At 71.5% G+C, this 111,704-nt stretch carries 100 protein-coding genes and 5 pseudogenes (1 of these 105 cut by a window edge); 50 read left to right on the top strand and 55 right to left on the bottom strand.

Annotated features, from left to right (window positions below):
• The 3 genes from ACFVXA_RS22810 to ACFVXA_RS22800 form a co-directional block, all read right to left on the bottom strand.
• A protein-coding gene (locus ACFVXA_RS22810) for a lactonase family protein (RefSeq protein ID WP_389753648.1) crosses the window boundary here: on the bottom strand, window positions 1–1,042 show its 5' portion. Its footprint begins 197 nt before the window's first position; only the first 1,042 of its 1,239 coding nucleotides appear in the window; its start codon is at window positions 1,040–1,042; its stop codon lies off the left edge, out of view.
• A 230-nt stretch (window positions 1,043–1,272) separates the two neighbouring features.
• Entirely contained in the window at window positions 1,273–2,346 is a 1,074-nt protein-coding gene (locus ACFVXA_RS22805; RefSeq protein ID WP_390026229.1) for a hypothetical protein, read from the bottom strand.
• 103 nt (window positions 2,347–2,449) lie between these two features.
• Window positions 2,450–3,742, bottom strand: a complete 1,293-nt coding sequence (locus ACFVXA_RS22800) for an aromatic acid exporter family protein (protein ID WP_383740905.1) — start codon at window positions 3,740–3,742, stop codon at window positions 2,450–2,452.
• A 4-nt stretch (window positions 3,743–3,746) separates the two neighbouring features.
• Here ACFVXA_RS22800 and ACFVXA_RS22795 point away from each other — a divergent pair.
• Window positions 3,747–4,594, top strand: a pseudogene (locus ACFVXA_RS22795) (erythromycin esterase family protein).
• Here the strand turns inward: ACFVXA_RS22795 and ACFVXA_RS22790 are convergent.
• Window positions 4,558–5,172 carry a CGNR zinc finger domain-containing protein gene (locus ACFVXA_RS22790; RefSeq protein WP_390026226.1) on the bottom strand — a complete coding sequence of 205 codons (615 nt, stop codon included), beginning with the start codon at window positions 5,170–5,172 and terminating at the stop codon, window positions 4,558–4,560. The pseudogene ACFVXA_RS22795 and the gene ACFVXA_RS22790 sit on opposite strands and share 37 nt — an antisense overlap.
• Before the next feature lie 124 nt (window positions 5,173–5,296).
• On the opposite strand from ACFVXA_RS22790, the gene ACFVXA_RS22785 reads away from it, so the two are divergent.
• Window positions 5,297–6,295 carry a zinc-binding alcohol dehydrogenase family protein gene (locus ACFVXA_RS22785; RefSeq protein WP_390026224.1) on the top strand — a complete coding sequence of 333 codons (999 nt, stop codon included), beginning with the start codon at window positions 5,297–5,299 and terminating at the stop codon, window positions 6,293–6,295.
• Window positions 6,296–6,383: 88 nt separating this feature from the next.
• On the opposite strand, the gene ACFVXA_RS22780 is transcribed toward ACFVXA_RS22785, so the two are convergent.
• A complete protein-coding gene (locus ACFVXA_RS22780) occupies window positions 6,384–7,142 on the bottom strand; it encodes an ANTAR domain-containing protein (protein ID WP_362023731.1) in 759 nt (252 codons plus the stop codon).
• Window positions 7,143–7,274: 132 nt separating this feature from the next.
• On the opposite strand from ACFVXA_RS22780, the gene ACFVXA_RS22775 reads away from it, so the two are divergent.
• Together ACFVXA_RS22775 and ACFVXA_RS22770 are read left to right on the top strand one after the other, a co-directional pair.
• Entirely contained in the window at window positions 7,275–7,646 is a 372-nt protein-coding gene (locus ACFVXA_RS22775; protein WP_362023733.1) for a helix-turn-helix domain-containing protein, read from the top strand.
• A 312-nt stretch (window positions 7,647–7,958) separates the two neighbouring features.
• The gene (locus tag ACFVXA_RS22770; RefSeq protein ID WP_389753635.1) at window positions 7,959–8,852 is read left to right on the top strand and encodes a DUF3626 domain-containing protein; all 894 of its coding nucleotides are present in this window, start codon (window positions 7,959–7,961) and stop codon (window positions 8,850–8,852) included.
• On the opposite strand, the gene ACFVXA_RS22765 is transcribed toward ACFVXA_RS22770, so the two are convergent.
• Entirely contained in the window at window positions 8,792–9,430 is a 639-nt protein-coding gene (locus tag ACFVXA_RS22765) for a PAS domain-containing protein (RefSeq protein ID WP_383740887.1), read from the bottom strand. The two genes, ACFVXA_RS22770 and ACFVXA_RS22765, sit on opposite strands and share 61 nt — an antisense overlap.
• Before the next feature lie 184 nt (window positions 9,431–9,614).
• Here ACFVXA_RS22765 and ACFVXA_RS22760 point away from each other — a divergent pair, with 184 nt between their 5' ends.
• A complete protein-coding gene (locus tag ACFVXA_RS22760; RefSeq protein WP_390026220.1) occupies window positions 9,615–12,776 on the top strand; it encodes a cytochrome P450 in 3,162 nt (1,053 codons plus the stop codon).
• 150 nt (window positions 12,777–12,926) lie between these two features.
• Here ACFVXA_RS22760 and ACFVXA_RS22755 read toward each other — a convergent pair whose 3' ends face one another.
• From ACFVXA_RS22755 to ACFVXA_RS22740, 4 genes are read right to left on the bottom strand one after another with little or no spacing between them, the layout of a single operon-like run.
• Window positions 12,927–14,285 carry a GH1 family beta-glucosidase gene (locus ACFVXA_RS22755; RefSeq protein WP_389747574.1) on the bottom strand — a complete coding sequence of 453 codons (1,359 nt, stop codon included), beginning with the start codon at window positions 14,283–14,285 and terminating at the stop codon, window positions 12,927–12,929.
• Window positions 14,286–14,314: 29 nt separating this feature from the next.
• Window positions 14,315–15,154: a carbohydrate ABC transporter permease gene (locus ACFVXA_RS22750; RefSeq protein ID WP_362024086.1), complete on the bottom strand. Its 840-nt coding sequence runs from the start codon at window positions 15,152–15,154 to the stop codon at window positions 14,315–14,317.
• 52 nt (window positions 15,155–15,206) lie between these two features.
• The gene (locus tag ACFVXA_RS22745; protein ID WP_362023747.1) at window positions 15,207–16,205 is read right to left on the bottom strand and encodes a sugar ABC transporter permease; all 999 of its coding nucleotides are present in this window, start codon (window positions 16,203–16,205) and stop codon (window positions 15,207–15,209) included.
• A gap of 14 nt (window positions 16,206–16,219) precedes the next feature.
• On the bottom strand, window positions 16,220–17,536 hold the full coding sequence (locus tag ACFVXA_RS22740) for a sugar ABC transporter substrate-binding protein (RefSeq protein WP_362023749.1): 1,317 nt from the start codon (window positions 17,534–17,536) through the stop codon (window positions 16,220–16,222).
• Window positions 17,537–17,699: 163 nt separating this feature from the next.
• Between ACFVXA_RS22740 and ACFVXA_RS22735 the strand changes: the two genes are divergently transcribed.
• Window positions 17,700–19,031: an ROK family protein gene (locus tag ACFVXA_RS22735; protein WP_383905591.1), complete on the top strand. Its 1,332-nt coding sequence runs from the start codon at window positions 17,700–17,702 to the stop codon at window positions 19,029–19,031.
• Between the two features lie 149 nt (window positions 19,032–19,180).
• Complete coding sequence (locus tag ACFVXA_RS22730; RefSeq protein ID WP_383905588.1) at window positions 19,181–20,014, top strand: alpha/beta fold hydrolase; 834 nt, start codon at window positions 19,181–19,183, stop codon at window positions 20,012–20,014.
• A gap of 13 nt (window positions 20,015–20,027) precedes the next feature.
• Here ACFVXA_RS22730 and ACFVXA_RS22725 read toward each other — a convergent pair whose 3' ends face one another.
• The 4 genes from ACFVXA_RS22725 to ACFVXA_RS22710 form a co-directional block, all read right to left on the bottom strand.
• Window positions 20,028–20,987, bottom strand: a complete 960-nt coding sequence (locus tag ACFVXA_RS22725; protein ID WP_362023758.1) for an SDR family NAD(P)-dependent oxidoreductase — start codon at window positions 20,985–20,987, stop codon at window positions 20,028–20,030.
• A gap of 443 nt (window positions 20,988–21,430) precedes the next feature.
• On the bottom strand, window positions 21,431–22,243 hold the full coding sequence (locus ACFVXA_RS22720) for an SAM-dependent methyltransferase (RefSeq protein ID WP_383740870.1): 813 nt from the start codon (window positions 22,241–22,243) through the stop codon (window positions 21,431–21,433).
• Between the two features lie 169 nt (window positions 22,244–22,412).
• Window positions 22,413–23,078, bottom strand: a complete 666-nt coding sequence (locus tag ACFVXA_RS22715; RefSeq protein ID WP_384398533.1) for an HAD family hydrolase — start codon at window positions 23,076–23,078, stop codon at window positions 22,413–22,415.
• A 278-nt stretch (window positions 23,079–23,356) separates the two neighbouring features.
• Window positions 23,357–24,394, bottom strand: coding sequence for a PHP domain-containing protein (locus ACFVXA_RS22710; RefSeq protein WP_390026218.1), 1,038 nt, complete (start codon window positions 24,392–24,394; stop codon window positions 23,357–23,359).
• A 212-nt stretch (window positions 24,395–24,606) separates the two neighbouring features.
• Here ACFVXA_RS22710 and ACFVXA_RS22705 point away from each other — a divergent pair, with 212 nt between their 5' ends.
• The 4 genes from ACFVXA_RS22705 (at window position 24,607) to ACFVXA_RS22690 (ending at window position 26,977) form a co-directional block, all read left to right on the top strand.
• Window positions 24,607–24,843, top strand: coding sequence for a hypothetical protein (locus ACFVXA_RS22705; RefSeq protein WP_362023768.1), 237 nt, complete (start codon window positions 24,607–24,609; stop codon window positions 24,841–24,843).
• 503 nt (window positions 24,844–25,346) lie between these two features.
• A complete protein-coding gene (locus tag ACFVXA_RS22700) occupies window positions 25,347–25,769 on the top strand; it encodes a hypothetical protein (protein WP_383740862.1) in 423 nt (140 codons plus the stop codon).
• Between the two features lie 3 nt (window positions 25,770–25,772).
• Window positions 25,773–26,603: a hypothetical protein gene (locus tag ACFVXA_RS22695; protein WP_389469025.1), complete on the top strand. Its 831-nt coding sequence runs from the start codon at window positions 25,773–25,775 to the stop codon at window positions 26,601–26,603.
• Window positions 26,600–26,977, top strand: a complete 378-nt coding sequence (locus tag ACFVXA_RS22690) for a peptidase inhibitor family I36 protein (RefSeq protein WP_362023776.1) — start codon at window positions 26,600–26,602, stop codon at window positions 26,975–26,977. The genes ACFVXA_RS22695 and ACFVXA_RS22690 overlap by 4 nt, the downstream gene beginning before the upstream one ends.
• A gap of 263 nt (window positions 26,978–27,240) precedes the next feature.
• Here the strand turns inward: ACFVXA_RS22690 and ACFVXA_RS22685 are convergent, their stop codons facing one another.
• Both ACFVXA_RS22685 and ACFVXA_RS22680 read right to left on the bottom strand, forming a co-directional pair.
• Window positions 27,241–28,482: a ricin-type beta-trefoil lectin domain protein gene (locus ACFVXA_RS22685; RefSeq protein WP_362023779.1), complete on the bottom strand. Its 1,242-nt coding sequence runs from the start codon at window positions 28,480–28,482 to the stop codon at window positions 27,241–27,243.
• Window positions 28,483–28,651: 169 nt separating this feature from the next.
• Complete coding sequence (locus ACFVXA_RS22680) at window positions 28,652–29,188, bottom strand: VanZ family protein (protein WP_362023782.1); 537 nt, start codon at window positions 29,186–29,188, stop codon at window positions 28,652–28,654.
• 222 nt (window positions 29,189–29,410) lie between these two features.
• Here ACFVXA_RS22680 and ACFVXA_RS22675 point away from each other — a divergent pair, with 222 nt between their 5' ends.
• Window positions 29,411–29,794, top strand: coding sequence for a hypothetical protein (locus ACFVXA_RS22675; RefSeq protein WP_390026216.1), 384 nt, complete (start codon window positions 29,411–29,413; stop codon window positions 29,792–29,794).
• A gap of 78 nt (window positions 29,795–29,872) precedes the next feature.
• On the opposite strand, the gene ACFVXA_RS22670 is transcribed toward ACFVXA_RS22675, so the two are convergent.
• Together ACFVXA_RS22670 and ACFVXA_RS22665 are read right to left on the bottom strand one after the other, a co-directional pair.
• Entirely contained in the window at window positions 29,873–31,000 is a 1,128-nt protein-coding gene (locus ACFVXA_RS22670) for a PP2C family protein-serine/threonine phosphatase (protein WP_389753618.1), read from the bottom strand.
• A 128-nt stretch (window positions 31,001–31,128) separates the two neighbouring features.
• Window positions 31,129–32,154 carry an alcohol dehydrogenase gene (locus ACFVXA_RS22665; RefSeq protein ID WP_389935869.1) on the bottom strand — a complete coding sequence of 342 codons (1,026 nt, stop codon included), beginning with the start codon at window positions 32,152–32,154 and terminating at the stop codon, window positions 31,129–31,131.
• Between the two features lie 348 nt (window positions 32,155–32,502).
• On the opposite strand from ACFVXA_RS22665, the gene ACFVXA_RS22660 reads away from it, so the two are divergent.
• Genes ACFVXA_RS22660 through ACFVXA_RS22635 form a run of 6 tightly spaced genes read left to right on the top strand, consistent with a single transcriptional unit; the run spans window position 32,503 to window position 36,255 of the window.
• Entirely contained in the window at window positions 32,503–32,709 is a 207-nt protein-coding gene (locus tag ACFVXA_RS22660) for a hypothetical protein (RefSeq protein WP_383905574.1), read from the top strand.
• Complete coding sequence (locus ACFVXA_RS22655) at window positions 32,706–33,158, top strand: monovalent cation/H+ antiporter complex subunit F (RefSeq protein WP_383741006.1); 453 nt, start codon at window positions 32,706–32,708, stop codon at window positions 33,156–33,158. The genes ACFVXA_RS22660 and ACFVXA_RS22655 overlap by 4 nt, the downstream gene beginning before the upstream one ends.
• Complete coding sequence (locus ACFVXA_RS22650) at window positions 33,151–33,411, top strand: hydrogenase subunit MbhD domain-containing protein (RefSeq protein WP_362023799.1); 261 nt, start codon at window positions 33,151–33,153, stop codon at window positions 33,409–33,411. The genes ACFVXA_RS22655 and ACFVXA_RS22650 overlap by 8 nt, the downstream gene beginning before the upstream one ends.
• Before the next feature lie 14 nt (window positions 33,412–33,425).
• The gene (locus tag ACFVXA_RS22645; RefSeq protein WP_390026273.1) at window positions 33,426–34,148 is read left to right on the top strand and encodes an MnhB domain-containing protein; all 723 of its coding nucleotides are present in this window, start codon (window positions 33,426–33,428) and stop codon (window positions 34,146–34,148) included.
• Window positions 34,148–34,495: a sodium:proton antiporter gene (locus ACFVXA_RS22640; protein ID WP_362023805.1), complete on the top strand. Its 348-nt coding sequence runs from the start codon at window positions 34,148–34,150 to the stop codon at window positions 34,493–34,495. The genes ACFVXA_RS22645 and ACFVXA_RS22640 overlap by 1 nt, the downstream gene beginning before the upstream one ends.
• A complete protein-coding gene (locus ACFVXA_RS22635) occupies window positions 34,495–36,255 on the top strand; it encodes a complex I subunit 5 family protein (RefSeq protein WP_390026214.1) in 1,761 nt (586 codons plus the stop codon). The genes ACFVXA_RS22640 and ACFVXA_RS22635 overlap by 1 nt, the downstream gene beginning before the upstream one ends.
• Before the next feature lie 545 nt (window positions 36,256–36,800).
• Here the strand turns inward: ACFVXA_RS22635 and ACFVXA_RS22630 are convergent.
• Complete coding sequence (locus tag ACFVXA_RS22630; protein WP_362023811.1) at window positions 36,801–37,169, bottom strand: cupin domain-containing protein; 369 nt, start codon at window positions 37,167–37,169, stop codon at window positions 36,801–36,803.
• A gap of 84 nt (window positions 37,170–37,253) precedes the next feature.
• Window positions 37,254–37,904: a DUF4230 domain-containing protein gene (locus ACFVXA_RS22625; protein ID WP_362023814.1), complete on the bottom strand. Its 651-nt coding sequence runs from the start codon at window positions 37,902–37,904 to the stop codon at window positions 37,254–37,256.
• Between the two features lie 585 nt (window positions 37,905–38,489).
• Here ACFVXA_RS22625 and ACFVXA_RS22620 point away from each other — a divergent pair.
• Window positions 38,490–39,443, top strand: coding sequence for a ribose-phosphate pyrophosphokinase (locus ACFVXA_RS22620; protein WP_362023817.1), 954 nt, complete (start codon window positions 38,490–38,492; stop codon window positions 39,441–39,443).
• A 136-nt stretch (window positions 39,444–39,579) separates the two neighbouring features.
• Window positions 39,580–40,773, top strand: coding sequence for an elongation factor Tu (gene tuf, locus ACFVXA_RS22615; protein ID WP_362023820.1), 1,194 nt, complete (start codon window positions 39,580–39,582; stop codon window positions 40,771–40,773).
• 129 nt (window positions 40,774–40,902) lie between these two features.
• On the opposite strand, the gene ACFVXA_RS22610 is transcribed toward tuf, so the two are convergent.
• Together ACFVXA_RS22610 and ACFVXA_RS22605 are read right to left on the bottom strand one after the other, a co-directional pair.
• A complete protein-coding gene (locus ACFVXA_RS22610) occupies window positions 40,903–41,286 on the bottom strand; it encodes an anti-sigma factor antagonist (protein ID WP_362023823.1) in 384 nt (127 codons plus the stop codon).
• Between the two features lie 509 nt (window positions 41,287–41,795).
• Complete coding sequence (locus ACFVXA_RS22605; protein WP_362023826.1) at window positions 41,796–42,746, bottom strand: NADP-dependent oxidoreductase; 951 nt, start codon at window positions 42,744–42,746, stop codon at window positions 41,796–41,798.
• 71 nt (window positions 42,747–42,817) lie between these two features.
• Here ACFVXA_RS22605 and ACFVXA_RS22600 point away from each other — a divergent pair, with 71 nt between their 5' ends.
• Together ACFVXA_RS22600 and ACFVXA_RS22595 are read left to right on the top strand one after the other, a co-directional pair.
• Window positions 42,818–43,765, top strand: coding sequence for a GlxA family transcriptional regulator (locus ACFVXA_RS22600; protein ID WP_383905568.1), 948 nt, complete (start codon window positions 42,818–42,820; stop codon window positions 43,763–43,765).
• A gap of 66 nt (window positions 43,766–43,831) precedes the next feature.
• Window positions 43,832–44,686 (top strand): hypothetical protein, encoded by an 855-nt coding sequence (locus tag ACFVXA_RS22595; RefSeq protein ID WP_389469048.1) that lies wholly within the window; start codon window positions 43,832–43,834, stop codon window positions 44,684–44,686.
• A gap of 4 nt (window positions 44,687–44,690) precedes the next feature.
• Here ACFVXA_RS22595 and ACFVXA_RS22590 read toward each other — a convergent pair whose 3' ends face one another.
• Together ACFVXA_RS22590 and ACFVXA_RS22585 are read right to left on the bottom strand one after the other, a co-directional pair.
• On the bottom strand, window positions 44,691–45,245 hold the full coding sequence (locus ACFVXA_RS22590) for a TetR/AcrR family transcriptional regulator (protein ID WP_384398546.1): 555 nt from the start codon (window positions 45,243–45,245) through the stop codon (window positions 44,691–44,693).
• Window positions 45,242–45,604 carry a DUF1304 domain-containing protein gene (locus ACFVXA_RS22585; protein WP_383740822.1) on the bottom strand — a complete coding sequence of 121 codons (363 nt, stop codon included), beginning with the start codon at window positions 45,602–45,604 and terminating at the stop codon, window positions 45,242–45,244. Before ACFVXA_RS22585 ends, ACFVXA_RS22590 begins: the two co-directional genes overlap by 4 nt.
• 1,126 nt (window positions 45,605–46,730) lie before the next feature.
• On the opposite strand from ACFVXA_RS22585, the gene ACFVXA_RS22580 reads away from it, so the two are divergent.
• Genes ACFVXA_RS22580 through ACFVXA_RS22560 form a run of 5 tightly spaced genes read left to right on the top strand, consistent with a single transcriptional unit; the run spans window position 46,731 to window position 51,219 of the window.
• Window positions 46,731–48,584 (top strand): ATP-binding protein, encoded by a 1,854-nt coding sequence (locus ACFVXA_RS22580; protein WP_390026211.1) that lies wholly within the window; start codon window positions 46,731–46,733, stop codon window positions 48,582–48,584.
• Between the two features lie 5 nt (window positions 48,585–48,589).
• Window positions 48,590–49,000, top strand: a complete 411-nt coding sequence (locus tag ACFVXA_RS22575; protein WP_028798637.1) for a roadblock/LC7 domain-containing protein — start codon at window positions 48,590–48,592, stop codon at window positions 48,998–49,000.
• Window positions 48,997–49,368, top strand: coding sequence for a DUF742 domain-containing protein (locus ACFVXA_RS22570; RefSeq protein WP_362023845.1), 372 nt, complete (start codon window positions 48,997–48,999; stop codon window positions 49,366–49,368). The genes ACFVXA_RS22575 and ACFVXA_RS22570 overlap by 4 nt, the downstream gene beginning before the upstream one ends.
• Complete coding sequence (locus ACFVXA_RS22565; RefSeq protein WP_362023848.1) at window positions 49,349–49,954, top strand: ATP/GTP-binding protein; 606 nt, start codon at window positions 49,349–49,351, stop codon at window positions 49,952–49,954. The genes ACFVXA_RS22570 and ACFVXA_RS22565 overlap by 20 nt, the downstream gene beginning before the upstream one ends.
• Window positions 49,951–51,219, top strand: coding sequence for a cytochrome P450 (locus ACFVXA_RS22560; protein WP_362023852.1), 1,269 nt, complete (start codon window positions 49,951–49,953; stop codon window positions 51,217–51,219). The genes ACFVXA_RS22565 and ACFVXA_RS22560 overlap by 4 nt, the downstream gene beginning before the upstream one ends.
• Before the next feature lie 201 nt (window positions 51,220–51,420).
• On the opposite strand, the gene ACFVXA_RS22555 is transcribed toward ACFVXA_RS22560, so the two are convergent.
• From ACFVXA_RS22555 to ACFVXA_RS22545, 3 genes are all read right to left on the bottom strand, one after another.
• Window positions 51,421–52,452 (bottom strand): 7-epi-alpha-eudesmol synthase, encoded by a 1,032-nt coding sequence (locus tag ACFVXA_RS22555; protein ID WP_362023855.1) that lies wholly within the window; start codon window positions 52,450–52,452, stop codon window positions 51,421–51,423.
• Window positions 52,453–52,704: 252 nt separating this feature from the next.
• A complete protein-coding gene (locus tag ACFVXA_RS22550; RefSeq protein WP_362023858.1) occupies window positions 52,705–54,336 on the bottom strand; it encodes an amidohydrolase in 1,632 nt (543 codons plus the stop codon).
• A 12-nt stretch (window positions 54,337–54,348) separates the two neighbouring features.
• Complete coding sequence (locus ACFVXA_RS22545) at window positions 54,349–55,842, bottom strand: APC family permease (RefSeq protein ID WP_390026208.1); 1,494 nt, start codon at window positions 55,840–55,842, stop codon at window positions 54,349–54,351.
• Between the two features lie 118 nt (window positions 55,843–55,960).
• Between ACFVXA_RS22545 and ACFVXA_RS22540 the strand changes: the two genes are divergently transcribed.
• The 3 genes from ACFVXA_RS22540 (at window position 55,961) to ACFVXA_RS22530 (ending at window position 57,729) form a co-directional block, all read left to right on the top strand.
• Window positions 55,961–56,683 (top strand): TetR/AcrR family transcriptional regulator, encoded by a 723-nt coding sequence (locus ACFVXA_RS22540; protein ID WP_362023864.1) that lies wholly within the window; start codon window positions 55,961–55,963, stop codon window positions 56,681–56,683.
• Window positions 56,684–56,796: 113 nt separating this feature from the next.
• A complete protein-coding gene (locus tag ACFVXA_RS22535) occupies window positions 56,797–57,258 on the top strand; it encodes a pyridoxamine 5'-phosphate oxidase family protein (protein ID WP_383740803.1) in 462 nt (153 codons plus the stop codon).
• A 78-nt stretch (window positions 57,259–57,336) separates the two neighbouring features.
• Window positions 57,337–57,729 (top strand): VOC family protein, encoded by a 393-nt coding sequence (locus ACFVXA_RS22530; protein ID WP_362023870.1) that lies wholly within the window; start codon window positions 57,337–57,339, stop codon window positions 57,727–57,729.
• Window positions 57,730–57,738: 9 nt separating this feature from the next.
• Here the strand turns inward: ACFVXA_RS22530 and ACFVXA_RS22525 are convergent, their stop codons facing one another.
• Both ACFVXA_RS22525 and ACFVXA_RS22520 read right to left on the bottom strand, forming a co-directional pair.
• On the bottom strand, window positions 57,739–58,074 hold the full coding sequence (locus ACFVXA_RS22525) for a DUF4235 domain-containing protein (protein ID WP_383741004.1): 336 nt from the start codon (window positions 58,072–58,074) through the stop codon (window positions 57,739–57,741).
• A gap of 48 nt (window positions 58,075–58,122) precedes the next feature.
• Window positions 58,123–59,139 (bottom strand): glutathione S-transferase family protein, encoded by a 1,017-nt coding sequence (locus tag ACFVXA_RS22520; protein ID WP_384021911.1) that lies wholly within the window; start codon window positions 59,137–59,139, stop codon window positions 58,123–58,125.
• A 106-nt stretch (window positions 59,140–59,245) separates the two neighbouring features.
• On the opposite strand from ACFVXA_RS22520, the gene ACFVXA_RS22515 reads away from it, so the two are divergent.
• Entirely contained in the window at window positions 59,246–60,265 is a 1,020-nt protein-coding gene (locus ACFVXA_RS22515) for a cation diffusion facilitator family transporter (RefSeq protein WP_390026206.1), read from the top strand.
• A gap of 116 nt (window positions 60,266–60,381) precedes the next feature.
• Here the strand turns inward: ACFVXA_RS22515 and ACFVXA_RS22510 are convergent, their stop codons facing one another.
• Entirely contained in the window at window positions 60,382–60,825 is a 444-nt protein-coding gene (locus ACFVXA_RS22510; RefSeq protein WP_362023880.1) for a nitroreductase family deazaflavin-dependent oxidoreductase, read from the bottom strand.
• Between the two features lie 191 nt (window positions 60,826–61,016).
• Here ACFVXA_RS22510 and ACFVXA_RS22505 point away from each other — a divergent pair.
• Window positions 61,017–61,196: pseudogene (locus ACFVXA_RS22505) on the top strand (hypothetical protein); the annotation flags it as partial.
• On the opposite strand, the gene ACFVXA_RS22500 reads toward ACFVXA_RS22505, so the two are convergent.
• The gene (locus ACFVXA_RS22500; RefSeq protein ID WP_362023884.1) at window positions 61,165–61,626 is read right to left on the bottom strand and encodes a carboxymuconolactone decarboxylase family protein; all 462 of its coding nucleotides are present in this window, start codon (window positions 61,624–61,626) and stop codon (window positions 61,165–61,167) included. The pseudogene ACFVXA_RS22505 and the gene ACFVXA_RS22500 overlap by 32 nt on opposite strands.
• Window positions 61,627–61,717: 91 nt before the next feature.
• Window positions 61,718–62,350, bottom strand: a complete 633-nt coding sequence (locus tag ACFVXA_RS22495) for a LysE family transporter (RefSeq protein WP_383905547.1) — start codon at window positions 62,348–62,350, stop codon at window positions 61,718–61,720.
• A 358-nt stretch (window positions 62,351–62,708) separates the two neighbouring features.
• On the opposite strand from ACFVXA_RS22495, the gene ACFVXA_RS22490 reads away from it, so the two are divergent.
• Both ACFVXA_RS22490 and ACFVXA_RS22485 read left to right on the top strand, forming a co-directional pair.
• Window positions 62,709–63,926, top strand: a complete 1,218-nt coding sequence (locus tag ACFVXA_RS22490) for a cytochrome P450 (RefSeq protein WP_383740791.1) — start codon at window positions 62,709–62,711, stop codon at window positions 63,924–63,926.
• A gap of 18 nt (window positions 63,927–63,944) precedes the next feature.
• The gene (locus ACFVXA_RS22485; RefSeq protein WP_362024089.1) at window positions 63,945–64,139 is read left to right on the top strand and encodes a ferredoxin; all 195 of its coding nucleotides are present in this window, start codon (window positions 63,945–63,947) and stop codon (window positions 64,137–64,139) included.
• Window positions 64,140–64,160: 21 nt separating this feature from the next.
• Here the strand turns inward: ACFVXA_RS22485 and ACFVXA_RS22480 are convergent, their stop codons facing one another.
• Both ACFVXA_RS22480 and ACFVXA_RS22475 read right to left on the bottom strand, forming a co-directional pair.
• Window positions 64,161–64,319: a hypothetical protein gene (locus tag ACFVXA_RS22480; protein ID WP_383905542.1), complete on the bottom strand. Its 159-nt coding sequence runs from the start codon at window positions 64,317–64,319 to the stop codon at window positions 64,161–64,163.
• A gap of 307 nt (window positions 64,320–64,626) precedes the next feature.
• Entirely contained in the window at window positions 64,627–65,229 is a 603-nt protein-coding gene (locus ACFVXA_RS22475) for a TetR/AcrR family transcriptional regulator (RefSeq protein ID WP_390026204.1), read from the bottom strand.
• Between the two features lie 114 nt (window positions 65,230–65,343).
• Between ACFVXA_RS22475 and ACFVXA_RS22470 the strand changes: the two genes are divergently transcribed.
• The gene (locus ACFVXA_RS22470; protein WP_362023898.1) at window positions 65,344–65,802 is read left to right on the top strand and encodes a nuclear transport factor 2 family protein; all 459 of its coding nucleotides are present in this window, start codon (window positions 65,344–65,346) and stop codon (window positions 65,800–65,802) included.
• Window positions 65,803–65,971: 169 nt separating this feature from the next.
• Window positions 65,972–66,535 carry a flavoprotein gene (locus ACFVXA_RS22465; protein ID WP_390026202.1) on the top strand — a complete coding sequence of 188 codons (564 nt, stop codon included), beginning with the start codon at window positions 65,972–65,974 and terminating at the stop codon, window positions 66,533–66,535.
• Here ACFVXA_RS22465 and ACFVXA_RS22460 read toward each other — a convergent pair.
• Together ACFVXA_RS22460 and ACFVXA_RS22455 are read right to left on the bottom strand one after the other, a co-directional pair.
• On the bottom strand, window positions 66,520–68,364 hold the full coding sequence (locus tag ACFVXA_RS22460; RefSeq protein ID WP_390026200.1) for a phospholipid carrier-dependent glycosyltransferase: 1,845 nt from the start codon (window positions 68,362–68,364) through the stop codon (window positions 66,520–66,522). The two genes, ACFVXA_RS22465 and ACFVXA_RS22460, sit on opposite strands and share 16 nt — an antisense overlap.
• Before the next feature lie 338 nt (window positions 68,365–68,702).
• Window positions 68,703–69,635, bottom strand: a complete 933-nt coding sequence (locus ACFVXA_RS22455) for an endo alpha-1,4 polygalactosaminidase (protein ID WP_390026197.1) — start codon at window positions 69,633–69,635, stop codon at window positions 68,703–68,705.
• Window positions 69,636–69,874: 239 nt separating this feature from the next.
• On the opposite strand from ACFVXA_RS22455, the gene ACFVXA_RS22450 reads away from it, so the two are divergent.
• The gene (locus ACFVXA_RS22450; RefSeq protein ID WP_383740776.1) at window positions 69,875–70,786 is read left to right on the top strand and encodes an alpha/beta fold hydrolase; all 912 of its coding nucleotides are present in this window, start codon (window positions 69,875–69,877) and stop codon (window positions 70,784–70,786) included.
• 115 nt (window positions 70,787–70,901) lie between these two features.
• Here ACFVXA_RS22450 and ACFVXA_RS22445 read toward each other — a convergent pair whose 3' ends face one another.
• Window positions 70,902–71,705, bottom strand: coding sequence for a phytanoyl-CoA dioxygenase family protein (locus ACFVXA_RS22445; protein WP_389469088.1), 804 nt, complete (start codon window positions 71,703–71,705; stop codon window positions 70,902–70,904).
• A 64-nt stretch (window positions 71,706–71,769) separates the two neighbouring features.
• On the opposite strand from ACFVXA_RS22445, the gene ACFVXA_RS22440 reads away from it, so the two are divergent.
• The gene (locus ACFVXA_RS22440) at window positions 71,770–72,705 is read left to right on the top strand and encodes a helix-turn-helix domain-containing protein (protein WP_390026194.1); all 936 of its coding nucleotides are present in this window, start codon (window positions 71,770–71,772) and stop codon (window positions 72,703–72,705) included.
• Here ACFVXA_RS22440 and ACFVXA_RS22435 read toward each other — a convergent pair.
• The 3 genes from ACFVXA_RS22435 to ACFVXA_RS22425 all read right to left on the bottom strand — a co-directional run bounded on the left by ACFVXA_RS22435 (window position 72,671) and on the right by ACFVXA_RS22425 (window position 76,873).
• Window positions 72,671–73,159 carry a universal stress protein gene (locus tag ACFVXA_RS22435; RefSeq protein WP_390026192.1) on the bottom strand — a complete coding sequence of 163 codons (489 nt, stop codon included), beginning with the start codon at window positions 73,157–73,159 and terminating at the stop codon, window positions 72,671–72,673. The two genes, ACFVXA_RS22440 and ACFVXA_RS22435, sit on opposite strands and share 35 nt — an antisense overlap.
• 5 nt (window positions 73,160–73,164) lie before the next feature.
• The gene (locus ACFVXA_RS22430) at window positions 73,165–74,421 is read right to left on the bottom strand and encodes an arsenic transporter (RefSeq protein WP_383905677.1); all 1,257 of its coding nucleotides are present in this window, start codon (window positions 74,419–74,421) and stop codon (window positions 73,165–73,167) included.
• Window positions 74,422–74,497: 76 nt separating this feature from the next.
• Window positions 74,498–76,873, bottom strand: a complete 2,376-nt coding sequence (locus ACFVXA_RS22425) for a SpoIIE family protein phosphatase (RefSeq protein ID WP_390026269.1) — start codon at window positions 76,871–76,873, stop codon at window positions 74,498–74,500.
• A 189-nt stretch (window positions 76,874–77,062) separates the two neighbouring features.
• Here ACFVXA_RS22425 and ACFVXA_RS22420 point away from each other — a divergent pair.
• Window positions 77,063–77,718 (top strand): annotated as a pseudogene (locus ACFVXA_RS22420) (hypothetical protein); the annotation flags it as partial.
• Here the strand turns inward: ACFVXA_RS22420 and ACFVXA_RS22415 are convergent.
• Window positions 77,629–79,224, bottom strand: coding sequence for a cytochrome bc complex cytochrome b subunit (locus ACFVXA_RS22415; protein WP_390026190.1), 1,596 nt, complete (start codon window positions 79,222–79,224; stop codon window positions 77,629–77,631). The pseudogene ACFVXA_RS22420 and the gene ACFVXA_RS22415 sit on opposite strands and share 90 nt — an antisense overlap.
• Window positions 79,221–80,285, bottom strand: a complete 1,065-nt coding sequence (sigJ, locus tag ACFVXA_RS22410) for an RNA polymerase sigma factor SigJ (protein ID WP_390026188.1) — start codon at window positions 80,283–80,285, stop codon at window positions 79,221–79,223. The genes ACFVXA_RS22415 and sigJ overlap by 4 nt, the downstream gene beginning before the upstream one ends.
• Window positions 80,286–80,457: 172 nt before the next feature.
• On the opposite strand from sigJ, the gene ACFVXA_RS22405 reads away from it, so the two are divergent.
• The 5 genes from ACFVXA_RS22405 to ACFVXA_RS22385 all read left to right on the top strand — a co-directional run bounded on the left by ACFVXA_RS22405 (window position 80,458) and on the right by ACFVXA_RS22385 (window position 85,960).
• On the top strand, window positions 80,458–82,071 hold the full coding sequence (locus ACFVXA_RS22405) for an MFS transporter (protein WP_390026186.1): 1,614 nt from the start codon (window positions 80,458–80,460) through the stop codon (window positions 82,069–82,071).
• On the top strand, window positions 82,068–82,676 hold the full coding sequence (locus tag ACFVXA_RS22400; RefSeq protein WP_383905508.1) for a hemerythrin domain-containing protein: 609 nt from the start codon (window positions 82,068–82,070) through the stop codon (window positions 82,674–82,676). Before ACFVXA_RS22405 ends, ACFVXA_RS22400 begins: the two co-directional genes overlap by 4 nt.
• A gap of 179 nt (window positions 82,677–82,855) precedes the next feature.
• Window positions 82,856–83,101: a hypothetical protein gene (locus tag ACFVXA_RS22395; protein ID WP_362023929.1), complete on the top strand. Its 246-nt coding sequence runs from the start codon at window positions 82,856–82,858 to the stop codon at window positions 83,099–83,101.
• A 3-nt stretch (window positions 83,102–83,104) separates the two neighbouring features.
• On the top strand, window positions 83,105–83,482 hold the full coding sequence (locus ACFVXA_RS22390; protein WP_362023931.1) for a toxin Doc: 378 nt from the start codon (window positions 83,105–83,107) through the stop codon (window positions 83,480–83,482).
• A 594-nt stretch (window positions 83,483–84,076) separates the two neighbouring features.
• Window positions 84,077–85,960 carry an RICIN domain-containing protein gene (locus tag ACFVXA_RS22385; protein WP_390026183.1) on the top strand — a complete coding sequence of 628 codons (1,884 nt, stop codon included), beginning with the start codon at window positions 84,077–84,079 and terminating at the stop codon, window positions 85,958–85,960.
• Between the two features lie 57 nt (window positions 85,961–86,017).
• On the opposite strand, the gene ACFVXA_RS22380 is transcribed toward ACFVXA_RS22385, so the two are convergent.
• The gene (locus tag ACFVXA_RS22380; protein WP_390026181.1) at window positions 86,018–86,995 is read right to left on the bottom strand and encodes a 2-hydroxyacid dehydrogenase; all 978 of its coding nucleotides are present in this window, start codon (window positions 86,993–86,995) and stop codon (window positions 86,018–86,020) included.
• On the bottom strand, window positions 86,992–88,161 hold the full coding sequence (locus ACFVXA_RS22375) for a lactate 2-monooxygenase (RefSeq protein WP_383740739.1): 1,170 nt from the start codon (window positions 88,159–88,161) through the stop codon (window positions 86,992–86,994). The genes ACFVXA_RS22380 and ACFVXA_RS22375 overlap by 4 nt, the downstream gene beginning before the upstream one ends.
• 112 nt (window positions 88,162–88,273) lie before the next feature.
• On the opposite strand from ACFVXA_RS22375, the gene ACFVXA_RS22370 reads away from it, so the two are divergent.
• Window positions 88,274–89,452 (top strand): PucR family transcriptional regulator, encoded by a 1,179-nt coding sequence (locus ACFVXA_RS22370; protein WP_390026179.1) that lies wholly within the window; start codon window positions 88,274–88,276, stop codon window positions 89,450–89,452.
• 113 nt (window positions 89,453–89,565) lie between these two features.
• On the opposite strand, the pseudogene ACFVXA_RS22365 reads toward ACFVXA_RS22370, so the two are convergent.
• From ACFVXA_RS22365 to ACFVXA_RS22350, 4 genes and pseudogenes are all read right to left on the bottom strand, one after another.
• Window positions 89,566–90,000 (bottom strand): annotated as a pseudogene (locus tag ACFVXA_RS22365) (cytosine permease); the annotation flags it as partial.
• Window positions 90,001–90,020: 20 nt separating this feature from the next.
• The gene (locus ACFVXA_RS22360; RefSeq protein ID WP_383740733.1) at window positions 90,021–90,470 is read right to left on the bottom strand and encodes a TIGR03668 family PPOX class F420-dependent oxidoreductase; all 450 of its coding nucleotides are present in this window, start codon (window positions 90,468–90,470) and stop codon (window positions 90,021–90,023) included.
• A gap of 33 nt (window positions 90,471–90,503) precedes the next feature.
• Window positions 90,504–91,331 carry an LLM class F420-dependent oxidoreductase gene (locus ACFVXA_RS22355; protein ID WP_362023950.1) on the bottom strand — a complete coding sequence of 276 codons (828 nt, stop codon included), beginning with the start codon at window positions 91,329–91,331 and terminating at the stop codon, window positions 90,504–90,506.
• A gap of 57 nt (window positions 91,332–91,388) precedes the next feature.
• On the bottom strand, window positions 91,389–91,958 hold the full coding sequence (locus ACFVXA_RS22350; protein ID WP_384025738.1) for a hypothetical protein: 570 nt from the start codon (window positions 91,956–91,958) through the stop codon (window positions 91,389–91,391).
• A gap of 353 nt (window positions 91,959–92,311) precedes the next feature.
• Here ACFVXA_RS22350 and ACFVXA_RS22345 point away from each other — a divergent pair, with 353 nt between their 5' ends.
• Entirely contained in the window at window positions 92,312–92,746 is a 435-nt protein-coding gene (locus ACFVXA_RS22345; protein ID WP_362023956.1) for a protease inhibitor, read from the top strand.
• A 332-nt stretch (window positions 92,747–93,078) separates the two neighbouring features.
• On the opposite strand, the gene ACFVXA_RS22340 is transcribed toward ACFVXA_RS22345, so the two are convergent.
• Both ACFVXA_RS22340 and ACFVXA_RS22335 read right to left on the bottom strand, forming a co-directional pair.
• The gene (locus ACFVXA_RS22340) at window positions 93,079–94,089 is read right to left on the bottom strand and encodes a Ppx/GppA family phosphatase (RefSeq protein WP_389470558.1); all 1,011 of its coding nucleotides are present in this window, start codon (window positions 94,087–94,089) and stop codon (window positions 93,079–93,081) included.
• Window positions 94,090–94,156: 67 nt separating this feature from the next.
• The gene (locus ACFVXA_RS22335; RefSeq protein WP_390026176.1) at window positions 94,157–98,218 is read right to left on the bottom strand and encodes a discoidin domain-containing protein; all 4,062 of its coding nucleotides are present in this window, start codon (window positions 98,216–98,218) and stop codon (window positions 94,157–94,159) included.
• Window positions 98,219–98,727: 509 nt separating this feature from the next.
• On the opposite strand from ACFVXA_RS22335, the gene ACFVXA_RS22330 reads away from it, so the two are divergent.
• On the top strand, window positions 98,728–100,317 hold the full coding sequence (locus tag ACFVXA_RS22330; protein WP_362023964.1) for a phosphatase PAP2 family protein: 1,590 nt from the start codon (window positions 98,728–98,730) through the stop codon (window positions 100,315–100,317).
• A 63-nt stretch (window positions 100,318–100,380) separates the two neighbouring features.
• On the opposite strand, the gene ACFVXA_RS22325 is transcribed toward ACFVXA_RS22330, so the two are convergent.
• A complete protein-coding gene (locus ACFVXA_RS22325) occupies window positions 100,381–101,892 on the bottom strand; it encodes an MFS transporter (RefSeq protein ID WP_362023968.1) in 1,512 nt (503 codons plus the stop codon).
• Between the two features lie 267 nt (window positions 101,893–102,159).
• Here ACFVXA_RS22325 and ACFVXA_RS22320 point away from each other — a divergent pair.
• Together ACFVXA_RS22320 and ACFVXA_RS22315 are read left to right on the top strand one after the other, a co-directional pair.
• Window positions 102,160–102,504: pseudogene (locus tag ACFVXA_RS22320) on the top strand (ArsR/SmtB family transcription factor); the annotation flags it as partial.
• Between the two features lie 261 nt (window positions 102,505–102,765).
• Window positions 102,766–103,305: an SRPBCC family protein gene (locus ACFVXA_RS22315; RefSeq protein ID WP_362023970.1), complete on the top strand. Its 540-nt coding sequence runs from the start codon at window positions 102,766–102,768 to the stop codon at window positions 103,303–103,305.
• Window positions 103,306–103,324: 19 nt separating this feature from the next.
• Here ACFVXA_RS22315 and ACFVXA_RS22310 read toward each other — a convergent pair whose 3' ends face one another.
• The 4 genes from ACFVXA_RS22310 to ACFVXA_RS22295 all read right to left on the bottom strand — a co-directional run bounded on the left by ACFVXA_RS22310 (window position 103,325) and on the right by ACFVXA_RS22295 (window position 109,489).
• Complete coding sequence (locus tag ACFVXA_RS22310) at window positions 103,325–106,153, bottom strand: NHLP bacteriocin export ABC transporter permease/ATPase subunit (RefSeq protein ID WP_384025729.1); 2,829 nt, start codon at window positions 106,151–106,153, stop codon at window positions 103,325–103,327.
• A gap of 1 nt (window position 106,154) precedes the next feature.
• Window positions 106,155–108,377, bottom strand: a complete 2,223-nt coding sequence (locus ACFVXA_RS22305; RefSeq protein WP_383740715.1) for an NHLP family bacteriocin export ABC transporter peptidase/permease/ATPase subunit — start codon at window positions 108,375–108,377, stop codon at window positions 106,155–106,157.
• Window positions 108,374–109,183, bottom strand: a complete 810-nt coding sequence (locus ACFVXA_RS22300; protein ID WP_362023979.1) for an HlyD family efflux transporter periplasmic adaptor subunit — start codon at window positions 109,181–109,183, stop codon at window positions 108,374–108,376. The genes ACFVXA_RS22305 and ACFVXA_RS22300 overlap by 4 nt, the downstream gene beginning before the upstream one ends.
• Before the next feature lie 90 nt (window positions 109,184–109,273).
• Complete coding sequence (locus tag ACFVXA_RS22295) at window positions 109,274–109,489, bottom strand: type A2 lantipeptide (protein WP_362023982.1); 216 nt, start codon at window positions 109,487–109,489, stop codon at window positions 109,274–109,276.
• A gap of 716 nt (window positions 109,490–110,205) precedes the next feature.
• Here ACFVXA_RS22295 and ACFVXA_RS22290 point away from each other — a divergent pair.
• On the top strand, window positions 110,206–111,588 hold the full coding sequence (locus ACFVXA_RS22290) for a S1 family peptidase (protein WP_390026174.1): 1,383 nt from the start codon (window positions 110,206–110,208) through the stop codon (window positions 111,586–111,588).
• Window positions 111,589–111,704 lie beyond the last annotated feature (116 nt).

Raw genomic sequence — 111,704 nt, 5'->3', positions numbered from 1 at the left:
TCAGCCTGGCGCCGTCCGCCTCGATCGCGTAGCGCGTCAGGCTGTTGTGGCCGCGGTTGGCGAGATAGGCGTACGACCCGTTCGACGTCACCAGGATCTGCGCCGGGTAACTGGTGCCCGCACCCGTGCCGGTGGACTGCGCCTCGCCCGGCGTGAGCCGCCCCGTGGCCGGGTCGTAGGCGCAGACCGCGACGGTGTTGTCGACCTCGTTGGCGAGATAGGCGTAGCGGCCACCGGGGTGGAACGTGAGATGGCGCGGGCCCGCGCCCGGCCGGGTGTGCGCCTGGGACACCTCCGTCAGCGTGCCCTTGGACTGGTCCAGGCGATAGGTGTAGACGGTGTCGGTGCCCAGGTCGACGGCGAGCACATGGCCGCCGTCGGGACTGGTGATGAACTGATGGGCGTGCGGGCCCTGTTGACCGGGGCCGGGTGCCGGACTGGAGTGCGTGACCAGATCAGTGCGCTCGCCGAGCGCGCCCGAGGCGTCGATGGGGTGCACGGCCACGCTGCCCGAGCCGTAGTTGGCGCTCAGCAGCCAGCGCCCGCTCGGATGCACGGACAGATGGCACGGTGCCGCGCCACCGGTGCCGCGCGTGCCGAGCACGCTGTTCTTCGGGATGCGTACGGCTGTCACCCCGCCGTCGTCCCGCTCATTGACGGCGTACAGCGTGCGGCCGTTCGGATGCAGCGCGAGATACGACGGATCGCCGACCCCCGTGAGGGTGCCGGTGCCGGTGATGCGGCCCGTGGCGGGGTCGTAGCCGGCGAGGCCGATTCCGGTGCCGCCGCCGTCGACCGAGGTGTACGTGCCGACGTACAGCGGGCGGGGCCCGGGGGCGGAGGTGGGGGAGGGGGACGGGGAGGCTCCGGGCGTGGGCGCCTCGGCCGCTCGGGGTGCCGCCGGGCTCGGCGCGGGGCCCGCCGTGGGAGCGGCCGGTGCCGGGACCGTCGTCACGGCGGCGGCTCCTGCCAGCGCGCCCACGAAGCGTCGCCTGGTCCAGCCGCCGCCCGAGCCCCGTGCCGGTTCTGCACCACTGCTCATGCCTGCACCTCGGGTGTCGGTTGCCTCAGCTGTGACAGCCACCTTGGCGTGCGACACCCGTGGAGTGCAAGAACGGCAACAGGCATTGCGCACAGTGCAACGGGCTGTCGTCGCTTACCGGTCACCTTCCTGCACCGGCTTACCCGCTTACCGGCTTACCGGTCACCGTCCTGCACGGGCTGCCGGTCACCGTCCTGCATCGGCTTGGCAGGTCACCGTTCTCCACCGGCTTACCAGTCACCGTCCTCCACCGGCTTGCCCGGTGCGTCCCCGAGCGGTTTCACCTGGTGGGGTGAGGGCTGCTGCCAGGGCTCGAGGTCGTCACCGAGCCAGTCGCCGACCGGCTGCACCGAGCCGAGCGTGTCCGTGGGGGCCAGGTCGGAGGCGTCCTGGTCGTAGTAGTCGAACCAGGGGAGCCCGGCCCGGGTGTAGGCCGCGCGGTCGACGGGGGACGGCGGGGGAGTCTCGCCGGTGATACGACGCCACTCCGGAGGCGTCACGAGATGGACGAACACGCGTCCGGCCGGCTCGTCGGCCCAGGCACGCAGCGGCCGGTCGTCCCGGTAGACCTCCTGGCGCATGGAGCCCCCGACGCCGAGACCCATCGCCGGGCCGCTGCGCGCACGTCCCCCGGCAGCGCCCCCTCCCGGAGCGCTCGCGGGGGCCGGGGCGGCCCCGGGCGCGGCCGGCGCGGCCATCGGGAACGCCGCGCCGTACCCGCCGCCCGGCGGAGGCATCGCCCTGCTCGCCTCCACCCTGCGGCGCTCGGCCTCGCGCCACGCGGTCAGTTCCGTGTCGTTGAGTGAGAAGGACTGCAGCTGGACGCCGCCCCACACCTCCTCGCCGGTGACCTGGCCCTCGACGGTGGCGCCCAGGCCAAGGGGCACCGCCACGAACTGGCGGACCGTCCCCTTGCCGGAGTTGATGCCGTCGAGCCACGGCTGGCGCGGCAGCACCACATAGTTCTGCGGGTCGCGGGTGAGCCGGGAACTCCACGGCTTGCCCGAGACCGCGCACACCTTGCCCACGCCGACCTGGAGGGCGGCCGGCTCCGACGTCCCGGCGAAGCTGAGCCACATGGCCTCGCGCAGATACACCGGCAGCATCACACCACCACGTGCCCGCCATGCGGCGGGCACCGTGTCCGCGTAGTCCTCGACGCGCCGCACGGGGAAGTCGCCGAGTCCCGGGGGCAGCTCGTGCGTGCCTGTCTCGGGCAGCCGGAGGGTCCGCTTGAACCGCACCCGCACCCCGCCCGGCAGCCGCAGTGTGTCCCCGTCGATCCGCACGGTGCCCTCGGTCATCCGCCCGCCCCCTCGTCGTATCGCTTCGGCGACGTCGTCATGCGTCGTGCTTCCTCGACGCCGTCGCACTTCCTCGTCGTAGCGCCTTCTCGTCAGCGCTTCCTCACATAGAACGACGGGAAGCGGCCGGGCGGTTCCGCTTCGGGCGCAGCCGCGGCGGGATGCGCAGGTGCTGACGCAGCCGGGTCGGGACGCGCAGCTGCTGACGCAGGCGGGTGAGGCGCGGTCGGCGCTCGCGCTGTTCGCGGGTGGCGCGGTCCAGCTCCTCCAGGAGCCGGCGGCTACGGTGCTCCGTGTCGAGCTCGTCGATGATGCGGGTGACCTCGGTCAGGACGGCTCCGTGCAGGTGCCACTGGCGGGCGTCCCGCTGGATCTCCTCCAGGAAGAGCTGGGCCAGCTTGTCGCGGGTGGCGGCCGCCGTGACGAGTTCCGTGCTGAGCCGTTCCTCGGCCGACTCGGCATTCTGGCTCACATGGGTGGTCGCCAGGACGGCGAAGCTGACGATGGCATCGGCGACCTGGGACAGCAGCTGCTCCACGGTGGCCCCGGTCTGCGGTTCGAACAGCGGCTGGGGTTCGCGTTCCTTGGCGAGATCGGTGAGGCTCCGTGCGAGGACCCGCAGGACCACGGTGCAGATCTCCAGCGTGTCGAGGCCGGTACGCAGCACGACCCGGTAGAGCAGTCCCTCGCGTACACGAGGGTTGAGTTTGAGGCTGTCCTCGGCCTGCCGCAACGCCGCGTCCACCCCGACGATGTCGTGGTCGAGGCGGCGGGCCTCGTGCAGCCGCTCGGCCGCCAGGTGGAAGGGGGTGCGGCCCGCGGCCTCCTCGCCGATCCGCAGCATCAACTGCCGCATCCGGCGGGCGAGATCCTCGATGGACTCACCGGCCTCCTCCACCCATACCGGCGGCGCGAACAGGAGGTTGCAGCCCAGTCCGACGACCGCCCCGATCAGTGTTTCCACCACCCGGGCCCACGCGGTGTCGCCCACCCTGGTGACGCCGAGGACCAGCATGGCGCTGATCGCCACCTCGGGCACGAACTCGTCGACCCGTACGAGATGCCCGACCGCCAACGAGGCCAGGATGATCAGGGCCAGGCTCCACCAGGTCAGACCCACGAGGCTGCTGAAGCCGATGGCGATGACCACCCCGGCCACCACCGAGTTCACGCGCCGGATGCTGGTGGTGATCGTGGCGTACAGCGTGACCTGCACGACCAGCAGCGCGGTGAGGGGTGCGGTGAGCGGCGCGGGCTCGGGGCTGAGATGCACGGCCACGACGTACGCGATCGTCGCGGCAGCCGCCGACCGGAAACTCTGGACGACCACCGGCTCCCTGTGCCGCTTGACGATTCGGGCAACAGACGTCGCCCACTCACCACGTACCTCTCGCATCTAAGTGCTGTTCCCGTTCCACTGGTGTACCGAACGTTTTCGATACGGACCGTATCTGTCCGCAAGGCGCCCAAGGTTGTTCTCATCAGCCGAAAGGCAATCGAGGGGGTATTCGCCGCCGCGCGCGAGGTGTCGGCCTCCAGCGGGGGCGGGGAGGTACATCGAGCAGTACCTCGACAAGCCGTTCACCGAGCGCAAGGAGATGGGGGTCAGGACGGCCGAGGCCCTGAACCTGTTGCGGCAGCAGCCTCCGGGCCCCGACCGGGAGGCGTACGACTGGGCCGTCCAGAACGCGACGGCCATCGACCAGACGGCCCGCGGATACGGCTTCGACTTCGAGGACCAGACGCAGATCGCCGCCAGTATGCGCTACCGAGACTCGGTGATGGCGAGTGACGTCGCCTGGTGGGAGCGGCACAGGGCACCAAGGTGCTGCTCTCGGCGCACGACGCGCATGTCGGATACGAGCCGGTCGACCCGGCCGACTACCCCAAGAGGCAGGGCGCCTTCCTGCGCGACAGCCTCGGCCCGGCGTATGTGAGCGTCGGCCTCACCTTCGGCCGGGGTTCGTTCAACGCGACGGGCCCGGACGACAAGGTGCGGCGCTTCACGGTGGGGCCGGCGGGCACCGGGACCAACGAGCGGACCCTGGACCGCGTGCGGTACCGCGACTACGTGCTCGACCTGCGCACGGCCGCCTCACCGGCCCGCGACTGGCTGAACGGGGCCCGGCCGACCCGCAGTATCGGCACCGACTACCCGGACGGCCCGTACGACATCGCGCTCGCCCCGAGCCATGACATCCTCATCCACCTTCACCGGGTGGCGGCGGCGCGGCTGCGGGACCGGTAACCGGCCACCTTCGCGAGGTTGCCGCAGCGGTCCATGGAGCACCAGCGGCGGCGGCGGGCCTGGGAGTCGTCCAGGAAGAGCAGGGAGCAGCCGGGGTTCTCGCACTCCTTGACCCTGGCCGACAGGGGGCTGGTGACCAGCAGGACGGCATCCCGGGCCACGGTCGCCAGGGCCGCGGGGCCGGGATCGGTGGCCGTCCAGCGCAGGGCCGTCCCGGGCCCGCCGTCCGGCTCGCCCAGCTGGGGAGCCAGATCGGGACGGGCGGCCGCTTCGTTGACCTGAGTGACATCCGCCGGGTCCGGCTCGTCGCCGTCCATCGCGGCGCGTACGAGGCGGTAGAGGGCCTCGCGCAGTGTGCGGGCGTACGTCAGCCCGGCCTCGGTGACCCGCACCGGCTCGTCGTCCCCCGTCGCGCTCAGACCCGCCTCGTCGATCCAGCGGGCGAGGGCGGCGGGTTCGGGGAGGCGCTCGAACGGGGTGCCGCCGTGGCGCCTGCCGAGCGTGGCGACGAAGTTCAGGCAGGGGCGGCCGCCGATGAAGGGGAACGCGGCCATCGGGTCGGGGGCGGGGCTGGTCATGACTCGAGCTTAGCGCTTGACACTGGTTCATGAGGTGTCGCATGGTGACACCAGTTCAACCGGTGTCATACCCCGGTGGGTGGGAGCGGTGCCTCGGCGTCGCCAGGAGAGAGCGGGTACAGGAATGCGCGCGGTGCGGATCGACGAGTTCGGCGGGCCCGAGGTGCTGGTGCCGGTGGAGGTGCCCGACCCCGTCGCGGCGCCCGGCCAGGTGCTGGTGAAGGTAGCGGCGGCCGGTGTCAACAGGGCGGACGCGTTGATCCGTGCCGGGGTGTACCACCGGGCGGGGCGGCCGCCGCTGATTCCGGGTGTCGAGGCGGCCGGAGTCGTCGCCGCGGTGGGGGAGGGGGTGAGCGACTTGAGTGTCGGACAGCGGGTCATGGCCCTGGACGGTGTGAATGCCCCCGGTTTCTACGCCGAGTTGGCCGCCGTACCGGCCGGTCAGGTGGCGCCCCTGCCGGACGGCGTGGATCTGACGGAGGCCGCCGCCCTGCCCGTCGCGTGGCTCTCCGCCTGGTACTGCCTGCGTCATCTGGCCAGGGTGACCACGGACGACACCGTGGTGGTGAAGGCCGCCGCGAGCGGGGTCGGCAGCGCGGCGGTGCAGATCGCCGCCGAGGCCGGTGCACGCGTCATCGCGGTCGCGGGTTCCCCGGAGAAGACCGCCTGGGCCGCCGAACTGGGCGCCCACGCCGTCGTCGACACCTCCGCACACCCCGACAGCGCGGAGGTCGACGAGGTGCTGCGGCTGACCGAGGGGCGCGGTGCGGACGTCGTGCTCGACACGGTCGGCGGACGCGCCTTCGGACGGAGCCTGCGCCAGATCGGGCACGGTGGGCGCGTGGTCGCCCTCGCCAATGTCGCGCTGGAGCCGAGCACCGTCGACACCCGCGACTTCTACCCCAAGAACGCCGCCGTCCTCGGCTTCCAGCTCACCAACCTGCAGATCCATGGCTACGACCCCCGGGCGGACCTGCGGGAGCTGGCGCGGCGGGTCGCGGCCGGCACCTACCGCGTGCCGGTCGAGACGGTGCTGCCGCTGGACCAGGCCCGCGCGGCACACGAGCGCCTGGAGCGACGCGACAACCGCGGCAAGATCGTGCTCGCGGTGGAGGCGCGCTGACGCTGCCGGGGAAGGCCGGGACAGCGGGAACGCCGAGGCCGCCGGGGAAAACCGGGTCCCTGCTCACCCCTGGGCGTCGGAGCCCTGTTCACCCGTGGACGGGTGTCCTCGGAGGTGTGCTGTGGTCGGCGACCGCCGCGGCGAGCCGCTGTTGCTGCGGCTCGGGCAGCGGGTCTCCGTTGACGCTGTTCAGCAAGTCCTGGGCCACGTGGTGCAGTTTGGTGTTGCTGCGCTGGGAGACCGTGACCAGTACGCTCCAGGCGTCTTCGGCGCTCAGCGCGAAGGTGGCCATCAGCACGCCGCGGGCCAGGTCGATGACGGGACGGGTCTGCATGGCCCGGCGCAGTTGGAGGAGTTCGACCCGCAGGTCCTGGTCGGCGTTGTCGTACTCGTCGTGCTCGGCATCGTCGTGCAGGCCCTGCTCGGCATCGTCGTGCAGGGCGGTCCCGTTCGCCCAGGCGAACAGGGAGCGTGTGTGGGTGAGGTCGAGCAGCCTCATGACCGGCGCGCCGGCGGCCCGGAGGGCGACCGACTTGCCGTCCTCCAGGGCACGCCGCCGTATGCACAGCAGGACGTTGAGACCGGAGCAGTCGCAGAATTCGACGCCGGTCAGATCGAGATCCACACCGCTGACCGAGTGGGCGACCGCCTCGCGCAGCGTGCGCTGCAGCATCTGCTCGGTGTCGATGTCCAAGTCGCCGGAGATCACGACCAGGACGCGGTCGTCAGCCGGGTACGTCTCGATCCGCAGTGTGGGCTCCGAATCCTCACTCTCGGGGGCGTCCCGGAGCACGGGGACGACTCCGTCCCCGCTCCTGAGCTGCGGGGAAAGCGCACGTTCTGACATGGCAGCCGCTCCCAGGGCATCCATCGTCTCCACCTCTCCCAGACTCACCCCAGACCCATTCACCCGTCAAGATATACATGAAATTTGTTTCACCCTTTTGATTGCGTGAATGGCACGTCATATCCTGGGGCCATGGGCGGAGTACCTGAGACACACACCGGCTGGACGTTCCTGACCAACCACGCCCGCGTGTTGGCCGCGATCGCCGAGGACCCCAGCACCCGCATTCGTGACATGGCGCTGCGCTGCAGGCTCACCGAGCGGGCGGTCCAGAAGATCATCGCGGACCTGGAGCAGGGGGGCTATCTCTCCCACACGCGGCGGGGGCGGTCCAACATCTACCGCATCGAACCGGGGACCATCCTGCGGCACCCGGCCGAGGCCGGCCTGAGCGTCACGGACTTGCTCGGCGTCCTCGCCCGGCACGACGCGGAACGAGACGACCCGGCAAGCCAGTTGCAGGCGGCACCTTTCCGCGCACGCCGGGCCTCGGCCGACCGCTGAGGCTCGCGAGGGCTCTCCCGAACCCACGGATGCGACCGTCGAGGACCGCTTCCCGGTGCTCGGCGCGGGCGGCGTGCGGAGCGATCAGCGCGTGGCTCAGCCCCCATGAGGGCGGCGGGCGGGGAGTAGCTGCCAGGAGCTGCGCCGACGAGGCGCGGGAGTCACCAGTTGACAAATGAGTTGCGGATGTCCTGCTCGCGAGTGATCTCATAGGGGAGTTCTCCTGAGGGATGGACGGGCACAGGAGGGAAGCCCGCAAACCCAGGGGCACTAGGTTTGCGTGAAGTCACCGAGTCTCGCGGGGGACATCCCATGCTTTTCGGGAACGGCCGCACACCGCAGGCGCGGGCCCTCCGCCATGTCGCGGCGCGTTCCCGGGGCCCCGCGCTGGATCCGACGCTGCGGGTGACCCTGAACTTCCACCCGGACCGTCTCGCCCGCGGGCTCCCGATCCTGGAGGCGCTGGCCCAGGACGGCACGTACCGCTCGCAGTTCGTCACCGGCACGAGCAACGGCGGGCTGACCGCGCACCCCGGCGGGGACCGCTGGCGCTGGGAGAGCCGGATCTTCGGCACGGCGTACGACACCGCGCCCGCCCACGAGCGCCCCGTGTACGGCGGCCTGAACTTCCGTCGCCAACGGGTCGGCGCGTCCCCCCGGTTCGGCTCCTCGCACTTCCGGATGACGGGCGAGGCGCTGCGCCGCGCCACCTTCTGCTACCCCGACAGCGCGGCCGAGCCCTGCGAGTTCGGCGTCGCGGACGGGATGTCGCTGATCGCGCTGGCCGAGGCGGACGACCGCGACGCCCTCGACGACTACATCGAGGCGCAGGTGCACGGACAGGTCGTCCTGGCACGGGACATGGAGGCGCTGGTCCTGGACGCGAGCTACCGCGACACGCCCGTGGAGGCGGCGGCCCGGCGGCTGCCGTGCCCCGTCGAGTGGCATCCGGGATACCGGCTCTCCGTCGAGGAGTTGAGCCGCCACCCCGATTTCCGTGGTCCGCGGTTCGTCGAGCTCGGCGCCCGCATCGCCGAGGACGGACATCTCGACCCCCGGATCATCGGCAGCGCGGCAGCCACGGGTCACCACGATCCGCAGGACCTGAAGAAGGTCTGGCACTGCCTCGCCCGCTTCGGTGCCCCTCAGGGCGCGGGCACGGCTGTGGGTGGCCACACTCCGGGAGTCAGGACCCCGAGCGCATAGGCGCGGGCGACCAGTTCCGTACGAGTCGCCGCGCCCCAGCGCTCGGACAGACGCCGCAGGTGGTAGTTGACGCCGTCCACGGTCAGGCCCGTCTCGCGGGCGGCCCCCGCCGTGGTCGCGCCCCCGGCGAGCAGCGCCAGGATGCGCGCCTCGGTGGCACCGACGGCGGGCGGGGACGGCTCGGCCGTGCCGGGGGTCTCGCCGAGCACTCGCAGCATGACCAGCAGAGCGGTGGACGCCTCCGTGCTGTCACTGACGGGGTCCGCGATCAGCTCACCGTGTCGCCGCATCCCGTCCGCCGCGTCCCAGCGCACCGAGATCGGATACCGGGAGCGATGCCGCAGCCGCAGCGCCTGGGCGATCCGCTCCACCTGCGTCGCCTCCTGCGGCCGGAACAGATCCAGCACGTTCCGCCCGCGCAGCCGGCCCGGCGGCTGCCCCCACTCCGTCGCCATCGCGGGATTGGCCAGCCCGATCACCCCGTGCACGTCACACACCGCGACCGGCATCGGAATCCGGTCGAACAGCAGCAGGGCCCGGTTGCGCCACACCACGGCGTCCGCCCGTGTCAGATCCATCGGAGTGTCTCCCGCCGGTCGCCATCCGCTGCTCGGTGTCACCTGCCACGCCGGCGTCTTCGGCGCAAGGGTGACCCGTCCTCGGGTCCTACACAATCATGTAGTGCGGTGGCGCGGGTGGGCGGGGCCGCGCGCGCAAGCTGGAGCGCAGTACTTCCGTACCGTGAAAGGCGGTTGTCGCGCCATGCCCCCCACTGCGCCGCACCCCGAGACAGCGGACACCCTCCACGGCGTCCCTCTGATCGACATCTCCGCCACCGGCCCCGGCCGCACACCGCTCCAGCAGGCGGTGGAGCTGATGCGCCGGCACGGGCCCGTGCTCGTGCGACGGCTGCACGGCCGGGACGCGATGTTCGTCGGCGATCTCGATCTGGTCACCGACCTGGCCGACGAGACCCGGTTCGCCAAGGCGATCGGGCCCGCCCTGGAGAACGTCCGTGAGTTCGCCGCCGACGGACTGTTCACCGCGTACAACGACGAGCCCAACTGGGCCAAGGCGCACGACATCCTGATGCCCGCCTTCGCGCTGGGCTCGATGCGCACGTACCACCCGGTGATGCTGCGCGTGGCGCGCCGGCTGACCGAGTCCTGGGACCGCGGCGCCCGCGAGGGGCGGCCCGTGAACGTCCCGGACGACATGACGCGCATGACGCTCGACACCATCGGGCTCGCCGGATTCGGCTACGACTTCGGCTCGTTCGAGAGCGACAGGCCGCACCCGTTCGTCGAGGCCATGGTCCGCTGCCTGGAGTGGAGCATGACGCGGCTGAGCCGTACGCCGGGCACGGACCACGCGGCGGCTGACGCGGCCTTCCGGACCGACGCCGACTATCTCGCGCAGGTCGTCGACGAGGTGATCGCCGCCCGGGTGGACGCCGGCCGGAGCGAGGCCGACGACCTTCTCGGGCTCATGCTCACCGCCGAGCACCCCGCCGACGGCAGCACGCTCGACACCGCCAACATCCGCAACCAGGTGATCACCTTCCTGATCGCGGGCCACGAGACGACGTCCGGCGCGATGTCCTTCGCCCTGTACTACCTGGCCAAGCACCCCGCCGTGCTCCAGCTGGTCCAGCGTGAGGTCGACGCCCTGTGGGGCGACACGGCCGACCCGGATCCGACCTTCGAGGAGATCGGTCGGCTCACCTACACCCGGCAGGTGCTCAACGAGGCGCTGCGGCTGTGGCCGACCGCCGCCGTCTTCAGCCGGCAGGCCCGGGAGGACACCCTGCTCGGCGGCCGGATCCCGCTGCGCGCCGGGCAGACCGTGAGCGTGCTCGCGCCGATGCTGCACCGGCAGCCGGTGTGGGGCGACAACCCGGAACTGTTCGACCCCTCCCGCTTCACCCCGGAGGCGGAGGCCGCACGCTCGCCGCACGCGTTCAAGCCGTTCGGCACCGGTGAACGCGCCTGCATCGGACGGCAGTTCGCGCTGCACGAGGCGACCATGCTGCTGGCTATGCTCGTCCACCGCTACCGGCTGCACGACCACGCCGACTACCGGCTCAGGGTCAAGGAGACCCTCACCCTCAAGCCCGAGGGGTTCACGCTCACCCTCTCGCCCCGCACGCCCGCCGACCGCGTCCACGCGGCGCTGCCCGGCGTGGTCCCGGCCCGGGCGGAGGCCGCGGCCGGCCCCGACACCCTGCCCGCCCGTGTCCGCCCCGGCACCCGTGCTCTCTTCCTGCACGGCAGCAACTACGGCACCTGCCGCGAGTTCGCCGCCTCGCTCGCCGACGAGGCCGCCGCCCTCGGCTGCGCGAGCGAGGTGGCGGCCCTGGACGCGTACGCCGACGGGCTGCCCACCGACCGCCTCGTCGTCATCACCGCGGCTTCCTACAACGGACAGCCCACGGACGACGCCACGGCCTTCGCGGCCTGGCTCGACGGAGCCGCTCGGGCCGAGGACGTCACCTACGCCGTCCTGGGCGTCGGCGACCGCAACTGGGCCGCCACCTACCAGCACTTCCCGACCCGTATCGACGAGCGCCTCGCGGAGCTGGGCGGCACCCGGTTCCTGGAGCGTACGGCGGCCGACGCGTCGGGCGACCTCGGCGGCACGGTCCGCGCCTTCACGGCCCGGCTGCGCACCGCCCTGCTGGAGCGGTACGGCGACCCCGACGCCACGGACACCGACGAGCCCACGGCGGCGTACGAGGTCCGGGCGCTGAGCGGCGGCCCGCTCGACGCCCTCGCCGGGCGGCACGATCTGACCCCCATGACCGTCACCGAGGCGTACGACCTCACCGCGCCCGGGCATCCGCGCACGAAGCGGTTCGTCCGTCTGGCGCTCCCGGACGGCACGACCTACCGCACCGGCGATCACCTCACCGTGCTCCCCGTCCATGACCCGGCCCTCGTCGAGCGGGCCGCCGGCGCGCTCGGCGTCGACCTCGACACGGTCCTGGACATCCGGGCCGCCCGACCGCGCCGGGACGCGATCGCGGTCGACCGTCCCTTGACGGTGCGTCAACTCCTCACATATCACGTCGAGTTGCAGGAAAGGGTCACCGCTGGCCAGCTCGCGACCCTGGCGGCCGCCAACCCGTGCCCGCCGGAGCGCGCGGCCCTCGCGGCCCGCACGGACGACTCGCGGACTCTGGTCGAGGTGATCGAGGCGTACCCCGCGCTGCGCGGCGCACTGGACTGGCCGACCCTGCTCGGCCTCCTCGCTCCGCTGCGACCGCGCCACTACTCGGTCTCCTCGTCACCGGCGGTCGACCCGGCCCACGTCGACCTGATGGTCTCGCTGCTGGAAGCCCCGGCCCGCTCCGGCGACGGGACGTACACCGGAGTCGGCTCCGGCTACCTGAACGCGGTCAAGCCCGGCGACACGGTCCTCGCCCGCGTCCAGCCCTGCCGGGAGGCCTTCCGGCTCGACGGCACCGCTCCGGTCGTCATGGTCGCGGCCGGTACGGGACTCGCCCCGTTCCGCGGAGCCATCGCCGACCGCAGCGCGGCGCTGGCCGGGGGAGGCCAACTCGCCCCCGCCGTGTGCTACTTCGGCTGTGACGCCCCGGACGCGGACTTCCTGCACGCCGACGAACTCCGCGCGGCCGAGGCGGCCGGGGCCGTCTCCCTGCGCCCGGCCTTCAGCGCGGCCCCCGTAGAGGGTGCCGCCTTCGTCCAGCACCGGATCGCCGCCGAGGGGGACGAGGTCTGGGAGCTGCTGAACGCGGGAGCCCGCGTCTACGTCTGCGGCGACGGCTCCCGGATGGCACCCGGCGTCCGCGAAGCCTTCCGCACCCTCCACGCGGACCGCACCCCGGGCGGTGACTCCGAGCGGTGGCTCGACGACCTGATCGCGTCGGGGCGTTACGTGGAGGACGTGTACGCCGCCGGCTGAGCAGGAGCCGGCGGAGCACAGGCCTGTGGGCCCACCCGGCGGAGCACAGGCCTGTGGGCCCACCCGGCAAAGTGGGCCCACAGGCGAGGCGGTCGCCCCGAACGGTTCGCTGTCCTCGGCGCACTCGCCCAGGCCGTGCCGCGGCCGCGCTCAGGCCGCGCTGCGCCCCCTCCCGCCATGCGCACGGATGATGTCCGCGTACCGGTGCCCACTCCCCTTGATCGTGCGCTTCTGCGTCTTGTAGTCGACGTGCACGAGCCCGAACCGCTTGTCGTAGCCGTACGCCCACTCGAAGTTGTCGAGCAGGGACCAGGCGAAGTAGCCGGCCAGCGGGACGCCCTTGCGGACCGCCGACACGCACGCCGCGAGGTGCTGCTCCAGGTACTGCGTACGCTCGGGGTCGTCGACCGTCCCGTCGGGGCGCACGACATCGGGATAGGCCGAGCCGTTCTCCGTGACGTACAGCTTGCGGGCGCCGTAGTCCTCCGTCAGGCGGAGCAGCAGGCGCTCGATGCCGGCGGCCTCGACCTCCCAGTCCATTCCGGTGCGGGGCACGCCGAGACGGCGCACCGTGCGCACGTGCGGGGCCGGTCCGGTGGGGTCGTCGGCGACCGTGGACGGGAAGTAGTAGTTGAGGCCCAGCCAGTCCAGCGGTTCGGCGATCGTCTCCAAGTCGCCGGGGAGCTCCGGGAGTTCGACTCCGTACACCTCGCGCATGTCCGCGGGGAAGCCGCGGCCGTGCACCGGGTCGAGCCACCAGCGGTTGGTGTGCCCGTCCAGCCGGCGGGCCGCCGCGACGTCCTCGGGCCGGTCGGTGGCGGCCTCGATGGCGGACAGGTTGTTGACGATGCCGACCTGGGCGCCGGGCACCGCCGCGCGGATCGCCTGAGTGGCCAGGCCATGGCCCAGGAGCAGGTGGTACGAGGTGCGCACCGCGGCCGTGAGGTCCGTCCAGCCCGGAGCCATCCGGCCTTCCAGATGGCCGATCCAGGCCGAGCACAGCGGCTCGTTGAGCGTGGTCCAGTGCTGGACGCGGTCCCCGAGACGCTCCGCGACGGCCGCCGCGTAGGAGGCGAAGTGCAGCGCGGTGTCGCGGACCGGCCAGCCGCCCCGGTCCTGGAGCACCTGCGGCAGGTCCCAGTGGTACAGGGTGACGGACGGCGTGATGCCCGCCTCCAGCAGGGCGTCGATCAGCGCGTCGTAGAAGTCGAGCCCCTTGGCGTTGACCGGGCCGTCGCCGCCGGGCACCACGCGCGGCCAGGCGATGGACAACCGGTAGGCGTTGGTGCCCAGTTGCCGCATGAGCCCGATGTCCTCGCGCCAGCGGTGGTAGTGGTCGCAGGCGAGGTCCCCGTCGTCGCCGTTGTCGATCTTGCCGGGGGTGTGCGAGAAGGTGTCCCAGATCGACGGCGAACGGCCGTCCTCCGCCACGGCCCCCTCGATCTGGTACGCCGATGTGGCCGTGCCCCACAGGAAGTCCTGCGGGAGGGCGGCGAGGTCGATGGTCACGGAAGTCCCTTCGGAATGGGGGGTGTGGGTCACTTGACGGCTCCGGCCGTCAGCCCGGCGACGAGATAGCGCTGGAGGAGCAGGAAGCCCGCGACCACGGGAACGCTCACGACGAGCGAGGCGGCCATGATCTGGTTCCAGTACACGTTGTTGAGCGTGGAGTAGCCCTGGAGTCCGACGGCGAGCGTGCGGGTGGCGTCGTTGGTCATCACCGACGCGAACAGCACCTCGCCCCAGGCGGTCATGAAGGCGTACACGGCGACCGCCACGATGCCCGGGATCGCGGCCGGCACGACGACCCGGAACAGCGCGCCGAGCGGCCCGCAGCCGTCCACCAGCGCCGCCTCGTCCAGATCGCGCGGCACCGAGTCGAAGTACCCGATCAGCATCCAGATCGAGAACGGCAGCGAGAAGGTGAGATACGTCAGGATCAGCCCGCCGCGCGAGCCGAACAGGGCGATGCCGGTGGCGTTGCCGATGTTGACGTACAGGAGGAAGAGCGGCAGCAGGAAGAGGATGCCCGGGAACATCTGCGTCGACAGCACGGTGACCGTGAAGACGCGCTTGCCGCGGAAGTTGTAGCGGCTGACGGCGTACGCGGAGAAGACCGCGATCACCACCGAGCAGGCCGTCGCCGCGCCCGCCACGATCAGCGAGTTCACGAAGTACCGCGCGAGCGGGATCGTCGACCAGATGTCGATGTAGGGGCGGAACGTCAGGCTGCTCGGCAGCCAGCGGAACTTCCCCGTGACGTCGGCGAGCGGCTTCAGGGAGCTGGAGACCATGACGTAGACGGGCACCAGGACGAAGCCGGCGAGCAGGGTGAGGAAGATCCGCCGGGACCAGAGGAAGGACCGCGGTGGGGCCATCGGCGAGCGGGGCGTCGCGGAGGCTCGGGAGAAGCGGGACGCCGTGGAGGTGCTAGACATCGGCCGTCTTCCTTCCTCGGGAGGTCAGCAGCAGGTAGACGCCCGTCACCACGAGCAGGAAGAGCAGCAGCAGGACGGACATCGCGGAGCCGGTGCCGAAGTTCCAGGTGACGAACGACGCCTGGTAGATGTGGACCGAGATGAGGTCCGCGGCCTCCGGAGCCGTCTTGCCGAACAGCACGTACGGCGTGTTGAAGTCGTTGAACGTCCACAGGAACAGCACCAGCACCAGCACCTGGTTGACCGGCCGCAGCGACGGCAGCGTGATGCGGCGGATCCGCTGCCACATACCGGCCCCGTCCAGGGCGGCCGCCTCGTACAGCTCGCCAGGGATGTTCTGCAGCCCGGCCATGACGATGAGGAAGGCGAACGGCCAGCCCTTCCACACGGAGACCGTGAGCAGCGCGTAGAAGCTGTTGTCGCCGATCAGCCAGAAGGACTGCTTGTCGGTGAGGTGCAGCTGGTCGTGCAGGACGTGGTTCACCAGGCCGTTGTCGTGCTGGAACATGAACACCCAGGTGATGACCGCCGCGTACACGGGCAGGGCGTACGGGATGAGGAACAGGGCGCGCAGCAGGCCCCGGCCGCGGAAGGTGTCCTGCATGTAGATCGCGGCCGCCGTGCCGATCAGCCAGCACAGGCCGACCGACAGCAGGGTGAAGCCGATGGTGACGAAGAAGGAGTGGAGAAGCGCCTTGCCGACGGGGGCGCTGAAGTCCACCGACACCTTGTAGTTGTCGAAACCGGACCAGGGCGCGGTGCCCCAGTCGCGGATGTAGAACTGCGTGAGCTCCTTGAAGCTCATCACGATGCCGATCACCATCGGCACCAGGTGGACCAGGAGTTCGAGGACCAGGGCGGGCAGGAGCAGGAGGTAGGGCAGTCCGATGCGCTTGATCCGCCCGGGGCGGCGCGAGCCGCGCGCCGCCCCGGGGGAGTCCTTGCGCACCGTCCGCTCGCCGGATTCGGCGGAGGCGGTCGTGGTGGTCATGACGGTCTCTGCACTCACTTCTTCGGCATCTGCTGCTGGGCCTTCTCGAGCTCGGCCTTCACCGACGCCGTGGTCACCGCGCGTCCGTCGGCCGCGGCGGCGAACAGGTTCTTGACCGCCGTACCGACCGCCGTCTCGAACTGCGACTCGTCGGCGACCTGGGGAAGCGCGGCGGCGCTCTTGGCGAGGGTGTCCTTGAGGACGGCGGTCGCCGGGGAGGTGAAGGCGGCGTCCGACTGCGCGGTCTTGACCGGCGGGATCGAGCTGTACGCCGTGTTGAGGATCTTCTGCTCCGCATCGCCGGTCATGAACTTCACGAACTTCGTGGCGCCGTCGAGGTTCTTGGTGTTCTTGAAGACGGCCAGGTTGATGCCCGCGACCATCGAGTTGACGTTGGTGCCCGTCCCCGGAGTGCCGGACTGCACGGGCACCGGGGCGATGCCGTAGGCGTCCTCGCTCATGCCCTGCGACTTGAGGTTGGCGGACGCGGACTGCCACAGCAGCATGGCGTTCTTGCCCTTGGCGAAGTCGCTCACCGACTGGTTCTGCGCGTACTCGGCGTTGCCCGGGGCGATGATCTTGTCCTTGGCCATCAGGTCGACGTACTGCTTCACCGCGGACACGACACCGTCGTTGGTGAAGTCCGGCTTGCCGTCGGCGGTGAAGAAGTCGGCGCCGTGCTGCTTGGCGAAGACGAAGGTGTGGTGGATGTTCTCCGACGGGTTCGAACCCTCCGCGCCCAGGCCCCACTTGCCGTTCTTGGAGAGCTTCTTGCCGTCGGCGATCAGCTCGTCCCAGGTGGCCGGCGGCTTCGAGATGCCCGCGTCGGCGAACAGCTTCTTGTTGTAGTAGAGGGCGTAGGCCATCGAGTACAGCGGCACCGCGGCCGGGTCCTTGCCCTGCGCGCCCGTCGAGCCGAGCGCCGAGTCGACGAAGCGGTCCTTGCCGCCGATCTTGTCGAAGTTCTTCGCGTCCCACGGCAGCAGCGCCCCCGTGGCCTGGAGCGAGGCGCTCCAGGTGTTTCCTATGTTGAGGACGTCGGGGCCCTGACCCGAGGTGGTCGCGGTGAGGATCCGGTTGAGCAGATCCGACCAGGGCACGACCTCCAGCTTCACCTTGATCCCGGTGTCCTTCTCGAACTTGTCGAGTTCGGGCTGGAGGACCTTCTTGTCGACCTCGATGCTGGCGCCCTGGTTCGAGGCCCAGTAGGTGAGCGTCTTCGGCGAGTCGTTGGACCCGCCCCCCGTCGACGAGCCGCCACCACAGGCGGTCACGGCGGTCAGCAGGGATACAGTGACCGCACCGGCGGCCGCGGCTCGGATTCTGCGCATGGCTCAGGCGTCCCTTTCCAGAGGAGAGCCGTTCGGGAGTGCGTTCACTTCCCGAACGACCATCATGGCTTAATTTAGGACGTGAGTTAAGCCTCGGAAGAAAGTCGCGTCAAGGGATCGCGCAGGGGTATCTTGCAGGTCGGGCAGGCCGGGAGGGACTGACATGGCGGGGCGGAACGGGCGGACAGTGCGTGACCTGCGGCGGGGCAATCGCACCGCCGTGCTGCAACGGTTGTATTTCGACGGGCCGATGAGCCGCTACGAACTGGGGCCGGCCACCGGACTGAGTTCCGGATCCATCAGCAACGTGGTCGCCGAACTCGTCGCCGACGGACTGGTCGAGGAGGCCGGCAGCGTCGACTCCGACGGCGGCCGCCCGCGCACCCTGCTGCGCGTCGCACCCGGCAGCGGCCACATGATCGGCGTCGACGTCGGCGAAACCCGCGTCCGCGTCGAGCTGTTCGACCTGACCCTCACCGAACTCGCCCGCACCGAGCGCCCGTTGGAACGCCAGATCTACGACGCCGACCGGCCCTCGCAGCGCCAGGAGTACGACGTCGACGTCATCGTCGGCCACATCCGCGACGGGATCGCCGAGGTCCTGCGCGAGGCGGACATCGCTCCCGAGCGGCTCCTGGGCGTCGGCATCGGCGTCCCCGGCATCGTCGACCGCACCAAGGAACTCGGCGCGGTCGTGCACGGCCAGACGATCGGCTGGGACGCCGTCCCGCTCGAATCCCTGCTCCGCTCCACCTGCGAACTCCCCGACACCGTCCCCTTCTTCGCGGACAACGGCGCCCGCACCCTCGGCCAGGCCGAGATGTGGTTCGGCGCCGGCCGCGGCGCCCGCAACGCCGTCGTCGTCCTCTTCGGCTCCGGTGTCGGCGCCTGCCTGGTCACGGAGGAGGTGGAGAACGGCCGGTCCGTGGAATGGGGTCATCTGACGGTACGGGTCAGGGGGCGTCGCTGCCGCTGCGGGGCCCTGGGCTGTCTGGAGGCCTACGCGGGCGCGGAGGCGCTCCTCGACCGCTGGCGCGAGGAGGGCGGACGCCCTCCGGAGGGCACCGACGAGGAGACCGCGCTCACCGCGATGCTCGCCGCCGCCTACCCGCCCGAGGACGCCCCCGACGGCGAACCGGATCCGGTGGCGCTCGCCGTCCTGGAGGAGACCGCCGAGTACCTGGGCGCGGGCCTCTCCGACCTGATCAACCTCTTTCAGCCCGAGCGCATCCTCATCGGCGGCTGGGCGGGCCTCCAGCTCGGCACCCGCTTCCTGCCCGCCGTACGCCGGTACGCCGCCTCGTACGCCCTGCGCTATCCCGCCGAGCGTGTCTCGATCGACCTCGGCAGACTCGGTCCGGACGCCGTCACGGTCGGCGCCGCGATCCTGCCGCTCGCCGACTTCTTCGCCCGGGGCGGCAGGCGCGCCGAACCGGTGAGCGAGGGCCGGTCTCCGGCGTGGCGGACGGCCTTGGAGGAGCGGGCGCCGCACTGAGGGGCCCGGTCTTCCGTCGGCCGGCGTGACGACGGCCGACGAGGTCCTCGGCGGCCGGCATGACGTCCGAGGTAATCGACCCGCTCCCCGCGCTCCGGAACCATGAAGGGCGTACCACTCGCCCCGTCACCGGATTCCGGGAGGATCCCATGCCGTACTTCGAGAGCCCCGTCGATGGCACCCGGCTGCACTTCGTCGACTACGGTCCGGCCACGGGCCCGGTGGTCGTGTTCGTCAACAGCTCCTACTTCGGGACGGAGATGTGGGAGTTCCAGATGCTGCCGCTCGCCGCGGAGGGATACCGGTGCGTCGGCTTCGACCGGCGCGGCCACGGCCGGTCCGACGACGTGTGGGGCGGATTCGACCTCGACAGCCTCGCCGACGACGTCGACGGACTGCTGCGCCACCTCGACCTGCGGGACGTCACGCTGGTGGGGCACTCCATAGGGACCGCGGAAATCGTGCGCTGCCTGACCCGGCACGGCGCCGAGCGGGTGGCGAGGGTGGCGCTCGTCGCGGGCATGGCGCCGGGGCCGGCCCGGTCCGCGGACCATCCCGGCGGTGTCGACCCGGCCGTCATCGAGGCCGGCAACGCGGTCTTCCGCCGGGACCGGGCCGCCTTCTTCGCGGACGGAGCCGAGGCGTTCTTCGCCCTCGGCCTTCCCGGGAACGACCTCTCCCCGGCCTACGTCCTGTCGGCGATCAACCGCTGCCACGGCGCGACCGCGCGCGCCGGGGCGGCCCTGGGAGACGTGGTGGCCGCCCTCAACGTCGCACCCGAACTGCCGAAGCTCGACCTGCCGGCCCTGGTCGTGCACGGCACGCACGACGTGTCCGCACCGCTGGAGCTGACCGGCCGTCGGGCGGCGGAGCTGCTGCCCGACAGCACCCTCAAGGTCTACCAGAACGCGGGCCACGGCCTGTTCGCCACGCACGCCGAGCAACTCCTCACGGATCTGCGGGAGTTCATGGCCCGCGGCTGACGTCCCGCGAAGGTCACGCGAACGCGTTCACCCCGGTCAGCTCCGCCGACAGCTCCCACAGACGTGCGGCCTGCCCCGGGTCGATCGCGTAGTCGCGTACGCCGACCCGGGTGCCGTCCGCGGGAGCGGGCTCGGCGATGTCGCAGTCCTCGCAGTACACCCCGCCCAGGCCGGCCAGCTGGGGCGAGGTCGCGGCCCACACCTCGGTCGCCGCACCCTGTTCGGGCGTCTTGAAGCCCTCGGGGTTCAGCGGTTCGCCGTTCTCGTCGATCCAGCCCCGCTCAACCATCTCCTCCTTGGCCAGGTGCCGCTGGAGCGGGGTGAGGATGCCACCGGGGTGCAGGGAGAAGGCCCGTACACCGGAGTCCCGGCCGAGCCGGTCGAGGTGCACGGCGAACAGCACGTTCGCCGTCTTCGCCTGACCGTACGCCTCCCACTTGTCGTAGCCGTGCCGCCAGTGCACGTCGTCCCAGCGGATTCCGGAGAAGTGGTGACCGGCGGACGACACGGCGACGACGCGCGCACCGCCCGGCTCGATCGCCGGCCAGAGCCGGTTCACCAGCGCGTAGTGGCCGAGGTGGTTGGTCGCGAACTGGGCCTCCCAGCCCGGGCCGACCCGCGTCTCCGGGCAGGCCATGATCCCGGCGTTGTCGATGACGATGTCGAGGAGGCGGTCCGAGGCGAGGAACCGCTCGGCGAAGGCGCGCACGCTCTCCAGGTCGCCGAGGTCGAGTTCGTCCACCTCGACCCCGTCGACGCCCTCCAGCGCCTCCCGGGCGACGGCCGGGCGCCGTGCGGGAACGAGGACACGGGCGCCCGCCTTGGTGAGCGAGCGCGTGGCCTCCAGGCCGAGGCCCGAGTAGCCGCCCGTGACGAGCGCGAGCTTTCCGGAGAGGTCGATGCCCTGAAGGACGTCGTCGGCGGTGCTCCGGGCACCGAAACCCGAACCGATCTTGTGCTGTGCAGTGGTCATGTCTCGCACGCTACGAATTGGAGCGGACTCCAAGTCAAGCGGACGCCGCCGGCCGGGTGGGCGGCGGCGGGCTGACACGGGGCGGGCAGCCGACCGCGGACTCGGAACCGGTCGGGTGACCGGCTTCGGGCAGGAAAAAGACCCCGACCGGACGGGGGAATCGCGGCCGGGGTCGTCCATGGTGGGCACGGATGGCGGTCGCCTCCTGGCGAAGGGCTCCACAGGGCTTCAGCCGAACGATCGTCCCTGTGGGCGGAGGATGAGGCCCGGGGACACTGTTCCATCCGCACCCACGTCTGATTCAACGGGAAACTATCGGTGGATGTTCCCTCGGACTCCCTCGGACTCCCTCGGACTCCCTCGGACTCCTTCGGACCCGCGCACGTGCGGTGACGTATGTCACCGGCGACTCACAGAATCGGCGCGTCCGCCGGACCGACCGCTCAGGGTTTGACCGCGAGGGCGCCGAACTGCGGAACCGCGGCGGGAGCGGCGGTCCCGGCACGCCACTGCGAGCACGAGACGAGGCCCGGTGGGATGAGATCCAGACCGTCGAAGAACGCGTCGATCTCCGCACGGCCGCGGGCGGTGATCGGCGGGGTCGCGTTCTCGTTCCAGAACTTCATGGCCTCGACATTGCCCTCGCCGCCCAGGTCGGCGTCGGTGGTGGGATGGGTCAGGGCGAGATAGCTGCCGGAGGGCACCGCGGCCATGACTCGGCGCACGATGTCCTGGGCCTGCCCGGTGTCGAGCACGAAGTTCAGGATGCCCAGCATCATGACCGCCACGGGGCGGTCGAGGTCGAGGGTCGCGGTGGCGCCCTCGATGATGCTGTCCGGGCGGTGCACGTCGGCGTCGATGTAGTCGGTGGTTCCCTCGGGCGTGCTGGTCAGCAGGGAGCGGGCGTGGACGAGCACGATGGGGTCGTTGTCGACGTAGACGATCCGCGACTCGGGTGCGATCCGCTGGGCGATCTCGTGGGTGTTGTCCAGGGTCGGCAGCCCGGTGCCGATGTCCAGGAACTGCCGTACTCCGCACTCGGCGGTCAGATGACGGACCGCCCGGCCCAGGAAGTCGCGGTCCGCGCGGGCCACGTCCCTGATCACCGGGAACATCGAGGCGACCTGGTCACCGACGGCCTGGTCGACCTGGTAGTGGTCCTTGCCGCCGATCCAGTAGTTCCAGACCCGCGCGTTGTGCGCCACGCCGGTGTTCAGCCGCGCGGATCCACCGGACGGGCGCTGGCTCTCACTCACGTCTTCCCCTCTCTGCGCACCCACCGGACCTGCCCGGGCGCACGCGGCCGCCGCAGCGGCATCGGACCGTCGCCGCCATTGTGCCGCCCGCCGATCACGGCGTCCGGGGATTCGGCCAGGCAGCCGGACGGGCCCGTTCTCGCTCTCGCGAGGCAGATCGCCGCCCGGCTCACGCGTCCGCTGCGAAAGGGCTGTCGGGGAGCAGGGCGAGGAGATGGGCCGGGTCGCGGTAGATCGCGCGGGCGCCGGCCTCCTCCAGCTCGGCCCGTGGGATGCCGCCGGACAGCAGGCCGACGCAGGTCACCCCGGCCCGGGTGCCCGCGCGCATGTCCCACACGGTGTCGCCGACGAACACGGCGCGCTCGGGCGGGGCACCGGCCAGCTCCAGGGCGTGCGCGACGGGATCCGGCGCGGGCTTGCCCTCCTCGACGTCGTCGGCGCTCGCCGTGGCCGCGATGACGTCGTCGGCGCCGATCGCACGGCGCAGCGCGCCCAGTTCGGGGCCGCCGGCCGAGGTGGCGAGCACGACGGTCCAGCCGTCGTGGTCGAGGCGCCGCAGCAGCCGCCCGGCGTCCTGGAGGGCGGGAAGGCGGTCGAAGTACGTGCCGTAGAGGGCGGTGTGGGCATGCCGGAGTGTGTCGATCTCGTCGGGGTCCCGGTCCTTGCCCAGCAGGTGGGCGATCAGGTCCTCGGAACCCAGCCCCACCGCATGGTGGATGTCATGCATCGGAATCTGGTGACCGGCCTGCCGGAAGGCCTCCCACCATGTGGTCACATGGAGATGATTGGTGTCGACCAGGGTGCCGTCGACGTCGAACACGGCTGCCCGCTGCATGAGTTCTCCACTCTCTCGTTCCATCCGCACTCGTTTCGCGTGCCGAGCTTTGGTTCCATCCGTGCTCGTCTCGTGTACCGCGTTCTCGTTCCGTCCGTGCTCGTGTCGAGCCTTGGTTCCCTCCGTGCTCGTCTCGTGTACCGCGTTCTCGTTTCGCCCGCGGTCGTCTCGAGCTTTCGTTTCACCCGCACTCGTGCCGCGTGCCGCGTGCCGCGTGCCGCGTGCCGCGTGCCGCGTGCCGCGCGAGTGTTTGCCTCGCGCACCGCACTAGTACCTCCTCAGACGCCGTTCACCCGCGCCGGTGTCTCCCGGTTCCCCGTCCAGGCCAGCAGCTCCTCCGCGGTCCACGTGGTGATCACGCGCTCGGCGGGCACCCCGCACTCCTCGGCCCGCGCGCAGCCGAGGATCTGCCACTCGAGCTGGCCGGGGGCGTGCGCGTCGGTGTCCACGGAGAACAGGACACCGGCGTCGACCGCCCGGCGCAGCAGCCGGCGCGGCGGGTCCAGCCGCTCGGGACGGCTGTTGATCTCCACGGCCGTCCCGGACTCCGCGCAGGCCGCGAAGACTGCGTCAGCGTCGAACGCCGACTCGGGCCGGCCGCGCCCGCCGATCAGGCGGCCGGTGCAGTGTCCGAGCACGTCCGCCAGCGGATTGCGTACGGCGGCGACCATCCGGCGGGTCATCGACCTCGCGTCCATGCGCAGCTTGGAGTGCACGGACACGACCACGACGTCCAACCGGTCGAGCAACTCCGGCTCCTGGTCGAGCGATCCGTCGTCGAGGATGTCGCACTCGATGCCGGTGAGCAGCCGGAACGGGGCCCACCGCTCGTTGAGTTCCGCCACCACGGCCAGCTGCTCGCGCAACCGCTCGGGCGACAGTCCGCGCGCCACCGTCAGCCGCGGCGAGTGGTCCGTGAGCACCGCCCACTCATGCCCGAGCCGCGCCGCGGTCCGCCCCATGTCCTCGATCGGGCTGCCGCCGTCCGACCAGTCGGAGTGCAGATGGCAGTCGCCGCGCAGCAGATCCCGCAGCCGCTCACCCCCTTCCGCGAGCGGTGCCCCGGCCTCCCGTTCCAGCTTCTCCAGATAGCCGGGCACCTCACCGGCCAGCGCCTCCCGCACGACCTGCGCCGTCTTGGGCCCGATGCCCTTGAGCGACTCCAGTGACCCGTTGGCGGCGCGCTCGGCCACCTCGTCGGGAGGCAGCGCGGCCAACACGGCCTCCGCGGTGCGGAAGGCGCGTACGCGATACGTGGGGGCCAGCGCCCGCTCCAGCAGGAACGCGATCCGGTCCAGGGCCTCTACGGGGTCCATCGGCACCTCCTCGTTCCGGCTCCCTCCAGCGTTGCCCAGCCGTCGGCGGCCCGCACGGCGGACGGGCGGCCCCGCGGCGACGGAGTCCCGGCCCCCTCACCCGCCTGGGCGAATACACCGATTCCGGCAGTCCGGCGGCACGAGGGCCGTGGGGGCATGGGCGCTCGAACCGCTCCCCGGCTGACCCGAGCGAACCGCTCTACGCTTCCTGTATGACCGAAATCGCGAGCCCCCACATCTCCAACCCGCGGATCATGGTGCTCGGGGTACAGCCGGGCACGCCGCCCTTCCGCATCATGGAGATCGACGGAGAGGTGGTCGGCGCGGCCAGAGCGATCACCGACGTCCTGGAGACCGCCGCGGCGTACGGCATCACGGTCCACGACCTCGACGACCCGGAAGTGGTCCGCTGGGTGGGCGGCGACAAGCTCACCTGGAAGCCGCACTGACGCGGGCCGGGGGCGTCGCGTGAAAGGCGCAGGACGACCCTAGGACCCGACCGCGCGTGGACGCCGCTCGGCGGCAGCAGCGCAGCCCCGGCGGCGACTCGGGGGCCGGTGTGCCGGGGTGCGGGAATGTCCGCGAGGCGACTCGGGAGTGCGCTGCGGGGAGGCCGGGGGTCTCCGGGCGCGATTCAGGAGCGCCCGGCTGTTGGAGCGGGAGTCCTCGGCTTCTGTGTGGCGCGGCGCGGTGGCGGCCTGGGTGATTCTGGATCTGCCCGGCTGAGGTGTGGTGGCGGCCTGGGCGATTCGGGATCTGCCCGGCTGCGGTGCGGATGCGGTCTGGGGCGACTCGGGAGGGCCCGGCTAAGGCGGTGGGAGCGCGCGGACCTGCGGGTTTCGCGCCGGAGTGAGCTGCGCGGCGATGAATGCCCCCGCACCTCAGCAAAGATCATCACTCGGTGGGAACCGCGTATGCGCTCGCTCCCGCCAGGGCACGTTGATCTCGCCGGGTGATCGCCTCCGCCCCGGCGGTCCGCTTCCCGACGGGAGTCGTCATGTTCCGTGGCTTCGCCGTGCCCGCAGCCGCCCTCGCCGCCACCGCCCTGGCTGCCGCCACCTCCTTCCTGGGCGCTTCCCCCGCCACCGCCGCCGGCGCGCCACTGGCCGGAGACGTGTGCTTCTGGACCGGCGCCGGACAGCACGGCACCTCCTGGTGCTACACCCCACCCGGCTACACGGACGTGCCGGAGTTCCTGCACGACAAGGCCGCCTCCTTCCGCTCCAACGCCGACACCGCGGTGTACGCGATCGACTGGGGCCGCGGCACCTGTTACTACCGGCTGATCCGCGCGCACGACCTGGCCGACAACTGGCCCTGGGGCGCCCGGCTCGACGGCGTCGCCGATACGACGATGGGCTGCGAGATCGGCTGAGGCGTGCGACTGTTCCGCGCGCTGCGCGCCACCGCGCCGGCCGTGCTGGCGCTGCTGGGCCTACTGGGAGCGCCGGCTCTGACCGGATGCGCCATGACGCCGAAGGCGACGAAGACGACCACCGATGAACGGCGCGCCCTGGCGTTGCCCACCACCGAGCGCGGCAAGGACGACCTCATCGACACCGCCCAGCGGGTGCTCGTCGAGCGGTGCCTGGCCCGCCAGGGCCTGACCCTGCGGCACCCGCCGGAAAAGCGCCCACCCGACGAGCGCCCACCCGACGAGCGCCCATCCGGCAAGCCCCCGTCGGACGAGCGGTCCGCCTCGGCCGAGGCGGACCGTCGGCTCCAAGCCGCCCTCTTCGGCCGCGGCCGTCCCGAACTCTCCGTCACCCTGCCCACCGGCTACACCGTCACCGCCCACACCGACGGCTGTCTGGCCGCCGCGCAGCGGGAGTTGTACGGGGACCAGGGCCGCTGGTTCCGTGCCCGGGTCGTGGTGAACAACCTGGGGGCCGAGGTCCAACACCGAATGAAACGTGACCCCGACTACCGCGCCGCGACCGCGCGTTGGACCCGCTGCGCCACCCCGGCGCACGGCACCCGGCCCGTACGCCCCGACCCCGCCGTCTCGGCACGCTGTGCGCGCCGGAGCGGCCTCGCCGGGCTCCGCGCCCGACTGGAGCCGGCGCTGCTGGCCCAGGTCCGCGCCGACCGGCGCGACCAGCTGACCACCTATGAGCGGCTGCGCACCCGCGCACTGCACCGTGCGGCGGCCCTGTACGCCGAGCGGACCGTCCCGGAGAACCCAGAGAAAGGCAGTACCTCCTCGTGATCACCAAGCGCCTCGTCACCTCCGCCGCAGCGGCCCTCCTCGCCCTCGGGGGCGGTCTCGCACTCGCCACGCCGTCCGGCGCGGCGGACTGTCCAAGCGGCAACTTCTGTGTCTGGGAGAACGCCAACTTCGACGGTCAGCGCGCCAACTGGTCGGGGGACGACGGCTGGTGGGAGAGCTGGATCGCCGACACCGACTCCTCCTGGGCCAACCACGGCATCTCGGGACCGGGCGTCAAGGACCACGTCAAGGTCTATGAGGACGCCTGGCAGGGCGGAGCCATGACCATCTGCCTCGGCCCGGGCGAGGAGGCCGGCTACAACGCCGTGGCCAACGACCGCGGCGACTCGCACACCTGGGCCATGGGCTGCTGACCGGCCGCCCCCGGCCAACCGGTTCCGTCCGCCCGCGGTGGGGGCCGCGGGCGGACGGTCGCGAACGAGAACCGTAGGACCGAGAGCCACGCACCGACTGCCCACCGACTGCCAGGCACCGACAGCCGTGCACGGACTGCCACGGACCGACTGCCAGGCACCGACAGCCACGCACGGACTGCCACGGACCGACCAACACGGAGGGCCCGGCGGGACATCCCGCCGGACCCTCCGTCCGCCCGCCCGAGCGGTTTTCTCGCGGCTCAGCCCACCGTCCACTTCTGGGCGGTGGTCCCGTTGCACGTCCAGATCTGCAGCCGTGTGCCGTTGGCCGAGTTGTTGCCCGTGACGTCCAGGCACTTGTTGGCCTGGGGGTTCACGATGTCGTGGGCCGAGCTGACCGCCCACTTCTGATTGGGGCCGCCCGTGCAGTCCCACAACTGGACGGTCGAGCCGTCCGCCGTGCCGTTGCCGGTGACGTCGAGGCACTTGCCCAGCGCGCGGATCGTGCCGTCGGAGCCGACCGTCCACTGCTGGGCGCCGGAGCCGTTGCAGTCGTAGAGCTGTACGGGCGTGCCGTTCGCGGAGTTCGCCCCGGCCACGTCCACGCACTTGCCCGCGAGCCCCGTGATCGGAGCGCCGGTGCCGCCCGAGCTGTCGCTGGTCGACACCGTCACCGAGTCCACGACGAGTTGCTGCGGGAAAGAGGTGGAGCCGTCGGGGTCGCCCGGCCAGTAGCCGCCGACCGCGAGGTTGAGTATCAGGAAGAACGGCTTGTTGAACACCCAGGTGTTGCCGCCCAGATCCGCGGGCGTGCGCGTCTGGTACACCGTGCCGTCCACGGACCACTTGATCGAGTTGGGTGCCCAGTCAACCGCGAAGGTGTGGAAGGCGTCCGCGAAGGCCTGGCCGTTCGGCAGGGTGTACCCGGCGCCGATGCCGCCCGAGCCGGAGTACCCGGGACCGTGGATCGTGCCGTGCACGGTCGACGGCTCGTAGCCGACGTTCTCCATGACGTCTATCTCACCGGAGTTCGGCCAGCCGACCTGCCCGATGTCGTTGCCGAGCATCCAGAACGCGGGCCACATGCCCTGTCCGCGCGGAATCTTCATCCGGGCCTCGACATGGCCGTACGTCGAGGTGAACTTCCCGGAGGTGTTCAGCCGGGCCGAGGTGTACTGGCACGTTCCGTACCAGCACTGGTAGTTGGCCGGATTCTCCTTGCGGGCGGTGATCACCAGATGGCCCTGGCCGTCCAGCGCCGCGTTCTTGTTGCCGGACGTGTAGTACTGCCGCTCATGGTTGTTGACGTTGTCGCCGGTCTCGATCTGCCACTTGGACGAGTCGACGGCCGAACCGGCGGCGCCGTCGAAGTTGTCCTGGAACGTCACGGCCGCGGCAGCCGCCGCGGGGCCCGCGTGGACGGGACCAACAGCGGCGGACGCGACGAGCACGGCGGACAGCGCGGCGAAGAGACATCTTCGGAGCAGGCGTGGGGAGACCATGACTCTCTCTTCCGTACGGCGACCCAGGAGACGGGTGGGCCGACCGAGGTGGGGGGTGGGTGGGGGTACATGCTTCGCCTCTTGATTTAAGAAGTGAGCTAAGGGGGTGTCAAGAGTCTGGTCCGGACCATCTGTTCGGTCTGCCGAGCCGGTTCGTCGCGACCGCGGCTCAGGCCTTCGCCCCGCCGCCACGTCGGTTACGGCGACGGTCGCGCGGGTGCACCACCCGGCCGAGCCGGCGCCCCAGCAGCAGATAACCCACCAGGGCCCCGGCCGTGTTGAGGATGACGTCGTCGATGTCGAAGGCGCGCCCGGTGATCAGCGCTCCCTGGACCAGCTCGACCAGCAGCATGACCGTGGCGGTGATGGCGAGAACACGCAGGATTCCCCGGGTCTTCGGGGCGAGTACGGGCAGCAGCACGCCGAAGGGGACGCCGAGCAGAAGGTTTCCGCCGATCTGTTTGACGGCGTCGCGCAGCTCGGGCTGGGAGAGATAGGCGTGCAGGGACCGACCGGGGTGGAGGTTGCTGTGGACCAGTGCCTCCGACGCCGGGGACGGCTCCAGCGTCAGCCGGGCCAGCGCGGCGGCGAAGGCCACCATGGCCGCGAAGGCGAACAGCATGGCCAGCAGCCGGACGGGAAGGGGAAGTGCCTTCGCCTCCCGAGGGGGTGGCGATGTCCGACGTCCGGTTTTCGCGGCACGCATGCGCAACGCCGTACGGACCATGCGATCCTCCCGATGTCAACCGCTCTCTGAGTAACCGCTCTCTGAGTAAGGGCAATTACCCCTGATGCGGGCTTCGATGCCGGGCGGCACGGCTCGGAGTGAGGCCAGCGGGCCGGGGCGCCGCGCCTCGCTCACGCGGTGGACCGTGGCCGCGCGGCCCCTCGGGCACCGCGAGGACGGCGACGACGTCGGCGCCTGTGGATGTCGACCCCGCTGTGGCTGTCATGGTGTTTTCGTGGTGAGTGCGCGTCGCAGGAGGGCTTCGGAGGCCGAACCTACGGCCGGGCCCGCGTCGGCTTCCTGAGGGGACACCGCGAGATCGCCCGCGCCGCACTGGACGGCAGCCAGCCCGTACCGGCCGGATCGGAGACACCCTTCTCCCGGACGCACATCCGCATGCTGCTCGGGCAGCTCCCCCTCGGCACCGCCGACCTCGACGTCCTCGCCGTCCAGCTCACCGCCGCCCTGGACGGTCCCCTCCTGCTCTATCTGTCGGCGTCCGACCTCACCGAAGCCACCCCCCAGACCGAGGAGCGGATCGCACAGGGCTGGCAGGACCTCGCACAGCGCGTCTGCCGACCTTGATCGACAGGGTTTCTCCTGTCGTCGGTAGGCGTCGGCTGGAGTCGGTAGGCGTCGGTGACGGAGGCGCGGCAGGCGCGGTCACAGGCGCACGATGACCAGGGCCGTGTCGTCGGTGGCGCCGTCGGGCGGGAGCAGGTCGGCCAGCAGGGCATCGGCGAGGGTGTCCGGGTCGGCAGCCCGGTGGCGGGTCAGAGAGCCGGCGAGCCGCGCGAGACCGGTGTCGATGTCCTCGCCGCGGCGTTCGATCAGTCCGTCGGTGTACAGCACGAGAAGGGCGCCCTCGGTGAAGGGCGCGGTGGCCTGGGGCCGGGGGCCGTTTTCGGGGCGGGCGCCGAGCGGAGGGTCGGTCGCCTGGTCCAGGAACACGACCGTGCCGCCCGTCAGAAGGACCGGGGGCGGGTGTCCGGCGCTGCTGTAGGCGATGGTGCGGGTCTCCCAGTCGATGAACGTCTCGGCCGCGGTGGTGTTCTCGGCGCCGTCGACGGAGCGGGCGTACAGGTCGAGGACTTCCAGGGCCCGGGCGGGGCCGTCGACGACCCGGGACACGGCGCTGAGCGCACTGCGCAGTTGCCCCATGACGCAGGCCGCCGTGAGTCCCTTGCCGACCACGTCGCCGATGGCGACCGCGATGCGGCCGCCGGGCAGGTCCAGCAGCTCGTACCAGTCGCCGCACACGTTCAGCGCTCCCACGGCGGGCCGGTAGCGGACAGCCGCTCGATGGCGGCCGACCGGGCGGGGAGCGGGCAGCATCGCCTCTTGAAGGCTCAGCGCGACCTCGCGGGCGCGCATGAGTTCGGTGACGTCCTCCACCCGGTGCAGCAGCAGCGCAACCCGCCCGTCCGGACCGAAGACGGGGACGTTGATCAGGCTCCAGTACTGCTCGTCCGACGCCCCGGGTCGGTCGGGGGCCGCGATCTCGTAGCGCTGGAGCGCCGCGTCGCGCTCACCGGTTTCCGCCACCTTGCTCAGGGCCGCCTCCAGGTGGCGCAGGACCGCCGCGGCGGGGTCGTTCGGGCGGTCGGGGACCTGGTCGTTCAGAGGGCGGCCGACCACTTGCTCACGGGTACGGCCCAGCATGCGCAGGAACTCGTCGTTGGCGTCCGCGTACAGCAGCTGCCGGGTCAGCAGCGCCACCGCACCCGGGAGAGCCCGGAACACCGCCGTGTAGTCGATCTCCGGCGTGTCGCCGATCTCCGGTTCCGTCACGTCAGTCCCGCCTCGACGCCCCCGCTGGTGTGCCTTCGGACCCGCTGCCTAGGGATCCGCTGGAGGAGTTCGACTTCCCCTTCCCGCCCTCGCGCGGGGAAGGGGAAGAACAGGGCGGTTGCGCCACGTCAGCCGCTGGTCAGCACCATCCGGAAGCGGGCGGCGCCGGACATCATCTTCCGGTACGCCTCGTCGGCCTGGTCCAGCGGCACGGTCTCGATCATCGGCCGGATCCCGTGCAGGGCGCTGAACGCCATGGTGTCCTGCACGTCCTGCGCGGTGCCGGCGGGGTGCCCGCGGACGATCCTTCCCTTCAGGAGCAGCTCGTTCGGGCTGATCCCCAAGGGGTTGGCGTCCGCGCCGATGACCACCAGCTCGCCGCGGTGGGAGAGCCCGTCCACGGTCGCCGTGATGGCGTCGGAGTTGGCGGCCGTGGCCAGGACGACGTTGGCGCCGCCGAGGGACTGCAGCGCGTCCGCGACGGGGGTGTCCGCCGTGCTGTCGATGTAGTGGTGCGCGCCGAGCTGCTTGGCGAAATCGGCCTTCTCGGCTCCCCGGGCGATCGCCACGGTCTCGAAGCCCATCGCGACCGCGTACTTCACCCCCAGGTGGCCAAGGCCCCCGATGCCGAGTACGGCGATCAGATCGCCCGGCATGGCGGAGCTGCGCCGCAGCCCGTTGAACATGGTCACCCCCGCGCAGGCCAGAGGCGCCGCGTCGGGCGCCGCCAGCGCGTCGGGGATCCGGGCGAGGGCGTCGGCGGGTGCGATGACCGAATCGGCGAAACCGCCGTCGTACGCCCATCCCGGGACCTTCAGGTTGTCGCACACGATGAAGTCGCCCTGCCGACAGGGCGTGCAGTGCCCGCAGCTGCCGCCGAACCAGCCCACCGCCACCCGGTCGCCGACCTGCCAGCCCCTGTCCTCCATGTCCTCGCCGAGCTCCTCGATGTGCCCGGCGATCTCATGCCCGGGAACCACCGGGAACCGAACGCCCGGCATCAGGGCGTCGACGAACAGGGCGTCGCTGTGGCAGATACCGCAGGCGTCCACAGCCACTCGTACGTGACGGGGGCCCGGCTGCGGCACCTCACGCTGGACGATCTCGAACGGACCGCCGGCGGCGGCCACCTGCGCGACTCGATAAGTGCTCATGAGGATCTCTCCGGGGAACGGGAAGGACCGCCCGACGGCGACCGACGACGGCCCACGACGCCCCCCGTACCAGCACACCAGCTTCCGCCCGATCACGCGCGCCGAGGCGCAGGCCCGGGACCGGATACCGCTGCCGGAAGCAGGTCCGGAGCCGGACAGCGCTGCCGGAAGCGGTTCCGGGGCCGGATCCCCGTAACTGCCCGGTTTCCCTTCGCTCTGTCAGGGCACTCCGGGGAACGGCCCCTTCGCGCGCCGCCCGCTCGCGGCGATTCGACGGTGCTTGGATGACGTGACCGAATGCGGATATGGGTGGTCGAAGTGGCGAGCGAGGGACCCCGGAGGTGGCGTATGGATCGGCGTACGGCGTTCCGGGTGAACCGGCGTGCGGCGCTTCGGGGTGCGCTCGAAGTCCTGGCCTGGTGGGCCGCCCTCGCGGTGCTGTGGCTGGTTCTCATCAGCACGGTGGACACGCTCGAACTGATCGTCGGGGCCGCCGCCGCGCTGGTCTGCGCGGTCGCGGCATGGCGCGCGCGGCGGGCGGTGGGCGGCCGGTGAACGGCTGGACCGTCACGGCGACGGCCGCCCTCGCCGGGGGAGTGGGCGCAACGGTCTGGGGCGTCGCCACCGGGCCGCTGCGGCGCCGGGTCGTCGCACAGAACCTGTCCACCTCACTGGCCTGTCCGAGCCTGCTCCTCCTGGCCCAGGGCTACCAGCGGCCGTCGTACGTCGACCTCGCCCTGGTTCTCGCCCTGCTGGGCCCGGTCGGCACCCTCGTCTTCGCCCGACTGCTCGCCGACGACCTGGAGAAGGACCCGCCGAAGTCCGCCTGGCTCACCTACGCGGTCGCCGGGTTCGGTGCCGTGGTCGTGCTCGTCCTGTGCGCGGTCACCGGCCCGGGCCGGGCGATGGTGAAGCTGCTGGTCGTCGGCGCCCTGCTGATCGGCGGGAACCTCATCGCGTCGCGGGCCCTGGCCGCGGGTTTCGCGGGGAGCGGCGATGGATGACCCGCTCATCGTCGTCGCGCTGCTGCTGGTGGCCGCCTGCGCCACCGTGGCCGTCGCGGTGCGCGAACCCGAGCGCCAGGCCCTGGTGCTGGCGGTCCTCGGCACGACGCTGGCCGTCCTGTTCACCGTGCTCCAGGCCCCCGACGTGGGCCTCTCCCAGCTGGCCGTGGGCTCCGCCCTGACCCCGCTCCTGCTGCTGCTCTCGGTCCGCAAGGTCCGGCGGCGCGGGCGGAAGAAGGACAAGGCGCGGTGACGCGGCGCGTACGGATGATGATCCTGGCCGTGGGCGGCGCGGGCCTCGCGACGCTCCTCGTCGCGGCCTGCCTGAAGCTGCCGGGCTTCGGCGGCGCGTCACACCCGTACGGGGACCGCGTGGTGCGCGCGTCGCTGGGCCGCCGCACCGCCAACACCATCGCTTCCGTCAACTTCGACCTGCGCGCCTTCGACACCCTCGGCGAGATGAGCATCCTCTTCGCCGCCGTCCTCGGCACGGTCGTGCTGCTGCGGCAGACCCGCGACGAGCGCCGCGCGAAACCCGAACCCGCGTACGTGGCGCTCCCGGTCCGCCGTTACGCGCTGATCGTCCTGCCCGTCGCCCTCCTCACCGGCCTCTACGTCATCGCCCACGGACAGCTCAGCCCGGGCGGCGGCTTCCAGGGCGGCGTCGTCGCCGCCACCGCCCTGCACCTGCTCTATCTCGGTGCCGACTACCGCGCCCTGGAACGGATCCGGCCGGTCGGCCTGTACGAGGTGGGCGATGCGCTGGCCGCGTCCGCCTACCTCGTCACGGGCCTCGCCGGGCTGCTGGGCGGCACCGCGTTCCTCGCCAACACCCTGCTCCCGTACGGCACGTTCAACACGCTGTCCTCCGGCGGGACCGTCCCCCTCCTGAACGCGGCCATCGGCATGGAGGTCGCCTGCGCGGTCGTCGTGCTGCTCGCCCGCTTCCTGGACCAGGCCGTGGAGATTGAGAAGGAGAGCGGGAAGTGATGTCCGTACTGCCGTACCTCGTCGCCGTGTGGATCTTCCTCGTCGGCTGCTACGGGATCGCCACCAGCCGCAACCTCATCCACGCCGTGGGCTGCCTCGCGGTCTGCCAGTCCGCCTCGTACGTCCTGCTGCTGGCCGTCGGCTATCGCGACGGCGGCACCGCGCCCGTCTTCTCCGACCTGAAGCCGGGCGCGCGGCCCGTGGTGGACCCGGTGGTGCAGGCACTCGCCCTGACCGACGTGGTCGTCGGGGCCACCGTCACCGCACTGCTGCTCGCCCTCGTCATGCAGGTGTCCAAACGCCACGGCACCGTCGACCCCGACGAACTCTCGGAGCTGCGCGGCTGATGAACCACCTGCTGCCCCTGCTGGTCGCCGTACCGCTGCTCGGGGCCGGACTGCTCGTCGCGTGCGGCCGCCGAATGCCGCGCGTCGTCGCCGAGACGGTCGGCTGTGCCGTCTCCGCGGGGACCGCCGCTCTCGCGATCGTGCTGCTGCTCAACTCCTCGCCCCCATTGGTCGAATGGGTGGGCGGGTGGAAGCCCGAGGAGGGCGAGGGCGTCGGCATCGTCCTCGTCGGTGACGGGCCGGCGCTCGGCATGGCCGCTCTCGCCTCGCTGCTGACCCTGGCGGCCCTGGCGTACTCCTGGCACTACTTCGAGGAACCGCCGCGCCGCCATGCGGGATCCTTCCCCGCCCTGATGCTGCTCTTCCAGGCCGGCATGTGCGGCTTCGCGATCGCCGGGGACCTCTTCAACGCCTTCGTGTTCTTCGAGTTGATGAGCGTCGTGGCATACGCGCTGACCGGGCACCGTGTCGAGGAGGCCAAGGCCGTGCAGGGCGCGCTGACCTTCGGAGTCATCAACTCCCTCGGCGCGTACGGCATGCTGCTGGGGATCGCGCTGCTGTACGCGCGCACCGGCGAGCTCACCCTGGTGAAGATCGGCCGGGGCCTCGACCAGCACGACGGACCCGACGCCCTCACCCTCGCTGCCTTCGTCCTCGTCCTGACCGCGCTGCTGGTCAAGGCCGCGGCGGTGCCCTTCCACTTCTGGCTGCCGGACGCGCACGCGGTCGCGCCGACGCCGGTGTGCATGCTGCTGTCCGGAGTGATGGTCGAACTAGGCGCGTACGGCGTCTGGCGGGTGTACGGGACGGTCTTCTCCGGACCCGGCGGGATCCCGGCGGCCGACCTGGAACGGGCGCTGATCGTCCTCGGCGTGCTGACGGCCGTGGTCGGCGCGGTCATGTGCTGGTACCAGCGGCATGTGAAGAGGCTGCTCGCCTACTCGACGGTCGCCCACATGGGGCTCTTCCTGATCGGCATCGGATGGCTCGCGCCCGAGGCCGACGACGGCGTCGCGCTGTACATCCTGGGGCACGCCGGTGTGAAGGCCGCCCTCTTCGCCTGTACGGGCATCCTGCTCGACCGGTACGGCAGCGTCGACGAACACGCGCTGCACGGGCGCGCCCGGCGGCTGCGCGGGGTCGGCGTGATGTTCGTGGCCGGCGCCCTGGGCCTCGCCGGGCTGCCGCCCTTCGGTACGGGGCTCGGCAAGGCGGTCACGGAGGAGGCCGTCGGGGGACCGCTGACCGTGATCTTCGTCGCCGTGTCGGCGGTGACCGCGGGCGCGGTGCTGCGCGTCGCCGCGCGCGTGTTCTTCGGCCTCGGACCGGAGCCGGAGAGCGAGTCCTCCTACGAGACCACCGGTTCCGCCGAGGAACCGGAGACCCGGCACCGGCTGAAGCGGGTGCCGGACTCGATGACCGCGGTCCCCGCGCTGCTGCTGGCCGCGTCCCTCGCCGTCGGTGTGGCGCCCGGCTTCGCCGGTGTGGTCGGGCACGCCGTGAGCGAGGCGGGGTCCGGCGGGGCGGTCACCGCGCCCCACTGGACCCTCGCCGGAGTGCTCCTCGGCCTGACCTCGACGGTCTTGGCCCTGGGCCTGGCCGCGCTCGCCGCCACCCGCCCGAGGCTGCTCGGGGAGCAGCCCTGGACGGAGCGGCTGCGCCGCCTTCAGTCCGGCCACATCGGCGACTACGTCGCCTGGATGCTGGCGGGCGCGACACTGCTGGGCGCGCTGGCGCTGCCGAGCATCCTGACCGGCTGAGCGGGGCAGCCCCGCCGCCGTGTGCGGGCCGGGGGCGGCGCGCCCCCGTTCCTGCGGGTGAGTGGGCCGGGGCTGTGTCGCCCCCGCTTGTGCGGGTGTGTGGGCCGGGCTGTAGTCGCCCTCGTTTCTTCGGGTGTGCGGGCCGGGGCTGGGTCGCCCCCGCTTGCGCGGTTGTGTGGGCCGGGCTGTAGTCGCCCTCGTTTCTTCGGGTGTGCGGGCGGGGGCCGGGTCGCCCCCGCTTGTAGCGGTTGTGTAAGCCTGAGCTGCAGTCGCCTTCGCTTCTTCGGGTGTGCGGGCGGGGGCCGCGGCGCCCCCGTTTCCTCGGGCGTGCGAGTCGGGGCTGGGTCGCCCCGTTTCTGCGGGGGTGCCGGCCGCGTCCGTGTCGCGCCCCCGCTTGTCCGTGTGTGCGGGTGGAGGCCGCGGTGCCCCTGTGTCCCCGGGTGCGCGGGTGAGGGCCGCGGCGCCCCCGGTTTCCTCGGGTGTGCGGCGGGGGCCGCCCCGCCTCCGCTTCTTCGGGGGACGGGGCGGCCCCGCCCCGTGCCGCGCTACTGGGCGTTCGCCGCTTTCGCGTAATCGGTTGCCATGTGTCCCGCGAAGTCGTACAGGATCACCTGCTCGTCGCCGACGACCCACGCGTCGTGCCCGGGCGGGCACACGAACACATCGCCGGGGCCGACTTCTCCTTCGCCGCCGTCGTCCATGCGGAGGTGCATCCGTCCCTGGACGACGAATCCGTTGTGATGGATCTCGCAGCTCTTGGTCCCCGCGATGGGCCCCACCGATTCGGACCAGTGCCATCCCGGTTCGAAGGTTCCCACGGCGAAGTCGAGCCCGGTCATGTGGACCGCTTCGAGGTGGCCGCGGGGGAAATCGCGCCGTTCATCCGGCTTGTCGACCGTCTTGATCTCCAGCATGACGGCTCCCTTCACTTGCCCCCTTCCATCGTCTGCCTGCCGGTGGCGGACGGCCATCCGGCAAGCCGTGAGAGCCTCGACCGCTCAGGTGCCGTACGTGACCGTCACGTCCTTGAAGCCGAGCGAGCGCAGCAGGCCTTCGAGCATGCCGGTGGTGTTCGCCTCGGCGCGCGAGGTGAGCCGGCTGTCCTTCGCGGCCTGACTGATGTGCTTGACCGCGAGCTTCTGGACGGCCTGCTCGTTGTTGGGGTTGTCGGAGAAGATGTCGCCGATCCGGTCGAGGAGACCCCGCTGCTTGGAGACGGCGTACGAGTGGTCGGGGTCGAGCGCGGGCTTGCCCAGCGCCGCGTGCGGGAGATGGAGGGCGGCGGATGTGCGGTCGCCGTTGACCGTCACGTCCTTCTCGCCGAGTGTGCCGAGGTCGACATACGCGTCGACGGTGCCGGCCCCCACGTACAGCGTGCGGGTGCCGCGGATCGCGTCGGGCAGGTACTTGGCGTCCTTCTCCAGGTCCACGACCACCTGGAAGTTGCCCGACGCCGCGTCGTAACGGCTCATGTCCTGGATCGACTTGAGGAGCGCGGGGCCCGACCGGTCGTGTGTCTCGGTGCCGAACACATCGCGCAGTCCCGGCAGAACGGCCAGCCGCAGCCCGGCGAAGAGCACCACGAGTACCAGCACGAAGGCGCTGACCACCTTCGCCCAGCCGGGCATGCGCTTGATGGACGTCGTCATGTCGACGGCCCTCCTTTCCACCGTCCGTGTACCCCTCAAGCCCCTTGGCAGGCAGTTGCGTTGTGGACTATCGGGGTGCGGCTCGGCAAGCCGGCCATCGATGGCCACCGCCGCGCTCACCCTTCGCCGTAGGCAGGCGGCGCACCGCGTCTGCTCGGCGTACTGAATCTGCTGGACGGTCCTCCGGCGCCGGGGCACGGCCCGGCGCACCGGGCGGTCGCCCGACGGGCGCGACCACCAGCACCCCCCGCGCCGTGCGTCAGCCCCGGCTCGCAGGGTGTCCGAGGACCGGCCGCCCGTCGCCGCGGACCGGGCGGTCTCGGTCGCGGTGCTCCCGGAGGTGACGACCGCAGCCGTAGCTCGACGTCCCGCACATGCCGGGCGTGTGCATGCGTGGTCGAGTCCTCGAGACCGGTACCCGGGCGGCGACCGGCCGCGTCATCATGGCGTGCCCCGGGCGGCCGTCCGCGACGGGATTTCCCCCGGGTCGAGGGCCTGAAAGGTGCGCAGTAGCATGAAGCACGCACCCCGGGTCGATCTTGCCAGTCGGCGACGCAACCCGGTTCGATCTTGCGAGGAGCGGTCGTGCGTGACATCGCCGTGTTCAGCGGTAGTGCCCATCCCGAGCTGGCGGCCGAGCTCTGCGCGCATCTCGGTGTGCCCCTCAGCCCGACCCGCGTCAGCCGGTTCGCCAACGACTGCCTGGAGGTCCAGCTCCAGGCGAACTGCCGCGAGCGCGATGTCTTCCTGGTGCAGCCGCTGGTCACCCCGGTGCAGGAGCACCTCGTCGAGCTGCTGATGATGTGCGACGCGGCCCGGGGCGCCTCCGCCGGGCGGATCACCGTGGTCATGCCGCACTACTCGTACGCCCGCTCGGACAAGAAGGACATGCCGCGGATCTCGCTCGGCGGCCGGCTGGTCGCGGATCTGCTGGTGGCGGCAGGAGCGAGCCGGGTCCTCGCGATGACCCTGCACTCCCCGCAGGTGCACGGCTTCTTCTCCGTACCGGTCGACCATCTGCACGCCCTGCGAGAGCTGGCCGCGCACTTCCGCCAGTACGACCTCGCGCGTACGACGGTGGTCTCGCCGGACCTGGGCAACGCCAAGGAGGCGGCGGCATTCGCCCGGCTCATCGGGGCCCAGGTGGCCGCGGGCGCCAAGCAGCGGTTCGCTGACGACCGGGTGAGCATCAGCTCCGTCATCGGTGACGTCACCGGCCGGGACGTCATCGTGCTGGACGACGAGATCGCCAAGGGCAGCACGGTCCTCGAACTCCTGGAACGGCTGCGGGAGTTGGGGCCGCGTTCGATCCGGGTGGCCTGCACCCACGGCCTGTTCGCGGCGGGCGCGCTCAAGCGGCTCAGCTCGCAGCCCGACGTGCTGGAGATCGTGTGCACGAACACCGTGCCGGTCCCGGTCGAGGAGCACACCGAGAAGCTGCGGATCCTGTCCATCGCCCCCGCGCTCGCCGAGGCCGTGCGGCGCATTCACAACGGTGAGTCCGTCAGCGCCCTGTTCGACGCGCCCCCGAGCGAATAGACAGGAAGGAGCGGAACTTCCCGGCCGTTCGCTCGGCCGGGAAGGAGGCCGGCGCGCACCCGGAGGCGGTGCGGCGCTCGGCCGGAAAGCCGCGAAGCAACGCTCGGCGTCACCCAGGTGATCAGGAGGGCTTGCAGTGGCGAAGGCGAAATTCCAGCGGACCAAGCCGCACGTCAACATCGGCACCATCGGTCATATCGACCACGGGAAGACGACGCTCACGGCGGCCATCACCAAGGTGTTGCACGACCGGTTTCCCGACCTGAACCCCTACACGCCCTTCGACCAGATCGACAAGGCTCCCGAGGAGCGCCAGCGCGGTATCACGATCTCGATCGCGCATGTCGAGTACCAGACGGAGATCCGGCACTACGCGCACGTCGACTGCCCGGGGCACGCGGACTACATCAAGAACATGATCACCGGCGCCGCGCAGATGGACGGCGCGATCCTGGTCGTCGCGGCGACCGACGGTCCGATGCCGCAGACCAAGGAACACGTCCTGCTGGCCCGGCAGGTCGGTGTCCCGTACATCGTCGTCGCGCTCAACAAGACGGACATGGTCGACGACGAGGAGATCCTGGAACTCGTCGAGCTCGAAGTGCGTGAACTGCTCACCGAGTACGAATTTCCCGGCGACGACGTCCCCGTCGTACAGGTCTCCGCGCTCAGGGCTCTCGAAGGCGACCCGAAGTGGAGTGCGTCCGTCCTCGAGCTCCTCGCGGCGATCGACGCGTTCGTGCCCGAGCCCGTACGCGATGTCGACCGGCCTTTCCTGATGCCGATCGAGGACGTCTTCACCATCACCGGCCGCGGTACGGTCGTCACCGGCCGTATCGAGCGCGGGGTGCTGAAGGTCAACAGCGAGGTCGAGATCATCGGCATCCACGCGCAGAAGACGAAGACCACCGTCACCGGCGTGGAGATGTTCCGCAAACTTCTCGACGAGGGCCGGGCGGGGGAGAACGTCGGCCTGCTGCTGCGCGGGGTGAAGCGCGAGGACGTGGAGCGCGGTCAGGTCGTCATCAAGCCGGGGTCGGTGACCCCGCACACGGAGTTCGAGGCGCGCGCGTACATCCTCTCCAAGGACGAGGGCGGTCGGCACACCCCGTTCTTCGACAACTACCGCCCGCAGTTCTATTTCCGTACGACGGACGTGACCGGAGTCGTGACCCTCCCCAAGGGCACGGACATGGTGATGCCGGGCGACAACACCACCATGCAGGTGCAGTTGATCCAGCCGATCGCCATGGAGGAGGGTTTGAAGTTCGCCATCCGCGAGGGCGGCAGGACGGTCGGGGCGGGGCAGGTCACGAAGATCCGGAAGTAGGCATCGGAGATCCGGACGTAGCCACCGGACGGTCCGGGAGCAGGCACGGGATGATCCGGACGTAGGCACCAGATGGTCCGGACGCAGGAACCAGATGGTCCGGACGCAGGCACCGGGAATCGCCCGCGGTCACACGGAACCCGACGTGGCCCCGGGCCTGCTCAGCGCCTCGTCCGGTGACGCCGAGGGCGGCAGGAGGCGGTTGAGTCCGGTCACCCGGAGGATGCGCAGGATCAGCGGCTGGGTGCAGACGAGGTGCAGCCGGCCGCCGCGGGCGAGGACACGGCGCCGGGCCCGGTAGAGCAGCCGCAGGCCCGAGCAGTCGAAGAACTCGACGGGCCGCAGGTCGATGACGATCTGCGGCGCCGGGCCCCCGGTCGCGGAGTCGAGGATCGGGGTGATCTCCAGCGCCGCGAGGATGTCGATCTCCCCGTGGAACTCCAGCACGAGGTGACCACGGTCCTCGTGGATGCGCAGATGCCGGGTGAGCGGTGCGGGGTCGTCGTGCGCCACGACGTCATCACCTCCAGTCGGCACCGGCGGTCGCAAAGCCGTTCCCTGCTCTGCAAGTTACCCTCGACGGAGTGAATTCCAGCATGTTCGATTGACATATGTCTTCGATTTGCGCGGCGAGTTGCCCCGAGGTGTGGGTGTGCGGTGCGCGGCGGCGGTCTGTTCTTCCCGCTGCGCGGTGCCCTCGGCCGCGAGGGTACGGGCGTCGTCGAGGCCGTCGGCCCGCAGGTCACCGGCGTCGGCCCGGCAACCATGTCGTACTGTCCTTCGCCTCACCCTCGGCGCTGGTGAGACCCGGACCTCCGTCCCCGCGCAGGTCGAACTCGTCCCGGATGGACGGCTCCCGCCGCACCGCCTGATCAGTCACTGGCCGTTTGATCGGGCACTGTCCGTCTGACCGGTCGCTGTCCGTTCGCGGACATCGCGCGGGCGGTGCGGGGCGGAACATGAACGCGGGCAGGATGATCAAGCCCGCGCTCACGTTCCGGTCGGCCTGTCGGCCTGTCGGCCTAGTCGACGACGAGGACGAGCTTCCCGGTGGTGCGGCCGGTGTCGCCGAGCGCGTGCGCTTTGGCGGCCTCGGCCAGCGGGAAGGTCTCGGCGATCGTGGGGCGCAGCTTGCCCGTCTCGACGAGATCGGCGATCGCCTGCATGCCGGCGCGGTCGGCGTCGACGAGCATCCTGACCGCCCGAACGCCGAGCCGCTCGGCCTCCTGGTAGAAGTCGTCCGACCCGACCGGCAGGATCGAGACCACGACCCCGCCGGGGCGCAGCACACGCAGCGAGCGGAGGGAGTACTCGCCGCCGATCGTGTCCAGGACCACGTCGACGTCCTTCACGGCCTCGGTGAAGTCGGTCTCCCGGTAGTCGACCGCCTCGTCCACCCCGATCTCGCGCAGGAAGTCGTGCTTGCCCGCGCTCGCGGTGCCGATGACATACGCGCCCCGCGCCTTGGCGATCTGCACGGCCACATGCCCGACCCCGCCGGCCGCCGCGTGGATCAGCACCCGCTGCCCCGGCTGGACGTCCGCCGTCTCGACCAGGGCCTGCCAGGCGGTCAGGGAGACCAGCGGGAGCGCGGCCGCCTGCGTGTGGTCGAGGCCGGACGGCTTGTGCGTGAAGGCGCGGGCGGGGGCAGCGACGTACTCGGCGTGCGAGCCATGGCCGAAGGGGTAGGACAGCATGCCGAAGACCTCGTCCCCGGCCTTGAAGCGGGCGACGCCGATGCCGGTCGCCTCGACCACGCCGGAGACGTCCCAGCCGAGGACGAACGGCGGCTCGCCGAGGAAGCCGCCGGTCGCGCGGTGCTTCCAGTCGGTCGGGTTGACGCCGGCGGCGCGCACCCGGACCAGGATCTCGTTCGGCCGCGGCGCCGGGCGCTCCACCTCCACTACCTTGAGGACCTCGGGACCGCCGAGGACGTCCTGACTGATGACTCGCATGGTGTTCACAGTGCTCATGGTGTCCCAGCCTGCCGGGGTCCGCCCGGCAAGAAAATGGCATGATTGCCAACCTTCGATAAGATCGTGCCATGCATGCTGTGGAGCGAGTGGTCGTCCTGGCGCTGGACGGCGTCTACCCCTTCGAGCTGGGCATCCCCAGCCGGATCTTCGGCGCGGCGGAAGGCCGGTACGAGGTGGTGACCTGCACCGTCGACGGTCGGCCGGTGCGCACCACCGCCGATTTCTCGGTCACCGTCGACCACGGCCCCGAGGCGCTGTCCACGGCGGACACGGTGGTGATCCCGGCCATCACCCCGGAGAGCGTCACCGCGGAACTCCCCGACGACGTCCTGGCCGCGCTCGCGCTCATCCGGCCCGGCACCCGGATCGTCTCCATCTGCACGGGCGCCTTCGTCCTGGCGGCGGCCGGTCTGCTGGACGGGCGCCGGGCGACCACGCACTGGCAGCTGGCCGACGACTTCCGGCGGACGTTCCCACGGGTCTTCCTCGACCCCGACGTGCTGTTCGTCGACGACGACACGGTTCTCACCTCGGCCGGTGCCGCCTCCGGGGTCGACATCTGCCTGCACATCCTGCGCAAGGACCACGGCAGCGAGCTGGCCAACAAGGTGGCCCGGCGGTGTGTCGTGCCGCCGTGGCGGGACGGCGGCCAGGCCCAGTACATCGAGCAGCCCGTGCCGGAGACCTCGGCGACGAGTACGGCCGCCACGCGCGCATGGGCCCTGACGCGTCTCGGTGACCCGCTGACCCTGGCCGATCTCGCGAACCACGCCCGGATGAGCCTGCGCACCTTCGCCCGCCGGTTCAACGACGAGGTGGGCGTGAGCCCCGGCCGCTGGCTCATCCATCAGCGGGTCTCCCGGGCCCGCCATCTGCTGGAGTCCAGCGAGCTGTCGGTGGACCAGATCGCCGGTCAGGTCGGCTTCGCGACCGGCACCTCACTGCGCCAGCACCTGCACGCGGCGATCGGTGTCTCACCGCAGGCATACCGGCGGACGTTCCAGGCGACGCGCTAGACGCCGAACGCCCGGTGCCGCTCGTGCGTCGGAGGAGGGACGCGGCAGTCGGGGACAGGGGTGGGGATGCGCAAGGGACTCGTGGCGGCGATGGTGTTGACCTGCCTGACGGCGGTGGGGTGCGGTGACGGGAGCCGGCCGGACCTCGTGGTCACCGGAACTCCCCCCGCCACACCGTATGCGGGGCCACTGACCCTGCCGCACAAGGAGGCCGAAGGGGACAGCGTACGAGCGGTCACGGCCGGGGCCGGCGCTGCCGGACGGGCGCTGGAGTGCGACGGGGAGATCTACTCGGGCGGAGCGGGCGACGCGTGGAGCGAGGGCGACGGCGGCTCGACACCGGAGGAAGGCCTGCGGGCGTACTTCGACATGGATCAGCCCGAGCTGCCGGACCACGGCTACCGGGTGGAGCGCAGGGCGGACGGCCGCGTCCTGTTCTCGTACGACGTCGACGGCAGGACCAAGGTCGCCGTCGTCGTCGCCAAGGACCGGCCGCACCGCCCCGGTTGGGGCCCGGAGACCAGCGCCTCCTGCGACCCGGCCGAACTCCCGGCGAGCTTCACCGACTCGACCTGGTACGAGATATGGACCGACCGGAACGGCCACCGCGCGCCCGTCACGCGGGTGCACAGCTCTGCCGGCGACGCACACTGCGGCTGGCAGAGCGCACACTTCCTGTCGATGGGCCGCGGCGAGAACAGGAAGCTGTACGCGCGCGATCCCGGCGGAGTGCTCGGGGGCTCGATGCTCACCTCCGCGTACGAGTCGGACGCCCTGATGCCCGTCGGCGCACGCGACACCGGTTACCGCTTCCAGGACTGGGACCTCTGGCTGACGCCCGACGAGTCGAAGGCGTACGTCCGCACCCCGCACGGGGTGGAGGCGTGGCCCGAGGTGAAGGACGGGCTGGGCTGCAAGTGACCCGTCAGCGGCTCCGGTGCAGGGCGAGAAGCAACTGCCAGACCTGGTGGGCGACTTCCTCCGGGGTGCCCTCCAACAAGCCGTGCAGCCAGTCGGCGAGGACGCCCGCGAAGGTGGCGGCGACCGCGGAGGCGACGAGCGGGGCGTCCGGCGCGCCCGCGAGGGTGCGCTCGGCCAGGCTGCGGGCGCGCAGGTCCCGGTGCAGCACCAGGCCGAGCGGGCCACCGCCGCCGGGGGTCAGCAGGGCACGGTAGAGCGCGGCGTGCGGGGCCAGTTCGGCGAAGAACGCGAGCAGGGCGGGCGGCGCGGACACCGGGTCGGGCCGTCCGCGCCACGCGTGCAGTGCCTCCACGGCGTCCCGTACGACATCGGCGCAGGCGTCGACGGCCAGCGCCTCCAGGTCGGCGTAGTGCACATAGAAGGTGGCCCGGGCGACCCCGGCCCGCCGCACCAGCGCGGCCACGCCGACCTCCTCCAACGGCCGCTCCGCGCACTCCTCCAGCAGCGCCTGCCGCAGCCTGGCCCTGGTGCGGGCGGCCCGCGGGTCCTCGGCCGTCACCGTGCGACGAGCACGGCGGCGAGGGCGAGCGCGCCGGGCAGGGCCTGCGCGAACAGGATCCGGCGGTTCGCGGTGACCGCTCCGTACACACCCGCGACCACCACACACACCAGGAAGAAGACCTGCGCGCGAAAGCCGGTGGGATCCGCGGCGATCAGACCCCACACCAGGCCCGCCGCCAGGAACCCGTTGTAGAGCCCCTGGTTCGCGGCCAGCGGCGCGGTCGCCCGGGCCAGCTCCGGGCCGAACCCGTGCAGCCCCCGCCCCGGCTTCTTCTCCCACAGGAACATCTCCAGGACCAGGATGTACGCGTGCAGCGCGGCCACCAGGCCCACCAGCACGTTCGCGACCGTTTCCATCGTCAGCGGGCCCCCTCGCGCGGCGTGATGTCGCGCCGCTATTTCATGGACAGGTGTACACTATAGCTGGACAGCTGTCCATGAAGTAAAGGGGCGCCTCAGGTTGCCCCGCGCGCCCCCGGGTAGCGATGCCACCGGTTTCCGTTACCGGAGGGGGAGTTGACGTGTCGGGCAGCCTGGCGCCGGCGGTTGGAGCGGGAGCGAGCGGGGGATGTGGGCAGCGTTCCGCAGGGGCGAGTGGTACGCGGACGGAGGCGAGGTCCGCGCGTCCGCGGTCCGCAGGCTGCTGCTCGCGCCACCGCCGGCCGAACCCGGCCACTTGCCACGGCTCAGGCTCAGGGACGTCCGCGTCACCGGGCGGCTCGACCTGGCGGAAGCGGTCGTCGCAGGGACCTTACGGCTGCGCAACTGCCGCTTCGAGGAACCCCCTTGTCTCGACGGAGCGTCGCTGGGCGCCCTGGAGATGCGTGACTGCGTGCTGCCCGGCCTGTCGGCGGTAGGGGTCACGACCGGCTGGAAGTGCGAGATCTCCGGGTGCCGGGTGGCGGGCCCATCGATCTCTACGGCGCCTCGCTCGGCGGCACCCTGCACCTGGAGAACAGCCGCCTGACCGGGCACGGTGAGCGACGCGGCGAACGGGCGCTGCAATTGCTGTGCGCCACCATCGGAGGGGACATCCAGGCGGGGACGGGGCTGCGTGTCGACGGGTGCACCGACCTGCGGGACACCTCCGTACGCGGCAGCGTAATCGGATGCTCCGCAGGGCGTGAGGCGTACGGGTCACCGGCTTGCGCTGGCGAGGGTGAGACGGCGGGCCGCCCGCCCGAACCTGTCGCCGGCCCTCGGCCCTCGGCCCTCGGCCCTCGGCCCTCGGCCCTCGGCCCCGGCCCCCGGCATCACGGGCCCGTCGGGGAGCGGTGACGGCTTTTGTGTCGTCCTGCCGGAGAGTGACCGAACACTCACGGGTAAGGAGAGGGGAGTTGATCCTTTTGATCGCGAACCCGATAAGCTCCCCTGCGGCGCTGCGAGTTGACGCGAACACACTCGATCGCCTCGCGCTGCGTGTTCGACGCGTCCAGCGCCCGTACACCCCCCTGTTCGATCGTGTTGCTTTCGAAGGATGCAGATGGAACTTGCCACTCCGCCCCCGGCGGCGCGGGCACCTGGCGCCTGGTACGGCTGGTGGCTGATGCCGCTCGCCTTAGGCGCCGGCACCGTCGCCGCCGCGGTCGTGGGACCCGACCAGACGCAGATACCCGCGACGTTCGCCGGGGCGGCGGCCACCGCCGCAAGCGCCGTGTGCGTCCGGCTTCTCGTCCGCACCCAGCGTCAACTGCGCCGCAGCGCGGGCGAGTTCCGCACCTCGCTGGCCGAGCATTCGCAACAGTGGCAGCAGCATGTAGCGGGCATGGAACGGAAGTTCAGCGCCGAGCGCTCCGTCCTTGAGGGCCAACTGGCCGAACAGGCGCAGGCCTTCGAAGCTCGACTCGCCGAGCAGGCGCAGGCCTTCGAAGCCCGACTCGCCGAGGAGATCCAGGCCTACGAAGCCCGCCTCGCCGGGGAGGCCAAGGGCTTCGAGTCCCGGATCACCGAGGAGGGCCAGGTCTGGCAGGAGCAGCTCGTGTCGCAGCGGGACGCCGTCGCGCGGCTTGGAGACACGAATCTGCCCGAGGCCCTCCGGCGGTTGCGGGCCGGTGACGCCATCGACGACATCCTGGCGGAGGTCGCCCAGGAGGCGGCCGCGGGACCCGAATTGCGGGCCGCGCTGCGCAAGATCCTCCGGACCGCGCTGATCGGCGTGGAGGAGGAGTTCGACCGTTCCACCTCCGCCGAGCAGGCCGTCATCAGCATCGGCAGCCGTATCCACGTACTGACCAGCAAGCTGCGCGGACGCCTGCACGAGCTGCAGGGCGAACACGGGCGGCTGCCCGCGGTGGCCCAGGGCCTGATGGAGCTGGACCAGGAGATCGGCCCCGCCGACTGTCTCGCCGCCAGCATCGGCGTGCTCGGCGGCTCGGACCGGCCCGGACGGCAGTGGCAGGAACCGCAGCGGCTGCTGAGCGTGGTCCGCGGCGGCATCGGCCGCATCAAGGACTTCGACCGCGTACAGGTCCGCCACCTGCCCGAACTCGGCGTCGACGGCGGTCTGGTGGACCACCTCACGCTGATCTTCGCCCACCTCCTCGACAACGCGGCGCGCTACTCGCCGCCCAGCGAGCCCGTGATCGTCTCCGGCAAGGAGGTCCCCAACGGCGTCGGAGTCGAGATCCAGGACGCGGGCAAGGGCCTGAGCGAGGAGAAGAAGCGCGAGGCCGAGCAGGCGCTCGAGGGCGTCGCGGCGGGCCCCGGCCTCGGCGGTGTTTCGGAGGACGCCAACCTCGGCCTGCGCGTCGTGGGAGCGCTTGCCCGCCGGTACGGCATCCGCGTCACCTTCGCGGACTCGCCCTGGCTCGGCACCTCGGTGGTCGTCGTGGTCCCGCACAAGTACTTCAGCCCGCTCCCGGCTGCGGTGACCGCTCCGGCCCCGGCCGACCGGACGGCCGCCGCCGCGCCGAACCGCGAGATCGTCGCCGCGCCGCCGGCCGCCGAACCCGACGAGATCCTGGACACCACACCCGGCGGTCTGCCCCGGCGCAGGAGCAAGCGGAGCGAGCCGTCCAGGTCCAGGCCGGTCGAACGGACCGAGGAGCCCGTGGCCGCCGTACCGCCGGACGCGTCGTTCACCGGCCTGGCCGCCTTCGCCACGGCCGGCCGCGAGACGCCCGAGCCGCGCGAGACGTTCGTACACGAGACCTCCGAGTCGCGCGCGACGGTGGTACGCGAGAGGCCCGAACCGCGCGAGACGGTCGTACGAGAGACGCCCGAACCGCCCGAGACGAGCACGGAACGCGACCGGGCCGCCGGACACGAGACGACTGGCGGACACGAGACGACGGGCGGACGCGAGTCCACCGAGCACCGCACTGAAGAGAGCGACTAGTCCCCATGACGCAACAGGGAACCGACGTGAGCTGGGCGCTCCGCGACCTGACGGAGAGCATCCAGGAGATCCGTTTCGCCCTCGTGGCATCGAGCGACGGCAAAGCCATCACCTCCTACGGCGCCGACGACCCCGACGACGTGGACCGCTTCGCCGCCGTGGTCGCGGGCCTGCAGGCACTGGCCCAGCCCGTCGCCGAGCAGTTCCCCCAGTACGCGGGGCAGCTGCGGCTCGCGATGATCGAGGTCGACGGCGGCCACCTGTTCGTGGTGCGGGCCGGCGTGGAGACGTACCTCGGAGTACTGGCCAAGGAAGGCCTCGACCAGGGCCTTCTCGGACACCAAATGAGGGATCTGGCCCGCAGGATGGGTGAGCTCCTCGGCACCACTCCGCGCCTGGAGGAGCACTCTGGATGAGTGCTCCCCGCCGGCCCACGGACCCGTCCGGTCTCGAGCGCTACTACGTCCTCACCGGTGGTCGCAGCGGACCGGGCGGTTCGGCGTCGAGCCTTGACGTGGCGACCCTCATCGTCTCGCGCGCCGCGGCCGTACCGGGCATGCAGCACGAGCACGAGGAGATCGTCCGGCGTTGCCGCGATCCGCTGTCGGTGGCCGAACTCGGCGCCCACCTCGGATTGCCCTTCAACATTCTCGCGGTGCTCCTGGCCGATCTGCTGGACGCAGGCCGCGTCGTAGCCCGTGATCCCATCCCGGCGTCAGGCGCCGGCAGCGGGCCCGACCTCGCGCTCCTTGAGGAGGTACTCAGTGGACTTCAAAGGCTTTGACCATCCCGACCGGGGGTCGGACGGCGGCACCCGCTCGGTGAAGGTGATGATCGCCGGCGGATTCGGCACCGGAAAGACCACCATGGTGCGCTCGGTCAGCGACATCAAGCCGCTGACCACCGAGGAGACACTGACCCAGGCCAGTGCCGACGTCGACAACCTGATCGGCGTGGCGGACAAGACGGAGACCACCGTCAGCCTGGACTTCGGCAAGATCGGCATCAACGACGAGCTGGTGCTGTACCTGTTCGGGACGCCTGGCCAGGAGCGGTTCTGGTTCCTGTGGAACGGGCTGTTCAAAGGGGCCCTCGGGGCGGTGGTCCTGGTGGACACCCGGCGGCTGGCCTCCAGCTTCCGGGCCATCGAGGAGATGGAGCGGCAGAACGTTCCCTTCGTCATCGCCCTGAACGTCTTCCCCGACTCCAAGGAGCACCCGGTCGAAGAGATCCGGGACGCCCTGGACATCTCCCCGCACACCCCGGTCGTGGCCTGTGACGCCCGCGACCGCGCCTCCAGCCGTGACGTACTGATCGCACTCATACGTCACCTCAAGGAACGCTCTGCCGTCGCCCTGGAGCCCCGATGAACGACCAGCCCTTGAGCGGCGCCGACGCCCCCCGCGGCTGCCCCGTCGCACACGGCGGCGTCGACGACGTGACCCGGCTGTACGGCCCCGACGCGTCGATCGATCCGCACGGCATCTACGCCCGGCTGCGCAAGGAGCACGGCGCCGTCGCCCCGATACTGCTCGAGGGCGACGTGCCCGCCTGGCTGGTGCTGGGCTACCGCGAGAACCGCCGGGTGCTGGACAACCCCCTTCAGTTCAGCCGGGATTCACGGATCTGGCGGGACTGGAAGGAGGGACGCGTCGACGACGCCTCCCCGCTCATCCAGATGCTGGGCTGGCGTCCCGACTGCGTGTCGCAGGACGGCGAGCCGCACCGCAGACTGCGCGGCGCGGTCACGGACAATCTGCAGGCGGTGGCGGGGCGCGGGATCCGCCGCCACATCTCGCACTTCGCGCACAAGCAGATCGACGCGTTCGCGGAGGCGGGCAGCGCCGATCTGGTCGGGGAGTACGCCGAGTATCTGCCGATGCTGGTCCTGACCAGGGTCTTCGGGCTCGCCGAAGGCGAGGGGCGCAACCTGGCCGTGTCGTGTGCCCATGTCATCAAGGGCGGCGAGGACGCCCTCGTCCACAACGACCGCATCATGCGGATCCTCGCGGAACTCGCCGAGCGCAAACGCCTGGAGCCCGGTTCCGACTTCACCTCGGGGCTGCTCGATCACCACGCGGAGCTCGACGAGGACGAGATCCTCAACCATCTGCGCCTGGTCCTGATCACCGCGCACACCACGACGAGCAACCTGCTCGCCCGGGTGCTGCAACTGGTCCTCACCGACACCTCGCGCCTGGCGGGGCTGGTGAGCGGTCAGCTGAACGTCTCCTCGGTCGTCGAGGAGGTCATGTGGAACACCCCGCCGCTCGCCGTGCTCCCGGGGCGTTTCGCCACCGCCGACCTCGAACTGGGCGGCCTGCACATCAAGGAGGGCGACCTCCTGGTGCTCGGCCTCACCGCCGGCAACCTCGATCCGGAGATCCGGCCCGACACCGGTGTCTCGGTGTACGGCAACCAGTCGCACCTCGCGTTCAGCGGCGGCCCGCACGAGTGCCCCGGCCAGAACATCGGCCAGGCCATCATCGAGACGGCCGTCGATGTCCTGCTGCACCGGCTGCCGGGCCTGCGGCTGGCCGTGTCGCCCGACGAGCTCACCTCGACGGCCTCGACCTGGGAGGCCCGACTCGACTCCCTGCCGGTCGAGTTCACGGCGCAGCCCGCGGGGGTGTGAGCGTGTCCGGACCGCCGGGGGAGCGAGCGTGGGCGGTCCGCGGGGGTGGCGGACCCCGGGGGTGTGAGCGTGCGCGGTCCGCGGGGGAGTGAGCGTGTGTGGACGGCCAGGGTGTGAACGTGTGCGGCTGACGGGGTGTGACCGCCTCCCGTGGGACCGCTGCCGCCCGGCCGGAGTTCCCGGCCGGGCGGCAACCGTCCGTCACACCGCGAGCAGATCGTCCAGCGACCCTTTGCCCGCCAACTCCGCTGTGGCGGCCGGGCCTTCCTTCGACGCGGCGTAGCGGCCCGAGGTGAGGGCCCATTCGTAGTTGCCGTTGATCCAGTGCTGGATCGCCTCCACGCCCATCCGGACCTGGACGCGCTGCTCGGCGCCCAGACCGAGCTGCTCGCACATCTCCGGGACGCGCGCTTCGAGTGCGAGGTACTCCTCGAGGCGTTCCGTGGTCATCCGGTAGGCCTCGGCGGCGGCCTCCTCCCAGCTGAGGCCGCGCTCGCGGTGCAGCACCGCGATCAGGTTGTGCCCGTCTCCTCGACGCTTCTCGCGCTCGAAGGAGTGGATGTCGTTCATGAACCCGATGGTGTCCGCGGCGAGATCCCGCATCCGGACCATCAGCGGATGCGCCTGCACCTGCGGCGGCACCTCGAAGCCCCGGCTGCGCTCACCGGCGTCGATGCTGTGGTGGATGCCGACCGTGCGGCGCCGGAACTCGGCGTACTCCTCCAGGCCGAGCGTGCCCGCCAGGCCCCTGGCCGCGAGGTCGACCTCCTCGGTGTGGGCCACGAGGAAACGTCCCCAGGAGGCGGCGAACCGGGTCCGCCAGGTCAGGGACATGCCATCCGAGAGATGGGCCCAGACCTCCGCCCAGGCGACGGTGATCGGGCACACCACGCGGGGAGTGGTCCCGGCGGGGCGCAGTGGGGTGACGATCAGCTCCCGCGCGACCTCCGCTATGCGGTCCGCGCGGTCGGGCCTGCCCGCGTCGAACTGGTCGTCGAACAGGAAGGCCAGGGAGAACCAGTTCATCAGGACGACCATGTCGTCCGCCGAGGTGTGGGGGTAGGTCCGTGCCGCCGCCTGGGGGAGGTCCCAGGACTGGTACTCCTCGAACCCGGCCTGGCTGCGCACCAGCCCCCTGTCCCACACCCAGCGCAGATGGCGCTCTCGGGCGTACTCCAGGTGTTCGCTGACCGGGGTCGTGAAGGGGAGGTCGAACCTGACGTCCTGCGGCATTCGCGTCCTCTCTTGCGACGATTCACAGGCCCCCGACCCTGTGGGCGGGCGATCGAAGATGACGCCCGCTGACTCGAACTGCTCTGTCTGAGCCGTTAGTTGACGACTCAAGCGCGCTTCGAGACTGCCCAGAGCCTAAACGATCTATGGTGTGACATCTGTAACGCGTGATGCGGGTGTGAAATGGCCGGTGCGTCGCTCAACCCGCCTCGCCGCAGGTGGGGTCGGGTGCGCGGCGCACCGGCGCACCGGTCAGGCGTCGGCCGCCGCGTGCACGCGCTCGCCTCCCACATAGGTGAGGGCGACCTTCGTCTCGCCGATCGCCTCCGGCGGCCCCTCGAACGGGTCGCGATCAAGAACGACCAGATCCGCGAGTGCCCCTTCCCGTACGCTCCCCGTGTCGTCGAGGTGGTTGGCGTACGCCGATCCCGCGGTGTACGCCGTCAGCGCGGCCGTCAGGTCTATGCGCTCTTCGGGCAGGAACACCGGGCCCGGCTCGTCGGGGCTCACACGGTTCACCGCGACATGGATGCCCTGGAGCGGGTCGGGGCTGCTGACCGGCCAGTCGCTGCCCGCCGCGAGCCGCGCCCCGGAGCGCAGCAGCGCCCCGAACGGATACTGCCAGGCGGCCCGTTCGGCGCCGAGGAACGGGATGGTCAGTTCGTCCATCTGCGGCTCGTGCGCGGCCCACAGCGGCTGGATGTTGGCCGTGGCGCCCAGCTGCGCGAAACGCGGCACGTCGGCGGGGTGCACGACCTGGAGGTGGGCCAGGTGCGGCCTGGTGTCGCTCGGGCCGTTCGCCTTCCGCGCCGCCTCGACGGCGTCGAGCGCGTCGCGTACGGCCCGGTCGCCCAGCGCGTGGAAGTGGCACTGGAAGCCGAGGGCGTCCAACTCCGTCACGTACGAGGGGAGTCGGTCCGGGGCGATGAAGCTGGTGCCCCGATTGGCCGTCGCGCAGCCGCACTTGTCGAGGTAGGGGTCGAGGAGGGAGGCGGTGCCGTTCTCGGCGACGCCGTCCAGCATCAGCTTGACGCTGGTCGCCCGGAACCGGCCGTGGCTCAACACGTCCCGCAGTTCGACGAGTTCGGGAATCTGCTCGGCTCCGCGTGCGCGGTCCCACCACAGTGCACCCACCACACGGGCGGTCAGCGAACCGTCGCGGGCCGCCGTCAGATACGCCTCGGACGGATCGTCCATGCCGAGGAACGTTCCGACGAGCGCGTCCTGCCAAGCCGTGATGCCGAGCGTGTGCAGATGCCGTTGAGCGTGCAACAGCGCGGCGAGCCGGTCCGCCGGGGTGGCCGGGGGCGTGATCCGGCCGACGTACTGCATGGCCCCTTCCTGCAGCATGCCGGTGGGCTCGCCCGACGCGTCCCGCTCGAACCGCCCGTCGGCCGGGTCGGGCGTGTCCCGGGTGACGCCCGCCAGTTCCAGGGCGCGACTGTTGACCCAGGCGCCGTGGTGGTCCCGGTTGGGCAGATACACCGGCCGGTCCGGTACGACCGCATCCAGCAGCTCCTTGGTCGGCGTACCGCCCGCGAACGCCTCCATGGACCAGCCGCCGCCCGTGATCCACTCCCGGTCCGGATGCGCGTCCGCGTACGCCCGTACGGCGGCGAGGGTGTCCTCGGCCGTCTTCGCCCCGGTCAGATCGCACTGGCCGAGTTCCAGGCCCGCCGGCACCGGGTGCACGTGCGCGTCCTGGAAGCCGGGCAGGAGCAGCCGTCCGGCCAGGTCGACCACGTCGGTCCCGGGGCCGATCAGGTCGTGCACCTCGGCGTTCCCGACGGCGGTGATCCGGTCGCCCGTGACGGCGACCGCCGTCGCGGTGCGGCCCGCGGGGGTGAGCACCGGGCCACCGGTGAAGAGGAGATCAGCGTGCATGTTTCCGTTTCCTTAGTGGGGTGTGGCCAGGAGTTGGGGCGCGTCGGCGTCGGTGCCGTGTCCGGTACGGAAGTACGGGGACTTGCGCACCCACTTCGCCCAGGCGGCGGCCACGAAACCGGAGACGATCATCAAAGCGGGCGTGAGCAGCAGGAACCACCCGTTGTCCGCGCTGACTTCGAAGTGGTCGGTCGAGGTGTAGAAGGACCAGGCGAGATAGCCGCCGAGGCCGAGCAGCGCCGCCGCGCTCAAGGAGGGGAGCACCACGGCCCGTATCCCCTGCCGCCGGTCCTCGCGCAGCAGGCCACGGAAGCGGACGGCGGCCGCGAGGGCGGTGAGCGCGTAGGACAGGGCGACGACGATGCCGACCGCGTTGACCGTCGCCATGATCATGTCGGCGAGGCGGGGGATCACCAGGGCGAGCGCGGCCACGGCCGTCGCCAGCGCGCCGATCAGCAGCGTTCCGACCGCCGGCGTTCCGTACCGGGCGCTGACCCTGGACCACACGGGCCCGAGCGTACGGTCCCGGCTCATCGCGAACATGCCGCGCGCCGTCGGGATCACCCCGGCCTGGAGGGAGGCGACGGCCGAGAACATCAGAGCCACCAGCGGGAGCGCGGCCAGCGGCTGCGAGGCCAGCCGGTCGCCGAAGTACGCCAGCCCCTGGGCGCCGTGCCCGGCCAACTCCTCCTCGGACAGCACACGCTGGAAGGCGAGGGAACCGAGCAGGAACAGACCCAGCATCGTCACCAGCGTGATGGTCCCGGCCCGCGAGGCGTCCCGCGGATCGCGCACCTCCTCGTTCACGGTGAACGCCGCCTCGAAGCCCCAGTAACAGAACACCGACAGCAGCAGCCCCTGCGCCAGCGCCGACGCCGAGGGGATCGCGAACGGGTCGAACCAGCTCAGGCTGAAGGGGTGCGGCCCGGTGACGATGCCGTACCCGCAGAAGCCCAGCAGGACGACGTACTCGAAGACCAGCAGCCCGCTCTGCAGTCGCGCGGCGGTCTTCACGCCGGTGACCGCGGTGAACGTGACGGCGACGAGGACCAGGATGCCCACCGCGGTCGTCTGCGCGGTGGAGCCCGGGTCGAGCGCGAGGCCCGCCACCCGGTGCAGCCCCGCCTCACCGGCGAGCTGGAGCATCGCCGAACCGGTCACCGCCGTGGTGTACGCGAGAAACGCCACCGTGGCCACGATGTTCACCCAGCCGACCAGGAAACCGAGCCAGGGGGTGAGCGAACGGCCCACCCACACATAGCCGTTGCCCGCATTCGGCTCCACCCGGTTCAGCCGGGAGTAGGCGCCCGCGATCCCGAGGATCGGCAGGAAGGCCAGCAGCATGATCGCGGGCAGGTGCAGCCCGACCACCCCGGCCGTGACCCCGAGGCCGATACCGATGCTGGTGGTCGCCGCCGTGCTCGAAGCGGCGATCGCGACGCCGTCGACGACGCCGAGGGTCTTGCGCAGGGACGGGGGATCCACACCGTACGGCTGCTGGGTCATGGCCTGCTCCGATCGCACCCGGGGCCTGATTCCGGCCCGATGACCGGAAATGAAACTGCCCGGGGCCTTAACAGGTCAACGCCGTTGACATAAGGTGCCCGCACCGGAAGGAGAGCCCATGACGTCCACGAACGACCGCGTCGTCCCGCCCGCCGCCCGGCGGCGCAGGCGCCCCACCAAGACGGGTGTCGTGCTCTCCGAGGAGCTGATCGTCGAGACCGCGCTGCGACTGCTCAGGGAGCACGGCGCCGACGCCCTCACCGTCCGCCGCCTCGGCCTCGCCCTCGGTGCCGACCCCAGCGCCCTGTACCGCTACTTCCGCGACACCGACGACCTGCTGCTCGCCATCGCCGACGAACTCATCGGCCGTACGCTGCGCACCTGGCACCCCACCGGCGACTGGCGCGCGGACCTGCGTGACCTGGGCCTGCGCGTGCACTCCGGCTCCCTCGCGCATCCGCAGGCCGCCGTGCTCAGCTCCTACCGCGTCACGGGCCGCGTCCACGAGATCGAGGCCGTCGAGACGATCATCGGCGTGCTGCGCGGCGCCGGCTTCCCCGACCCCGAGGCCGTACGGATCTACCACGCCTTCGTCGACCAGGCGCTGGCCTTCGCGGCCCTCGACGCGGCGAGCGTCGCCCTCCCGCGGGCCGCGCGCGAGGCGGAAGCGGGCGTGTGGCGGGCGACGTACGCCCGGCTGCCCGCCGACACCCACCCGCACATCGCGGCGACCGCCCGCCACCTGGTCGTGGACATGCGGCGCAGCGCCTATCCGGCCGCGCTCGACATGCTGCTGACCGCGGCGGCGGCGCGGCTCGCGGAGATCGAGGCGGACGGGTAAGTGCGGAGCACCCCCGGGAGCACCCCCGGCCCGGCACACTGAGGGCCGCGCCCACGTCAACCCTGTGGACGATGACCGCTTCCGTACGACGTACCCCAGGAGGTCGCCCGACCATGGCCGCACCCGCCCGCACTCTCAAGCAGCGCAAGCAGGACACCCTTGACCGGCTGGAGAACGACGAAGACGCCTGGGTGTCCACGGCCGGCGACGACGGAGGAACGCCGTATCTGATCCCGCTGTCGTTCCTCTGGAACGGTACGACCCTGCTGCTCGCCACCCCCGCCGCCAGTCCCACGGGCCGGAACCTGCGGGCGACCGGCAAGGCGCGCCTGGGCATCGGGCCGACCCGTGACGTGGTCATCGTGGAAGGCGCCGTGCGGGCGCTGGAACCGGCGGAGCTGCCGGCGGGAGTCGGCGACGCCTTCGCGAAGAAGACCGGCTTCGACCCGCGTGAACTCACCACCGCCTACCTCTATTTCAGCGTCACCCCGCAGCGCGTGCAGGCCTGGCGCGAGGCCAACGAGATCGCCGGGCGCGACCTCATGCGGGACGGGGAGTGGCTCGTGGCCGACTGAATCCGGCGGACGGGGTAACCCGGAGACGCAGCGGGCGGCTGAAGGCCGCCCGCGCCCCGGATCCCGTACGGAGGACACATGGCACTGGTCATGGCAGGCGTCGTGGTGCTGGACTGCGCCGAGCCCGAGAAGCTCGCCGTCTTCTACAAGGAACTGCTCGAAGCCGAGGAGACGGACGCGACCGCGAACCGCGTGGAGATCAAGGGCGCCGACGGCATGCGGATGGCTTTCCGGCGCGACGTGATGGCGACGCCGCCGAGCTGGCCGCGCCCGGAGAACTCCCTCCAGGCCCACATAGACTTCCATGTGGCCGACCTGGACGAGGCGGAGCGCCGGGTCGTCGGCCTCGGCGGACGGCCGCTCGACACCAAGGACGCGTCGGGCCCGTACGAGGAGCGCGGTTACGCCGACCCCGCCGGGCACTCCTTCACGCTGCGCCTCATCCCGCCGACGGCGCCCAAGCAGGGCTGACCCCGGCGCTCAGTCCCGGCCGCCCTTGTCCGAGGACGGCCACACCCCCGTAGAACGCTCGATGGCCTTGGCTCCCGTACGGTCCACCGCGCTGCGCACGACGGCGAAGAGGGCGCCCTGGATGGCCGCGGCGATCAGCACCTCGCCCCAGCCGCGGTCCTTGTCCAGGGCGTCGGGCGCGTCCTCCTCATGACGTATCGCCATCCACGTCTTCTGGAAGGCGAGCCCGGCGAGTGAACCGCTCGCCCAGCCCAGCACGAAGCCGACGGGCTTGTAGGCGAGGGGGAGCTTGAGCTTCTTCTGCTTCTTGGACACGTGGTCTCCTCTGCTTGTCCGGTCCGGCATGGTCAAGGGGCCGGTCCCGGTGGGTCCCGGCCGTCCGCTGACCGGCGGTCAGGGGTGCCCGCGCGCCGGAACCCGCTCACCCTCGGGCACCGGGCCCGGGGCGGTCCCGTCGCCGAACGGCCGGCCGCCCAGCTGCTCGCGGTGATGGGGCGTCAGCCAGCCGGACAGATCCGGTCCGAGAGGCACGATGCCGGTCGGATTGACGCCCGTGTGCACCTGGTAGTAGTGCCGCTTGATGTGGTCGAAGTCGACGGTGTCACCGAATCCCGGTGTCTGGTAGAGGTCGCGGACGTACGCCCACAGCACCTGGTTCTCCGTCAGCTTCCAGCGGTTGCACTTGAAGTGGCCGTGATAGACGGCGTCGAAGCGGACGAGCGTGGTGAACAGCCGGATGTCCGCCTCGGTGATCGAGTCGCCGACCAGATAGCGCTGCTCCGCGAGCCGCTCGGCCAGCAGCTCCAGACGACGGAAGACGCCCGCACAGGCCCGCGTGTACTCCTCCTGGTGCGCGGCGAAGCCCGCTCGGTACACGCCGTTGTTGACGTCCTCGTAGACGTCCTCCATCACCTCGTCGATCTCGTCGCGCAGCGGGCGCGGGTAGAGGTCCGGGGCGCCGTCCCGGTGCAGGGCCGTCCACTCGGTGGCCAGGTCGAGCGTGATCCGCTGGTAGTCGTTGGTGACCAGCTTCCCGCTGGGCACGTCGACGATCGCGGGCACGCTGACGCCGCCGGGGTGGCCCGGCTCCCGCGCCTCGTACGCCTCGGCGAGGAAGCGGATGCCGAGCACCGGGTCACGGCCGTCCGGGTCCAGGGTGAACCGCCAGCTGCGGTCGTCCTGGATCGGATCCGTGATCGCCAGGGACAGGGCGTCTTCCAGGCCGAGCAGCCGCCGGGAGATCACCGCGCGGCTCGCCCAGGGGCAGGCGCGGCTGACGACCAGCCGGTAGCGCCCCGCGTCCACCGGCCAACCGTCGCGGCCGTCCGCCGTGACGCGGTCCGTGAAGTGGCTCTTGGACCGTTTGAAGGCCTTCTTTCCGTACGTGGCGTTTCCCTCGCCCTCGCTCATGACGCCTCGCTTTCCTGGTGTGCCCTTACCCGAGTGCCCTAAGAGCGGCCCCCGATTCCCGCCGTCTGCCCGGTGTGAGGAGGGCGGACCTGGGAAACCGGCCGGTGTGAGCAGCGACGAGACGGATGCGAGCAGCGACGAGACGGACCGGCCCAGCGGGTCGGACCGCAAGACCCGCGTCACCGTACTGGTGGCCCTGGGAGCCAATCTGGTGATCGCCGTGGCCAAGGCGATCGGGGGCCTGATCGCGGGCTCGCCGGCCCTCCTCTCGGAGGCGGCGCACTCCGTGGCCGACAGCTTGAACGAGGTGTTCCTCCTCGCAGCGCTGCGCCGCAGCCGCCGTCCCGCTGACCGCAGGCATCCGTTCGGCTACGGCAAGGAACGGTTCTTCTGGTCCCTGCTCGCGGCCGTCGGCATCTTCGTCATGGGCGGCTGCTTCTCCTTCTTCCAGGGCTTCGAGGCCCTCAGGAACGGTGCCGACGAGTCGTTCAGCGGCTATGTGGTCGGGCTCGTCGTCCTCGCGGTGGCCCTGCTGGCGGAGGGTGTGTCCCTGCTGCGCGCGCTCCACCAGGTGCGTCAGCAGGGCGGCGGGGCCGGGATGCGGGATCCCGCGCTGCGCACGGTCGTCGCCGAGGACGGTACGGCGGTGCTCGGCGTGACCCTGGCGATCGCCGGCATGGCGCTCCACATGGCCACGGGCCAGGTCGTGTGGGAGGCCTCCGCCTCCCTCGGCATCGGTGTGCTGCTGGTGTACGTCGCCTACCGGCTGGGCCGTGACGCGCGCGACCAGCTGATCGGGCAGGCCACCGACGAGAAGCAGAGCCTCAGGATGCGTGCCCTGCTGGAGGCGCAGCCCGAGATCGACAGCGTCGAGGCGCTCCTCACCATGCAGCTGGGACTCGACTCGACGCTGGTGGCCGCCCGCATCGACCTCGTCCCCGGCCTCGACAGCGAGGAGGTCGAGGACGTCGCCGTCCGCATCAAGCGCTCCCTCGCCCACACCTTCCCGGAGGCCGCCCAGATCTTCCTCGACGTGACCGACGCGCGCACCACGCGGGAGGCCGCACGAGGCGACGCTGCGGCAGCAGGCAGCCCCGCCGCGACGGGGGAGCGCGGCGGGGCCTGAGGCTCGGGTGCCCAGGGGGCGACGGGTGATGCGCCCGGAACCCCGGAAAATTCCGGTGACCCACAGCGGGTGGCCCGTACCGGCAGGCCGGTACGGGCCACAGTCGTGGGCGCCGGTCAGTCGGTCGGTTCCAGCACGAAGACGGGGATCTCGCGGTCGGTCTTCTTCTGGTAGTCGGCGTACGGGGGATACGCGGCGACCGCGCGCTCCCACCACTGGGCCTTCTCGTCGCCCGTGATCTCACGGGCCGTGAAAGCGCGGCGCTCCGGGCCGTCCTGGAGCTCCACGTGCGGGTCGGACTTGATGTTGAAGTACCAGACGGGGTGCTTGGGGGCGCCGCCCAGCGAGGCGACGACCGCGTAGCGGCCGTCGTGCTCGACGCGCATCAGCGGCGTCTTGCGGATCTTGCCGCTCTTGGCACCGCGGGTCGTGAGAATGATGACGGGCATGCCCGTGTCCATCAGGGTCGTCCCCTTGGTGCCACCGGAGCTCTCGTACAGCTCCACCTGGTCGCGCACCCACTGCGTCGGGCTGGGTTCGTACTCGCCCTCAAGAGGCATGACTTCCGTCCCATCTTCGCGTCGTACCGGACCTGTCTCGGCACGATTCAACACCAGCGCGGACGCGAATCTTCCGCGCCGTCAGTTCGCGTCGTACGCAGGTCCGTCACCGCCGCCGGCGACCCCGAGCGCATCGCCGAACTCCCCGCCGAGGGCAGCGGACGCAAGCCGGCCGCACCATGGTGCTCGCCACGGCCGCGGCGACCGGGCGCGCCTGTCGCGCCCGGTTCGCCCCGCACCCGACGGTCGAGGACGGTCTCGTCGTACGGCATCCCGGGTACGAGGACGGTCTGACCGTGGCCCGCGCGTTCCCACCCGAAAGCGGCTCGGACCGTGCGCTCAGCCCCAGGTGGCGCCCGCCGGCTCCTTGATCGTGGCGTTGAGCCGGTTGAAGAAGTTCGTCGTGGCGATCCAGAGGATGAGCGCGGCGAGCTGTTGCTCGTCGTAGTGGTCGGCGACCTCGTCCCACACCTCGTCGGAGACCGCGTCGCCGGAGCGGTCGTTCAACCGGGTCATCTCCTCGGCCAGCGCCAGCGCCGCCCGCTCGGCGTCCGAGTAGAACGGCGCCTCGCGCCAGGCCGCGACGGACCACAGACGCTCGTCCGTCAGGCCCGCCTTCTGGCCGCCCCGCGCACCGGCGTCGACACAGGCGCTGCACCCGTTGATCTGGCTCGCCCGCAGGTGCACGAGCTCCAGCGTCTGCTGCGGGACACCGCCCTTGGAGGTGGCCTTGTACAGCCCCTGGATCGACTCCATGGCCCCAGGAAGGATCATCGCCGGGTTCTTCATCCGTGCCTGCATGACGTTCTCCTCATCGGTTCGCGGCGTTCTTGCGCCGTCACTGCACTGACGGAGCCCGGCGGGGAAATGTGACAGGAGGTCTCGCCCGCTCTCATCGCGGCGCCACGAGCATCCGGACGGCCAGCGCCATGATCACGGCGCTCGACACGAGCGCGGTCACCAGCCGGCCCCGGCGCCCCGTCAGGGCCCGGCCGAGCAGCGCACCGCCCCCGGCGAGCAGGAGTTGCCAGCTCGCGGACGCGGCGAACGCGGCGAGGACGAACACGCCCTGCTCCAGAGGGCTCACGCCCTCGGCGGTATGGCTGCCGAGCACCAGCGCGGCGAAGTAGACCACCGTGGTGGGGTTGAGCAGGGTGATCCCCAGCAGCGCCAGATAGGCGTGCCCGGGGCGCGAGGGGTCCCGCCCGGAACGGCTGGTGAGCCCTTCCTCGCGATAGTGGCGGTACGCGCTGACCGCGCTCCGGATCGCCAGCGCGGCCAGCACCAGCCCCGAGGCCCAGCGCAGCGGGAGCAGAACCGGCTGCAGCGTGGCCGCGAGCGCGCTGCCGCCGACCGCGGCGACCAGGGCGTACAGTCCGTCGGCGGTCGCGACACCCAGCGCGGCGCAGCAGCCGATCCGCAGGGACGTACGAGCGGTGAGGGAGACGAGGAGGGTCGCGACCGCTCCGACGGGCAGGGCGATGCCATAGCCCGCGAGCAGCCCCGCGACCAGCGCGGCGGTCACGACCGGGGAAGCGTCGGCCTCCGCGGTCGGCCGGGCTGCTGCCGGCCCCGCACCGGACGAGCGGCGGCGGAGGTCGGCGGCAGAAAGGCTTCGATCGTGGACATGGACAGATCCTGGGGCCACCGGATTTGCCCACGCAATCGAATTATCCGAGAGCTACTCTGGAAGAGATCAAGCCATGTGCGCCGCCACCAGGGCGACGACACACATGGGAAACCCGAGGAACTCGGCGGCGGTCCCCCCACGCTTCGGCCAGATCGAGCGTCCGGCGCATCTGGCCGAACTTTGTGTGGCCGTTTAGGTGCCTGGGGCATCTAATGAAGATCGGCAAGAGGGAACCAGCGCTTGCGAGGTCACGATGACAGAACCCCTCACGACAGAACCCCCCACCACGGAACCGATTGCCTTCCCCCAGGACCGGACGTGTCCCTACCACCCGCCGACCGCCTACGACCCGCTGCGCGAGGCGCGCCCGCTGTCGCGAATCTCCCTGTTCGACGGGCGCGCGGTGTGGGTGGTCACCGGCCACGCCACCGCCCGTGAACTTCTCTCCGACCCACGCCTGTCGTCGGACCGCACCCTGCCGTCCTTCCCGGCGACCACGGCGCGGTTCGCGGCGGTCCGCAATCGTCGTGTCGCGCTGCTCGGACTCGACGACCCCGAGCACAACACCCAGCGCCGCATGCTCGTCCCGAGCTTCACGGTCAAGCGGGTCGCCTCGCTGCGCCCGCGCATCCAGGAGACCGTCGACCGGCTCCTGGACCGGATGGCCGAACAGGGCCCGCCGGCCGACCTGGTGACCGCCTTCGCGCTGCCCGTGCCCTCCATGGTGATCTGCGCCCTGCTCGGCGTCCCCTACGCCGACCACGACTTCTTCGAAGAGCAGTCCCGCAGGCTGCTGCGCGGCCCTGCCGTGGCCGACGTCGAGAAGGCGCGTGACCGGCTGGACGCGTACTTCGGCTCCTTGATCGACCGCAAGCTGCGGGAGCCGGGCGAAGGTCTGCTCGACGAGCTCATCCACGATCGGCTGCGCGAGGGCGCGATCGACCGCGAGGAGGTGATCGCGCTGGCGACGATCCTGCTCGTCGCCGGGCACGAGACGACGGCGAACATGATCTCGCTCGGTACGTTCACCCTGCTGAGGCATCCGGAACAGCTGGCCGAACTGCGGGCCGAGCCGACCCTGATGCCCGCCGCCGTCGAGGAGCTGCTGCGCTTCCTCTCCATCGCGGACGGACTGATGCGGGTCGCCACCGAGGACATCGAGGTGGCCGGCAGGACGATCCACGCCGGCGAGGGCGTGATCTTCTCCACCTCCGTCATCAACCGCGACGGGCACACATTTTCCGAACCGGATGCCCTGGACTGGCACCGCTCCGCCCGCCACCACGTCGCGTTCGGCTTCGGCATCCACCAGTGCCTCGGCCAGAACCTCGCCCGTGCCGAGATGGAGATCGCACTGCTGTCCCTCTTCGACCGGTTCCCCGGGTTGCGGCTCGCCGCACCGGTCGACGACATCCCCTTCAAACCCGGAGACACGATCCAGGGAATGCTGGAACTCCCTGTGACCTGGTAAGAGGCTGCGGACATGAGCATCCACATCTCCATCGACAAGGACGTCTGCATCGGCGCGGGCCAGTGCGCCCTCACCGCCCCGGGCGTCTTCACCCAGGACGACGACGGATTCAGCGAGCTGCTGCCAGGCCGCGAGGACGGCGGCGGCGACCCGATGGTGCGGGAGGCGGCCCGGGCCTGCCCGGTGGGCGCCATCACCGTGTCCGAGACCTGAAAGATCTCCCCGAGCTGAAGGTCACTCCTCCAGGACCGCCAGATCGAGGCGGTGCGGGTCTACGGGGTCGGCGATCACCTCGTACGCCGTGATCCGCTCGCCCTCGACCGTGAGGGTGAGGGCGAGGGCGACGGCGAGGGCGATGCGGGGTCGGCCGCGTGGGGCGACGGCCGGCCCCACGTTTCCGTCGACCAGCGCCGGCGCGCCAGTGCCAGTGCCAGTGCCGCGTGGCGCGACCGTTCCCGCGGGGAGGACCGTCCCCTGTGCCACGGCCCGCGCGCCGCGGGCATCCGCCGCCCTGCCCACCGGCACGGCGGCGGGGCACCTGGCGGGTTTCCAGGGGTTTGCGGCTCGCGGCGACTTCGCGCGCGGTGACGCGGGCGGGGTGGATGGCGTGGGCGGCGGTGACGGCGCTCGCCGTCTGAGTGCTGCTCGGAGCCACCCGAGCGGCCGGGGTGGGCTGAGCGGCTGCCCTGTCGCCGGGCTTCTATCGCCGGGCTTCCACCAGCACGCGCGCCGCCTCGGCCGCCTGCTCGGCAGGCGCGGTGCTCCGCGTGATACCGGCGGTGACCATGGCGCCCTCGGCCAGCAGATACAGCTGGTCCGCGAGCGGGTCCGGAAGGCCGGCGTCGGCCACGAGGCCCCCCAGATAGTCCCGGAACGCCCTTTTGTGGGCGCCGACTTGGGCGCTCACGCGGGGCGAGGTGGCGCCGAGCTCTCCGTAGGAGTTGATCCAGGCGCACCCTCGGAAGCCGGGCTCCGCGAACCACTGCCGAAGCCAGGCGAAGACCGCCAGAATCCGCTCCTGAGCCTCCTCGTACCGGTCGACGTGCTCGGCCAGCCGCTGCCGCCAGCGGACGTCGCGCCGCTCCAGGTACGCCTCGACGAGCTGCTCCTTGGCGGGGAACAGCTGGTAGAGCCGCTTGAGCGAGACGCCGGACGCACCGCGGATGTCGTCCATGCCGACGGCCTGGATACCGCGGCCGTAGAACAGCTCCTCCGCCGCGTCGAGCGCCTGCTCACGGGTGACGGCGATGGCCTGCTCCCGAGCGGCAAGGGCCTGTTCCCGGGCGGCGGCTGCGCTGGTCATGAGGGAGGACTCCTTGGGCTCCTTGACTCGAGAACGGTCGTTCTCTACGTTAGCAGTGGCGAGCGAGAACGCACGTTCTCTCCGCTGTGAGCAGCTCGAGAGCGAGGACTCCCCATGACCGACCGCCCGCCCCTGCCCCCCTTCACCCGCGAGACCGCGGCCCAGAAGGTCCAGGCCGCCGAGGACGCCTGGAACACCCGCGATCCCCACAAGGTCTCGCTCGCCTACTCCGAGGACTCGGTCTGGCGCAACCGCGACACCTTCGTGACCGGCCGCGCCCAGATCGTGGAGCTCCTGACCGCGAAATGGGCGCGCGAGCACGAGTACGCCCTGCGCAAGGACCTCTGGGCCTTCGACGGCAACCGCATCGCCGTCCGTTTCCAGTACGAGTCGCGCGACTCCGACGGCCAGTGGTGGCGGTCGTACGGCAATGAGCTCTGGGAGTTCGACGCGCACGGTCTGATGACCCGCCGCGAGGCGAGCATCAACGACGTGCCGATCGAGGAGAAGGAGCGCCGCATCCTCGGCCCCCGCCCGGAGGCGGAGCGCGGGGACTCCTTCCCGATCCGGTAGCGGTCCCGCACTCGGTCCCGCATTCCGTGGAGGTCCCGCATTCGGTAGAGGGCCGGACTCGGCACAAGCCCCGGACTCGGCACAAGCCCCGGACTCGGCACAAGCCCCGGATCCGGCAGACGTCTGGGATCCCGCAGAACTGCTCCCGTCCGTTCATTAGGGTTCCCGGGTGAGTGCACACGCGGAAAAGTCCCCCAAGCCCTTCCTCTACGTGGTCGTCTGCGCGGCCGGCATCGCTGAGGACATCAGCGAACTGATCACCGCGGCGCAGGAGCGGGACTGGGAGGTCGGTGTCATCGCGACCCCCCAGGGCCTCGGCTTCATCGACGCGAGGGCCGTCGAGGCACAGACCGGCCGCCCGATCCGGTCCGCCTGGCGCTCCCCGGGGGACCCGCGCCCTTTCCCGGCGCCGGACGCGGTGGCCGTCGCACCGGCCACCTTCAACACCGTCAACAAGTGGGCGGCCGGCATATCCGACACCCTCGCCCTGGGAACCCTGTGCGAGGCGTACGGCCTCGGTGTCCCGATCGCCGTACTGCCGTGCGTGAACGAAGCATTGGCGGCGCACCCCGCGTATCGCGCGAGCGTCGAGCGACTGCGCGGGATGGGCGTCCGGTTCGGGGACCCGTACGGCGGTGGGGGACAAGGGGACGGCGGACGACCGGAGTTCGGCTGGGAGCGGGTTCTGGACCTGCTCACCCCGGGGCCGGTGCCCCGTCAGGACCGCCGGTAGATCGTGATCGAGTGGCCGACGTCGTCGATCGGCGTGCTGGTGGCGAGCAGCGCGGCGAGGCGGTCGTCGGCCTTGGCGATCGAGGTGTCGGACACGGCGAGCAGCCCGTGCACCTCGCTCGCCGGCGCCTTGCGCGGATCGGCCGCGTCGATGCCGTAGTACGACGGCACACCGGCGCCCTTGTAGACGAGCCAGACCTTCTCGCCCGGGTGGTCCCGGTGCAGGCGGTCGGCGAGGCGGCCCAGGTCCTGACCCCAGTCGACGTTCGAGTCGTGCAGCCGCAGACGGGTCTTCGACGGGCCGCCGAACGCCTCGTTCCCGTACGGCAGGTAGTACGGGAAGGTCCGCAGCGAGCTCACGGCGACGAACAGGACCAGCGCGGCCGCGGCGAGGTGGGCCCAGCGTCGCCGGAAGGTGACGACGCAGGCGGCCGCGACCGCCAGGAAGACCGGTACGAACAGGGCGTAGCGCACGCCGAGATCGCGCGAGCCGTTCATGGCCGCGGCCAGCAGCAGCGCCGGGGGGACCAGGACGTACGGGGCGGCGGGCCGCAGCCGGGGCACGGCGACCATCGCGACCGCACCGGCGAGCCACAGCGCCATCATGCCGAGCGGGGTCTTCACCGCCAGCGCGGCCGGAAGGTAGTACCAGAGCGCGCCGTGATAGAGCCTGCCGAACAGGAAGCCCTGCCAGGTCGCGTTCTCGAAGCCGAACTGGACGCGCATCCCGTCCCGGTACGGCTGCGGGAAGGGCAGCCCGTCGACGAGCAGCCCGCGCAGACCATGGACGGCCGGGAGGTTCGCGGGCGCCGTCCACCGCAGCTGCGGGTCGACAGCCAGGTACGTGGCCCACACCACGGCGACGGCCACCAGCGCCATCCCGGTCGCGGCCGCCGCGCCGAGCCCGAGGAGCCGTGCCTTTTGGGACGTGGTGAGAGGCTGTGCCGCCAGGGGCGAGCCCGGGGGCGGCACTTCCGTGGGTGTGGTGAGGGGCTCTGCCGCCCCGATGGGCGTGGTGAGGGGCCCTGCTTGCGTGGGCGTGGTGAGGGTCCGCGTCCCCTCGGGCGTGGTGAGGGGCCGCGCTTTCGCGGGAGCGACGAGTCCTCGGGCGTGCCCCACGGACACCACCGCCAGGAGCATCAGCACCGGAACGGCCGGCAGCGTGCTCATCTTCGTGGCCACCGCCGCCCCGAGCGCGACCCCGGCGAGCGGCAGGTGGAGGAGCGGGCGGCGCCGGGCCCGCCACACCAGCCACACCGACGTCAGCAGGAAACCGGACGCCGGTACGTCGAGCGTGGCCAGCGAGCCGTGCGCGATGACGTCGGGCGAGAACGTGTACAGGGCGAGCGCCACCAACCCGCCAACGGGACCGACGAGTTCGCGGGCGAAGGCGAGGACGACCAGACCGAACAGCAGCGTGCAGACGATCACCGGCAGCCGCGCCCACAGCATCACCCGCCCGGGATCGTTGCCCGACTCGTACAGCAGCCGCCGGCCGAGCGCCGTCTGGTCACCCTGGAAGTCGGCGGCCAGGTGGGGGTGGGCGGCCACCAGCCCGCTCGCGATGATCAGCTTGCCCAGCGGGGGATGCTCGGGGTTGTAGCGCAGGCTGTGCTGCTGGACGTAGACCACCGCCGTGCCCGCGTACACGGGTTCGTCGATCGTCGGCGTCTGCTCGACGGCCGCCGTGACCATCGCCACCGCCATCTGCGCCAGCAGCGCGACCACGGCCAGCGGGAACAGCCACCGCCGATTCCGCCGCAGCAGCTCAAGGCTCCTCGGCGGCTCCGCGCTGCTCATCGGCACCCGGTCCCCGTGCCTGCTGGCCATGAATGTCGGCATGCCCTTTGTTACGTCCGCTCCGTACGCCTGTGCTCATCCAGCGGCACCCGGCTTCGCAGCGAGTATGCACGCCGCCGGTCCGGTTCCCGCGCCGGAAGGCCGGGCGTGCCGCAGCATCGCGTCGGCAGGCATCCCTCCGCCCGAGCCGCCGGCCCCGATGCGCGCCGCCGTCGCCGGCGGCGAGGACCGGGCGGCGACCACGCCGGCGAGCAGGCCGCGGCCCGCGATCGCGGAAGCCCTCATTGTGGAAGTCCGCATCGCGGAAGTCCTCGTCCCGGAAGTCCTCGTGGCGGAAGTCCTCGTGGCGGAGGCCATCACGCCTCCCGTCAGCGGGTCCTGCGGACGTAGTCCGCGCTGCCGGGCACCGACACCATCACGTCCCGGCGTACGATGCTCAGCCGGCCGCCGAAGCCCGAACGGGCCTTGCGCAGACCGCTGTCGGTGTACTCGATCACGAGCACCCGATCGTGGAACGCCTTCGCGTACGTTCCGCACTCGTCGTATTCGCCGCACTCCTCCGCCACCGCGAAGTCGAGCCCCGTCCGGGTCCTGAGTCCCGCCAGCTCCGCGGTGTTCTTCTGGCCGATGGCCAGATGCCGGGCGTGGGCGTGCGCCGAGAGCAGGGTGATGAACGCCGTGGCGTCGTCGGCGGTCAGCAGGTGCCGGGAGCGCGTGTAGCTGTCGTAGTTGTCCGGCTCGACCGCGTCGAAGCCCTTGTCGGCGCAGCCGTCGATCCACCGGTTGACGCGCGCGGCCACCCGCTGGCGCTTGGCCGGCGTACGGATGTCGAGCAGCGCCTCGCCCCAGTCGCGGTCCATGACGACCTTGCCCCGCGCGTCCCGCAGCAACAGGTCGGCGGGCCACTTCGTCCGCTCGTCGGGCTGGGCCTGGAAGGCGTTGACGTAGCAGATGTTGTAGAGGCCGGGCGCGGGGGACGCCGCACGGTCTCGGCTGACGATGCGGACGCCGGAGGGCGGGGGATAGGCGCCACCGATCTGGTAGTCGAAACCCGCGTGAAGCGGTGGGAGTTCGACGGCCGTGGGAGGGCGTTGCCGCGGGGTCTCCTGCGTCGCCTGCGGCTTCGACGTCTCCCGCGGCTTCGGCTTCTCGTGCGTCTTCGGCGTCTTCTGCGTCTTGTGCGTTCTCGGCGGCGCGGCGCTCGTGTCCTGGTCCGTGCCGCAGCCGGCAAGGGCCAGGGCGGCCACCAAGGCGGCGATCGGCCCCAGAGCTCCGACGCGGGAAACACGCTTGACGGGCATGTCCGCTCCATCAATCGCGAGTACGACCCCGCCTCGGACGCTTCCCGCGATCCTGGCGACTTTGGCCGGACTTGAACCGAGTCCGCTACCGGCTGGGCGCACCTCTGCGTGCCGAGTCCATCACGGCACGGCATGATCAAAGCGTGTGGACCCGCCCACGTCAAGGGGCCCCGGACTCGATCCCCGCAGGCAGCCCCGAGAGCCCTGGGAACCCCGATCCGAGCGTCTATTGTCAGGACATGACCGGAGATCGTATCGCACTGGCCGTACACGACCACGGGGGCGACGGGCCGCCGCTGGTCCTGCTCCACGGCGCGGGACGCACCCTCGCCGACTGGGCCGCCGCCGCCCCGCTCCTCGTGCCCCGCCACCGGGTGCTCGCCGTGGACCTCCGCGGACACGGTCTCTCCCCGTCCGGCACCTGGGACTTCCCCCACGTCCTCGGGGACCTCGAAGCGGTGCTGGAGGCGTACGACATCCCCGGCGCGCTGCCGGTCGGGCACTCGCTCGGCGGGATGATCGCCGTGCGGTACGCGCTGGAGCACCCGGGCGTCACGCCCGGCGCGGTGAATTTCGACGGTTTCGGGTGGGGCAGCCCCGACCAGTACGTCGGCCTCGACGCGGAGTACGTCGAGGAACGGCTCACCGAGGTGCGGAAGGCGGCTGCGACGGCGTCGGGCGAGCCGCTCCCCGAGGACGGACTGAAGGCGCTGCTCGCCCAGCAGCGTGCCATGTCCGAGCAACTGGGCATCCCCTACGAGCTGTTGGAGGCCGGCGTCCGGCGCGCGATGCGCAAAAGGCCCGACGGAAGGCTGGAGTTGAGGCCGGAGCGCGAGCACGCGCTGGAGATGCTGGGCGCGATCGACTCCCTCGACCTCTTCGCGCTGTTCCGCCGCACGCCCGTGCCGCTGCTGCTGGGACGCGCGCTGCGGCCCGTCCCGTCGATCCCGGGCATGGACTGGTTCGACGCGCTGATGGCTGCATACGCGCGGGGGCTCGCCCGGGATCTGGCCCGACTCGCCAAGGAGCGCCCCGATGTGACGGTCACCGAGATCGACGGCACCCACGCGATGCTCCTGGAGAACCCGAGGGCGGTCGCGGACGCGATCCTCGGGTTCACCTCCGCGTCGATCCCCGGGTTCGCCGCTTGACGGCGAGCGGCACGGTGTCGCGCCGGTCGACGGGGGAGCGGTGTGGCGGCCCGTCAGTGCCGATCGGTGCGGTGCGGCGGCTTTTCGGCGCTGAGCGGCGTGGTGTGGTGGCCGGTCAGTGGGGAGCGCGCGGCGTGAACTCGGTGCCGCACGGGCCCGCGCCCCCGCTCTCGGGCAGGGCCACAGGATCGCCGCTCATCGTCAAGGTCCGGTAGAAGCCGCCGATGCGCTGCGTGGAGCGCCCGACGTAGTGGCCGATGAACGAGCGCCGGAAGCGGTCCGGGCTGCGATTGGGGCCGGAGCCGTGCACGAGACTGCCGTTGAAGAACAGGACGTCGCCCGGTGCCATGTCGACGGGGACGGCCGTGAGCCCGGGCGGCGCCGGAACGTGCTCGCGGGCGAAGGACAGCGCCGGATCGGCCTCCTCCGGACAGAACACCCGCATGCGGTGGGTGCCCGGCACGACCTCGAGGCCGCCGTTCTCGCGGTCGACCGCGTCGCAGGCGATCCAGGCGGCCACACAGGTGCCCGGCTCGACCCGCAGATAGAAGTTGTCCTGATGCGGCGCCTGGCCGCGGGCGCCGGGCGGCTTGAAGTAGAACATGCTCTGGGCTGCCAGGGGCTCCTCGCCCAGCAGGGTCCGCAGAATGTCCCGCAGCCGGGGATCCAGGAGGCGGCGCAGCGACAGGGCGCTGATGCGATGCGGGTGCAGGACGCGAGGGTAGGAGTGCAGCGGATCGGCCGGGCTCTCGGTCTCCGTGGCGCGGGGTTCGAAGTGTCCGGGGACCGGGCCGGCAGCGTGCAGTGCCGTGAACTCCGCGCACAGCTCCTCGATCTCGGCGGGGCCGAACAGCGCGCGCACCACCGCGAAGCCGCTCTCCTCGAACTGCCGAAGGCCGCTCCTGTCCGTGACTGTCATCCGACCGCCCCTTCACACCGGTGTTCCAGGTACCTCACGCTAGGCCGACGCGCCTGTCGGGAGGATGCCTGTGCGTGCTGAGGAGTTGTCCGAGCCTGCTGCCCCCTCCCCGCCGCCGGGCCTGGTGACCGTCGGACTTTTCGACCAACGGCCGGGGTACCGCGTCAACCGGCCGCGCGGGGCGGACAGTTGGCTCTTCACCTGGACCACGGGCGGACGGGGACGCCTCACCCAGGGGGCGTCACGGGCGGTGGCCGGCGCCGGGGACCTGGTGGTCCTGGGGCCCGGCGTGCCGCACCGCTACGGCGTCGAACCGGGCGCCGGGCACTGGGCGTTCTGGTGGGTGCACTGCCGGGCGAGGCCGGCCTGGTCGGCGTGGCTCAGGCCGTGCGCGCTCGCCGACGGGGTGTACGCCGCCGTCGGACCCGCGCGGGGCACCGAGGGTAACGCGGCACGTATCGAGACCGCCTTCCGCCGCATGCTCGCCGACGCCCGCTGGACCGGAGACGGACCGCCACCCCTCCCCTCGGAGCCCGCCGACGGCGAGATCGCGGTCGCGCACGGCATCGCGGCCCGGGAGCTGGCCCTCTGCTCCCTGGAGGAGATCGTCCTGCTCGTCACCGCGGGCGCGGACCGGCACCGGACCGACATCGACGCGCGGATCCGGCGCGCCGAGTCGCTGATCACCGCCGACCCGGGCGCACCGCACACCGTACGGTCGCTCGCCGAGGCGGTCTCCCTCTCACCGTCGAGATTCGCCCACCTCTTCACCGAGCAACTGGGCCTTTCCCCGATGCGGGCCCTGCGCGATGCCCGGCTGCGGCACGCGGCCCGGCTCCTGGACGCCACCGAACTCCCGGTGGAACGGGTCGCCGCGGCCTCCGGCTTCGCCAGCGCCTTCCACTTCAACCGGGTCTTCCGACAGCGCTACGGCACACCGCCGGGCGCCTACCGGACCGGATCGCCTAACGGCGCGGGGGAGGCGGGGGAATGGTCGTGATGTCCGGGGCCGCCTCGGGCCACACCAGCAGGACCGGGCAGGGCGCGTGATCGACGACGAACCGCCCGGCCCGTCCCAGACTGTGCGGGCCGAGACGGGCGCGGTCGCCGTCGCGGGCCGCCACGAGCAGATCGGCTCCCTCGGCGGCGGCGACCACCTCCCGCTCGACCCGGCCGACGCGTTCAAGGCGGGTGCAAGGGCGGCCCAGCCGCTCGGTCGCCGCGTCGAGGAGCCGGGCGGCGGAGGCGGTGTCCAGGTCTTCGAGGCGGTTGCCGGGGTCGCGCTCGGGATGTCCGCGGCCGAGCAGTCCGGCGTAGGCGCCGTGCGCCAGACCGGGCACGCCGGGTTCGGCGACATGCAGCAGCACCACGTCCGTCGCGTGCGGCACGTGGGTGCGTACGGCGTCCACGCACGCGGGCCACGTTCCCTCGACCAGCCAGACGATCACCCGCATGCCCATCAGCCTCCGATGACGTGGAGTGAGACCCACAGTGCCAGCACCGCGGGGACCAGCGCCGCAGGCACGGCGATCAGACCGAGCCGGGTGAACTCCTTGAGGTCGACGCCGTGGTCGTGCTGGTGGACGATACGCCGCCACAGCAGGGTCGCCAGAGAGCCGGCGTAGGTCAGGTTGGGCCCGATGTTGACCCCCAGCAGGACGGCCAGCACCGCGCCGGGACCGGACACGGCGGCCGGCGGCAGCAGGACGAGGACCGCGGGCAGATTGTTGATCAGGTTGGCCAGTACCGCGGCCGTGGCCGCGATGCCGAACAGCGCGGGCAGACCACTGCCGTTCGGCAGCAGACCGTCGAGCGCGTCGGCCAGCCCGTTGTCGACCACGGCCCGGACGACGATGCCCAGCGCGAGGACGAAGGCGAGGAACGACGGCGCGGCGGCCCGTACCACGGTGAGCGCGGTGGCCCGCCGGCGGACGAGCGCGCGGGTGGCGAGCACGAGCGCCCCCGCCGCGGCGGACCACGCCGGATCGATGCCGAGCGCCGAGGCCACGACGAACCCCGCCAGTGTGCAGCCCACGGTGACGAGCGCGAACACCGGCACGTCCGGCGGCTCGTCGGCATGCGGCGCGGGCGCGGCCACGCCCAGGTCGCGGGCGAAGAAGCGCCGGAAGACCACGTACTCGGCGCCGATCGCGACCAGCCAGGGCAGCACCATCAGCGCGGCGAACCGGGTGAAGCTCAGACCGCTGGCGGTGAAGGCCAGCAGATTGGTGAGGTTGGAGACCGGCAGGAGCAGCGAGGCCGTGTTCGAGAGATGGGTGCAGGCGTAGATGTGCGGCTTCGGACGGGCGCCCATCCGCGCCGCCGTGGCGAACACCACGGGGGTGAGCAGCACGACGGTCGCGTCCAGACTGAGCACCGCGGTGATCGCCGAGGCGAGCCCGAAGACCGCGGTCAGCAGACGGCCGGGCCGCCCCGCCGCCCAGCGGGCCATCCACGCCCCACAGGCATGGAAGAGCCCCTCGTCGTCGCAGAACCGGGCCAGCACGAGGACGGACGCCAGGAACCCGATCACCGGACCCAGATGTCCGGCCTCCGCGCGCACGTGGTCCCAGGAGATCGCACCGGTGGCGATGACGAGGCAGGCGGCCGGGACGGCCACCACCGCCTCGGGCCAGCCGAAGGGGCGGATCACCGCACAGACAAGGACCGCCACGAGCAGGACGACGGAGAGGGCTTCGGCGAGCGGGGTGTTCAGAGTTCGGTCCTCCGGGAGTGATCGTGGCGCTCGTCCATCACATCAGACGCCGCGCCGCCCGCTCCTCACGAGGCCGTCATTCCTCTTCGAACAACGCCAGTTCGGCCCAGATCGTCTTGCCCTCGGCGATGTGCCGGCTCCCCCAGCGCTGGGTGAGCTGGGCGACGAGGAGCAGCCCGCGGCCCCCCTCGTCGAAGGTCTTCACCCGGCGCAGATGCGGGGCGGTGTGGCTGCTGTCGGAGACCTCGCAGATGAGGGTGGCGGCGTCGTGGATGAGGCGCAGCCGGATGGGCGGTTCGCCGTACCGGATGGCGTTGGTGACCAGCTCGCTCACCACGAGTTCCGCCGTGAACGCCGCGTCGCTCAGCCCCCAGGTGTCCAGTTGCTCGCCCACCTGCCTGCGGATCGGCGCGACGAGGGCGGGGTCGGCGGGAATGTCCCAGGTCGCCACCTGGGACGGAGCCAGGCCATGGGTACGGGCGAGCAGCAGCGCCACGTCGTCCTGGGCGCCGCCGACCGGCAGCAGCGCCTGCAGGATCGCGTGGCACGCACCTTCGAGGGACGCCGAGGACTGCTCCAGGGCGCGGCACAGCAACTGATGGCTGGTGTCTGCATCCCGCTCGCGGCTCTCGATCAGACCGTCGGTGTACAGCGCGAGCACCGTGCCCTCGGGCAGCTCGACTTCGACGGACTCGAAGGGCAGTCCGCCCAGGCCGAGCGGCGGCCCGGCCGGGAGGTCGATCTGCTGGGGCCGGCCGTCCGGACGCAGGACGACGGGCGGCGGGTGGCCGGCCCGGGCGAGGGAGCAGCGCCGGGAGACCGGGTCGTACACCGCGTACAGGCAGGTCGCGCCGACCTCGCCGGTGGTGCCTTCGGCCCCCGCCTCCGTGGACAGTCGTACGACGAGGTCGTCGAGGTGGGTGAGCAGTTCGTCCGGCGCCAGGTCGATGTCGGCGAGCGTGCGCACGGCCGTGCGCAGCCGTCCCATCGTCGCCGAGGCCTGGATGCCGTGGCCCACGACGTCGCCGACGACCATGGCGACGCGCATCCCGGACAGCGGGATCACGTCGAACCAGTCGCCGCCCACTCCGGCCCGCGCCGCGGGAAGGTAGCGGGAGGCCGCCTCCAGGGCCGCCGTCGCGGGCAGCGACGGGGGGAGCAGGCTGCGTTGCAGGGCCAGCGCGGTCTGCCGCTCGCGGGAGAAGCGGCGGGCGTGGTCGATGCAGACGGCGGCCCTGGCCGTGACCTCCTCGGCGAGCAGCACGTCGTCGGGTGTGAACGGATCGGGCCGGAGATACCGGGTGAGGACGGCGACGCCGAGGGTCTGGCCGCGGGCCTGGATGGGCACCGACATGGTGGCGTGGATGCCGAACTCGGCGACGCGCGCGCCGCGGCGGTCGTCCCAGGCCAGCCACTCCGACAGCGTGGTGGTGGCGTCCGGCGCCACGATCGTGCGGCGGGCGACCAGTGAGCCGGCCTGCGGTGAGGAGGCGGGGTAGACGTCGACCTCGCCGGGCTTGACGACCGCCTCCGGGGCGCCGGGGTTCACCGACTGGTGGGCGGCGCGCCGGAGTGTGACCGGCGGGTCCGGCGGCACGGGGTGGTGCTCACCGCTGTGCTCCGGCGGATCCAGCAGGTCGACGCTGACGAAGTCGGCGAGGGCCGGCACACAGACGTCGGCGAGCTCTTGGGCCGTTCGGGTGACGTCGAGGGTGCTGCCGATGCGCACGCTCGCCTCGTTGACCAGCTGTAGCCGCTCCCGGGCCTTGTGCTGCTCGGAGAAGTCGTGCGCGGCCAGGCACACCCCCCGCACCCGCCCCTCGTCATCGGTCAGCGGAGAGATCCGGACCAGCCAGGCGTGCGCGCGGTCCTCACCCCCCGAGCGCAGATACGTCTCGACATCGCGCCCCTCGCCCGAGACGAGCACGCCGTACATGTCCTCTTCGAGCTGCTCGCTCGCCCGTTTGCCGCCGATCTCGGAGTTCCGCAGGCCCCGGACACGGGCCTCCGGGAGTCCGATCACCTCGGCCATCGCGTCGTTGATCCCGTACAGCCGCAGCCGTTCGTCGTAGACAGCCATGGCACACGGCGACTGGGTGAGCACCGCCCTGATCAGCGGGTCGTCCGGCGAGCGCGGCGCCGCCGCCTCGAGCGGCGTGACCACCAGCCACTCGCCCCGGGCCTCTCCGTGATGGGCGAGCAGCCACACGGACAGGACGTGTCCGTCGCGGTGCCGCAGTGAGAGCGTGCCGCTCCAGCGTGGGGTGTCGGGTTCGGGCGGCGCGGTGGTGTCCGCGGGGTCCAGCAGGTGTGCGGCGGGACCGCCCTCGACCTCCTCCGGCGCGTACCCCAGCAGCCGGCGGGCCCCCTCGTTCCAGTGGATCAGGGTGCCGTTCTCGTCGATGACGGCCCGTGCCGTGGCGGCCTCGTCGAAGGGGTGGACCGGGCTCATCGTCGCGACTCCATTGCGCACACTCACAGTGAACAAGCGCGTCACTCGGTTCCAGCCTAGTGCGTGCAGGGTTTCCGCACGCGCGACTCCGTAGTGCGTACAGGGGCTCCGCACGCGTGACTCCGGGGGCCGCGTACGCGAGCCTCGGAACTGCGTACCCGCGGCTCGGGGCGGAGGCGGCCGGTGGTCACCGGGAGCCCCCCTAGTGCGACACGCGACGCGCGCCCGGGCGCTGGGCGCGCCCGCACGTCTGTGTTCGTGACCGCGGAGGCGGTCGACGCCCACGGCGTGGTCGTGCCCGACGCGGAGGATCCGCTGGCGTTCGAGGTCGACGGCGGGTCGCCCGGCTCGACAACAGTCGCGAGGAGAGCGCCGAGCGCTACCGGGCCGCCACCCGAACGGCTTTCACGGCCTGGCACTTGCCATCGTCCGCGCCGGGACGAAGGCGGGCATCTTGACGGTGACCGCGCGCGGCGAAGGGCTCCGTACGGCCACCGTGACCGTATGCACCACCCGCGCCGCGGTGAAGGCGAGCACCCCGGTGGCCCCCTCCTTCGAGCCGGACCACCCGGCAGTCCCGAACTACCGGTACGCGGAGGCCAGTTACTCGGGCCGTGCCGACACCCTCCCCGCCGCCATGCTCGACGGCGACCCGGCGACCCGGCGACCCGGCGACCCGGCGACCGGCTGGTCCAATGCCTTCTACAAGTCGGCGACGGCAACCGACGGTGATCACCTCCGAGGCGGTACGGGGCTCACGGCTGCGGCTCGTCATGGCGAGCGGGCACCCGAGGGCCGCCGACGGCGGGCTGCGGATCAGCAGGCTGGAGGTCCCGGTCGGCTGAGAGCGCCCGCCGTTCGTGCTCGGTCAGCGTGTGGAGTTCGGCGAGACCGAGCGGACGGTGCACCTCGACGTACTCGCCGTGCGGCAGGCGCTTGATGAGGCCTGTCGCACGGCCGTGCGCCACCAGCTCCCGGTCCCGCTGCCGCAAGCCCAGGCAGATGCGGCGGGTCACGACGAACACGACGACCGGGACCAGGAACAGGGCGATCCGCACCGTCCAGGTGACGGTGTTGATCGAGAGATGGAAACGCGTGGCCACGATGTCGTTGCCGCCGCCCGCGAGCAGGATCAGATAGAGACTGACCCAGGCCGCCCCGAGCGACGTGCGGACCGGCCGGTTGCGCGGGCGGTCCAGCAGGTGGTGCTCGCCCCGGTCCCCGGTGATCCGGGCCTCCACGAACGGGTAGACGCCGATGGCGACCAGGAGCAGCGGGAAGACGACGACGGGAATGAGCACGCCGAGCACCAGTGTGTGCCCCGCCACCGTGATCTCCCAGCCGGGCATGACCCGGACCAGCCCTTCCGCGAAGCCCAGATACCAGTCCGGCTGGGCGCCCGTCGACACCTGGTCGGCACGGTAAGGGCCGTACGCCCAGACCGGGTTGATGGTCGCGACCGCCGCGATGAGCGCGATGACACCGAACACCAGGAAGAAGAAGCCGCCCGCCTTCGCCAGGTAGACCGGCAGGAACGGCGTGCCCACCACATTGCGTTCGGTCTTTCCCGGCCCCGCGAACTGCGTGTGCTTGTGGTGGACGACCAGGATCAGATGCGCCACGACGAGCGCCGCCATGATCCCCGGTATCAGCAGGACGTGCAGCGAGTAGAAGCGGGCCACGATGTCGTGGCCGGGGAACTCCCCGCCGAAGAGGAAGAACGACAGATAGGTCCCGACGATCGGCACCGACAGGATCGCCCCGTCCACGAACCGCATCCCCGTCCCCGACAGCAGATCGTCCGGCAGCGAGTAGCCGAACAGCCCCTCGAACATGCCGAGGAGCAGCAGCGTCCAGCCGAACAGCCAGTTCACCTCGCGGGGTTTGCGGAACGAGCCGGTGAAGAAGTGCCGCATCATGTGCGTCAGCATCGCGGCCAGGAAGATCAGCGCCGCCCAGTGGTGGATCTGCCGGATCAGCAGACCGCCGCGCACGTCGAAACTGATGTCGAGCGTCGAGGCGTACGCCTCCGACATGCGGATGCCGTTGAGCGGGACGTAACTGCCGTGGTAGACCACCTCGTTCATCGACGGATGAAAGAACAGCGTGAGATAGACCCCGGTGAGGACGAGGACGACGAAGCTGTAGAGGCAGATCTCGCCGAGCAGGAAGGACCAGTGGTCCGGGAACACCTTGCGGAGATACCGCTTGCCGAGGGAGTAGACCCCGAGGCGGCCGTCGAACCAGTCGGCTACGCGCTCGCCGGTGGACGTCTGCTCGGCGGGGCGCCCGGCGGTCTGCCCGGTGATCTGTTCGGTGGTCTGTCCGGTTGCGCCTTCCGCGGTCGTCATGTGCGCGTCCCCTCCTCGGTGCCGGTGCCGGTGCCGGTGCCGGTGCCGGTGCCGGTGCTGGTGCTGGTGCCCGTCGCGGTCTCGGCCCCGCTCTCCTCGTCGCGTCGCACGTGCGTGAGCTTCTCGGGATTGGTGACGATGTAGACGTCGGACACCTGCGCGCCGTCCGGGGTGAGGTCCATGACCATGACGGCGTACGGGGACTCGCCCTCGAAGATCACCGCGGAGTCGTCGCCGTTGACCCGCCGGTAGCGGATGTCGAGCTTCGTCGCGCGGCGCGTCGCGTATCCGGCGAACAGGCGCGCCGCCTTGTCCCGGCCGTGCACCGGCCGCAGCCCGGCCGCGCGGGCCTTGCCGCCGCCGTCCGTCCACACGGTGACGTCCGGCGCGAGGATCTCCATGAGCGCGGCGATGTCACCGCCGAGCGCCGCCTCCACGAACCGTTCGGTCGCCTGCCGGCGTACCCGGGGATGGGCCCGGTACAGCGGACGGCGGGCGTGCACGTGCTCCCGGGCGCGATGCGCGAGCTGGCGCACCGCCGCCGGGCTGCGGTCGATGACCTCCGCGATCTCGGTGTGCGCGTAGCCGAACACCTCGTTGAGGACGAACACCGCCCGCTCCAGCGGGGTGAGCGACTCCAGGACCACGAGCATCGCCAGCGACACCGACTCGGAGCGCAGGGTGCGGCCGTCGGCGGATTCGTCGGGTGCCGGTTCGTCGAGCAGGGGCTCCGGCAGCCAGGGACCCACGTACGTCTCGCGGCGCCGGGTGATGGCGGCGCGCCGGCCGAGCGCGTGGTTCACCGCGATGCGTACGAGGTAGGCGCGCGGGTTGGTGATCCCGTCCAGCGGGGAGCGGTCGACGCGGCCCCGCCACGACAGCCAGGTCTCCTGGAGCACGTCCTCCGTGTCGGCGACGCTGCCGAGCATGTTGTAGACGATCGCGAACAGCAGCTCGCGGTGGTCGACGAACACGCGCGTCGCGCCGTCGCTCGCGGACGACGGCCCGTCGATTCCCGGCGTCTCGCGGCTGCCGGTCCCGGACCCGGGGCTTTCGGACATGCCCTGCCTCCCTTGATGCGCTCACTACTGCGAGGGGAGAACAGGGTCCGAATGTGACCTCCGACGGCGAATTGTGACGTACGTCTCAGGTGTCTGCCCCGGTGTCACACCGCCCGGCGCCCCCGACCTCTTGAACGCGAGTACGACGCTTCGGCACAAGGAGACACACATCGTGTTCAAGAAATGGCACGGCAACCCCTGGGCGATCCTCATCACGCTCTCTCTGGGGTTCTTCATGACGCTCCTCGACCTGACGATCGTGAACATCGCGATCCCCGACATGAGCCAGGACCTGGGCGCCTCTCTCGACGAGATCCTGTGGGTGGTCAACGCCTATACGCTCGCCCTCGCCGTCCTGCTGATCACCGCGGGCCGTCTCGGCGACCTGCGCGGCAAACGGAACCTGTTCGTCGCGGGCGTCGCCCTCTTCACGCTCGCCAGCCTGGCCTGCGGCCTCGCCCGGGACCCGGCCCAGCTGATCGCCTTCCGCGCGGTCCAGGGCCTCGGCGCGGCACTGCTCATGCCGCAGACCCTGTCGATCATCGCCGAGGTGTTCCCGGCCGACCGCCGGGGCGCCGCGATGGGGGTGTGGGGCGCGGTCGCGGGCATCTCCGGCGCCCTCGGCCCGATCATCGGGGGTGCGCTGATCACGCACCTCGACTGGCGGTGGATCTTCTACGTCAATCTGCCGCTCGGGGTGCTGGTCCTCGGCCTCGCCGTGGCGATCCTCCCCGGCTCGCGGCGCACCGTACGGCACCGCTTCGACGCCCTCGGCGTGGCGCTCGCCTCAAGTGCCCTGTTCTGCCTGGCCTTTGCGCTGACCGAGGGGCAGCGTTACGAATGGAACGGCTGGATCCGGGCCCTGTTCGCCGCGGCGGCGGTGCTCTTCGCCGGATTCCTGGCACACGAGCGCGGGCAGCAGGCGCACGACCCGCTCGTCCCGTTCTCGCTCTTCAAGGACCGCAACTTCACCCTCCTCAACTTCGTGGGCGTCACGGTGTCCTTCGGCGTCATCGGCATGTTCCTGCCGCTGACGATCTACCTCCAGTCCGTCCTGGGCTTCAGCGCGCTCAAGTCCGGCCTTGTGCTGCTGCCGCTCGCGCTCGGCTCGTTCGTCATGGCCGGCCCCGCGGGTGTGCTCGCGGACAAGATCGGCGGCAAGTTCATCCTGATGACCGGGCTGCTCGCCTGGGCGGCGGCGTTGGTGTGGATCGTGGCCGTGGCCGACGTCGGGTCCGGCTGGACGGCCGTGGCCTTCCCGCTCTTCCTGGCCGGCCTGGGCGCCGGCTGCACCTTCACCCCCATGGCCACCGAGGTCATGCGCAACGTACCGGCTCGTCTGTCCGGAGCCGCGTCGGGTGCCAACAACGCGCTGCGGCAGGTCGGTTCGGTGCTCGCGGGCGCGGTCGTCGGCGCCGTGCTCCAGGCGCGGCTCGCCTCCGCGCTCGCCGACCAGGCGGACCAGCGCGCCGGGCAACTGCCCGCCGCCTACCGCGCCGGCTTCGTCGGAGCCTTCTCCGAGGCGGAGTCCACCGTGAGCGCCCAGCGGTCGGCCGGGCCGCCGAGCGGCGTGCCGCACGACGTCGCCGACCGTATGCGGGAGCTGGGCGGCCAGGTCTTCGGACACGGCTTCGTGGACGCGATGGGCCCCGCCGTCCTGGTCTCCGCCGCGGTCCTGCTGACCGGCGCGCTCGCCTGTCTCGCCGTACGCCGTCACCACGGCCCGTCCGCCAACCCGCATGCCCTGCCCGTGTCCGGGCCCGCACTGGAGGAAGCCACCTCATGAGCATCGACCTCACCGTGATGTACGCCGCCCATGACGCGTTCCGGCGCGATCTGGTACGCCTCGGCAAGGCCGCGGCGGACGGCACCGCCTTCACCCCCCAAGTCCGTGCCGGCTGGGCCAACTTCACGCATCAGCTGCACATCCACCACACCGCCGAGGACAGCGACCTGTGGCCGCGCGTGCAGCGCAAGGTCGAGGGCCGTCCCGGGGACGTCGCCCTGCTCGCCGAGATGGAGGCGGAGCACGCCCTCCTCGACCCGCGGCTCACCGCCGTCGACGCCGCGCTGCGGGACCGGTCGGCCGAACTCGCCGAATTGGTCCACTCGCTGGCGACCACCCTCGACGACCACCTCGCGCACGAGGAGGCGAGCGCACTGCCGCTCATCCAGGAGGTGCTGACGCCCGCGGACTGGGGTGCCTTCACGGGACGCATCCGCAAGACGCAGGGACTGCGCGGGGCGGCCGTCTTCGTGCCGTGGATCGTCGACGGCATCCCGCCCGCCGACCGAGCCGTCTTCCTCGGCGCGCTGCCCCCGCCGGTCCGGGTCCTCAACCGCCTGTTCTGGGAGCAGGGGTACCGCAGGCGCGGGCTGTGGGGGACCTGACCGGTCGGCCGTCGTGTCGCCGGGTGGATCGTCGAGCGCGCCCGGCGCGTCGGGGCGCCGGCTGCCGCTCGTGGCGGCGGCCCGCGCCCCGCCACGGTGAATCGGCCGCAGGTACCGCACTCCGTGCGGGCTGACCTGGGGGTATTTACCAGTAAGTACCCTCGCGGTACCGTGAGGGCATGCCAGCTCTCAATGTGGAGTTCAGCGACCGCGAGCTAGAGGACCTGCGGCAGATGGCCAAGGAGCGCGGTACGTCGATGAAGGCCCTGGTGCGGGAGGCCGCCGCGGCCGACATCGTGCGGCACCGGGCACTGCAGGAAGGCGCGGAGGTCTTCCGCCGGTTCTTCGCCGCCCACGCGGACGAGTTCGCCGCCGCGTTCCCGGAGGACGAACCGCCCGCCAAGGGTGAGGGACGGGTCGCCTGACCGATGGCCCCCGTCATCCATATCGACGTGCCCTGGCTGCTCCAGCGCCACGAAGAGGTACTGCCCGACCAGCCCACGGTCGACGACTTCTCGGCGCTGGTCGCCGCCGTGGCCCGGCACCGCGTCGACCCGCCCCGCCTGGGCGTCGACTCCGACCCGGCCTGGCGCGCCGCCGCACTCCTGCACACCCTGGCCCTGCTGAAGCCCTTACCGGCCGCCAACGCCCGCTTCGCCTGCTCGGCCGCGGTCGCCTACATGTTCGTCAGCGGCGTCGGCATCGACCCGCCGTACGGGGCCCTCGTCGACCTCGCCCGCGACCTGATCTCCGGCAAGACAGACGTCTACGGCGCGGCCGACCGCCTGCGGTCCTGGCAGATCTGACCCCGGACCCCGTTCGGGACGGGTAGGGGCGGCGGGGGCGAAGGAAACCGGTGCCGGCCCTCGTTCGGGCCGGCCCCGGCGACCCGCCCTCGGGGCCGCCGACCGAGGGCGGGAGGATCGGGGTCGGCGGCCGGTTTCGCGCGGGAGAGCCGCCGTCCTGCGCGGGGCCTTGGAGAAGGGCCGGTTCCAGTGCACCGCGGAGCTCCGTGCGCCGGGAGCGTGCGCGGCCCGCCGGCGCGTGCGCACGGTTCACACGGGGCGCATGGAATTTCGAAAGCCGGTGCGAACCGGGCGAGTTGTCCCGGGATCTGACTTTCTTTCAATGGTGCAGATGTTGCTCAAGTGCCTTGTTGGCCATGGGCGTTTGTGCGAAGGTGAGCGTCCTGTGCTTGGCCAATGGCCGGGACTGAATCGCTGTTCGTAATTCCGAGCTGTCGAAGAGCCTCATAAGGCTCTTGACCGGCGGTCGCCGCACGGCCTTCACCCCGACCGTTTTCCCGGCGCTCCGTCAAAAAGGTATACACCAATCAGGGCTCCTTTTCGGCGGACAAGAACTTCTGTGTGCCACCTTGCACCTTGGAAGGAACCCCCTCTGTGCACACCCCCCACCCCCCTCGTCCCCCTTTTCCACCCGGTGGCGTTCCCGGTGAATCCGACGAGAGTCTCGCCGCCGGGCTGAGAAGCCGGCCGGAGAGCGAGGCGGCCCACCCCGTCGCCCTGCTGATGGTCCGGCACTGGCAGCCGACCTACGACTACGCGGTCATCTGCCTCACCTCTTCGGCGAGCGTCGCCTCCATGGTCGCGGCGGCCTCCTTCCGCCAGGTGCTCGACCACCTCCCGGAAGGCGGGTCCGGTCTCGCGCTCCGTCCCCAACTCCTCCTGACCGTGCGGGACACCGTCAGGGAGTGGTCCGCGGACGATCGGATATCCGGTGTTCTGCCGGACTTGAGGAAACCCGCGGGGGGTCGCGGTATGCGCGCGGCCAAGTCCATGACGGCCGAAAATCGGAAGCTCGCCGAGCGCTCTTTCCAGGCCCTGCCGGGACTCGCCCGCTGCCTGCTGTGGCACACCGAGGTCGAGGCCGAGCCCATATCCGTACCGGCCGGTCTGTCGGGCATGGATACCGACACCGCGTCGGCCGCTCTGGAGCAGGCCCGCGGGCAATTCCGGGAGGGCTGTGTACGCGCCCACCGGGAACTCGCGCCGTCCAAGGAATGCGGCTTCTACAACCGGCTGCTGGATGTGGCGATTCGCCGCGGCGGCGCCTTGCTGCCCGATGTCCGACAGCATCTGACGGAGTGCACCTACTGCCGTTACGCGGCCGAGCAACTCAGCTATTTCGAGGGCGGGTTGGGCGTGCTGCTCGCCGAAGCGGTACTCGGCTGGGGCGCACGCCGGTATCTCGACTCACGCCCGGGGCGCGGGGGACGGGCGACAGCGACGCGTTCCCGGGACGGATCCCCCTCCGGCGGACGCAGGGAGGGCGGCGACGGACGGCCCGGCACCGGTGGGCGCCACCGTCTGCTGTCCCAGATTCCCTCCCCGGGCCGCCGTGCGGGCCAGTCGGGACAGCGGCCCCCGAAGGCCCTGCTCACGGGAGCCGGCCTGTCCGCCGCCCTGCTCGTGACCGTGCTCGCCACCAGCCTGTGGTCGCACGGCGACGGCGGCGCCGGCCCCACGGCCACCACGGGCGCGAGCAGCAGCCGCACCCTGTCGCCCGCCCCCGGCTCCCAGCCCCCGCCCGCCCCGTCCTCGCCGCCCACCTCGGCCGGACTCCCCACGACCACCGAGCAGACCCGGCTGCGCAACCTCGCCGCCGACCTGTGCCTCGACATCAGGGGCGGCAAGGCGAAGGCCGGCGCCGAGACCAAGTTGGCGGTGTGCTCCTCCGCCTGGACCCAGCAGTGGTCGTACGAGGAAGACGGTCTGCTGCGCAGCATCGCCAACCCCGAGCTGTGCCTCGACTCGCGCGCTGACAACGGTGTCGTGCTGCTGGACCGCTGTGTCGCCCGGAGCGCGGCGGGCGGCGGCGACGAGCGCTACGACCTGACCGTCCGGGGCGAGTTGCTGCCCCGATGGAACGACGAACTCGCCGTCGCACCCGCGTCCACGGACCCCGACGCCGACATCGTCGTCAAGGTGCGCGACGGCTCCGACCTCCAGCGGTGGCGGACCGACGCGTCGTCGGCCGGCCCGGAGTCCCTGTCGATCGCGGGCACGGGCGGCCCCTCGACCCGGCCCACCGTCAGTGAGCCGCCGTCGGCCGACAGCGCGCCCGACGCGCCGGGCGAGCCGCCGGAGGAACCGTCCGAACCGTCGGAAGGCGTGCCCGCCGCCCCGGAGACGAGCCCGTCGGAGAGCTACCAGGAGCCGCGCGCGGTGGCTGTCGGCGACGACCACGAGGACGACGAGAGCCCGGCGCCGGCGCTGCCGCTGCCCCTGCAGCTCCCCGCCATCGTCACGGGAGTCGGGCTGTGAACCGACCGGGTGAGGGGAGCCGCGAACCGCCATGACCGCGGGAACCGGGCGGTGACGCTAGGAGATGACATCCCGAGGCGGCTTGCCGGCCAGGAAGTCGGCGGCGTTCTGGACGGCCGCCAGCGCGATCCGCACCAGTGTCTCGCGCGTGACGCCCGCGACATGAGGTGAGAGCACCACGTTCGGCGCCTTGAGCAGCCGCAGGGCCGCGGTGGGCGGTTCGGGGTCGAAGACGTCGATGCCCGCTCCGGCCAGGGCGCCCTCCTCGAGCGCGTCCGCGAGGGCGTCCTGGTCGATCAGGGCGCCCCGCGCGGTGTTGACCACGAACGCGGTCGGCTTGAGGAGCGCGAGCCGCTCGGCGTTCAGCAGATGCCGGGTCGCGTCGGTGAGCGGCGCGTGCAGCGTGATGTAGTCCGACGTGCGCAGCAGTTCGTCGAGTCCGACATGGCGGGCGCCGCCGAGCCGGGCCTCTGTCGCCGCGTCGAGGGGCTGCGGACCGGCGTACACGACGGTCATGTCGAAGGCGACCGCGCGGCGGGCGACCTCCTCGCCGATGTGTCCGAGTCCGACGATGCCGAGCGTCTTGCCGGACAGTTCGGTGATGGACTGCTGGAGCCGGGGCAGCGCCCAGTCGGCGTCCACCAACGCGGTGTGCGCGGGGACCAGTTGCTTGGCGAGGGCGAGCATGAGGGCGAAGGTCTGCTCGGCCACGTTCTGCTTCTCGGCGCCGCTGGAGCCGATGTTGCACACGGGCACGTGCTGGGCGCGCGCCGCTTCCAGATCGACGTAGTCGAAGCCGTGGCTCGCGCACTGGATCAGCTTCAGGTCCGGTGCGGCGGTGATGTGTTCGGCCGTCACCGGGCCGAGGCCCGTGATGATGACGTGCGCCGCGCGCAGCGCGGCGGGGTCCTCGTCGGTCGCCTCCACGACGGTGACCTGGGCCTCTCCGGGAAACACGGTGGCGAGCGCCGCGCCCGCCGTACGGCCTCCGACGTGCGGCGAGACGACGGCCAGGACGTTCTTGGTGACGGTCATGCGGTTTCCTCGATCAGGTCGTCGGGGCCGACGGTGGCGGGGCGGGCGTGCCCGGACAGGGCGAGGGTGAGGTCGAACTCGGCGAGCAGGCAGCGGATGACGTGCTCGACGCCCGCCTGTCCGTCGAGGCCGAGCCCATAGGCGTACGGGCGTCCGACGAGCACCGCCTTCGCGCCGAGGGCGAGCGCCTTGAAGATGTCGTCGCCGGTGCGGACGCCGCTGTCGAAGAGGACGGTCAGCCGGTCGCCCGCCGCCTCGACCACGCGCGGCAGCGCGTCGGCGGCGGCCACCGACCCCGCCACCTGCCGGCCTCCGTGGTTGGAGACGACCACACCGTCGATCCCGGCGCTCGCGGCACGGCGCGCGTCGTCCGGGTGCAGAATCCCCTTCAGGACGATCGGCCCGTCCCAGTTCTCCCGCAGGAACTCCAGATCCGGCCAGGTCTTGCCGGGGTCCGCGAACATGCCCACGAAGTGCATCACGGCCGCGTTCGGGTCCTCGTGCACCGGCTTGGCGAGGCCCGCCTGGAACGCCGGGTCGGTGAAGTAGTTGGCCGTGCCCACGCCGTGCAGGAACGGCAGATACGCCTGGTCGAGGTCGCGCGGCCGCCAGGCCAGCAGGGGAGTGTCGAGGGTGACGAGCAGGGCCGTGAAACCGGCCGCCTTCGCCCGGTTCAGGAAGCTCCGGGTGACCTCGCGGTCCTTCGCCCAGTACAGCTGGAACCAGCGCTCCGCATCCCCCATCGCCTCCGCCACCTGCTCCATCGGCGTACTGGACGCCGAGGAGAGGATGTACGGCACGCCCTGCGCCGCGGCGGCCCGCGCGGCGGCGGACTCCGCGTCCGGGTGCATGATCGACAGCACCCCCACGGGCGCCAGCGCCAGCGGGGCGGGCAGCTCTCGCCCCAACACCTCGACGCGGAGGTCGCGTTCGTGCACGTCGCGCAGCATGCGCGGCACGATCCGGCGCCGGTCGAGGGCGGCCCGGTTCGCCCGCGCCGTACTGCCGTTGCCCGCGCTGCCCGCCACATAGCCGACCGGACCGGGCCCGAGCCGCTGCTCGGTGAGCTCCTCCAGCCGGGTCAGATCGGTGGGCAGCCGCGGTACGGCACCCGTCATTCCGTTCAGATAGATCTCGTACTGGAAGTCGGCCCAGTGCTTCGCCATCCGTACGTCCCGCCTCTCGTCCCTGAGACCGCGTGTACGACGTCGATCCTGGCGACCGTGACAAGATCCGTCCACTGTGGTGCGCACATCGCGCGGCTGGGATCATCACCCTGTGACAAGAAGTCCCGCCGACATCAGAGAGCGCGTCCGGCAGGAGATGGTCGCCGACCCGCGCGTCGTGGAGGCGATCGTCGCCGCGGTCCACGAACAGGTCCCGGTGTACGCGGCGCTCGACGACAGCCGCCTTCCGGAGGTACGGGCCATCGCGGCCTGGGGGCTGGAGCGGCTGCTCCACCTCTGGGTGACCGACGGCATCCTGGAGCCGGCCGACCTGCGCAGGCTCCGGGGCATCGCGGCGGCCCGCGCGGCGGACGGCAGGCCCGTGCAGGCCGTGCTGCGCGCCTACCGCGTGGCGGGGACCGTCCTCACGGACGAGGTCGCGGCCCGCGCGCCCCGGCTCACCACCGCGGACGCCTTCGCCCTCGCCCGGATGCTGCTGACCACGCTCGACACGCTCGCCGAGGAGATGACTGCGGCGTACGCCACCACCGACGAGGACCTCGCCGCGGACCGCGACCGGGCACTGCGGCTGCTGCTCGACGACCTGATCGCCGGGCGACACGCCTCGGTGGGCGCGCTGACCGACCGGTCGGCGCGACTGGGCATCCAACTCCCGGACCCCTACTGCCTCTTGGTCGCCGAGCTGGCCGGAGCGGACCGCCCCGACATGGCGCAGGACGCGGCCACGGGACTGCTCGACGCGCTGGCCGTGCCCGGCGCCGAGGTCACCTCGGCGGCGACGGTACGCGGCTCCCGTGCCGTTCTGTTGCTGCCTGCCCTCGCCGCCGGCCGGGCGGGGGCGGTGCTGGGGGCGCGGGACTGGCGCGGTTGCGCGATCTCGGGCCAGAGCCTGGACCGGGTCGCCGTCGCCCATCGGCTCGCCGCCGACGCCCTCGACACGGCGCCCGCGCACGCCCATCGGGCCGGGTGCGTCCTCACCGACGCGGACGCGCACGTGCTCGCGTTGCTCGCCGGGCATCCGGTCGCCGCGCCGGAACGTATCGCGCGGCTGGTGCTCGGGCCGCTCGCCGAGCCGGGACAGCGGCACCTGCTGGAGGCGCTCACCGTATACATCGACGCGGGCTCGGCGAATGCCGCCGCCCGCGAACTCCACCTCCATCCCCAGTCCCTGCGCTACCGCCTGCGCCGCATCCACGCACTCACGTCCCGCGACCCCCGTGACCCATGGCAACGCCTCACCCTGGACATCGCCCGCACCATCGGGACATAGCCGGCCGCGCCGCCAGGCGGCTTTCGGCGGGGCCGGTGATCTTTCGGCCCGTCCGGCGTTCGAGGACGAGTCCGTTCAGGCCGATGCGGGGCTCTGGGAGGGGAGAAGCGATCTCAGTCGCGCTCCGTGGCCAGTACGGGCGAAGTGGCGTCGGGCTCCGCGCCGGGGCCGGTGATCGGCGGCACGGGGGCGGAGACGGTTCGGGCCAGTCGCGCCCCCTCGGGCCCGTACACGGCCCGGGGTTCGGGGAAGACCCGCAGAAGCGAGAGGAACAGCACCGCGGCCACCGCCAGCGACAACGGCAGACCGATGTCGATCCCGTTCGCCAGGTCCCCCAGCGGCCCGACGACCTGTCCGGGGATGTCGGTGAACAGGACACCGATCACCGCGGCCACCCACCACGCCGTCATACCCCGCCAGTTCCACCCGTGCGTGAACCAGTAACGCCCACCCCGCTGCCGGCGGTTGAAGACCTGGAGCGCGTCCGGGTCGTACCACCCGCGCCGGGTGTAGAAGCCGAGGATCATCACGACCATCCACGGCGTGGTGCGAGCCGGTGCACGGTGGTTCAGCCGGTGGCGTCGGGCTCCGACGCGGCGCGCCAGCCGTGCCAGCGGTGCACGGCGATCGCGATCACCGGGCCGTCCGGCGGCCGTTGGCGCCGGTAGGGCGCGTACTTGTCGCGCAGCAGGGCGATCGCCGCGGTGTACTCGTCCTGGGTGCCGGGCGGCAGGATGCGGGCATCGCCGTCCGCGCGTACCCACCACAGCCGGTCCCAGTCCTCGTCGTAGGCGTCGACGAGCAGACAGACGGCCGGGTGGGCGGCGATGTTGCGCAGCCGCTTCAGGTGCGGCGACTTCTTGGGTTTCCAGTCGACGGCGGTGACGATCTCACCGCCCTGCGCCGCGAACACGACGGGCACCAGATGCGGGCGCCGCTCGGCGTCCACCGTCGCCAGGCGCGCCACCGGTGCCGCCGTGAACCGGCGGCGCGCCTCGTCCTCGTCCATGTCCGGCACGGTGGGCTCCGATTCCCCGCCGGCCGGAGGCCGTCACCGGTACGCGGACGCGGCCTCGGCCAGCTCGTCCAGCGTGCGCAGTGTCTCGTCCTCCGGCTGCGTCGGCAGATACAGCAGCACGCGCTCGACGCCGAGCTCCGCGTAGATGTCGAGGGACTCCCGGTCGGGCTGAGCCGCGTACACCACGACGCCCGGCCGGTCACCCGCCGTCGCCCGCATCCGTTCGATCCGCGCCCCCAGCTCCTTGGGCGGGATGCCGCTGGGCAGCCACGCCGAGCCGTACTCGGCGACGCGGGCGAAGGTCCGCTCGCTGTTGCCTCCGACCCAGATGGGCGGATGCGGCCGCTGAACCGGCTTGGGCCAGCTGTAGACCGGGTCGAAGTCGACGAAGTCCCCGTGGAACTCGGCCTCGTCCTTGGTCCACAGCTCGATCATCGCGTGGATCCGCTCGTCCATCAGACGGCCCCGGCGGGCCGGATCCGTCCCGTGGTTGCGCATCTCCTCGCGGTTCCAGCCGGCGCCGACGCCGAACACGGCGCGGCCACCGGAGATCAGGTCGAGGCTGGCGATCTCCTTCGCGGTGATGATCGGATCGCGCTGGACCACCAGGGCGATCCCGGTGCCCAGGAGCAGCTCGCGGGTCACCGACGCGACCGCGGCGAGCGTCACGAACGGATCGAGCGTGCGGTAGTACATCCGGGGCAGATCACCACCGGGCGGATACGGCGTCTCCCGGTTGACCGGAATGTGTGAGTGCTCGGCCAGCAGCAGCGTGTCGAACCCGCGCTGCTCCAGGGCCGGGCCCAGCGCCGCCGGGCCGATGCCCTCGTCGGTGACAAACGTCGACACCCCGAACTTCATCCGCGACCACCTCGTCTCGTCGGCACTTGTTGCCTGGTGCCAGTGTGGCGCGATTCGTCACTCCTCGTCGGTCGGAGCGTCCGGCGGCGGCGCGGTGTCCGGCTGCGCGGCGTCCGGGCCCTGCGCCCGCACCCGCTGCACGTGCTCCAGCGAGTCGCGCAGCTCGGTCAGCCAGTCGTCGGTGTGGCGCTGCACCAGGCGTACGCACCAGGCGAGCGCGTCGCTGCGGCTGCGGGCGACACCGGCGGCGATGAGCGTGTCGAGGACCTGGCGTTCCGGCTGGCGCAACCGGGTCATGACGGGCGCGGCGATGTGGGTGAACAGGGCGCGTTCGTCGCCGCACTCCACACCCCAGGAGACCTTCTTGCGGAACCGGTGCTCCGCCTCGCGCGCGACCGCGACCCGGTCCTCGCGGGTGCGTTCGCGGAATTCCTGGATACGTGACTGGACGGCCGCTTCCTTCTCGGCGTCCGAGGCACCTTTGGCGAGCCGGGGCTCGGGGATGCGGCCGATGACGGTGATCTCCTCGCGGTCGACCGTCACCTCCGCCAGGCTCGCGAAGAGATCGTCGGGCAAGCGGCCGGCGAACCAGCCGCGCAGCTTCTCGCGTTGCTCCGTTGTAATCATGTAATGACGATTACTCCGCACCACGGAAAGCGCAAGGGGGTGCGGCCGCCGTCCGCCGAGAGCGGAAGTCGGGGTCCGGTGTCGGCCGGACCGGCGCTGAACCGGAATGTTTCAGGCCTATTGCCGAGCCAGGGGAATCTGGCCAGGAGAGCGCTGCTGGCGATCAACAACCGCTCAGTTCCGGGGTCTACGCGTTCGAATTCTGTAACTTCACGCCACTGTTTCAATACTCAAAGTTACCGAAACGCATGGGGTCGATGTGTGTTTCCGGTGTGGACTCGGCAGACTCGCGCTCGCTGAACCGGCACCAACCGAGCCGGTATGGCATTCGATTGAGCGGAAGGATGCACACAATGCCGACCACCGCGCGCTGGGCAGCAACCCTGACCCTGGCGGCCACCACCGTCTGCGGCCCCCTCGTCGGGTCCGCCCACGCGGCTCCCAGCCCTGGCTCCGCCGGGCTCTACGCCCCCTCGGCCCTCGTGCTCACCGTGGGCCACGGCCAAAGCGCGGCCACCGTCACCCCGGAACGAGCGGTCACCCTGAACTGCGCCCCGACCGCCTCGGGCACCCACCCCGCCGCCGTCCCGGCCTGCGCCGAACTCCGGGGGACCGGTGGCGACTTCAACGCCCTGACGGTCCAGCAAGGGGTCTTCTGTACGAAGCTCTTCGATCCCGTGGTCGTGACGGTCGACGGCGTCTGGCAGGGCAAGCGCGTCTCGTACGAGCGCACCTTCGCCAACGAGTGCGTGAAGAACTCCTACGGGATGACCGTCTTCGCGTTCTGAGAGACCGGGATCGCGCGGTGCTCGTGAACGTCGATCGGGGTCCGTAGCTGGGGAGTGCGGGCCCCGTCGCGGGGAGCCACGCGATTTCGCACCGGGGGTCGGCCGGACAGAGTGGGGCTGTCGGCCGGCCCTCGGCATCAACGGGATGTGATGGCCCGGTATCCGTCGGACGTGACGGTCGCCGGGTCATTCGGCTGTCATGGCCCGGCGCCCGAAGGAGGTGAGGGGCCGATGCCGACGGCTGTGACGGCCCAGTGCCCGACCTCGCGGGAGACCACGGCCGTGCCGCGCCGCGCAGGGCAGCACAGCGCGTCCGCCGCCCTGCGCGGCGCTCAGCGCGCCGGGGTCGCGATACGCAGCGGGATCGCGCCCGCGCCCGTGGGTGCGTCGTCGCTGCGGTCGGCCATCTCGGCCCACCAGGACGCACCGTCCTCGATGTGCCGCAGCAGCACCCCCTCCCGGATCGCCCAGGGGCAGATGGCGAGCGACTGCAGACCCGTCAGCTTCATGGCCGTGTGACCGACCACGGCACCGGCCAGGCTCTGGGCGGCCCGAGGCGCGGAAATGCCCGGCAGCCGCGCGCGGTCGGCCGCGGGGAGAGCCGCGAGGCGGTCCAGCGAGCGGCGCAGCTCCCGGCGGCGCAACTCACGCTCCACGAACGGGCCGTGGCGGCCGGGCGCGGCGCCGCACAGCCGTGCCAGCTGCTGAAACGTGCGCGAGGTCGCCACCGCGGTGCGCGGGCCCTCCCAGCGGATCCGCGCGGCCACGTCCCGCAGCTGATGGCGGACCTTGCGCCGCAGCGCCTTGAGGCTCTCCGCTGTCGGCGGGTCCTGCCCCTCGAGGAACTCCTGGGTCAGCCGGCCCGCGCCGAGCGGCAGCGAGGCGACGAAGTCCGGTAACCGCCCCCGCCCGAAGGCCACATCGAGCGAGCCGCCGCCGATGTCCAGCAGCGCGAGCGGTCCCGACCGCCACCCCACCCACCGGCGCGCACCGAGGAATGTGAGCTCGGCCTCCACCTCGCCGGGCAGCGTACACAGCCGCGTCCCGGTCTCCGCCCGTACCGTCCGCAGGATCTCCGCGCGGTTCGGGGCATTGCGCACCACGGCCGTCGCGAAGGCCAACGGGCCCGCCGCGCCCCACCGTTCCGCCGTCCGGCTCGCCCCACGCACCGCGTGGACGAGCTGGTGAACGGACTCCTCGGGGATACCGCCGCCCGGCTCCACGTGTTCGGACAGCCGTAACCGCCACTTGGCCGTGTGCACCGGCAGCGGCACCCCGCCCTCGGCATCCGCCACCACCAGCCGGACAGCGTTCGATCCCACATCCACCACGCTCAGTCGCATGTCCCCGGGATACCCCGATGGCGCCGGGGCACGCGCCCCGCACGCTTCTTCATGTCCTGGCCCGCACCTACGAACGGGCCACCGTGCGCGGCACGTTGTAGCCCTCGACCCGCAGTGCGGGACGGCCCGAGGGAAGGGCGTCGACCGGCCAGGACAGAGTGACCTCGCGTGACTCCCCGGGCAGCAGCCACAGGTAGTTGTCACCGTAGAGCGTGGGCAGGACACGCTCGTCACTCCTGCTGTCCAGAAGCGACAGCCGCACCATCGCGGCGACCGCCCGCCCGCGGTTGTGGATCCTCGCGGTCGCCGTCCGCCGCGCTCCCGAGTCCGACACCCTCCCGATGTCGGCGGTGACCCGCACGGACCTGGCCTTGTTGAGCGCCTTCATGTCGGACGCCTGGCGGTAGCGCCAGTAGGTGTTCTCCGACAGGAGGCGCCCCCGGCCGTCCTCCATGCGGAGGCGCAGGAGATGGAAGTCCGGCAGGGATTCCGCGAAATCGGCGGTGAACGCCTTGGCCGTGCCGGACGAGGGGACGTCCACCGTGGCGCGCCGGGTGGAACCGAGCTGCCTTCCCTCCAGATCGTGGACACGAGCGGTGACCGTCGCGCCTTTCACCACCCGCGGGGTGTGGTTGACCGCGATGACCTGCCAGTTCTGGGGGTCGGCCTGGACGTGCAGGGGTTCGCACGCCGTACGGGACCCGTAGTACATGCCGTTCACGTCGAAGTCGTAGTCGTACGTCTGCCACACCGTGCTGTGCCACGCCGGGTGGGACATCCACAGCATGAGGCCGCTGGCGTCCTTCCACAGGTGCTGGTTCCACGCCTCGAACATGGCGCGGGCGTTCTCGTAGTTGACGAACTGCGCCTTACGCGTGAAGGTGTCCAGATCCGTGGCGGTGTCGAGCCGGGTCTCGATGGCCGCCCGATAGTTCTGCGGGGCCTGGTTACCCCGGGTGCTCCAGTCGTGGTAGAGCCAGGCGCCGCCGATCGGCCACTCCGGCTCGTCGCCGACCAGGTTGCGCATGCTGTCCGCGGTGGACACCACGGGCATGCCGATCTCGGTGTGGAAGCCGAAGCTGCCGCTGCCGTAGGTGCCGGCGGAGAAGTAGCGGTCGGGTTCCACCCAGCCGTAGGGGCCGCCGCCGGTGACGATGCCGCCCGCCGAGTTGTTCTGGTAGAGGACGTCGGGCGCCTCGCCCTGGACGGCCTCCCGCATACCGGTGTCGATCGCCTCGGGCGGATTGCCCTCGTTGGCACCGCACCAGACGACGACGCTGGGGTGGATGCGGTAGCGCCGTACGGTGTCCCGGGCCAGGTCGTTGTAGGCCGTGTGGTCCGGCGGGTCCATCGCCCAGGCGTTGGGGAAGTCGTTCCACACCAGCAGGCCGTGCTCGTCGCAACTGGCGAAGAACTCCTCGCGGTTGCTGGATGCGACCCAGTTGCGGATCATCGTGAAGTTCATGTCGCGGTGCATCCGCACCGCCGCGTCCATCCGGGCGGCGGGCATCCGGCGCAGCAGCTCGTCCCAGCCCCAGTTGCCGCCGCGGCAGAACACCCGGACGCCATTGACGCTGATCTTCAGCGGATCCGGGGTGTTGTCCACGGACTTCACATCGGTCCAGGTGTGGCCGTCGTCGGACACCTGGATGACGTACGTCTTCGGGTACGCCTGCTCCCAGACGACCGCGACCCGGTCGAAGGAGACGGACGAGCCCAGGTCGACCTGGATCCACTGGTCGTCCCGGTACTCGGAGGACCAGCGGGAGCCGGGGTTGCCGTCGGTGGCGTTGGCGGCGGGGTTCCCTGCGTCCTCCGTGGAGGCGGTGGCCGTCTTGTGGAGGGCCAGATCGGTGCCGGGGTACGCGCTGTCGATCACCGAGAGGATCCACAGCGAGTTGCCCCAACTGGTCGCCCGGGCACCACAGTTGATCCGAACATAGCGGGAGGTGCGGGCGGCGAAGTCCACCGTCTGCAGGCTCGCGGCGCCGTTGTTGAACGGCAGCGGCACCGCTCCGTTGTCCACCGTACCGGCGTCGGTCCACGCCGAGCCGTCGTCCGAGACCTGCACGACGAACGTCCTGGCGTACGCCTGCTCCCACGTCAGGTCGACCCGGTCGAAAGAGACGGTGGAACCGAGGTCCACCTGGATCCACTGATCGTCCTCGAAGGCCGAGGACCAGCGCGTGCCGGGATCGCCGTCGGTCGCGTGGGCCGCCGTGTTCCCGGAGTCCTCCGTGGAGGAGGTGGCCGTCTTGCGCAGGGCCAGATCCGTACCGGCCGAGGTGCTGTCGACCACCGAAAGACTCCACAGCGAGAAGCCCCAACCCGTGGCCCGCGTAAGGCACTTGATCCGGACGAATCGCGCCTTGCGTGTCCCGAGAAGCACCGGTTGGGTGTACCGGTCGCTGCTGCCCCCGAACGGCAGGGGTATCGCGTACTCGTAGCCGAACTGCCGGATGCCGAACCGTGTGGTGCGCCGGTCGCTCTCCTGGCCGTCGACCGAGGCGGTCAGCGTCAGGTCGTGCAGGTCGGGGCGGCCGTAGCCGTTGGGCCACCACAGCTTGGGGTCGCGCAGCCGCAACTCGGCGTACGTGTCCGGCGCGAAGGTGACGTCGACGCTCTCGCCGCCGGCCACCGTGACCGTCCGGGAGACCCGTACGGCGTCGAAGGCGGCCGTGACGGTGACCCGTCTGCTCGCGGAGTCCGCGTTGCGCACCGGGACCACGATCGTCACCTCGGCGGTGGAGGTGTCGGGCAGGCCGGGAAGTCTCGTGTCCACCCGCGGGTCACCGATGACCGCGTGGCCGGTCGAGCGCAGGCGTACGTGGTTCCAGATGCCGGAGACGCGGTCGCGCACCGCCGGCATCCAGTCCCAGCCGGAAGAGGCCAGGTACGTCGGCGAGTTCTGGTTCATCATCGTGGCGCCGGCGTCCACAAAGGCGAGTCCGGCCGGGCCCTTGTCGCCCGGGCTGCCGGGGAAGGGCATCGGGGTGATCTTGACGGCCAGCGCCTGCTCCCCGCTCCCGCCGAGCACCTTCGTCACGTCGTGCGACGAGCGGGCGAAGGGGTACGTCAGACCGCCCACCTGCTGTCCGTTGAGCCAGATCTCGGCGGTGTGGTTGATGCCGTCGAACTCCAGCCAGACATGCCGGCCCGAGCCGGTGCGCAGCGTGTGTGGCAGCTCGAAGCCTCGGCGGTACCACCACGAGTGCCGGGACAGCGCCTCGGGGATGCGCAGGTTGTTCAAGCCGGCCACCGGGTCGGGCAGATGACCCTGGTCCACCAGCGAGGCCAGTACCGTTCCCGGCACGGTCGCCGGCAGCCAGCGGCTGGTGTCGACGCCGGCTCGGGAGAGCTGGGCGCCCTGCCCGCCGGCCCAGTCGTCCATGGTCAGTGTCCAGCCGGACTCCAGCGGGACCGTGCCGTCGGCGGCCGTCTCGAGTGCGGGCGCCGGGTGGTCGTGGGTGCCCCAGTCGGTCCAGCCGGTGGCCTTCGGCCGGTGTCCCGCCGCTGAGCCGTAGACCTCGAAACCGTTGAGGCCCAGCGGGTTGGCGTTGGACCGCCTGGTCACGGTCATCCGCACCCAGCGCGCGGTGACCGGCTCGGCCGGCGTGATCTCCACGACGCCGCCCGTGCCGGACGCGGTCCGGTGGATGGTCGTCCAGGCGTGGTGATCCCGGGAGGTCTCGACGACGAACTCCACCGCGCAGCTGGACAGGATCTCCTGACCGGTCGTGCGATCGCGGGGATTTCCGCTGCTGGAGGGCACGAAGACGGGGTCGTCGACCGTGGCCTCGAAGGTGAGACGTACGGAGTCGACCGTGCAGTCGGCCTGCAGATCCACCGAGATCCACTGTGGATCGCCGTCGGCCGCACGCCAGCCGGTGCCCTTCACGCCGACGGAGTTGACCTTGTCCACGACGAACTCGCCGGGTGTGGGCGCGTAGTCGGTGGACGACACGGATATCGGCCGATAGGCCGCGAGTTCGCTCGGCGCGCCGCCGGACCTCGACGGCGCGGCCGCGTAGCTGCTCTGGGGGAGCGCGACTCCGGCCCCGAAGCCCGCGAGCAGGGTGGAACCGGTGGCCAGGACCGAGCGACGGGAAGGGCGGGGCGGCTGAGACATGTGCGGCGGGTCCAATCCAGACAGCCCGAAGGGGAGCGAGTGACCGCTGTGATCGATGGGATGACAACGTTGCCAAAGGCTCCAGTTCCTTCAGGTCCGTGTCAAGGGTTGTCACAAGGTTCCGCCCGCGGGGGCATCGCGCGGGGCCGCACACTTCGGTCCGGCGGGGCCGGATGGTGCGGTGCGGCGGGGCCGGATGGTGCGGTGCGGCGGGGCCGGATGGTGCGGTGCGGTGGGGCCGTATGGTGCGGCGGGACCGTATGGCGCGGTGGGGCCGGATTCCTCGGTCCGGCGGGGAGGGATGCTCCAGTCCGGCGGGCAGGGATGCTCCGGCCCTCCTCCTGAAGGCTCGACGGATTCCACGACGACCTGTGCGGTCTCCGTCCCGGGCGCGGGAGCGTTGGCCTGCGCACCCGGCGAGCGGTGGCCGTGCGCCGCCCGGACCAGTCTTGTCACCGGTCCGAGTCGCCCCGGATGCCGGGGCGGGACCGGGCCCGTAACGGTGGACCATGCGCGTACTCGGCGAATGGGACCAGCGGCTCTTCACACGGGTGGCCGGGGCGCGGGTGCCCGGAGCCGATCCGGCCTTGCGGCGGCTCAGCGACTCCGCCAACCACGGACGGCTGTGGCTGGGAGCGGCGGCCGGACTCGCGGTCGTCGGCGGCCACACCGCCCGACGCGCGGCCCTGCGCGGAGTGGGCTCGCTCGCGCTGGCCTCCGCGACCGTCAACACGGTCGTGAAGTGGAGCGCCCGCCGCCCCCGCCCGCTGCTCGACCACGTACCGCAGATCCGGCACCTGACCCGGCAGCCGCACACGACGTCCTTCCCCTCCGGTCACTCCGCCTCCGCCGCGGCCTTCGCCACCGGAGTCGCCCTGGAATCCACGCGCTACGGCGCCCTGGTCGCCCCGCTCGCCGCAGCCGTCGCCTTCTCGCGCGTCTACGTGGGTGTCCACTTCCCCGCGGACGTGCTGGCTGGGGTGGCGATCGGCGTCGGGGCCGGCGTGCTCACCTGCCGCTGGTGGCCGCCGCGCGCCGCCGTGCCGGAGCGGGAACGTCCCGCCGCGGACGCGCCCGCGCTGCCCCTCGGCGAGGGACTGGTCGTCTTCGTCAACAGCCGGGCCGGCACCGGCGCCCCCGCCGCGCCCCTGCCGCCCGCCGAGCGGCTGCGTGAACTGCTGCCCGCGGCCGAGCTGATCGAGCGCGCCCCCGGCGACGACTTCGAGGCGCTGCTCGCCGAGGCGGTCGACCGGGCCGCGCGCACGGGCGGCGCGCTGGGCGTGTGCGGAGGCGACGGCAGCGTCAACGCCGCGGCCCGCGCGGCGGCCGAACGGGGCCTCGCGCTCGCGGTGTTCCCCGGCGGCACCCTCAACCACTTCGCTCTGGACGTGGGCGTACCGGACTTCGAGGACACCGCCGTCGCGGTCGCCCGGGGCGAGGCGGTGACCGTGGACATCGGGGTGGCGAGGTCGGGTGCGGGGCACGAGGTGCGCTTCCTCAACACGTTCAGCATCGGCCTGTACCCCGAACTCGTCCGGATCCGCGAGCACTTGGAGGAGCGGTGGGGCAAGTGGCCGGCCGCGACCGTCGCCCTGATCCGGGTGCTGCGCACCGCGTCCCCCATCGAGCTGAGCGTCAACGGCCGCCCCCGCCGCCTGTGGCTGCTCTTCGCGGGCAACGGCCGGTACGTCCCCGAGGGCTTCGCCCCCACCTTCCGGCCGCGCCTGGACGACGGACTGCTCGATCTGCGGCTGGTCGACGGCGGGCCCCGCCTCGCCCGCACCCGCGTGATCGTCTCCGCGCTGGTCGGGGGGCTCCGCCGCTCCCGGGTCTACAGCGCCGAGCGCGTTCCGTGGGTGCGGTTGGAGGAGCTCACCGGGACGAACAGCCTCGCCTATGACGGTGAAGTGGCTCCCACGTCGACGGAGTTGAGGCTGGAGAAGGTACGCCGGGCCCTCGTCGTGTACCGGCCCGCACTGCCGCAGAACGAGCTGGCTCAGCAGGCCCGCCTGGCCGCCGCGGCGGCCCGTTACCGGAGACGGACCAGACGTTCCGCCGCCGGGGAGAGCGGCGGGACCGCGGGCGCCGGGCAAGGATGAGGGGCCGCCGTCTCCCTGCAGACGGCGGCCCCTCGGTCTGGCGAGTGAGCGGTCAGGAACCGGTCACATGTGGACGACCGGTGCGGCGTCCGCACCGTTGTCGGCCCGCTCCAGCTTCCCGCGGCGGTAGAGCAGGAAGGCGATCACCGCGCCCGCGACGAAGAAGCCGGCCGACCACCAGAAGGCGGTGGTGTAGCTCTCGATCGTCGACTGGGCCTGGACCAGCTTGTCGGTCGCGTCCTTGCCGGACAGGTAGCTCGTCGCGGCGCTCGCGGCCAGGGTGTTGAGCAGCGCCGTACCGATCGAACCGCCCACCTGCTGCATGGTGTTGACGGTCGCGGAGGCGACACCCGCGTCGGCGGGGGCGATCCCGCTGGTGGCCAGCGACATGGCGGGCGGCATCACCATGCCGATGCCCGCGCCGATCAGGAGCAGCTGCGGCAGTACGGCGGTCGAGAAGGACGAGCCGATGCCGATGCCGGTCAGCCACGCCATGCCGACGGCGGCGATGCCGAAGCCCGCGGGGATGACGGCCTTCGGCCCGATCCGCGGCACCAGGATCGTGGTGGAGACCTGCGCCATGACCATCAGGGCCGCCATCATCGGCAGGAACGCCACACCCGTCTTGGTCGGGCTGAAGCCCAGGTTCAGCTGCAGGTAGTAGGTGAGGAAGAGGAAGACACCGAACATGCCCGCGCCGGTGATCAGCACGGTGATGAAGGACGCGGCACGGTTGCGGTCGAGCAGCACGCGCATCGGCAGCAGCGGGTGCTCGGCCCGGGTCTGCCACCAGGCGAACGCGGCCAGCAGGATCCCGCCCGCGGCCAGGAAGCCCCAGGTGGCGGCCGAGCTCCAGTCGTGCGTCTCGGCGTTGGAGAAGCCGTAGACCACGGAGAACAGACCGGAGGAGACCAGCAGGGTGCCCGGCAGGTCCAGCTTGGAGTTCGCGGCGTCGCGGTGGTTGGTCAGCAGCACCCAACCGCCGATGAAGGCGACGATCGCGAAGATGAGGTTGACGAACAGCGTCCAGCGCCAGTCGAGCGCGTCGGTCAGCACACCGCCGAGCAGCAGACCCACCGCGCCACCGGCGCCGGCGATGGCGCCGTACACGCTGAACGCCTTGGCGCGTTCCTTCGCGTCGGTGAACGTCGTGTTCAGCAGCGAGAGCGCGGCGGGCGCGAGGAGCGCGCCGAAGACGCCCTGCAGGGCGCGGGCGGTGACCAGCATCCCGAAGCTGGTGGACGCGCCACCGAGCATCGAGGCCGCGGCGAATCCGGTGACACCGATCAGGAAGGCGGGCTTGCGTCCGAAGAGATCCGCAATGCGGCCGCCCAGCAGCAGCAACGAGGCGAAGGCCAGGGAGTATGCGGTGACGATCCACTGCCGGTTGCCGTCGGAGAAGCCTAGATCCGCCTGGGCGGAGGGCAGGGCGATGTTCACGATGGTGGCGTCGAGGACCACCATCAGCTGCGCGATTCCGATGATCGCGAGGATCAGCCAGCGCCGCTTCGACGGCTCCGCGGGCGAAGCGTCCACGGCACCCGCGCGGGTGCCGTCGGTCATGGTGTGAGACATGGGAGAACCACTCCAGGGAAGTCGCTCGAGGGAACGGGTTCGTTCAGGATGACGCGAACATAAACGAAACGGTTTCGTACACATCGACAGTAGAGCACTCCCAGCGAAACGGCAACGTTTCGCTGGGTTCGTGGCGTGAGGCGGCCGTCACAGTGGCTCGGGTCGTGGTCTGGCTCGCCGCCGACCGTGCCGCCGAGACCGCCCGGACCGGCAGCTGCGACGCGTATTCCTTGACGGGCATATAACCGTGGAGGCATATTGAACCCCATGTCCGACGCCTCTCTCTGGACCGCGCTGGCCGACCCGCACCGACGCGCGATCGTCGCGTTGCTGCTGGAGCGGCCGCGTGCGGTCGGTGAGATCGTCGAGGAGTGCGGACTGAGCCAGCCGAGCACCTCGAAGCATCTACGGGTGCTGCGCGACGCGCGTCTCGTGCGGGTACGCCAGGACGCGCAGCGCCGGGTCTACGCGCTCGACCCGGCCCCGATCGCCGCGCTCGACGCCTGGCTGGCCCCGTACCGGACGTTGTGGAACGAGAGCCTCGACGCCCTCGGCCGCCGCCTGGACGAGTCGGCGGGGGAGCCGCCGGACGACCACGAAGAACTCGCCCCGCACGGCGAAGCACTCCTCCCGAGCGGCCGAGAACCCTTCCCGACCCGCACAGCGTCTTTCCCGAGCCCGAGCCCGAGCCCGAGCCCGAGCCCGAGTCCACGCCCGAGCCCGAGTCCACGCCCGAGCCTGAGCCCACGCCCGAGCCCGAGTCCACGCTCCAGCCCGAGCCCGAGCCCGAGCCCGAGCCGCGCGGAGTCTTCCCCTGACGCCGAATCACCTTCTCCGCGCGACGAAGCCACCTCCCCGAAGGACTGAGCCACCATGCCCGCCCAACCCGCCGCCCTCACCGGCACCTACCTGACCCTCGACGACGGCCGCCCCGCGGTCCGCTTCAGCCGCACCTACGACCACCCCGTCGACCGCGTCTGGCGGTTCGTGACCGACCCGGACGAGCTGGCCGCCTGGTTCCCGTCCCGCGCCGAGATCGAGCTCCGGCCGGGCGGTGCCATCAAGTTCAGCGGCGACCCGAACATGCCGGAGTCCACGGGCCGTGTCCTCGCCGTCGACCCGCCCCGGCACCTGTCCTTCGACTGGGGCGGCGACGAGTTGCACTTCGACCTCGAAGCCCTGGACGAGAAGCGCACCCACTTCACCCTCACCAACGTGCTCGCGGCCGAGAACACCGCCGCCCGCAACGGCGCCGGCTGGGAGGTGTGCCTGGCCGCGCTCGACGCCCGTGCGCGCGGGGAGGACGTCGGGGGACCGCACGCCGGGGCGCCCGCGCCGTGGAAGGAGTTCTACCGCGGCTACCTCGACGCCGGAGTCCCCTCCGGCGCCCCGGTCCCGGGGCTCGACGACTGACCGACCACGGCGCCACCGGCTACTGCATCTGCCGCCGCACCAGCTCGTGCAGCCGGCCGCCGGTGTCCGCCAGCAACTGCGCGGGCGGGCCCTGCTGGGCGACCTTGCCGTCCTCCATCACGATCACGCGGTCCGCGTCCATCACCGTGGACAGCCGGTGGGCGATCACGACCCGCGTGGCGTTGAGGGCGCGGGTGCTCTCGATGACCGTGCGCTGTGTCTCGTTGTCCAGGGCGCTGGTCGCCTCGTCGAAGAAGAGGATGCGCGGCCGTCGTATCAGCGCCTGGGCGATCATCAGGCGCTGGCGCTGGCCGCCGGAGACCGCGCCACTTCCGGAGACGATGGTGTGCAGGCCCATCGGCATCCGCTTGATGTCCTCGGCCAGGCCCGCCATCTCGGCCGCCGCCATCGCCTCCTCGGGCGTGTAGGGCTCGGTGCCGCAGATGCAGTCCAGGATCGAGCCGGTGAACGGCTGCGCGTGCTGGAGCACCACACCGCACTGGCGGCGTACGGCGGACTGGTCGAGGGCCGCCAGGTCCTGGCCGTCGTAGAGCACACTGCCCGAGACCGGCTTGTCGAAGCCGATGAGCAGTCGCAGCAGCGTGGACTTGCCGCAGCCGCTGGGGCCGACGATCGCCACGAACTCGCCCGGCCTGATGTCGAACGACACGTCGTCCAGGACGAGCGGGCCGTCGTCGGCGTACCGGAAGGAGAGGCGGCGTGCCTCGATGCCGCCCGACAGGACGCCCGGACGGGTGCTCGCCACCCGTACCTCCGGCGTCGCGTCCAGCACCGGCCTGATCTCCTCGAACATCGGCAGCGCTGCCGCCGCCGAGACGAACGCGCCGGTGATCTGGGTGACCGAGGTCAGCAGCATCGTCATCGACGTGTTGAAGGTGAGGAAGTCCGCGGCCGACAGCGAGCCGTGCGCCGGGCCGGCCAGCAGCATGAACATCAGCAGGGAGCACAGCGGCAGATACACCGCGCCCATCACCGTGGTGAGGTTCTTGATGCGGCCGACCTTCTGCTGGAGCTCTCGGCTGCGCGCGAACTCGGCCGCCCACGCCGCGTACGCGTAGTTCTCGGCCGCCGCGACCCGTAGCTTGGGCAGGCCGCGCAGGGTCTGGAAGGCCTGGTTGTTCAGCTTGTTGCTGAGCACGACCAGGCGGCGCTGCCAGCGCACCTGCCACAGGCCGAGCCCGAGGAACCCGGCCGCGATGACGACGAGCATGCCGATCGCGGCCAGTGCCATGGGCACGCTGTACCAGAACAGCAGCCCCAGGTTCATCGCGCCGACCGTGCCTGCCTGCGCGACCGTCGGGCCGACGCCCGCGAGGAGCCGGCGGATCGCGCTGATGCCCATGGCGGCACTGGCGAGTTCACCGGTCGAGCGGGAGGTGAAGAACTTGGTGGGCAGCCTGAGCAGCCGGTCCCACACGGCCGGTTGGAGCGTGGCCTCGATCCGGCCCTCCATCCGGAGCATCGTGAGGTTCTGCAGCAGCATGAACGCCGCCGACACGACGCTGGTGATCATGATGGCGAGGCAGACCTGCACGATGAGCCCGTGCTGGGCCTTGGGTACGTACTCGCCGAGCACCTTGCCGGTGGCGATCGGCACCAGCGCGCCGATCGCGACGGTCACCAGACCGCTGATCGCGAGGCCCCGCAGATCGCCGCCGGTGCCCCGGAGGCAGAAGCGCAGCAGCCGCAGCGGGCTCAACTTCCGCTCGGGCAGCGGACGGTAGAACATCACACCCCGCGGCTCGAACTCCGCCGCGTTCGCCTTCTCGACCGGAGTCTCGCGCCCGGAGGACGGCTGTACGGCCACGTACCCGCCGCGCCGCCACAGCAGCGCGACCGGCGCGCCGGACACGGCACGGTGGCCGATCAGGGGCCCGATGTCGTCCCGCCACCAGCGCCCGTCGAGGCGTACGGCACGGGTGCGGACGCGTGAGGCGAGCGCGATCCGTTCGACCGGATCCAGCCGGTCGCTCTCCGTACCGCTCTGCGCGGACTCCGCCAGGGAGATCCCGGCCTCGCGGGCGACCAGTTTGCAGGCCGCGTACGTGGCATCGGCGTCGGCCGCCGTCGGGCGCTTCGCCGACGACTTTCCGATGGAGGCGAGCAGGGTCCGGTCGGCCTGGGCGCGGACGGCCTCGCCGGCCTTGATGCCCGCCGCCGTACGGTCCTCGTGGCTGGCCTCCAGCTGCTCGATCCACCGGTCGAGGGTGGTCAGCAGGCGGTACTGCTGGTCGACCATGCTCTGCCAGACACCGGAGTCCATCAGCAGATCGGCCGCCGCCTCGGCGCCGTACAGGGAGCCGTACTGCACACTGCCGGGCGGCACCTGCATCCAGAAGACGTCGTCGTCGGTGAGCGCGGCGGCGTTCTCCGTGGCCATCGGCGCCTGGAAGAGGATGGAGAGGCTGCGGCCGACGCCCAGGGCGAGGGCGTACTCCAGCGGGCTCGATGTCGGTGGTACGTACTGGGGGTTGCCGTACTCGTCGTACGACCAGGTCTCGGTGTTGACGGGCTGGTACAGCTCGCGCAGCACGATCCGGTGCACCACGCAGTCGCGCAACGGACGCCCTACGAGGGTGTGCTGGGGCCCCGCGACGGGTCCGAGCAGCAGTGAGCCCGCCTCGAGGCGGCCGAGGTGGTGCCAGTGGCCCTGCTGACCGGCGTCGACCGCGAACAGGTCCATGGCGCCCGCCGCGACCAGCCAGAGCACCTGCGGGCCCTCCAGGTCGAGGCGGTTGAAGCCGGAGCAGTCGATCGGCGTGCCCATGCCGCCGAGCGCGCCGAGGACGAGGTCTCCCTCGTGCACGCCCTCGTGAACCGTGGTCATCTCATCGCTCCTTGACCAGCTCGGCGTACGGACCGCCGGCCGCCACCAGGGCCTCGTGCCGCCCGCGTTCCACGATCGTGCCGTGCTGCAGTACGACGATCTCGTCGCTGTCGCGCACGGTGCTGAGCCGGTGCGCGATCACCACACAGGCGCAGCCGCGCTTGCGCAGGTTGTCGATGACCGTCTGCTCGGTCTCCGCGTCCAGCGCGCTCGTCACCTCGTCGAGCACCAGGATGCTGGGCCTGCGCACCAACGCCCGTGCGATCTCCAGGCGTTGGCGCTGACCGCCGGAGAAGTTGCGCCCGTCCTGCTCGACCCGGCTGTGGATGCCGCCCGGGCGGCGCGTCACCACGTCGTACAGCGCCGCGTCCTCGAGGGCCGCGACCACCGCGTCGTCCGGGATCGACGGGTCCCACAGCGCCACGTTGTCGCGCACCGATCCCTCGAAGAGGAAGACGTCCTGGTCGACGAAGGACACCGAGGAGGCGAGCGCGCCGCGCGGGATGTCCTCCAGGCGCTGCCCGTCGATACGGATCGTGCCTTCCCAGGGGGCGTACAGGCCCGAGATCAGCCGGGAGACCGTGGACTTGCCGCTGCCCGAGCCGCCGACGAGCGCCACCTGCTGGCCCGGCCCCACCGTCAGCGAGAAGCCGGTGAGCAGCGGTTTGTCGAGCGGGCTGTAGCCGAACGTGATGTTCTCCAGCTCGACATGGCCGTGCAGTCGGCGGGTGGAGTCGTTCGAGCCGGTGCGGGCGTAGAGCGGGTCCGCCTGGAAGTTCTCGACGTCCTTGAGGCGGGCCACGTCGGCGGCGAAGTCCTGGATGCGGCCCGCGACGCCGTTGAGGCGGGTGATCGGCGCGGTGAAGCGGGTCACCAGGGCCTGGAAGGCGACCAGCAGACCCACCGAGATGTGGCCCTCGATCGCTCGCATCCCGCCGATCCACAGGATCAGCGCGGAGTTGAGCGTCGCGAGCGTCGGCGCGACCACACCGAGCCAGGCGCTCGGCACACCGAGGCGCTGCTGCTCCTCCAGGGTGGTGGCGTGCTGCCCCGCCCACTTGCGGAAGTAGCCGTCCTCGCCGCCCGTCGCCTTCATCGTCTCGATCAGCTGCAGGCCGGTGTAGGCCGTGTTGGTGAGCCGGGCGGTGTCCGCGCGCAGTTTCGCTGTGCGGGTCGCGCGCAGCCGGATCACCACCCGCATGGCCACCACGTTGAGCAGCGCGACGCCGATGCCCACGGCGGTGAGCTGCGGATCGTAGGTGTAGAGCAGCACGGCGTAGAGCACGACGACGACCGCGTCCACACCGGCCGCCGCGAGGTCGCGGGCCAGGGTCTCGGCCACCGCGTCGTTCGACTGGAGCCGTTGCACCAGGTCGGCCGGGCTGCGCTGGGAGAAGAACGTGACGGGCAGCCGCAGCAGATGCCGCAGGAAGCGGGCGCTGGACAGCGTCGAGGAGATGATGCGGCCGCGCAGCAGATTCGCCTGCTGCAACCACGTCAGCACCACCGTGAGCAGCACGGAGGCGCCCATCGAGGCGAACAGCACGCCGAGCAGTGAGCTCTGACCACCGATCAGGTACTGGTCGATGTACGTCCGGCTGAGCGCCGGCAACGCCGCGCCGACCGCCACCAGCAGCAGACTCGCGAGGACGGCGGCGGGCATGGTGCCCGACGTGCCGCGCAGCCGGGCCGGCATGGCACCGAGCACACCCGGCTTGCGGCCTCCCTTGCGGAAGTCCGGGCCCGGCTCCATCACCAGGACGACCCCGGTGAAGCTGGTGTCGAAGTCCTCCATCGGTACAAAACGACGGCCCTTGCCGGGGTCGTTGATGTGCACGCCGCGCCGGCCGAAGCGGCGCCCCATGCCGTCGTACACGACGTAGTGGTTGAACTCCCAGAAGAGGATCGCGGGGGCCCTCACCTCGGCGAGCGCGGCCGTGTCCATCTGCATGCCCTTGGCCGTCAGGCCGTAACTGCGGGCAGCCTTGAGCAGGTTGCTGGCGCGCGAGCCGTCCCGGGAGACACCGCAGGCGATGCGCAGCTCTTCGAGCGGGATGTGCCGGCCGTAGTGGCCGAGGACCATGGCGAGGGAGGCTGCGCCGCACTCGACGGCCTCCATCTGGAGCACGGTGGGGGTGCGGACGGTCTTCCCCCGGCCCTTGGGGACCGTGCGCTTGGGCGGGGCGGCGCGGCGTCTGCCCCGGGTGTCCGGTGCGGTCGTCACGGCAGGAGCCAATCGACGGGGCGCTGATCGGCCAGGCGGATCGAACCCGTGGCCAGGGTCATGGAGGTCAGCGCGAACGGCGGCCCGTCCGCCGAGGACCACTTCAGGCCGCTCTTGGTGCCGGACGAGCGGTCGAGACGGACCAGGACGGCCACCGGCCTGCCCTTCTTGGTGAACTGCTCGCCCAGCTGGCTGTCACCGAGGAAGGCGGCGATCTGCTGCTGGGTCTGCACTGTCCGGTCGACCGTCTTCACATGGCCGCGCAGCACCCCGTACCGCTGGGTCGGCACCGACTGGACGGTCAGGTCGACGGCCGCGTCCGCGGGAATCGTGGAGGCGTTCTCGGCCGGGACGTACACGGTCGCGTACAGCGGATCGTCGGCGTGGGCCACCTTCTCCACTGCGGCGACGTTCGCGCCGGTCGAGATGATCGCGCCGATGGTGGCGGCGAGCGCGGTGACACGGCCCGCGGCGACCGTCCGGACGACGGCCGTTTCGCCCTGCGCTGTACGGACCTTCAGCACGGGAGCGTTCGCGGGCAGCCGTTCGCCCTCCTTGGCGAGGACCGCCGTGACCTGCCCGGCGACGGGGCTCTGCAGGACGTAACTGCCCTCCCCGTGCGTGAGGATGGCGGGTGCGCCGACCGTGGACGCGACGGTGCCCGTCACGGCCCACACGGACGCGGCCGCCATGGCGAGGACCGTCACGGACAGGACGAGCCAGCCCTGGGGGCGGGCGAAACGCACCGGAAGGTCGAGCTCTTCGGGCGACTGCAGTTTGGCGAGGGCCTGTTGGCGGAACTGCACGGGACTTCCCTCACCTGTTCGAGAGGTTTACGGCACCCGAGAGTCCCGGAACCGGGGGGCGGTTCCGGGACTCAACGGCGTGAAATGCGATCAGAGACCGGCAACCAGGCCGGTGACCGGGGCGGTGTTCAGGCCGGTCACACCCTCGACGGTGCCGACGGCCGTGCCGACGAGGCCGGAGACCGGGGCAACGCTGTCGACCAGGCCGGTGACGGTGCCGACGGCGTTCAGCGACAGGCCGCCGGAGACGTTGTCGAGGTCGGCGTCCGAGATCTCGGCGGTCTCAACACGGGGGGTGGAGTTCATGATGGAACTTCCCTTCGTATGGATATTCATAAGGGGGAGAGCGGCCCCCTCTGGGGACAGATGACGGCCGCCACCGCGAGCGCGGGGCACCCGTTTCCGGGAGCCTTCGTGCGCCCCGCGGTGCAACGGATCAAAGCACGCCCGCGTGGCGCGCATCCAATCAATCAGGGCCCCCACCTGCGCACTTGAGCGCTTCCGCAGCCCAACCGTGCAGGTGTGCACACGTCTCGGCGGCGAGTTCTTCACATGCCGCGCCGCATCGATGCATCCGCGCCCTTGCCGCCCCGGTACCGAATGGGACAGTCCCGTCGCAATGGCACGGAGGGGGGCGCGCGACTGTGCAGATCCCTCGCACACCGTGACTCGGTTGAGTATTCGATGTGCAGATTCGCTGAAGCCGGGATTCCGTTCTTGGTCGGAAACAGACCGTTACCGATCAGTAGCGGACTGTGGCGCGGGAATCCGTACACGCGTTCCGCTCGGCCCGCAGGGGCGCACGACCGCGAGCCGCGCGGACGACGTCCGGCGCACGGTTCCACGGTCGCCCCGTGAACTGGCGTGTTCGCCTCGGCATCCACACCTTTCGCCGCTGCAACTTCTCTCTTTCCGCAAGGCAGTTGAACAACCCACGTGGCTCACGCGTATCAACAGCCATCCAGGCGCCCCCAGTCAGCTGCCGGACGGCGGCATCGACCCCGTCCCCAGGAGGTCAAGAGTTGAGTCACAAACGGATACCCAAGCGCAAGGCCGCCCTCGCGGCAGGAAGCGTGGCGGCGCTCGGAGCGGCGGCACTTCTGCTGCCCAATGCCAACGCGTCCCAGACGAACGCGGACGACGCCGCCCCGAAGACGTTCAAGGCGGCCGATGTCGCGGACGTCGCCTCGCAGCTCGCCTCCCAGTTGGGTGACGCCGTCGCCGGTTCGTACTACGACGCCTCGAAGCAGCAGCTCGTCGTCAACGTCGTCGGCAACAACAGCAACGTCGTCAACCAGATCGAGAAGGCCGGTGCGGTCGCGAACGAGGTGAAGAACAGCACCTCCACCCTCCAGGCCGCGGCCAAGACGCTCAAGAGGGACGCGACGATCCCGGGCACGGCGTGGGCCGTCGACCCGAAGACCAACGAGATCCAGGTCACCGCCGACAGTACGGTCACGGGCGCCAAGTGGAACAAGCTGACATCGACCGTCGACTCGCTCGGCTCCGGTGTGGCCGGCGTCAAGAAGTCCGCCGGCACGTTCAAGACGTTCGTGTCGGGCGGTGACGCCATCTTCGCCCAGGCGAACGGCGGGGGCGTCCGCTGCTCCCTCGGCTTCAACGTCACCGCAAGCGACGGAAGCCCCGCCTTCCTGACCGCCGGGCACTGCGGTGTCGCGGCCGCCCAGTGGTCGGACTCGCAGAACGGCCAACCGATCGCGACCGTCGACCAGGCGAACTTCCCTGGCGCGGGCGACTTCTCACTCGTGAAGTACGACGACCCCAACACCCAGGCGCCGAGCGAGGTCAACGTCGGCAATGGGCAGACTGTCCAGATCACCCAGGCGGCGGACGCCACGGTCGGTCAGAAGGTCCTCCGGATGGGCAGCACCACCGGTCTGCACGATGGCTCGGTCACCGGTCTCGACGCCACCGTCAACTTCCAGAGTGAAACCGACCCCAACGGTGTCGACACCGTCACCGGTCTCATCCAGACCGACGTCTGCGCCGAAGCGGGGGACAGCGGAGGCTCCCTGTTCACCCAGGACGGCAGCGCGATCGGCCTGACCTCGGGCGGCAGCGGCGACTGCACCGTCGGCGGCGAGACCTTCTTCCAGCCCGTCACCACCGCCCTGGCGGCGGTCGGCGCGACGCTCGGCGCGGGAGACGCCGGGGCCGGCGCCGCGGGCACGGCAGACCCCAGCGCGACCGCCAGTGATCCGGCTGGCGCGGGCGACCAGAGCGGCGGAGCCGTCGATCCGAGCGCCGGTGCCAGTGACGCGGCGGGCGCGGGCGACCAGGGCGGCGGAGCCGTCGATCCGAGCGCCAGTGACGCCGTCGGCGCGGGCGACCAGTCCGGCACCGGCATGGACGACGGCTCGGGCCTGGTGAACACCACCCCCTGACACGTGGTCACCAGGAGCCGCTGACCCGGCCGCGGAACCCCGGTTCCGGTCGGCAGCGGAAGGGTGGGCGCCAGCGGGGGGGGGGGCGGGGCATTCAGGGGCGCGGAACCCCCCCA

This window comes from Streptomyces sp. NPDC058246 (genome assembly GCF_042881985.1).
Classification (GTDB): domain Bacteria; phylum Actinomycetota; class Actinomycetes; order Streptomycetales; family Streptomycetaceae; genus Streptomyces.
Note: the sequence above shows the minus strand (reverse complement) of the source record. Positions and strands in the feature narration are given on the sequence as shown.

Excerpts from the sequence above, each read along its gene's own strand:
- ACFVXA_RS22450 (WP_383740776.1), top strand. The coding sequence starts at position 69,875 with ATGACCGGAGATCGTATCGCACTGGCCGTACACGACCACGGGGGCGAC.
- ACFVXA_RS22525 (WP_383741004.1), bottom strand. The coding sequence starts at position 58,074 with ATGCCGGACCGGACAAGCAGAGGAGACCACGTGTCCAAGAAGCAGAAG.
- ACFVXA_RS22395 (WP_362023929.1), top strand. The coding sequence starts at position 82,856 with ATGCCAGCTCTCAATGTGGAGTTCAGCGACCGCGAGCTAGAGGACCTG.
- ACFVXA_RS22315 (WP_362023970.1), top strand. The coding sequence starts at position 102,766 with ATGCCCGCCCAACCCGCCGCCCTCACCGGCACCTACCTGACCCTCGAC.
- ACFVXA_RS22725 (WP_362023758.1), bottom strand. The coding sequence starts at position 20,987 with ATGACCACTGCACAGCACAAGATCGGTTCGGGTTTCGGTGCCCGGAGC.
- ACFVXA_RS22390 (WP_362023931.1), top strand. The coding sequence starts at position 83,105 with ATGGCCCCCGTCATCCATATCGACGTGCCCTGGCTGCTCCAGCGCCAC.
- ACFVXA_RS22585 (WP_383740822.1), bottom strand. The coding sequence starts at position 45,604 with ATGGAAACGGTCGCGAACGTGCTGGTGGGCCTGGTGGCCGCGCTGCAC.
- ACFVXA_RS22555 (WP_362023855.1), bottom strand. The coding sequence starts at position 52,452 with ATGCCGCAGGACGTCAGGTTCGACCTCCCCTTCACGACCCCGGTCAGC.
- ACFVXA_RS22530 (WP_362023870.1), top strand. The coding sequence starts at position 57,337 with ATGGCACTGGTCATGGCAGGCGTCGTGGTGCTGGACTGCGCCGAGCCC.
- ACFVXA_RS22400 (WP_383905508.1), top strand. The coding sequence starts at position 82,068 with ATGAGCATCGACCTCACCGTGATGTACGCCGCCCATGACGCGTTCCGG.
- ACFVXA_RS22645 (WP_390026273.1), top strand. The coding sequence starts at position 33,426 with ATGATGATCCTGGCCGTGGGCGGCGCGGGCCTCGCGACGCTCCTCGTC.
- ACFVXA_RS22640 (WP_362023805.1), top strand. The coding sequence starts at position 34,148 with ATGTCCGTACTGCCGTACCTCGTCGCCGTGTGGATCTTCCTCGTCGGC.
- ACFVXA_RS22715 (WP_384398533.1), bottom strand. The coding sequence starts at position 23,078 with ATGCAGCGGGCAGCCGTGTTCGACGTCGACGGCACCCTGGTCGACACC.
- ACFVXA_RS22705 (WP_362023768.1), top strand. The coding sequence starts at position 24,607 with ATGACCGAAATCGCGAGCCCCCACATCTCCAACCCGCGGATCATGGTG.
- ACFVXA_RS22595 (WP_389469048.1), top strand. The coding sequence starts at position 43,832 with ATGCGCAAGGGACTCGTGGCGGCGATGGTGTTGACCTGCCTGACGGCG.
- ACFVXA_RS22710 (WP_390026218.1), bottom strand. The coding sequence starts at position 24,394 with ATGGACCCCGTAGAGGCCCTGGACCGGATCGCGTTCCTGCTGGAGCGG.
- ACFVXA_RS22770 (WP_389753635.1), top strand. The coding sequence starts at position 7,959 with ATGCTTTTCGGGAACGGCCGCACACCGCAGGCGCGGGCCCTCCGCCAT.
- ACFVXA_RS22540 (WP_362023864.1), top strand. The coding sequence starts at position 55,961 with ATGACGTCCACGAACGACCGCGTCGTCCCGCCCGCCGCCCGGCGGCGC.
- ACFVXA_RS22340 (WP_389470558.1), bottom strand. The coding sequence starts at position 94,089 with ATGCGACTGAGCGTGGTGGATGTGGGATCGAACGCTGTCCGGCTGGTG.
- ACFVXA_RS22625 (WP_362023814.1), bottom strand. The coding sequence starts at position 37,904 with ATGACGACGTCCATCAAGCGCATGCCCGGCTGGGCGAAGGTGGTCAGC.
- ACFVXA_RS22785 (WP_390026224.1), top strand. The coding sequence starts at position 5,297 with ATGCGCGCGGTGCGGATCGACGAGTTCGGCGGGCCCGAGGTGCTGGTG.
- ACFVXA_RS22295 (WP_362023982.1), bottom strand. The coding sequence starts at position 109,489 with ATGAACTCCACCCCCCGTGTTGAGACCGCCGAGATCTCGGACGCCGAC.
- ACFVXA_RS22510 (WP_362023880.1), bottom strand. The coding sequence starts at position 60,825 with ATGCCTCTTGAGGGCGAGTACGAACCCAGCCCGACGCAGTGGGTGCGC.
- ACFVXA_RS22680 (WP_362023782.1), bottom strand. The coding sequence starts at position 29,188 with ATGCGTGCCGCGAAAACCGGACGTCGGACATCGCCACCCCCTCGGGAG.
- ACFVXA_RS22425 (WP_390026269.1), bottom strand. The coding sequence starts at position 76,873 with ATGAGCCCGGTCCACCCCTTCGACGAGGCCGCCACGGCACGGGCCGTC.
- ACFVXA_RS22675 (WP_390026216.1), top strand. The coding sequence starts at position 29,411 with ATGTCGACCCCGCTGTGGCTGTCATGGTGTTTTCGTGGTGAGTGCGCG.
- ACFVXA_RS22790 (WP_390026226.1), bottom strand. The coding sequence starts at position 5,172 with ATGACCAGCCCCGCCCCCGACCCGATGGCCGCGTTCCCCTTCATCGGC.
- ACFVXA_RS22685 (WP_362023779.1), bottom strand. The coding sequence starts at position 28,482 with ATGGTCTCCCCACGCCTGCTCCGAAGATGTCTCTTCGCCGCGCTGTCC.
- ACFVXA_RS22475 (WP_390026204.1), bottom strand. The coding sequence starts at position 65,229 with ATGACCAGCGCAGCCGCCGCCCGGGAACAGGCCCTTGCCGCTCGGGAG.
- ACFVXA_RS22345 (WP_362023956.1), top strand. The coding sequence starts at position 92,312 with ATGCCGACCACCGCGCGCTGGGCAGCAACCCTGACCCTGGCGGCCACC.
- ACFVXA_RS22350 (WP_384025738.1), bottom strand. The coding sequence starts at position 91,958 with ATGATTACAACGGAGCAACGCGAGAAGCTGCGCGGCTGGTTCGCCGGC.
- ACFVXA_RS22780 (WP_362023731.1), bottom strand. The coding sequence starts at position 7,142 with ATGTCAGAACGTGCGCTTTCCCCGCAGCTCAGGAGCGGGGACGGAGTC.
- sigJ (WP_390026188.1), bottom strand. The coding sequence starts at position 80,285 with ATGTCCGAAAGCCCCGGGTCCGGGACCGGCAGCCGCGAGACGCCGGGA.
- ACFVXA_RS22470 (WP_362023898.1), top strand. The coding sequence starts at position 65,344 with ATGACCGACCGCCCGCCCCTGCCCCCCTTCACCCGCGAGACCGCGGCC.
- ACFVXA_RS22605 (WP_362023826.1), bottom strand. The coding sequence starts at position 42,746 with ATGAGCACTGTGAACACCATGCGAGTCATCAGTCAGGACGTCCTCGGC.
- ACFVXA_RS22630 (WP_362023811.1), bottom strand. The coding sequence starts at position 37,169 with ATGCTGGAGATCAAGACGGTCGACAAGCCGGATGAACGGCGCGATTTC.
- ACFVXA_RS22380 (WP_390026181.1), bottom strand. The coding sequence starts at position 86,995 with ATGACCGTCACCAAGAACGTCCTGGCCGTCGTCTCGCCGCACGTCGGA.
- ACFVXA_RS22490 (WP_383740791.1), top strand. The coding sequence starts at position 62,709 with ATGACAGAACCCCTCACGACAGAACCCCCCACCACGGAACCGATTGCC.
- ACFVXA_RS22760 (WP_390026220.1), top strand. The coding sequence starts at position 9,615 with ATGCCCCCCACTGCGCCGCACCCCGAGACAGCGGACACCCTCCACGGC.
- ACFVXA_RS22520 (WP_384021911.1), bottom strand. The coding sequence starts at position 59,139 with ATGAGCGAGGGCGAGGGAAACGCCACGTACGGAAAGAAGGCCTTCAAA.
- ACFVXA_RS22560 (WP_362023852.1), top strand. The coding sequence starts at position 49,951 with ATGAACGACCAGCCCTTGAGCGGCGCCGACGCCCCCCGCGGCTGCCCC.
- ACFVXA_RS22650 (WP_362023799.1), top strand. The coding sequence starts at position 33,151 with ATGGATGACCCGCTCATCGTCGTCGCGCTGCTGCTGGTGGCCGCCTGC.
- ACFVXA_RS22335 (WP_390026176.1), bottom strand. The coding sequence starts at position 98,218 with ATGTCTCAGCCGCCCCGCCCTTCCCGTCGCTCGGTCCTGGCCACCGGT.
- ACFVXA_RS22435 (WP_390026192.1), bottom strand. The coding sequence starts at position 73,159 with ATGCGGGTGATCGTCTGGCTGGTCGAGGGAACGTGGCCCGCGTGCGTG.
- ACFVXA_RS22460 (WP_390026200.1), bottom strand. The coding sequence starts at position 68,364 with ATGGCCAGCAGGCACGGGGACCGGGTGCCGATGAGCAGCGCGGAGCCG.
- ACFVXA_RS22750 (WP_362024086.1), bottom strand. The coding sequence starts at position 15,154 with ATGGCCCCACCGCGGTCCTTCCTCTGGTCCCGGCGGATCTTCCTCACC.
- ACFVXA_RS22600 (WP_383905568.1), top strand. The coding sequence starts at position 42,818 with ATGCATGCTGTGGAGCGAGTGGTCGTCCTGGCGCTGGACGGCGTCTAC.
- ACFVXA_RS22500 (WP_362023884.1), bottom strand. The coding sequence starts at position 61,626 with ATGCAGGCACGGATGAAGAACCCGGCGATGATCCTTCCTGGGGCCATG.
- ACFVXA_RS22310 (WP_384025729.1), bottom strand. The coding sequence starts at position 106,153 with ATGACCACGGTTCACGAGGGCGTGCACGAGGGAGACCTCGTCCTCGGC.
- ACFVXA_RS22550 (WP_362023858.1), bottom strand. The coding sequence starts at position 54,336 with ATGCACGCTGATCTCCTCTTCACCGGTGGCCCGGTGCTCACCCCCGCG.
- ACFVXA_RS22765 (WP_383740887.1), bottom strand. The coding sequence starts at position 9,430 with ATGGATCTGACACGGGCGGACGCCGTGGTGTGGCGCAACCGGGCCCTG.
- ACFVXA_RS22545 (WP_390026208.1), bottom strand. The coding sequence starts at position 55,842 with ATGACCCAGCAGCCGTACGGTGTGGATCCCCCGTCCCTGCGCAAGACC.
- ACFVXA_RS22440 (WP_390026194.1), top strand. The coding sequence starts at position 71,770 with ATGCCTGTGCGTGCTGAGGAGTTGTCCGAGCCTGCTGCCCCCTCCCCG.
- ACFVXA_RS22375 (WP_383740739.1), bottom strand. The coding sequence starts at position 88,161 with ATGGCGAAGCACTGGGCCGACTTCCAGTACGAGATCTATCTGAACGGA.
- ACFVXA_RS22745 (WP_362023747.1), bottom strand. The coding sequence starts at position 16,205 with ATGACCACCACGACCGCCTCCGCCGAATCCGGCGAGCGGACGGTGCGC.
- ACFVXA_RS22445 (WP_389469088.1), bottom strand. The coding sequence starts at position 71,705 with ATGACAGTCACGGACAGGAGCGGCCTTCGGCAGTTCGAGGAGAGCGGC.
- ACFVXA_RS22415 (WP_390026190.1), bottom strand. The coding sequence starts at position 79,224 with ATGACGACCGCGGAAGGCGCAACCGGACAGACCACCGAACAGATCACC.
- ACFVXA_RS22665 (WP_389935869.1), bottom strand. The coding sequence starts at position 32,154 with ATGAGCACTTATCGAGTCGCGCAGGTGGCCGCCGCCGGCGGTCCGTTC.
- ACFVXA_RS22330 (WP_362023964.1), top strand. The coding sequence starts at position 98,728 with ATGCGCGTACTCGGCGAATGGGACCAGCGGCTCTTCACACGGGTGGCC.
- ACFVXA_RS22570 (WP_362023845.1), top strand. The coding sequence starts at position 48,997 with ATGAGTGCTCCCCGCCGGCCCACGGACCCGTCCGGTCTCGAGCGCTAC.
- ACFVXA_RS22805 (WP_390026229.1), bottom strand. The coding sequence starts at position 2,346 with ATGACCGAGGGCACCGTGCGGATCGACGGGGACACACTGCGGCTGCCG.
- ACFVXA_RS22325 (WP_362023968.1), bottom strand. The coding sequence starts at position 101,892 with ATGTCTCACACCATGACCGACGGCACCCGCGCGGGTGCCGTGGACGCT.
- ACFVXA_RS22355 (WP_362023950.1), bottom strand. The coding sequence starts at position 91,331 with ATGAAGTTCGGGGTGTCGACGTTTGTCACCGACGAGGGCATCGGCCCG.
- ACFVXA_RS22730 (WP_383905588.1), top strand. The coding sequence starts at position 19,181 with ATGCCGTACTTCGAGAGCCCCGTCGATGGCACCCGGCTGCACTTCGTC.
- ACFVXA_RS22575 (WP_028798637.1), top strand. The coding sequence starts at position 48,590 with ATGACGCAACAGGGAACCGACGTGAGCTGGGCGCTCCGCGACCTGACG.
- ACFVXA_RS22580 (WP_390026211.1), top strand. The coding sequence starts at position 46,731 with ATGGAACTTGCCACTCCGCCCCCGGCGGCGCGGGCACCTGGCGCCTGG.
- ACFVXA_RS22735 (WP_383905591.1), top strand. The coding sequence starts at position 17,700 with ATGGCGGGGCGGAACGGGCGGACAGTGCGTGACCTGCGGCGGGGCAAT.
- ACFVXA_RS22800 (WP_383740905.1), bottom strand. The coding sequence starts at position 3,742 with ATGCGAGAGGTACGTGGTGAGTGGGCGACGTCTGTTGCCCGAATCGTC.
- ACFVXA_RS22635 (WP_390026214.1), top strand. The coding sequence starts at position 34,495 with ATGAACCACCTGCTGCCCCTGCTGGTCGCCGTACCGCTGCTCGGGGCC.
- ACFVXA_RS22740 (WP_362023749.1), bottom strand. The coding sequence starts at position 17,536 with ATGCGCAGAATCCGAGCCGCGGCCGCCGGTGCGGTCACTGTATCCCTG.
- ACFVXA_RS22535 (WP_383740803.1), top strand. The coding sequence starts at position 56,797 with ATGGCCGCACCCGCCCGCACTCTCAAGCAGCGCAAGCAGGACACCCTT.
- ACFVXA_RS22455 (WP_390026197.1), bottom strand. The coding sequence starts at position 69,635 with ATGCCCGTCAAGCGTGTTTCCCGCGTCGGAGCTCTGGGGCCGATCGCC.
- ACFVXA_RS22660 (WP_383905574.1), top strand. The coding sequence starts at position 32,503 with ATGGATCGGCGTACGGCGTTCCGGGTGAACCGGCGTGCGGCGCTTCGG.
- ACFVXA_RS22775 (WP_362023733.1), top strand. The coding sequence starts at position 7,275 with ATGGGCGGAGTACCTGAGACACACACCGGCTGGACGTTCCTGACCAAC.